This is a genomic window from Chloroflexota bacterium, assembly GCA_011322445.1.
GTDB lineage: Bacteria > Chloroflexota > Anaerolineae > Anaerolineales > DRMV01 > DRMV01.
Window position 1 is genome coordinate 57,672 of the sequence record DRMV01000033.1, and the last position, 115,343, is coordinate 173,014.

At 62.8% G+C, this 115,343-nt stretch carries 97 protein-coding genes and 5 tRNA genes (2 of these 102 cut by a window edge); 58 read left to right on the forward strand and 44 right to left on the reverse strand.

Features of this window, described 5'->3' with window-relative positions; genetic code table 11:
- On the forward strand, nt 1–85 hold the 3' end of the coding sequence (locus tag ENJ54_06500; GenBank protein HFC09483.1) for a nuclear transport factor 2 family protein. Its footprint begins 1,025 nt before the window's first position; the window shows 85 of its 1,110 coding nt (coding positions 1,026–1,110); its start codon lies off the left edge, out of view; its stop codon occupies nt 83–85.
- A gap of 90 nt (nt 86–175) precedes the next feature.
- Here ENJ54_06500 and ENJ54_06505 read toward each other — a convergent pair whose 3' ends face one another.
- Entirely contained in the window at nt 176–1,312 is a 1,137-nt protein-coding gene (locus ENJ54_06505) for a hypothetical protein (GenBank protein ID HFC09484.1), read from the reverse strand.
- A 184-nt stretch (nt 1,313–1,496) separates the two neighbouring features.
- A tRNA-Thr gene (locus ENJ54_06510) sits at nt 1,497–1,569 on the reverse strand.
- 101 nt (nt 1,570–1,670) lie between these two features.
- Here ENJ54_06510 and dprA point away from each other — a divergent pair.
- The 5 genes from dprA (at nt 1,671) to ENJ54_06535 (ending at nt 8,352) form a co-directional block, all read left to right on the forward strand.
- Entirely contained in the window at nt 1,671–2,828 is a 1,158-nt protein-coding gene (dprA, locus tag ENJ54_06515; protein ID HFC09485.1) for a DNA-protecting protein DprA, read from the forward strand.
- Nucleotides 2,812–3,936, forward strand: coding sequence for a mannose-1-phosphate guanylyltransferase (locus ENJ54_06520; protein HFC09486.1), 1,125 nt, complete (start codon nt 2,812–2,814; stop codon nt 3,934–3,936). The genes dprA and ENJ54_06520 overlap by 17 nt, the downstream gene beginning before the upstream one ends.
- Nucleotides 3,937–4,004: 68 nt before the next feature.
- On the forward strand, nt 4,005–4,667 hold the full coding sequence (locus ENJ54_06525; GenBank protein HFC09487.1) for a pyridoxamine 5'-phosphate oxidase family protein: 663 nt from the start codon (nt 4,005–4,007) through the stop codon (nt 4,665–4,667).
- 81 nt (nt 4,668–4,748) lie between these two features.
- Nucleotides 4,749–7,055, forward strand: a complete 2,307-nt coding sequence (topA, locus tag ENJ54_06530) for a type I DNA topoisomerase (GenBank protein ID HFC09488.1) — start codon at nt 4,749–4,751, stop codon at nt 7,053–7,055.
- Nucleotides 7,056–7,206: 151 nt separating this feature from the next.
- The gene (locus tag ENJ54_06535; protein ID HFC09489.1) at nt 7,207–8,352 is read left to right on the forward strand and encodes a hypothetical protein; all 1,146 of its coding nucleotides are present in this window, start codon (nt 7,207–7,209) and stop codon (nt 8,350–8,352) included.
- Nucleotides 8,353–8,433: 81 nt separating this feature from the next.
- Here ENJ54_06535 and greA read toward each other — a convergent pair whose 3' ends face one another.
- The 4 genes from greA to ENJ54_06555 all read right to left on the reverse strand — a co-directional run bounded on the left by greA (nt 8,434) and on the right by ENJ54_06555 (nt 11,598).
- The gene (greA, locus tag ENJ54_06540; GenBank protein HFC09490.1) at nt 8,434–8,904 is read right to left on the reverse strand and encodes a transcription elongation factor GreA; all 471 of its coding nucleotides are present in this window, start codon (nt 8,902–8,904) and stop codon (nt 8,434–8,436) included.
- 26 nt (nt 8,905–8,930) lie between these two features.
- Nucleotides 8,931–10,082, reverse strand: coding sequence for a deoxyguanosinetriphosphate triphosphohydrolase (locus ENJ54_06545; protein HFC09491.1), 1,152 nt, complete (start codon nt 10,080–10,082; stop codon nt 8,931–8,933).
- A gap of 143 nt (nt 10,083–10,225) precedes the next feature.
- On the reverse strand, nt 10,226–11,038 hold the full coding sequence (locus ENJ54_06550) for a diacylglyceryl transferase (protein ID HFC09492.1): 813 nt from the start codon (nt 11,036–11,038) through the stop codon (nt 10,226–10,228).
- Complete coding sequence (locus ENJ54_06555) at nt 11,038–11,598, reverse strand: TlpA family protein disulfide reductase (GenBank protein HFC09493.1); 561 nt, start codon at nt 11,596–11,598, stop codon at nt 11,038–11,040. Before ENJ54_06555 ends, ENJ54_06550 begins: the two co-directional genes overlap by 1 nt.
- A 303-nt stretch (nt 11,599–11,901) precedes the next feature.
- Here ENJ54_06555 and ENJ54_06560 point away from each other — a divergent pair, with 303 nt between their 5' ends.
- The 15 genes from ENJ54_06560 (at nt 11,902) to ENJ54_06630 (ending at nt 31,722) form a co-directional block, all read left to right on the forward strand.
- Nucleotides 11,902–12,750, forward strand: coding sequence for an FHA domain-containing protein (locus ENJ54_06560; protein HFC09494.1), 849 nt, complete (start codon nt 11,902–11,904; stop codon nt 12,748–12,750).
- Between the two features lie 15 nt (nt 12,751–12,765).
- Nucleotides 12,766–13,635: an S-methyl-5'-thioadenosine phosphorylase gene (mtnP, locus tag ENJ54_06565; GenBank protein ID HFC09495.1), complete on the forward strand. Its 870-nt coding sequence runs from the start codon at nt 12,766–12,768 to the stop codon at nt 13,633–13,635.
- Nucleotides 13,636–13,736: 101 nt separating this feature from the next.
- A complete protein-coding gene (locus ENJ54_06570; GenBank protein HFC09496.1) occupies nt 13,737–15,029 on the forward strand; it encodes an FtsW/RodA/SpoVE family cell cycle protein in 1,293 nt (430 codons plus the stop codon).
- Nucleotides 15,030–15,123: 94 nt separating this feature from the next.
- Nucleotides 15,124–17,535, forward strand: a complete 2,412-nt coding sequence (gyrA, locus tag ENJ54_06575; protein ID HFC09497.1) for a DNA topoisomerase (ATP-hydrolyzing) subunit A — start codon at nt 15,124–15,126, stop codon at nt 17,533–17,535.
- 448 nt (nt 17,536–17,983) lie between these two features.
- Entirely contained in the window at nt 17,984–19,183 is a 1,200-nt protein-coding gene (locus ENJ54_06580; protein ID HFC09498.1) for an extracellular solute-binding protein, read from the forward strand.
- A gap of 74 nt (nt 19,184–19,257) precedes the next feature.
- On the forward strand, nt 19,258–20,385 hold the full coding sequence (locus ENJ54_06585; protein ID HFC09499.1) for an ABC transporter ATP-binding protein: 1,128 nt from the start codon (nt 19,258–19,260) through the stop codon (nt 20,383–20,385).
- 1 nt (nt 20,386) lies between these two features.
- Nucleotides 20,387–21,235 (forward strand): ABC transporter permease, encoded by an 849-nt coding sequence (locus tag ENJ54_06590; GenBank protein ID HFC09500.1) that lies wholly within the window; start codon nt 20,387–20,389, stop codon nt 21,233–21,235.
- Nucleotides 21,235–22,095, forward strand: a complete 861-nt coding sequence (locus tag ENJ54_06595; protein HFC09501.1) for an ABC transporter permease — start codon at nt 21,235–21,237, stop codon at nt 22,093–22,095. The genes ENJ54_06590 and ENJ54_06595 overlap by 1 nt, the downstream gene beginning before the upstream one ends.
- Nucleotides 22,096–22,107: 12 nt before the next feature.
- A complete protein-coding gene (locus ENJ54_06600) occupies nt 22,108–22,917 on the forward strand; it encodes a phosphodiesterase (protein HFC09502.1) in 810 nt (269 codons plus the stop codon).
- A 21-nt stretch (nt 22,918–22,938) separates the two neighbouring features.
- Nucleotides 22,939–23,733, forward strand: coding sequence for a GntR family transcriptional regulator (locus tag ENJ54_06605; protein HFC09503.1), 795 nt, complete (start codon nt 22,939–22,941; stop codon nt 23,731–23,733).
- A gap of 9 nt (nt 23,734–23,742) precedes the next feature.
- On the forward strand, nt 23,743–25,230 hold the full coding sequence (locus ENJ54_06610) for an FAD/NAD(P)-binding oxidoreductase (GenBank protein HFC09504.1): 1,488 nt from the start codon (nt 23,743–23,745) through the stop codon (nt 25,228–25,230).
- Complete coding sequence (locus tag ENJ54_06615) at nt 25,227–26,474, forward strand: FAD-dependent oxidoreductase (GenBank protein ID HFC09505.1); 1,248 nt, start codon at nt 25,227–25,229, stop codon at nt 26,472–26,474. The genes ENJ54_06610 and ENJ54_06615 overlap by 4 nt, the downstream gene beginning before the upstream one ends.
- 348 nt (nt 26,475–26,822) lie before the next feature.
- Nucleotides 26,823–29,234, forward strand: coding sequence for a hypothetical protein (locus tag ENJ54_06620; GenBank protein ID HFC09506.1), 2,412 nt, complete (start codon nt 26,823–26,825; stop codon nt 29,232–29,234).
- An 83-nt stretch (nt 29,235–29,317) separates the two neighbouring features.
- Nucleotides 29,318–31,039, forward strand: a complete 1,722-nt coding sequence (locus tag ENJ54_06625) for a hypothetical protein (protein ID HFC09507.1) — start codon at nt 29,318–29,320, stop codon at nt 31,037–31,039.
- A complete protein-coding gene (locus tag ENJ54_06630; protein HFC09508.1) occupies nt 31,036–31,722 on the forward strand; it encodes a (d)CMP kinase in 687 nt (228 codons plus the stop codon). Before ENJ54_06625 ends, ENJ54_06630 begins: the two co-directional genes overlap by 4 nt.
- A gap of 122 nt (nt 31,723–31,844) precedes the next feature.
- Here the strand turns inward: ENJ54_06630 and sfsA are convergent, their stop codons facing one another.
- The 8 genes from sfsA to ENJ54_06670 form a co-directional block, all read right to left on the reverse strand.
- Nucleotides 31,845–32,576: a DNA/RNA nuclease SfsA gene (gene sfsA, locus ENJ54_06635; protein ID HFC09509.1), complete on the reverse strand. Its 732-nt coding sequence runs from the start codon at nt 32,574–32,576 to the stop codon at nt 31,845–31,847.
- Nucleotides 32,573–34,321: an ABC transporter ATP-binding protein gene (locus ENJ54_06640; GenBank protein ID HFC09510.1), complete on the reverse strand. Its 1,749-nt coding sequence runs from the start codon at nt 34,319–34,321 to the stop codon at nt 32,573–32,575. Before ENJ54_06640 ends, sfsA begins: the two co-directional genes overlap by 4 nt.
- Nucleotides 34,322–34,343: 22 nt before the next feature.
- Complete coding sequence (locus ENJ54_06645; protein ID HFC09511.1) at nt 34,344–35,039, reverse strand: hypothetical protein; 696 nt, start codon at nt 35,037–35,039, stop codon at nt 34,344–34,346.
- Nucleotides 35,040–35,045: 6 nt separating this feature from the next.
- The gene (locus ENJ54_06650) at nt 35,046–35,858 is read right to left on the reverse strand and encodes a hypothetical protein (protein ID HFC09512.1); all 813 of its coding nucleotides are present in this window, start codon (nt 35,856–35,858) and stop codon (nt 35,046–35,048) included.
- Between the two features lie 83 nt (nt 35,859–35,941).
- Complete coding sequence (gene gatB / locus ENJ54_06655; GenBank protein ID HFC09513.1) at nt 35,942–37,372, reverse strand: Asp-tRNA(Asn)/Glu-tRNA(Gln) amidotransferase subunit GatB; 1,431 nt, start codon at nt 37,370–37,372, stop codon at nt 35,942–35,944.
- Nucleotides 37,373–37,412: 40 nt separating this feature from the next.
- Nucleotides 37,413–37,811 carry a GxxExxY protein gene (locus ENJ54_06660; GenBank protein ID HFC09514.1) on the reverse strand — a complete coding sequence of 133 codons (399 nt, stop codon included), beginning with the start codon at nt 37,809–37,811 and terminating at the stop codon, nt 37,413–37,415.
- Between the two features lie 35 nt (nt 37,812–37,846).
- Nucleotides 37,847–39,400 carry an Asp-tRNA(Asn)/Glu-tRNA(Gln) amidotransferase subunit GatA gene (gatA, locus tag ENJ54_06665; GenBank protein ID HFC09515.1) on the reverse strand — a complete coding sequence of 518 codons (1,554 nt, stop codon included), beginning with the start codon at nt 39,398–39,400 and terminating at the stop codon, nt 37,847–37,849.
- 94 nt (nt 39,401–39,494) lie between these two features.
- Nucleotides 39,495–39,812, reverse strand: coding sequence for a hypothetical protein (locus ENJ54_06670; GenBank protein ID HFC09516.1), 318 nt, complete (start codon nt 39,810–39,812; stop codon nt 39,495–39,497).
- Nucleotides 39,813–39,953: 141 nt separating this feature from the next.
- Between ENJ54_06670 and ENJ54_06675 the strand changes: the two genes are divergently transcribed.
- The 9 genes from ENJ54_06675 to ENJ54_06715 all read left to right on the forward strand — a co-directional run bounded on the left by ENJ54_06675 (nt 39,954) and on the right by ENJ54_06715 (nt 49,973).
- The gene (locus ENJ54_06675) at nt 39,954–40,535 is read left to right on the forward strand and encodes an aminoacyl-tRNA hydrolase (protein HFC09517.1); all 582 of its coding nucleotides are present in this window, start codon (nt 39,954–39,956) and stop codon (nt 40,533–40,535) included.
- A 45-nt stretch (nt 40,536–40,580) separates the two neighbouring features.
- Entirely contained in the window at nt 40,581–44,030 is a 3,450-nt protein-coding gene (mfd, locus tag ENJ54_06680) for a transcription-repair coupling factor (GenBank protein ID HFC09518.1), read from the forward strand.
- Nucleotides 44,031–44,182: 152 nt separating this feature from the next.
- Nucleotides 44,183–44,668: a cyclic pyranopterin monophosphate synthase MoaC gene (moaC, locus tag ENJ54_06685; GenBank protein ID HFC09519.1), complete on the forward strand. Its 486-nt coding sequence runs from the start codon at nt 44,183–44,185 to the stop codon at nt 44,666–44,668.
- Nucleotides 44,669–44,671: 3 nt separating this feature from the next.
- Nucleotides 44,672–44,917: a MoaD/ThiS family protein gene (locus ENJ54_06690; GenBank protein ID HFC09520.1), complete on the forward strand. Its 246-nt coding sequence runs from the start codon at nt 44,672–44,674 to the stop codon at nt 44,915–44,917.
- A 22-nt stretch (nt 44,918–44,939) separates the two neighbouring features.
- A complete protein-coding gene (locus ENJ54_06695; GenBank protein ID HFC09521.1) occupies nt 44,940–45,680 on the forward strand; it encodes a molybdopterin converting factor in 741 nt (246 codons plus the stop codon).
- Between the two features lie 38 nt (nt 45,681–45,718).
- Nucleotides 45,719–46,849 carry a pyridoxal-phosphate dependent enzyme gene (locus ENJ54_06700; GenBank protein HFC09522.1) on the forward strand — a complete coding sequence of 377 codons (1,131 nt, stop codon included), beginning with the start codon at nt 45,719–45,721 and terminating at the stop codon, nt 46,847–46,849.
- Nucleotides 46,846–48,087: a beta-ketoacyl-[acyl-carrier-protein] synthase II gene (gene fabF / locus ENJ54_06705; GenBank protein HFC09523.1), complete on the forward strand. Its 1,242-nt coding sequence runs from the start codon at nt 46,846–46,848 to the stop codon at nt 48,085–48,087. Before ENJ54_06700 ends, fabF begins: the two co-directional genes overlap by 4 nt.
- A 173-nt stretch (nt 48,088–48,260) precedes the next feature.
- Nucleotides 48,261–48,980 carry a ribonuclease III gene (gene rnc / locus ENJ54_06710; GenBank protein ID HFC09524.1) on the forward strand — a complete coding sequence of 240 codons (720 nt, stop codon included), beginning with the start codon at nt 48,261–48,263 and terminating at the stop codon, nt 48,978–48,980.
- Between the two features lie 6 nt (nt 48,981–48,986).
- Nucleotides 48,987–49,973 (forward strand): HD domain-containing protein, encoded by a 987-nt coding sequence (locus tag ENJ54_06715; protein HFC09525.1) that lies wholly within the window; start codon nt 48,987–48,989, stop codon nt 49,971–49,973.
- A gap of 125 nt (nt 49,974–50,098) precedes the next feature.
- Here the strand turns inward: ENJ54_06715 and ENJ54_06720 are convergent, their stop codons facing one another.
- The 8 genes from ENJ54_06720 to ENJ54_06755 form a co-directional block, all read right to left on the reverse strand.
- Nucleotides 50,099–50,548: a divergent PAP2 family protein gene (locus ENJ54_06720; protein HFC09526.1), complete on the reverse strand. Its 450-nt coding sequence runs from the start codon at nt 50,546–50,548 to the stop codon at nt 50,099–50,101.
- Complete coding sequence (gene xseB, locus ENJ54_06725) at nt 50,545–50,805, reverse strand: exodeoxyribonuclease VII small subunit (protein HFC09527.1); 261 nt, start codon at nt 50,803–50,805, stop codon at nt 50,545–50,547. The genes ENJ54_06720 and xseB overlap by 4 nt, the downstream gene beginning before the upstream one ends.
- Nucleotides 50,795–51,217, reverse strand: a complete 423-nt coding sequence (locus ENJ54_06730; GenBank protein HFC09528.1) for an ACT domain-containing protein — start codon at nt 51,215–51,217, stop codon at nt 50,795–50,797. The genes xseB and ENJ54_06730 overlap by 11 nt, the downstream gene beginning before the upstream one ends.
- Complete coding sequence (gene xseA / locus ENJ54_06735) at nt 51,195–52,433, reverse strand: exodeoxyribonuclease VII large subunit (protein ID HFC09529.1); 1,239 nt, start codon at nt 52,431–52,433, stop codon at nt 51,195–51,197. The genes ENJ54_06730 and xseA overlap by 23 nt, the downstream gene beginning before the upstream one ends.
- A gap of 153 nt (nt 52,434–52,586) precedes the next feature.
- Nucleotides 52,587–53,474 (reverse strand): 3-hydroxybutyryl-CoA dehydrogenase, encoded by an 888-nt coding sequence (locus ENJ54_06740; protein HFC09530.1) that lies wholly within the window; start codon nt 53,472–53,474, stop codon nt 52,587–52,589.
- Nucleotides 53,475–53,573: 99 nt separating this feature from the next.
- A complete protein-coding gene (locus ENJ54_06745) occupies nt 53,574–54,779 on the reverse strand; it encodes an acetyl-CoA C-acetyltransferase (protein HFC09531.1) in 1,206 nt (401 codons plus the stop codon).
- Between the two features lie 45 nt (nt 54,780–54,824).
- Complete coding sequence (locus ENJ54_06750) at nt 54,825–55,313, reverse strand: HIT domain-containing protein (GenBank protein ID HFC09532.1); 489 nt, start codon at nt 55,311–55,313, stop codon at nt 54,825–54,827.
- A 94-nt stretch (nt 55,314–55,407) separates the two neighbouring features.
- Nucleotides 55,408–56,004, reverse strand: coding sequence for a ComEA family DNA-binding protein (locus ENJ54_06755; GenBank protein HFC09533.1), 597 nt, complete (start codon nt 56,002–56,004; stop codon nt 55,408–55,410).
- Nucleotides 56,005–56,153: 149 nt separating this feature from the next.
- On the opposite strand from ENJ54_06755, the gene gcvT reads away from it, so the two are divergent.
- From gcvT to ENJ54_06795, 8 genes are all read left to right on the forward strand, one after another.
- Nucleotides 56,154–59,360 (forward strand): glycine cleavage system aminomethyltransferase GcvT, encoded by a 3,207-nt coding sequence (gene gcvT, locus ENJ54_06760; GenBank protein HFC09534.1) that lies wholly within the window; start codon nt 56,154–56,156, stop codon nt 59,358–59,360.
- Between the two features lie 67 nt (nt 59,361–59,427).
- Nucleotides 59,428–59,516, forward strand: a tRNA-Leu gene (locus ENJ54_06765).
- Nucleotides 59,517–59,756: 240 nt separating this feature from the next.
- A complete protein-coding gene (locus tag ENJ54_06770) occupies nt 59,757–61,373 on the forward strand; it encodes a fatty-acid--CoA ligase (GenBank protein ID HFC09535.1) in 1,617 nt (538 codons plus the stop codon).
- 181 nt (nt 61,374–61,554) lie between these two features.
- Complete coding sequence (locus ENJ54_06775) at nt 61,555–62,469, forward strand: aldo/keto reductase (protein ID HFC09536.1); 915 nt, start codon at nt 61,555–61,557, stop codon at nt 62,467–62,469.
- Between the two features lie 24 nt (nt 62,470–62,493).
- Nucleotides 62,494–63,405, forward strand: coding sequence for an MBL fold metallo-hydrolase (locus tag ENJ54_06780; protein ID HFC09537.1), 912 nt, complete (start codon nt 62,494–62,496; stop codon nt 63,403–63,405).
- 73 nt (nt 63,406–63,478) lie between these two features.
- On the forward strand, nt 63,479–63,856 hold the full coding sequence (locus tag ENJ54_06785; protein HFC09538.1) for a YraN family protein: 378 nt from the start codon (nt 63,479–63,481) through the stop codon (nt 63,854–63,856).
- Nucleotides 63,843–64,793, forward strand: a complete 951-nt coding sequence (gene miaA, locus ENJ54_06790; protein HFC09539.1) for a tRNA (adenosine(37)-N6)-dimethylallyltransferase MiaA — start codon at nt 63,843–63,845, stop codon at nt 64,791–64,793. The genes ENJ54_06785 and miaA overlap by 14 nt, the downstream gene beginning before the upstream one ends.
- Nucleotides 64,794–64,851: 58 nt before the next feature.
- Nucleotides 64,852–65,301, forward strand: coding sequence for a CBS domain-containing protein (locus tag ENJ54_06795; GenBank protein HFC09540.1), 450 nt, complete (start codon nt 64,852–64,854; stop codon nt 65,299–65,301).
- A gap of 61 nt (nt 65,302–65,362) precedes the next feature.
- Here the strand turns inward: ENJ54_06795 and ENJ54_06800 are convergent, their stop codons facing one another.
- Nucleotides 65,363–66,346, reverse strand: a complete 984-nt coding sequence (locus ENJ54_06800; GenBank protein HFC09541.1) for a hypothetical protein — start codon at nt 66,344–66,346, stop codon at nt 65,363–65,365.
- A gap of 212 nt (nt 66,347–66,558) precedes the next feature.
- Between ENJ54_06800 and ENJ54_06805 the strand changes: the two genes are divergently transcribed.
- The 5 genes from ENJ54_06805 to ENJ54_06825 all read left to right on the forward strand — a co-directional run bounded on the left by ENJ54_06805 (nt 66,559) and on the right by ENJ54_06825 (nt 71,390).
- Entirely contained in the window at nt 66,559–66,828 is a 270-nt protein-coding gene (locus tag ENJ54_06805) for a co-chaperone GroES (protein ID HFC09542.1), read from the forward strand.
- Nucleotides 66,829–66,976: 148 nt separating this feature from the next.
- Nucleotides 66,977–67,948, forward strand: coding sequence for a thioredoxin-disulfide reductase (trxB, locus tag ENJ54_06810; GenBank protein ID HFC09543.1), 972 nt, complete (start codon nt 66,977–66,979; stop codon nt 67,946–67,948).
- Between the two features lie 44 nt (nt 67,949–67,992).
- Nucleotides 67,993–68,928 (forward strand): thioredoxin-disulfide reductase, encoded by a 936-nt coding sequence (trxB, locus tag ENJ54_06815; protein HFC09544.1) that lies wholly within the window; start codon nt 67,993–67,995, stop codon nt 68,926–68,928.
- A 154-nt stretch (nt 68,929–69,082) separates the two neighbouring features.
- Nucleotides 69,083–70,018: a malate dehydrogenase gene (mdh, locus tag ENJ54_06820; GenBank protein HFC09545.1), complete on the forward strand. Its 936-nt coding sequence runs from the start codon at nt 69,083–69,085 to the stop codon at nt 70,016–70,018.
- 70 nt (nt 70,019–70,088) lie between these two features.
- The gene (locus ENJ54_06825) at nt 70,089–71,390 is read left to right on the forward strand and encodes a citrate (Si)-synthase (GenBank protein HFC09546.1); all 1,302 of its coding nucleotides are present in this window, start codon (nt 70,089–70,091) and stop codon (nt 71,388–71,390) included.
- A gap of 163 nt (nt 71,391–71,553) precedes the next feature.
- On the opposite strand, the gene ENJ54_06830 is transcribed toward ENJ54_06825, so the two are convergent.
- On the reverse strand, nt 71,554–71,901 hold the full coding sequence (locus ENJ54_06830) for a zinc-ribbon domain-containing protein (GenBank protein HFC09547.1): 348 nt from the start codon (nt 71,899–71,901) through the stop codon (nt 71,554–71,556).
- A gap of 155 nt (nt 71,902–72,056) precedes the next feature.
- On the opposite strand from ENJ54_06830, the gene ENJ54_06835 reads away from it, so the two are divergent.
- From ENJ54_06835 to prfB, 11 genes are all read left to right on the forward strand, one after another.
- The gene (locus ENJ54_06835) at nt 72,057–72,674 is read left to right on the forward strand and encodes a hypothetical protein (protein ID HFC09548.1); all 618 of its coding nucleotides are present in this window, start codon (nt 72,057–72,059) and stop codon (nt 72,672–72,674) included.
- A gap of 120 nt (nt 72,675–72,794) precedes the next feature.
- Nucleotides 72,795–74,582: an aspartate--tRNA ligase gene (gene aspS, locus ENJ54_06840; GenBank protein ID HFC09549.1), complete on the forward strand. Its 1,788-nt coding sequence runs from the start codon at nt 72,795–72,797 to the stop codon at nt 74,580–74,582.
- A 121-nt stretch (nt 74,583–74,703) separates the two neighbouring features.
- Nucleotides 74,704–75,852: a hypothetical protein gene (locus ENJ54_06845; protein HFC09550.1), complete on the forward strand. Its 1,149-nt coding sequence runs from the start codon at nt 74,704–74,706 to the stop codon at nt 75,850–75,852.
- A gap of 177 nt (nt 75,853–76,029) precedes the next feature.
- A complete protein-coding gene (locus tag ENJ54_06850) occupies nt 76,030–78,279 on the forward strand; it encodes a hypothetical protein (GenBank protein HFC09551.1) in 2,250 nt (749 codons plus the stop codon).
- Nucleotides 78,276–79,217: a LysM peptidoglycan-binding domain-containing protein gene (locus tag ENJ54_06855; protein ID HFC09552.1), complete on the forward strand. Its 942-nt coding sequence runs from the start codon at nt 78,276–78,278 to the stop codon at nt 79,215–79,217. The genes ENJ54_06850 and ENJ54_06855 overlap by 4 nt, the downstream gene beginning before the upstream one ends.
- Before the next feature lie 142 nt (nt 79,218–79,359).
- Nucleotides 79,360–80,280, forward strand: a complete 921-nt coding sequence (locus ENJ54_06860) for a LytR family transcriptional regulator (protein HFC09553.1) — start codon at nt 79,360–79,362, stop codon at nt 80,278–80,280.
- 65 nt (nt 80,281–80,345) lie between these two features.
- Complete coding sequence (smc, locus tag ENJ54_06865; GenBank protein HFC09554.1) at nt 80,346–83,945, forward strand: chromosome segregation protein SMC; 3,600 nt, start codon at nt 80,346–80,348, stop codon at nt 83,943–83,945.
- Between the two features lie 29 nt (nt 83,946–83,974).
- Nucleotides 83,975–84,889 carry a signal recognition particle-docking protein FtsY gene (gene ftsY, locus ENJ54_06870; protein ID HFC09555.1) on the forward strand — a complete coding sequence of 305 codons (915 nt, stop codon included), beginning with the start codon at nt 83,975–83,977 and terminating at the stop codon, nt 84,887–84,889.
- Between the two features lie 90 nt (nt 84,890–84,979).
- Nucleotides 84,980–87,412 (forward strand): PAS domain S-box protein, encoded by a 2,433-nt coding sequence (locus ENJ54_06875; GenBank protein ID HFC09556.1) that lies wholly within the window; start codon nt 84,980–84,982, stop codon nt 87,410–87,412.
- A complete protein-coding gene (locus tag ENJ54_06880) occupies nt 87,409–87,780 on the forward strand; it encodes a response regulator (GenBank protein ID HFC09557.1) in 372 nt (123 codons plus the stop codon). The genes ENJ54_06875 and ENJ54_06880 overlap by 4 nt, the downstream gene beginning before the upstream one ends.
- A 22-nt stretch (nt 87,781–87,802) precedes the next feature.
- A protein-coding gene (gene prfB / locus ENJ54_06885) for a peptide chain release factor 2 (GenBank protein HFC09558.1) occupies nt 87,803–88,889 on the forward strand; the annotation gives its coding sequence in 2 pieces (ribosomal slippage) (nt 87,803–87,853 and nt 87,855–88,889; 1,086 coding nt in all).
- 68 nt (nt 88,890–88,957) lie between these two features.
- Here the strand turns inward: prfB and ENJ54_06890 are convergent.
- The 11 genes from ENJ54_06890 to ENJ54_06940 all read right to left on the reverse strand — a co-directional run bounded on the left by ENJ54_06890 (nt 88,958) and on the right by ENJ54_06940 (nt 99,847).
- Nucleotides 88,958–89,731, reverse strand: a complete 774-nt coding sequence (locus ENJ54_06890) for a VUT family protein (protein HFC09559.1) — start codon at nt 89,729–89,731, stop codon at nt 88,958–88,960.
- A 126-nt stretch (nt 89,732–89,857) separates the two neighbouring features.
- Nucleotides 89,858–90,295 (reverse strand): NADPH-dependent 7-cyano-7-deazaguanine reductase QueF, encoded by a 438-nt coding sequence (gene queF / locus ENJ54_06895; protein ID HFC09560.1) that lies wholly within the window; start codon nt 90,293–90,295, stop codon nt 89,858–89,860.
- Nucleotides 90,296–90,334: 39 nt separating this feature from the next.
- Nucleotides 90,335–91,282 carry an adenine nucleotide alpha hydrolase family protein gene (locus ENJ54_06900; protein HFC09561.1) on the reverse strand — a complete coding sequence of 316 codons (948 nt, stop codon included), beginning with the start codon at nt 91,280–91,282 and terminating at the stop codon, nt 90,335–90,337.
- 106 nt (nt 91,283–91,388) lie between these two features.
- On the reverse strand, nt 91,389–91,583 hold the full coding sequence (locus tag ENJ54_06905; protein HFC09562.1) for a MoaD/ThiS family protein: 195 nt from the start codon (nt 91,581–91,583) through the stop codon (nt 91,389–91,391).
- 561 nt (nt 91,584–92,144) lie between these two features.
- Nucleotides 92,145–93,587, reverse strand: a complete 1,443-nt coding sequence (locus ENJ54_06910; GenBank protein HFC09563.1) for a CCA tRNA nucleotidyltransferase — start codon at nt 93,585–93,587, stop codon at nt 92,145–92,147.
- 5 nt (nt 93,588–93,592) lie between these two features.
- Nucleotides 93,593–94,162: a hypoxanthine phosphoribosyltransferase gene (gene hpt / locus ENJ54_06915; protein HFC09564.1), complete on the reverse strand. Its 570-nt coding sequence runs from the start codon at nt 94,160–94,162 to the stop codon at nt 93,593–93,595.
- A gap of 127 nt (nt 94,163–94,289) precedes the next feature.
- Nucleotides 94,290–94,874, reverse strand: a complete 585-nt coding sequence (locus ENJ54_06920) for a hypothetical protein (GenBank protein ID HFC09565.1) — start codon at nt 94,872–94,874, stop codon at nt 94,290–94,292.
- Nucleotides 94,864–95,118 (reverse strand): hypothetical protein, encoded by a 255-nt coding sequence (locus tag ENJ54_06925; GenBank protein HFC09566.1) that lies wholly within the window; start codon nt 95,116–95,118, stop codon nt 94,864–94,866. The genes ENJ54_06920 and ENJ54_06925 overlap by 11 nt, the downstream gene beginning before the upstream one ends.
- Nucleotides 95,119–95,206: 88 nt before the next feature.
- Complete coding sequence (gene alaS, locus ENJ54_06930) at nt 95,207–97,912, reverse strand: alanine--tRNA ligase (protein HFC09567.1); 2,706 nt, start codon at nt 97,910–97,912, stop codon at nt 95,207–95,209.
- Nucleotides 97,913–97,988: 76 nt separating this feature from the next.
- Entirely contained in the window at nt 97,989–98,759 is a 771-nt protein-coding gene (locus tag ENJ54_06935) for an SDR family NAD(P)-dependent oxidoreductase (GenBank protein ID HFC09568.1), read from the reverse strand.
- Complete coding sequence (locus tag ENJ54_06940) at nt 98,756–99,847, reverse strand: helix-turn-helix domain-containing protein (protein ID HFC09569.1); 1,092 nt, start codon at nt 99,845–99,847, stop codon at nt 98,756–98,758. The genes ENJ54_06935 and ENJ54_06940 overlap by 4 nt, the downstream gene beginning before the upstream one ends.
- A gap of 159 nt (nt 99,848–100,006) precedes the next feature.
- Here ENJ54_06940 and clpB point away from each other — a divergent pair, with 159 nt between their 5' ends.
- Nucleotides 100,007–102,595, forward strand: a complete 2,589-nt coding sequence (gene clpB, locus ENJ54_06945) for an ATP-dependent chaperone ClpB (GenBank protein ID HFC09570.1) — start codon at nt 100,007–100,009, stop codon at nt 102,593–102,595.
- Between the two features lie 134 nt (nt 102,596–102,729).
- On the opposite strand, the gene ENJ54_06950 is transcribed toward clpB, so the two are convergent.
- Complete coding sequence (locus ENJ54_06950; GenBank protein ID HFC09571.1) at nt 102,730–104,652, reverse strand: hypothetical protein; 1,923 nt, start codon at nt 104,650–104,652, stop codon at nt 102,730–102,732.
- 181 nt (nt 104,653–104,833) lie between these two features.
- Between ENJ54_06950 and ENJ54_06955 the strand changes: the two genes are divergently transcribed.
- Nucleotides 104,834–105,754: a methionyl-tRNA formyltransferase gene (locus tag ENJ54_06955; protein ID HFC09572.1), complete on the forward strand. Its 921-nt coding sequence runs from the start codon at nt 104,834–104,836 to the stop codon at nt 105,752–105,754.
- Between the two features lie 68 nt (nt 105,755–105,822).
- On the opposite strand, the gene ENJ54_06960 is transcribed toward ENJ54_06955, so the two are convergent.
- The 6 genes from ENJ54_06960 to ENJ54_06985 form a co-directional block, all read right to left on the reverse strand.
- Nucleotides 105,823–105,895, reverse strand: a tRNA-Arg gene (locus ENJ54_06960).
- A 24-nt stretch (nt 105,896–105,919) separates the two neighbouring features.
- On the reverse strand, nt 105,920–108,277 hold the full coding sequence (locus tag ENJ54_06965) for a tetratricopeptide repeat protein (protein HFC09573.1): 2,358 nt from the start codon (nt 108,275–108,277) through the stop codon (nt 105,920–105,922).
- A 247-nt stretch (nt 108,278–108,524) separates the two neighbouring features.
- Complete coding sequence (locus ENJ54_06970; protein ID HFC09574.1) at nt 108,525–109,760, reverse strand: DUF2029 domain-containing protein; 1,236 nt, start codon at nt 109,758–109,760, stop codon at nt 108,525–108,527.
- A 3-nt stretch (nt 109,761–109,763) separates the two neighbouring features.
- Nucleotides 109,764–110,981, reverse strand: a complete 1,218-nt coding sequence (locus ENJ54_06975; GenBank protein ID HFC09575.1) for a site-2 protease family protein — start codon at nt 110,979–110,981, stop codon at nt 109,764–109,766.
- A gap of 122 nt (nt 110,982–111,103) precedes the next feature.
- Nucleotides 111,104–111,176, reverse strand: a tRNA-Met gene (locus ENJ54_06980).
- A 49-nt stretch (nt 111,177–111,225) separates the two neighbouring features.
- Nucleotides 111,226–111,297 (reverse strand) — tRNA-Gly (locus ENJ54_06985).
- 156 nt (nt 111,298–111,453) lie between these two features.
- Here ENJ54_06985 and ENJ54_06990 point away from each other — a divergent pair.
- On the forward strand, nt 111,454–112,626 hold the full coding sequence (locus ENJ54_06990; GenBank protein HFC09576.1) for a hypothetical protein: 1,173 nt from the start codon (nt 111,454–111,456) through the stop codon (nt 112,624–112,626).
- Nucleotides 112,627–112,714: 88 nt separating this feature from the next.
- On the opposite strand, the gene efp is transcribed toward ENJ54_06990, so the two are convergent.
- Nucleotides 112,715–113,275, reverse strand: coding sequence for an elongation factor P (gene efp, locus ENJ54_06995; protein ID HFC09577.1), 561 nt, complete (start codon nt 113,273–113,275; stop codon nt 112,715–112,717).
- Between the two features lie 121 nt (nt 113,276–113,396).
- Between efp and ENJ54_07000 the strand changes: the two genes are divergently transcribed.
- The gene (locus ENJ54_07000) at nt 113,397–114,968 is read left to right on the forward strand and encodes a murein biosynthesis integral membrane protein MurJ (protein ID HFC09578.1); all 1,572 of its coding nucleotides are present in this window, start codon (nt 113,397–113,399) and stop codon (nt 114,966–114,968) included.
- A 108-nt stretch (nt 114,969–115,076) separates the two neighbouring features.
- Here the strand turns inward: ENJ54_07000 and ENJ54_07005 are convergent, their stop codons facing one another.
- Nucleotides 115,077–115,343, reverse strand: the 3' end of a protein-coding gene (locus ENJ54_07005; protein ID HFC09579.1) for an ABC transporter ATP-binding protein. Its footprint extends 1,269 nt past the window's final position; only the last 267 of its 1,536 coding nucleotides appear in the window; its start codon lies beyond the right edge, outside the window; its stop codon occupies nt 115,077–115,079.

Here is a 115,343-nt window from a genome sequence, read left to right on the forward strand (position 1 = left end):
GCAGGTGCGCAACGGGAACGACGTTTTTGGGCTGCTGGATGGCAAAATCGCCTATCACTACACCTTCTTCACCATCGAACGCTAAAAAGCACCCTCGCGAGCAACAAATCAAAAAGCCTGGCGGCTGGTAACCGCCAGGCTTTTTCTTTGCCTTGGGCTTGGGGCTTCTAAGCCTTTATTTGACAATGGTGATGCTCACCTTGCCGTCTTGCGAAGCCACCATCAGCATGTGCATCTTTCCCTGGGGATCAGTCACCTGCAAAGTCCAACCGTTCTGGTCGTCGCCCACTTTGGTGGTCACTTTATAGCCCTGCCGGGCAAAGGTCTGATCGAAGAATTGCATCACCTGGGCCACCGTCATGTCAGGCACCGTGTAAATGCTCGACGTGCCCATCTGCATTTCCAGCGTGGCACCCGGCGGCAGCGGAACAGGCGCTTTGGCGCCTGCCGCGCCAGGCGGCGGGGTAATTTGAATATTGCCATTGAGGTTGGAAAGCGTGGTGGTAATGGTCACTTCCACGGGGACTTGCTGGCCGTTCTGTTCCACCTGGCCTTCCACCCGATAAAAAGCACTCACCATCGTGCCATCTTGCAACACGCTCACCTCGCCTTGCACCTTCGTCACCCGGGCGTTGGTCGCGCCGCTCAATTGCGGAATTTCCATCAACAGCCCTTGCCAGTCCTGCTTCATGGCTGCTAAATCTTGCGAAGCGTTGTAGGTATAGCGGTAGACCTTCATCCCTTCCACCGTGCCCGTCCCGTTGGCCTTCCAATGAGCAGGATCGGCCAGTTCCGAGTCCATGGCATCCGTCACCAACGCTTCAGGGTTGTCGAAGTTTTGCGAGGCCGGCACAGAAATCCATTCATTGCCGGAGCGATACCACGTCGTGCCGCCGACCGACACCGTTTCCATAACCGGCTGGCCGTTCTGAACAATCACCTGCCGCGAAGCCTGACCGCGGACGTAATCGGTTTCAATCTTGTAAAGGTCATACGCTTTCCCTGCCGCTTTGACGTGAACGACCATTTCCTGGTGAAAACTCTTCAAAATCGTGCTTTCTTCAGGCGAAAGCCAGTTCATCGCGTTGGCCTGCCCACCCCCGCCATTCTGCTGACCAGGCGCTTCCTGCGTCATTATTTGGGCACCCTGGGTCATCGCCGCCTCCACGGTCGGGCCTACCTGACTCGCCAGGGCCTGCGCGGTGGGCGCCAGTTCCCCAGCCTTTTTGGCAAAATCGAGCACCGACGAAAGGCTACAGGCCAACAACAGCATGGCTGCAAACAACGAAACCGCTAAAACCTTCCTGCGCATCATTTACCTCCTCAACAAAGAATGCCTGGGAAATGGCTTCAATGGAACTCCAATGCCCCCGAGCATAAGGTGGGCCTTCCCAACCATAAGGAAAACCCCGCACTTTCAGGCCTTATTGTACCGCACAACCGTTTCAAGACACAAAAACCTGCCGTCCTCCCCAGAACGGCAGGTTATGGGCCTGAGCCACCGACGGGACTTGAACCCGTGACCGTCCGCTTACGAGGCGGATGCTCTTCCGACTGAGCTACGGTGGCACCGCCGCAATTATACCCGAGAACCCCAAAATTTTGGGAGGATTTCGGAAAAACCGGCCCAACCGCCTCGCGCCACTTGACACCCGCTTTTGGCCTGTGGTATGCTCAACGCCGCTTCGGCTGGGAGAGGTGTATTAAGGAAGAAGTTCACTCGCATAAGGGTAGCAGCGGTGGAACTCGAAGAACGCCTCGCGTGGATTGGGCTCAGCATGGTCAAAGGCATTGGGCCGGTGCGCTTTCGCCGCCTGGTGAACCATTTTGGCAACGCCCGCGCCGCCCTGGAAGCCACCCCCGCCGCGCTGGAAGCCGCGGGGTTGCCCCCGACCGTCACCCGCGCCCTGCTCCATCTGCGGCATAACCTCGACCTCCCTCGCCTGTGGGAAAGATGGCGTCAGCAAGACATTGACGTGCTCATCTGGGAAGACGCCGCCTACCCCCACCGGCTGAAACAAACCGAACACGCGCCGCCGGTGCTGTATGTGCGAGGACGCCTCACGCCCGAAGACGACTGGGCCATCGCCGTGGTGGGCACCCGCAAAATGAGCGCTTATGGGCGGCAGGTCGCCGAAGAAGTGGCAGGGCTTCTGGCCTCACACGGGGTGACGGTAGTGAGCGGGCTGGCCCGCGGCATTGACGGCGCAGCCCACCGCAGCGCCCTGCGGCACAACGGTCGCACCGTGGCCGTGCTTGGAAGCGGCGTCGACACCATTTACCCGCCGGAGCACCGCCATCTGGCAGCCCAAATCGTTGCCCACGGCGCGCTGCTGAGCGAATATCCGCCGGGCACGCGCGCCGAAGCCCTCAACTTCCCGCCCCGCAACCGCATCATCGCGGGGCTGAGCATCGCCACCGTGGTGGTGGAAGCCGGACGCAAGAGCGGGGCACTCATCACCGCAGCCTTTGCAGCCGACCAGGGGCGCGACGTTTTCGCCGTGCCGGGCAGCATTTACGCCGAGCAAAGCCGGGGCACCAACTGGCTGCTGGCACAAGGGGCGCGGCCGCTTACCGCCGCCGAAGACGTCCTGGAAGCCCTTGACCTCGGCCTGCTCCCCCAACGGCAATCGGCGCGCCGCACCTTACCCACCACGCCCGAAGAAGAGCGCCTGTTAGCCACCCTCGGCAACACGCCCCTCCATGTGGACGAGATTAGCGCCCAATTGGGGTTGCCGGTAAGCGAGGTCACGGCAACCCTCACCCTCATGGAACTCAAAGGGCTGGTGCAAGCCGTCGGTGGGATGCAATATGTCATTGCCCGATAACGGAGGCGTTATGCAACCCCATTACCACGCCGTCATCATGGCCGGCGGCAGCGGCACCCGGCTGTGGCCGCTTTCCCGCCGCCAGCACCCCAAACACCTCCTCGCTCTGCTGGAATCGAGCACGCTTTTCCAGAGCACCGTCGCTCGCCTGCAAGGGGCCTTCCCCGTCGAGCGGGTATGGGTCGTGACCGTGCGCGAGCAGGCACAAGCCCTGCAAGCCCAGGCCCCGGCCATCCCCCCGCAGAATTACCTGCCGGAACCCGCGCCGCGCGGCACCGCCTCGGTGGTGGGCCTGGCCGCGGTGGCCCTGCGCTATCGCGACCCCGAAGCCGTTATGGCCGTGCTGCCTTCCGACCACTACATTCGCCATGTAGCCCTCTTCCATCGGCTGCTGGGAGCCGCCTACCTCCTGGCCCAGGAAGGCTTCCTGGTCACGCTGGGCATCACCCCAACCTACCCCGCCACGGGCTACGGCTACATTCAGCGGGGCGAAGCGTTGGGCATTTACAACGACCTGAAGGCCTATCGCGTGCGCCGCTTCAAGGAAAAGCCCGACCAGGCCACCGCCCGACAAATGCTGGCCGAGGGCGGGCATTCGTGGAATTCCGGCATGTTCGTATGGCGCGCCGATGCCATCCTTGCAGAAATCCGCCGCCAGATGCCCGACCTGGCCGCCGCGCTGGACGAAATCGCCGCGGCCTGGGGCACGCCTCAACAGGAAGCCGTGCTGACACGCATCTGGCCCGGCCTGCGCACCGAAACCGTCGACTACGGCGTGATGGAAGGCGCCGAACAGGTCGCCGTCATTCCCGCCCAGGGGCTGGGCTGGAGCGACGTGGGCAGTTGGGAATCGCTTTTCGACATCCTCCCCGCCGACGCCGACGGCAACATCCTGCGTGGCGGCGAGCACATCAGCATCGACGCCCGCGATAACCTGGTGTTCGTACAAAACGGCCAGCACCGCAAACTGGTGGCCGTGCTGGGGGTGGAAAACGTCGTGGTCGTAGATACGGAAGATGCGCTGCTGGTGTGTTCCCGCGACCAATCGCAGCGCGTAAAAGAAATTGTGCAACAGTTGAAGGCAGAAGGGAAAAACGAGTATTTGTAGCGCAAAAACACAAAAAGGCCAACGCCGCGCCGTGTGAACACGATGCACGCCACATCACACACCGGAGAATGTTCATGCCAAAATTTGTCAAAACAGAGCGAAACCGCATCAGGCGCCGCCCTGACCGCGGGCGCTACGACAAAGCCACGATTTACAAAATCATCGATGAAGCCATGTTCTGCCATATCGGCTTTGTGCAAGGCGGGCGGCCCTTCGTCATTCCCGCACTCCACGCCCGCCGCGGGGATGAACTTCTGATTCACGGCGCGCCGGCAAGTCGCCTGCTCAAACACATCCAGGCAGGTCATGAGGTCAGCATCAGCATGGCGATCCTCGACGCCATCGTTGTGGCGAAAACCGCCTTCAACCAATCGGTCAACTACCGCTCGGTGGTTTTGTTTGGCAAAGGCCGGCTGATAGATGACGAGCAAGAGAAACTGGAAGCCCTGCAATATTTCACCGACCGGCTGATTCCCGGACAATGGGATTACATTCGCAAACCCACCCCGGCTGAACTCAACGCCACGGCCATTGTAACTGTTGCCATCGAGGAAGCCTCGGCCAAAATCAGAAAAGCCCCGCCCGGCGACGATGGCGAAGACCGCGACCTGCCCCTCTGGGCAGGCCTGTTGCCGGTCAGGCAGGTGATCGAATTCCCCACCAAAGCAGATTACACCGACGCGAACATTCCCGTGCCTGACCACATCCTGCAGAAAGTCACCTCGAAATAGCGGGTTGGTTCACACCCCTATGCGTATTCCCCGGAGGATTTCGTGGAAGCCTACTGCGTCAAATGCAAAACCAAACGAGAAATGAAAGACCCCAAGCCGGTGTTTACCGCTTCAGGCACACCGGCCACCGAAGGCGTGTGCCCGGTTTGCGGCACCAAAATGTTCCGCATGGGGCGCACACCGGCCCATGAAGGTCTCACCCCGCCCCCTGCCAGCCAGCGCAAGCGCAAAAAGAAAAAGAGCGTCAAGCGCAAGGGCAAACTGGTCATCGTCGAATCTCCCGCCAAAGCCCGCACCGTGGGGCGCTTTTTGGGCAAAGGCTACACCGTGAAAGCGTCGGTGGGGCACGTCCGTGACCTGTTGCGCTCCCAGCTCTCAGTGGACGTGGAAAACGACTTCAAGCCCAAATATCGCGTGCCCAATGAAAAGCGCAAAGTAGTCAAAGAACTCAAAGCCCTGGCCGAGCGCGCAGAGGAAATCTACCTCGCCACCGACCCCGACCGCGAAGGCGAGGCCATCGCGTGGCACCTGATGGAAGCCACCGGCATGGAGCCGGAACGTACCAAACGCGTGGTCTTTCACGAAATCACCAAACCGGCCATCGAAGAAGCCTTCAGCCATCCCCGCGGCCTCAACATGGCGCTGGTGGATGCCCAGCAAGCCCGTCGAGTGCTCGACCGGCTGGTGGGTTATACGCTGAGCCCCATTTTATGGCGCAAGGTGCGGGGGCGACTTTCCGCCGGGCGGGTGCAATCGGTCGCGTTGCGCATGGTGGTCGAGCGCGAGCGCGAAATTGAAAACTTCACCCCCGAAGAATACTGGACCATCGACGCGGAATTCCTGCCTGAAGGGCTGAAAAAAAGTTTCACCGCCCGCCTGAGCAAAATCGACGGCAAAGACCCCGTGCTGCCCAACGAAGCCGAAACCCAGGCCATCGTTACCGACATGCAAACCGCCGCCTACACCGTCACGACGGTCAAACGCGGGCAACGCAAACGCCGCCCCAGCGCCCCCTTCACCACCAGCACCATGCAACAGGAAGCCTCGCGGCGGCTCGGCTTCACCGCCCGCCGCACCATGGCCGTGGCGCAGCAGCTTTACGAAGGCGTCGACGTCGGCAACGGCGGCAGCACGGGCCTGATCACCTACATGCGCACCGATTCCACCAACATCTCGCCCGTGGCCCAAAAAGAGGCACGTGCTTACATCGGCGAGCGCTTTGGCAAAGAATTCGTGCCCGCCAAGCCGCCCTTCTACCGCACTCGCGCCCAGCGGGCCCAGGAAGCCCACGAAGCCATCCGCCCTACGTCGGTGCTGCGCACCCCCGAAAAGGTCAAACAGTACCTCAGCCGTGACCAATACCGCCTCTATCGCCTGATTTGGCAGCGGTTCGTGGCTTCCCAAATGGAAGCCGCGGTGTACGACACGCTTTCGGTGCAAATCGAGGGCAAAAGCAATTCCCACACCTATCGCCTGCGGGCTTCCGGCTCGTCGGTGCGCTTTCCCGGCTTCCTGGTGCTTTACGAAGAAGCCAGAGACGAGGATAGCAAAGAGGAAACCAACATCGCCATTCCGAAAGAAATTACGGAAGGGCAGGCGCTGAAACTCCTCAAACTCACGCCCGAACAACACTTCACCCAGCCGCCGCCCCGCTACACCGAGGCCACTCTGGTGCGCACCCTGGAAGAAAACGGCATTGGGCGGCCTTCCACTTACGCGCCGATCCTCTCCACGCTGCAACAGCGCGGGTACGTCAAACGGGAAAACAAACGCTTAGTGCCTACCGAAACCGGGAAACTGGTCAACGACCTGCTGGTGGAACACTTCCCCGACGTGATGGACGTGGGCTTCACCGCCCAAATGGAAGAAAAACTCGACCAAGTGGCAGCAGGCAAAACCGAATGGGTGGATGTGGTGCGCGAATTCTACCTGCCGTTTTCCAAAGAGGTGGAAGCCGCGGAAAAGGCCATTCCGGAAATGAAGCAAGAGCCCGAGCCGATTGGCCGTAAATGCCCGAAATGCGGCAATGAACTGGTCATCCGCTGGGGACGCTACGGCAAATTCATCGGCTGCTCCAACTTCCCCGAATGCCGCTACACCGAGCCGTGGCTGGAAAAAATCGGCGTGAAGTGCCCCAAATGCGGTGGTGACATCGTGGAACGGCGCACCCGCCGCGGGCGCGTTTTCTATGGCTGTGCCAACTACCCCGAATGCGACTTCACCTCGTGGAAACGCCCCCTGCCGACCCCTTGCCCGGCATGCGGTGGCCTGTTGGTAGTGGCAAACAAATCCACCGCCCAATGTACCGCCTGTGGGGCGAATTTTCCCCTCGACGAAGTGACGCCCAGCGAGAAACCGGAAGAAAAAGAGAGCGCCCAACCGGCCTGAGGCCCGAATGGCATGCCTCTTGCACCCATCAAAACACCTTATCAACCGACCCGGTTGCGTTTTCCTTCATGTTGGGCTACAATGGAAACACCCACAGCATGGGGAAAGCCATTTTGAACGATGCATCGCGTGAATCTGAGGAGTGGTGCCGATGGAAAACAAAGCAGTTAGCAAAACCCCCGACAACAATACCTTGCTCCTGGCAGGCGTAGGCGGTGCGGCCTTCATCGTTGGTCTGCTCATTGGGCTGGTCGTGTTGGGCTGGTGGTTGTGGCCGGTCAAATGGATCAACGCTGCACCGCAGCACCTCAGCCCTGAGTATCAGCGCGAATATCTCCAAATGGCCATCGAGGCTTACGCCTTTACGGGAGACGCGCAGGCAGCCAAAGCGCGCTTTGACGCTCTGGGCGAAAAAGGCCCAGCCCTGCTGGAAGAGATGGCCAAAAAGCCCCCCAAAGCCATCAACATCTACACCATCAGCAGTTTTGCCGACGTGGTTGGTGTCAAACTCACAGGGCTGCCAGCAGAAGTCCAGCCGCCGCAACAACCCACAGCCGAGACCTCGCCTCAAACCACCCCACAGGCAGGCGGCGGACAGGCAGGCACGCCCACAGCGCTCAACCAGCTCCAGCTCACCCTCACCCCGCCCCCCCTCGAAACGCCAGCGCGCAAAAGCGCCACGTTCCGCTTGGTGGCTTTCCTGTGCGGCATAGGGCTGTTCGCCCTCATTCTGGCAGCATTGTTGTTCTACTTCTTCTCCCTGCGCCGTGGCAAGGCCCCCAAAGCGCCCATCACAGCGGCCCAGCGCGCCCAGGCCATGACCCAAAGCACCCAGGGCACCGATTTTGAAGCCGAAGGGAAAGAGGCGCCACTCTCCCAATTCATGACCACCTACGTCCACGGCGACGACCTGTTCGACGATTCGTTCAGCATTGATTCCCCCACAGGGGAATTCCTGGGCGAGTGCGGCGTGGGCATTACCGAAACCATTGGCGTTGGCGAACCCAAGCGGGTGATGGCCTTCGAAATCTGGATTTTCGACAAAAACGACATCCAGACGGTGACCAAGGTGTTGATGAGCGAGCACGCCTACAACGACGAGGCCATTCGCGAACGCCTGGCCGCCAAAGGCGAGCCCGTGCTCGCCCGCCCCGGCGAGGAAATTGTGCTCGAAACCGCCAAACTGCAAATGCGCGCCCGGGTCGTGGATATGGCCTACGGCAACGATGCACTACCCGCCAACAGTTACTTCGACCGGCTGACGCTCGAACTGGCCGTGTGGCCGAAAGAAGGTTAATCCTCCTCATCAGAACAAAAAACGAGGCCGCTTCTTATCAAGCGGCCTCGTGGCACGTCTACGCTTGTGCATCCCGCGGGTTCAATAGGCAATTTCCAGAACCTTGAAGCGGATTTCGCCCCCGGGGGTTTTGACGACCACCTCATCGCCCACTTTTTTCCCTAACAGGGCGCGGCCAATCGGCGATTCGTGGGAGATCTTCCCGTCGCGCGGGTTGGCCTCCGCCGGGCCGACGATGTGGTAAGTTTCCGGCGGCTCGTTGCCTTCCTGAATGGTCACTTTGGCACCCATATCGACCACGTCTTTGTGGCCGTTGTCTTCAATGATGATGGCCTGCCGCAGCAAAGCCTCGATTTCCTGAATGCGGCCTTCCAGGAAGCCCTGCTCCTCTTTCGCGGCAATGTAATCCGCATTCTCGGAAAGGTCGCCCATTTGAATGGCTTCCCGCAAACGCTTTGCCAGTTCGGTGCGTTTGGTGGTCTTGAGGAATTCCAGTTCCTCCCGCAGGCGCTGAGCGCCTTCCGGGGTCAGGTAATGTTGCCGGTCGTTCATGAGATGCCTACCTCCGTGTTTGAGTCTCAGGGCCGGGTGTTGGGGTCGAACATTTTGCGATGCTCTTCAATGGCATAGCGATCGGTCATCCCCGCAATGTAATCGCAAACGGCACGTTCCAGCCCGCGTGCTTCAATCCACTGCTGAATATGGCGCGGTAGCGTATGTGGCTCGGCCGTATAGGCCTGGAACAAGTCGGTCAGAATACGCTCGGCCTTTACCGCCATGCGCACCACCCGATGGTGACGATAGAGATTGTTATAGAGGAAATCTTTGAGTTCGCGATTGCGGCGTGTCATCACCTCGCTGAAGCCAATCACATTGTAAGGCAACTGCTGAAGTTCCAGCCGCGATTTGACACCGCTTTCGCGAAGTTTCTGTGCCGTGGTGTAAACCACGTCGGTCACTTCCAGGCCAATCAAGCGGCGGATGATGCGGTGGCGGGTGAGTTCATCCAGTTCGCCATGGTGCCAGCCAATGCTTTCTTTCAGAACCTCCCACAACTCCAGCCCATCCAGCATGTAGGGGGTGATCATACCAGAACGCAGGCCATCGTCGAGATCGTGGGCGGTATAGGCCAATTCATCGGCGGCATTGGCAATTTGCGCTTCCAGATGCCCTCGCAGTTCAGGGTCATATTCGCTGGCATCCGAAACATCGTACTCGGTTTCGTGCTTGACGATACCTTCCCGTACCTCCCAGGTCAGGTTCAGGCCGGGGAAAGCGGGATAGCGGTTTTCAAGCTTCGTGACGATGCGCAGCGATTGCTTGTTGTGGTCAAAGCCGCCGTGGTCTTTCATCAAGCGGTTGAGCGTCACCTCGCCCGCATGCCCAAAAGGCGGGTGGCCCAAATCGTGCGCCAGGCAAATGGCTTCGGTCAGGTCTTCGTTCGCGCCCAACGCCCGCGCAATCGTCCGCCCCACCTGGGTGACTTCCAACGTGTGGGTCAGGCGCGTGCGGTAATAATCGCCCTCGTAGTTGATGAAAACCTGCGTTTTGTATTCCAGCCGACGGAACGCGGTGGTATGCAAAATGCGGTCGCGATCGCGCTGGAAGACCGTGCGATATTCCGATTCGTCTTCGGGGTAAGCGCGGCCTTTCGTCTCACTGCTTTTGCAGGCGTAAGGGGCCAGCGCCTGCGCTTCGAGCGCTTCCAACTGCTCACGGGTGAACAACATGGTCGTCTCCCTGAAAAATCGAAGCGAGGAAAAACCAACCTCCCACGCGGGGAGGTTCTGCCACGCTAAGTTTAATGCTGAATAAGGAAGGTGTCAATGAGCGCGCCGACCGCGTCAGCACCCACCGCCTGCGCCCATGCGCCTCACGCCTTGTTGCGACGGCCGGAGCGGCCCCGCCGGCGCGCAGGTTGCCGGGGCTGGGACGCATGGCCTTCCTGCAGGGCTTCCTGGCTATACGAAGCCCGCCAGCGCGGGTAAAGCCACAACGCCGCCAACAACACCAACCACGCCACAATCTCTGCCACCCGCACGCCGCCCCATATCGTGACACTATCGCCCCGGAAGGCCTCCACAAACATGCGCACGGCCGCCAGCAACCCTGCCGTAGCGAGAAAAAGCGTGCCATCGCCGCGGCTTTGCCTCGAAAGCCGCCATATCGCCACCAAAACACCCGCACTCAGCAGCACTTCGTACACCTGGGTGGGATGTCGCCTGGCCCCCCACAGGGTCACGCCCCACGGCAGGCTGGTTGGCATGCCATAAGCGTCACCGCTAAGCACGTGCGCCACGCCCACGAAAAGTGCCATCACCGCCAAACCAGGGGCCAGCGCATCGAGCGTGGGGCGGAAGGGCAGATGTTTCCGCTGAGCATACAGCCACGCCACCGCCAGCCCCACAACCAACCCTGTTGCCGCATCCAACGTTTGCGGGTTCAACGCCAGCAAACTCAAAGGGGCCTTGACAAAGGCCTCGGGGTAACGCGCAGCATACCCCAGGCGCGCCCCCACCACGCCCCCGAGCAACCCTAAAAGCACCAGGTTGCTGATGGTTTCTCCCGAAAGCCGTAAACGCAATGCCTGCCGGGAGGCAACTTCCAGTCCCAGCCATAAACCCAACAACAGCGCCAGGCCGGGCAATTGCAACATCACAGGCCCAATGTGAATATAAGGCAACATCAGGGCGCCTCCTCGCGCAGCAGGTCTTCCACCTTAGAACGGATCAGCCCTTCGCTCATGGGGCCTCCCACCACCACCGAGCGGATCACACCCTGGCGGTCGATGAAAAACGTCGTCGGCGTGCCCTGCACCTGATACAAGCGGCTCACCTGCGCTCCCCCATCCAACAAGACCGTAAAATCCAGGCCATAGTGCTGGACGAAGTTGCCGACCGTGGCCGTGTTGGTTTCCACCGTCACAGCGAGCACGCGCAAGCCACGCCCTTTTTCATCGGCATACACCCGCTGCAAAGCGGGCATCTCGGCCTTGCAAGGGGCGCACCATGTGGCCCAAAAGTTCAACAGCACCACGTCGCCCCGCAAATCGTGCAGGCTCACGCGCTGCCCATCCAGCGTGGACAGCGTAAAATCAGGGGCAGCAAAGCCTTCCCGCGGGGCGGGCGGCGGGCCACCGTGCACGCTTTCCACCGGCGCGCGGGTCAACCAGATCCACCCCGCGCCCAAAATGGCAACCACTGCCAAAATCAGATGGTAGGTTCGCGCTTGAAGATTCAGCACCAACGCCTCCTTTTCGTCATGGGAGAAATCTTACCACAGCCAGGGTGCAGGTAAATGTTGTAGACAGGCGATTTCGCCCTCGCCCCACTTTGGCTCGTTTCGCTCGCCGTTTCTCCCCTCTCCCACCGGGAAAGGGGAAAAAGCCGCGCCCCTTCGACTTCGCTCAGGGGGCGGCTTGAGGGGTGAGGACGTTTCCCACGACAAGGCAGCCATTTCTACACATTTTGCTTGCCCCCCCACACCCAGACCTTTTGCACATTTCCCGATTTTCGTCTATAATCGTAATCGTTCCGCCCGGCTGGGCAGATGAACTCGCTCGCATTCTTCAAAGGCAAAGGCATGGACAATACCCGCTCCGACCGGCTGCAAGGCTACATTCAGCGCCTGCTGGAAACCCACGCGGACGCGCTTTGGCGGTACCTGCCTCAGGCAGAAAGCATCGTGCAAACGCTGGTCAAGACCCTCACCAGCGACGCTTACTTGCAACGCCAGCCGCCGCTGGGGCCTACCCAATATGTGCTGGGACTGCCCCCCAGCCAGAGCGAGGCCATCCGCCAAAACAGCCATCTCCTCGACACCCTTGCGCTCGCCATCCATAAAGCCGGGCACGACATCGGGCTGCGCTTTCCGGTGTTGCCACGCGTATTGCTGGAAAACCGCCCAGACCTGCCGCCCGAAGGCTTTACCCTGGAAGCCCAAATTTGGGAACCCGAAGCCCTGCAAGCCGTCCCGCTGGACCCAGAAGTCAACATTCCGCCCCAAAGCGCCTACCTCATCATCAACGGGAGCCAGGTGTTCTCGCTGGAACGCCCCTTGGTGCACATTGGACGCCGCCCCGACAACGACCTGGTGCTGGACGACCCGCGCATCTCCCGCTTGCACGCGCAACTGCGCGCCAACCGGGGGCGGTTCATGCTCTTCGACCTCAACTCCACCGGCGGCACCTTAGTCAACGGCAAACGCATTACCGCCACCATTCTCTACCCCGGCGATGTCATTACGCTGGCGGGCGCAACGCTGGTTTACGGCCAGCGCGCCACCCGCCCTTTGCAGGAACGCCCCTACGAAGCCAAGCGGCCGCATGTGGTTAACCTCAAAACCACAGTGACCTTGCGCCGCCCCCTCCTCGACCCTGAAACCGACGGGAAACCCTGACCAGGAGAGACCCTCATGGCACCATCCAAACCCATTCTCCTCGGCATCATCGGCGGCTCCGGCCTGTATGCCATGGAAGGGCTGGAAGACGTTCAGGAACACACGATCGACACCCCCTTTGGGAAACCCAGCGCGCCCATCGTGGTCGGCACGCTGGAAGGCCAGCGCGTGGCCTTCCTGGCACGGCATGGCATCGGCCACCACATTTCGCCTTCCGAAATCAACTATCGCGCCAACATCTACGCCCTCAAAAGCCTGGGCGTGGAACGCATCGTCAGCATCAGCGCGTGCGGCTCGCTGCGAGAAGACTATGCGCCGGGGCACATTGTCATTCCCGACCAGTTGTTCGATTTCACCCGCAACCGCCAACGCTCGTTCTTTGGCGAAGGGCTGGTCGCCCACGTCAGCGTGCCGGAGCCGTTTTGCCCCGACCTCTCCGGGCATCTGGCCGCGGCCGTGGAAGCCACAGGTGCCACGCTGCATCGCGGGGGCACCTACATCACCATCGAAGGGCCTCGCTTCTCCACCAAAGCCGAATCCAACATCTTCCGCTCGTGGGGCATGTCGCTCATCGGCATGACCACCGCGCCCGAGGCCTTCCTGGCGCGGGAAGCCGAAATGTGCTATGCCGTCATGGCCCATGTGACCGACTACGATGTGTGGCATGTGGACGAAGCCCCCGTCACGGTGGACATGGTGATGGAAACCCTGCGTCGCAACCTGCGTACTGCCCAAGAAGCCATCCGAAACCTGGTCAAGCGATTGCCCGCCGAGCGGCATTGCAGTTGCAGCACGGCGCTGGCTGACGCCCTCATCACCGACCCTGCCGTCATCCCGCCGGAAACGCGCGAAAAACTGCGTCTGCTGGTCGAAAAGTACCTCTAAAGCCCAAACACAAAGCATCCGGGGCGCAGCGCCGGTGAAAGGGGCGGATTTCGCTACCACCCCGGCGCGCCGCCCTGGCGTTTGCCACCATCAACCTCTACATGGCTATACGAACCCCCCTGGTCCCCGCCGACCGCTGGCTGCTGCTGGCGGCGGCGTTCGTTTTGGGCAACTTCGCCCTGCTTACCGCCCTTGCCCCGCCCGCGCATCGTGCAGGGCTTCTGGCCCTTGCAGCAGCATGGAGCATCGCGGCGCTCTTGTTGCGCGCGGCCGCCCGGCGCTACACCCCCCAGGCCCCGGCCGTTCTGCTGCCTGCGGCCCTGACGCTGAGCGGCTGGGGGCTGATGGGCATCTGGCGCGTGGCCCCACAGTATGGCCTGCGGCAGGCCCTCTGGCTGTTGCTGGCATCCCTGACCGCGGCGCTCTTGCTCGCCACTCCCAACCTGCTCCCCTGGCTGCGCCGCCGCGCCTTCCCCTTGCTGCTGGGCGGGCTAGTACTGCTGGTGCTGACCTTCCTCATCGGCCAGCATCCAAGCGGGGCCGGGCCGCGGCTTTGGCTGGGCTGCTGCGGGCTGTATTTCCAGCCTGCCGCGTTCTTCAAAGTGCTGCTGGCGCTCGCCGTTGCTGCCGACGGCCGCCAATGGCAGCCCCGGCTGGCAGCCGTCGTGCTGGCAGCCGCCGCGTTGTTGGCCGCGCAGCGCGATTTCGGCACCGCCATTTTCCTGGTCGCGCTTTACACCGCGGGCGAGGCGTGTGTGTGGCAACGCTGGCAGCCCCTGGCCGGGGCCGCGGGCGCGGCTTTCCCCCTCGGCTGGGCGGCTTACCGGGCCTTCCCCATCGTCGGCCAGCGGATGGAAGCCTGGCTCTTCCCCGCCCATTCCCCGCAGCACTACGGCTACCAGATTTTGCAGGCCCGGCGGGCACTTCAGGCAGGCGGCATCGCGGGGCTGGGTTGGCGCTCACTGGTGCCTGTGCCGCTGGCGCATTCCGATTTCATCTTTACAACCATCGCCAACGGATGGGGGCTGGCAGGGGCGCTTGCCCTCCTTGTGCTGCTGGCCGCCTTGCCTTTTTTCGCCTTCCGCATCGGCGGCCCGTTGCACACCTTTCACCAGCGGCTGGCCGCGGCGCTCGGCCTGTATCTCGGGGGGCAAACCCTGCTCATCCTCGGCGGCAATCTGCGCCTGCTGCCCCTGACCGGCATGCCGCTGCCTTTCGTGGCTGCAGGCGGTTCGGCACTCTTCGCGGCTTTTGCTGCTCTGGCCTTCCTGCTGAAGGCAGGGGAACGCGCCTCCCTCGCAGCGTCTTCCCCTGCCATCCACTGGTGCAGCCGCCTCTTTGTGCTGGCCTTCACGCTCACAGCAGCCGCAACCGCGTGGTGGATGCTGCCTTGACGCCGCGCCCATTTGCCCTTAAGATGAGCCCTGACGAACACAACTGCCCTCAACAACCAGGCAACCAGGTAACCACCTAACCAAGGAATCCCCTATGGAAATTGGCCTCGTCAAACGCGTTGACATCACTACCGAAATGCGCCAGGCTTATCTGGACTACGCGATGAGCGTCATCGTCGCCCGCGCCCTGCCCGACGCCCGCGACGGCCTCAAGCCCGTCCAGCGGCGCATCCTCTACGCCATGCACGACATGGGCCTGCGCAGCAACAGCGCCTACAAAAAATCTGCCCGCATTGTCGGCGAAGTGCTGGGCAAATACCACCCCCACGGCGATCAGGCGGTGTATGATGCCATGGCGCGCCTCGCGCAGGATTTTTCCATGCGCTACCCCCTTGTGGACGGCCAGGGCAACTTCGGCTCGGTGGACGGCGACCCGCCCGCCGCGATGCGCTATACCGAAGCCCGCCTCAGCCCCATCGCCGAAACCCTGCTCGCCGACATCGCCAAAGACACGGTAGATTTCGCCCCCAACTTCGACGAAAGCCTGCAGGAACCCACCGTGCTGCCCGCGGCCTTCCCCAACCTGCTGGTCAACGGCGCGACCGGCATTGCCGTGGGCATGTCCACCAACATCCCGCCCCACAACCTCGGCGAAGTCATCGATGCCCTGGTGCTGATGCTGGAAAAGTGGAACCGCCTCGACAACCTCAGCGTGGACGACCTGATGAAGCACATCCCCGGCCCCGACTTCCCCACGGGCGGGCTGATTGTGCAGGCCGAGGGGGAAGACGGCCTGCGCAGCGCCTACAGCACCGGCCGCGGCAAGATCACCGTGCAGGCGCTGATGCACACCGAAGGCATCGGGCGCGGGCGGCAGGCGCTGGTGGTGACCGAACTGCCCTACGCCGTCAACAAGTCTTCCCTGCTGGAACGCATCGCCAGCCTGACCCGCGACGGCAAACTGGAAGGCATCACCGACCTGCGCGACGAATCCGACCGCCAGGGCATGCGCATCGTGATTGAACTCGGCAAGAACGCCGACCCCGACGCGGTGCTGGCTTCCCTCTACAAACATACGCCGCTGCGCACCACTTTCGGCGTCATCATGCTGGCCTTAGTGGACGGCTCGCCCCGCCTGCTTCCCCTCAAACAGGCGCTCAAAATCTACCTGGAACACAGGCAGGAAGTCGTCCGCCGCCGCAGCGAGCACGACCTGGCCCGCCTGCGCAAGCGCGCCCACATTCTGGAAGGGCTGCTCATTGCCCTCGGCAACCTGGACGAGGTCATCCAGATTATCCGCAAATCGCGCACCGCCGAAACCGCCCACAAGAACCTGCGCAAGCGCTTCGGTTTCACCAACGAGCAGGCGCAGGCCATTCTGGACATGCCCCTGCGCCGCCTCGCCGCGCTGGAACGCAAGAAACTGGAAGCCGAATACAAAGAGACCAAAAAGCAAATCAAGGCGCTGGAAGCCCTGCTGCGCTCGCCGAAGAAGATGCGCGCCGCCATCGCCGAGGAACTGCTGGCGGTGAAAGCGCAATTTGCCGACCCGCGGCGCACCCGCATCGTGCGGCTGGACGCATCCCAAAAGGGGAAAGCCCTCACCGTGGACGCCCTGCTGCCCGACCAGACCGTGTGGGTGGCGTTGGATGCCACCGGCAACATCGCCCGCCTGCCGGAAGGCAAAGCGCCGCGCCTCAGCGGGCGTCATGCGCCCATCGCCGCGGTGCGCGCCAGCACCCGCGAGGCGCTTTACCTCGTCGCTGCCGACGGGCAGGCCGCCGCGGTGCCCATCCACACCCTGCCGGAAGCCGCCGCCCCCGCCGACGGCGCGCCGTGGCACAGCCTGGTCCCCGCCCTGCGGGAAAGCCCGCCGGTGGCGCTCTTTGCCGCCCCTGCCAACCCCGAAAAGGGCTTCGTGCTCACCGTGACACGGCAGGGCATGGTGAAGAAAAGCGAACTCGCCACTCTGCCCGCCGCGGGCGCGCAGGCGTTCACCTTAGTCAAAATCAACCCCGGCGACAGCCTGCTCACCGTGCTGCTCACCAGCGGCAAGGACGAAATTTTGCTCTTCACCGCAGGCGGCATGGGCATCCGCTTTTCGGAAGAAGAAGTGCGCCCCATGGGGCTGGTGGCCGCGGGCGTCGCGGGCATCAAACTCAAGGGCAAGGACAAAGTGGTGGGCGCGGTCAAAGTGCTGCAGGGCAAAGGCATGGCAGTGCTGATGGTCGCCGACAACGCCAGCGCCCGGCGGGTGGCGTTTGAAGAATTCCCGCAGCAGAAACGTTACGGCCAGGGCGTGCAGGCGTGGAAACTGCCTCAAGGCGCGCGGCTGGTCGGCGTGGCGGCGGGCAAACCGAGCGCCAAAGTGGGACTGCACTTCCGCAAAGCCGCTGCCAAAGCCGTCCGCCTGGATGCCGCCCCCCTGCGCAAACGCAGCGCGGCTCGCGGCGCAAAAATCGCCACGCTCAAGCCGAAGGACGAAGTGGTGAAGGTGGTGGGGTGAGGTAAATGTTGCGTAGCAGGTAATGAAGTGTAGGGCGGCCAGCCGGTCGCCCTGATTTTTTTGTCCGGGGCACAAAGAATCACTTACGAGGGAACTGCGCATGGCAAATCTCCGAGCAGAAGGCCAAGCATGGTCGCGGTCTGAGATCAAGCGGATGTTTCGAAACCCGCATCTTGCATCCCGCCCTCTTGCTTCTTCCACCCCCAACGCCTCCACGACGCGCCTTCCTGCCTCTCAAACATGACGACTTCATAAAAAAGCCATTTTTATAGCCCATTCCTTTTGGTATAGTCCATTCTATTATGGTATACTCGCATCATCGACTTCCCCTTCCCCCATTCCGGTATCGAAAGGAGAGAGCCGCAGAGAAAAATTTCCCCACTCGTCTTCCATTTCCATCCCTTTTCACCTGTCGCTTCTAAACCATTTCCTGAAGGAGAGTCAAACGATGAAACGCCAATTCTGGATACTGTCCCTTTTGGCCGTAGTGCTGGTGTTGGCTCTGGCTGCATGCGCCAGTCCGTCCCAACCCACCAAGGCCCCTGAGCAACCGGCCGCCACCCAGGCCCCTGCTCAACCTGCCGCCACCGAGGCCGCGACCGAGGCGCCTACCAAGGCCCCTGCTGCGTCTTCCGGTGGCCTTTTGCGTATGTTGACCTGGGAAGGCTACGCCCCTGAAGAACTGGTCGACAAATTCACCAAAGAAACCGGCATCAAGGTCGAAATCACCTACATTGGCGACAACAACGAACTCATCGCCAAAATGGCCGCCACCAAAGGCGTCGGGTTTGACCTGGTTTCCCCCACGCTGAACTACGTGGCTACCGCCCAGGAACAATTTGGCATTTACCAACCCATTGACCTCACCAAAGTCAACAAAGACCTCTTCATCCCGGCTTATTGGGATTCCATTCTCAAAAACTCGGAATACCAGGGTAAGCCCTACGCGCTGCCCTTCGTGTGGGGCACGACGGCCATGGTCGTGAACCTCGAAAAAGCCCCTGACGCGGGCAAGAGCTACCTCGACCTGTGTGACCCCAAATACAAAGGGCGCGTCAGCTACCGCGCGAAATACGACACCCTCTACATGTTTGCCTACGCGCTGGGCTACGACCCCGCCGAAGCCGTGAAGAATGAAGACGAATACCGCAAGGTGATGGACGCGGTGCGCGACAAGATGATCGAGTGCAAGCCCATCGTGCGCACGTACTGGGATTCCCGCCAGCAATTGGAAGACTTGCTGAAGAACGACGAAGTGTGGGTTGCCACCAGTTGGGATGCCATCGCCTGGACGCTGATGAAGGAATACCCCAACAAGTTCAAGTACGTGGTGCCCAAAGAGGGCGCGGTGGGTTGGTTCGACACCTTCGCCATTTCCGCCGGTGCGGAAAACGTCGATGCCGCCTACAAGTGGATCAACTTCATTATGAAGCCGGAAAACGCAGCCGTGATCATCAACAAGACCGGCTACCAAACGGCTTCCGAGGGTGCTGTCGAACTGGCCTCGCCCGAAATGGCTAAAATCGTCGCCGAAACGCTGCCGCCTGAGAAAATGAAGACCATCAAGTGGTACTTCCCGCTGCCGCCTTACGCCCAAGACATTCAAGCCGACGTGCTCGAGCAGGTCAAAGCCGCAGAATCCAAGTAGTCGGCCCTTTTACCCGCGCCCCAGCGCCCCGGCCTGGGGCGCGGGTTTAAACTTCCCCCCACGAGGCAAGGATCATGTCCCCAGAAATCGATATCGCCCTTGTGCAGGTGACCAAAAAATTTGGCAACTTAGTGGCTGTGAACAATGTCAGTTTTGAAGTGCCGCGCGGGAGTTTCTTTTCCATCCTGGGCCCCTCGGGGAGCGGCAAAACCACCCTCTTACGCATGATTGCCGGTTTTGAAACCCCCACCAGCGGCGACATTTACATCGGCGGCCAGCGCGTCAACGACGTGCCGCCTAACAAACGCCCCTGCAACATGGTCTTCCAGCGGCTGGCGTTGTTCCCCATGATGAATGTTTTGGACAACGTCACCTTTGGCCTCCGCCGCCGCGGCGGCATGAGCAAAGCCGAAATGGAACGCCGCGCCAAAGACGCCCTCGCGCGCGTCGGCTTGCAAGGGCTGGAAAAGCGCAAAATTCACCAACTTTCCGGCGGCCAGCAGCAACGCGTTGCCCTCGCCCGCAGCCTGGTGCTCGAGCCAACCGTGCTGCTGCTGGATGAACCCCTCGGCTCCCTCGACCTCAAACTGCGCCAGAGCATGAAACTGGAACTCAAACATCTTCAGGCGCGCACTGGCACCACCTTCGTGTACATCACCCACGACCAGACCATTGCCCTCGCCATGTCCGATACGGTGGCAGTCATCAATCGCGGTAAAATCGAACAAATCGCCCCGCCCGAGGAACTCTACCGCCGCCCTGCGACCCACTTTGTGGCCTCCTTTGTCGGTGAAAACAACAAACTGACCCAAGGACGCGTCATTGGCGTGCGCGGTGCCCAAGGCGAACAAGTGGAAGTCGACATTGCCGGCCTGCGCATGGTTAGCCGGGCAGGGGAAGCCCTGGAAATCGGCGACACCATCGACCTCTTCATCCGCCCCGAGATGATTTCCCTGCGCCCCGGCAAACACGAAAACGGCCTGCTCGGCAAAGTCAGCGAAGTCAATTTCGATGGCTCGCATTCGCTGGTTATCGTCGATTTGCTGGAAAGCCAGCGCCCCCTCAGCATCAACGTCAAAATTCAACACACGGAAGACGCCCCCGAAGTCCGTGCTGGCGACGTGGTGACCCTCTCCTGGCGTTGGGACGCTGCCAACGCCTTCCACCCCGTAGCCCAGCCCCACACCGAAGCGGAGGTGTGATATGAGCGCATCGGCCAAACGCCGCGGGCTGTGGTTGTTGCTCATTCCCATGCTTTTGTGGATTGGGCTGCTCTTCATCTTGCCGCACATCAAACTGTTTTACCTTTCCTTCGTCAGCCGGCGCGGCGGCGAATTCACCCTCGCCAACTACCTCTATTTCTTCAAAAACCCGCTTTACTGCAGAATTTTCATCCGCACCGCTGTTTTTTCCACCCTGGTCACTTTTCTCACCCTTCTCGTTTCCTTCCCGCTGGCCTTTATCATCACCAAAGTCGCGGGGAAACGTCTCAAAGCCATGCTGCTGCTGGCCGTCATTTTGCCTTACTGGGTCTCAGAACTCATTCAGGCCTTCACGTGGATGGTCTTGTTGCGTGAAAGCGGCGTGATCAGTTACCTCTTGCAACGCCTGGGCATCATCCACCACCCCATCGAATTCCTGTACCACGATTACACCATTGCCCTCGGCCTGGTTTACACCTCTTTGCTCTTCATGACCATTCCCATCATGAACTCGCTGGATACGCTGGACGACAGCCTCATCGAAGCCGCGTATGACCTCGGTGCCAATTTCTGGTCCACCCTGCGGGAAATCATCATTCCCCACGCAGCGCCCGGCATCATGGTGGGCAGCATCATGACTTTTATGCTCAACCTGGGCAACTATGTCACCGTCACGCTGTTGGGCGGCAAAAACAGCCTTTGGTTTACCGAGATCATCTACAATCAGTTCATCATCCGCTTCAACCAAAACAAAGGCTCCGCGTTCAGCGTCATTTTGCTCACCTTCTCGGTCGTTTTCGTGTGGATTGTGCTCAAGGTCACCAAACAAGATCTCTCGGAGGCCATGTGATGTTTCGACGAGAGGGCTTTACACTCAGCAAAGTTTTGTTTTATTTCTACGCGGTGCTCGCCCTGATATTCACCTTAGGGCCGCTGGTTATCGTGACCATTCTGGCCTTCAACAACAACCCCAGCGCCTCTTTCCCGTGGCAGGGCTTTACGCTGGACTGGTTCAAATCGAGCACGCCTGACCGCGTGGGGTTGTTCAACGACGCACGCATGTTGAATGCCATTGTGGTCAGCATCAAAGTCGCGGTGGTGGTGACCTTCCTTTCCATCCTCCTGGGCATCAACAACGCCTTCCTCTTCACCCGCCACAAGTTTCGTGGGCAAAACGCCCTTTACCTGCTAATGCTGGGGCCGCTGGTCGTGCCCGGGGTGGTGCTGGGCACCTCCATTCTTGCTTTCTCTTACGGCATCGCCAACGGGCTCGACAAAATTTTCGGCGCGGGTGCGGGCACGTTCCTGCGGCCGGGTTTTTGGCTGGTGGTGTTTGGGCAAATCAGTTTCGTGGCAACCACAACCTCCATGGTCATTGCCGCGCGCCTCAAACGCTTCGACCTCTCGCTGGAAGAAGCCGCGATGGACCTTGGCGCCAGCCACCCCGAAGCCATCCGTCTGGTGACGCTACCTTTCCTCTCCCCGGCAGTCGTCGGCGCGGCCATCATCGCCTTCCTGTTCTCCTTCGAGAACTTCAACACCACCTACTTCCTGAGCGGCTCTGACCCCACGGTGCCCATTTTGCTCTACTCACGCCTGCGCTTCGGCATCACGCCGGAAATCAACGCCGTGAGCGTGCTGCTCATGGTCGTCACCGGCATCCTGGGCTTCATTGCCTTTGCCTTCCAGAAAGAGGATAACGTCGCCTGACAGGACATTGCAATGCTCATTGCCCAAATCAGCGACACCCACCTTGCGCCGCCGGGTCAACGCACCTTTGGCATTGCGCCGACGGCGGAATACCTGGCGCGCTGTGTCTGCCACATCAATGCGCTGGAACCCCAGCCCGACCTGGTGCTGCACACAGGCGACGTCACCAACAACGGCGATTTGGAAGCCTCCAAACACGCGGCCAAGATTCTGCACGCCCTGAAAGCCCCGCTGGCCATCGTTCCTGGCAACCACGATCGCCGCGACACCCTCGCGGCTGCCTTCGGCCCCACCATTTGCCCGCAAGGCCCGGATGGCCTCATCCAGCACGACATTCGCCTGAACGGCCTGCGCCTGCTGGGGCTGGATACCGTCGTGCCCGACGCGCCGGGCGGCGCCTTCGACGAAGCGCGGGCCGCCTGGTTAGAAGCCCGCCTGCAGGAAGACCCCGCCACGCCCACCGTGCTGTTCATGCACCATCCGCCGGCGCGCTTCGGCGTCATCGAAACCGACCTCGACGGCTTCGCGGGGCGCGAGCGCCTGGCCGAGATTCTCGCCCGGCATTCCCAAATCTTCCGCATCGTCGCCGGCCACATTCATCTGGCTTCCTTCACCGAATGGCAGGGCACCACCATCAGCACCGCCCCCAGCACCGGGATGCGCCTTTACCTTGATCTCACCCTGCGCCGCTCGGCCTACATTCTCGACGCGCCTGCCTACCAGATTCACCTCTGGCTTCCCGAAGAAGGCCGCCTGGTCACCCACACCGTGCGGGTGCTGGCCGAGGAACCGCTGCATCCCTTTGCCCCAGAACACCGCTGAAAGGCAAAGAAAGGAAAACCGATGTCCGCAGACGAAACCGCTCCCGTCCCTCGCTATCGCCAAGTGGCGGAACAACTGGCTAAAGAAATCACCGAGGGGGCGCTGCCCGCCGACGCTCGCATTGCTTCTGAGCGGGAACTCGCTGAACGCTTCGGCATTTCACGGATGACCGCGCGAGCAGCAATCAACATCCTTGTCCGCCGCGGTCTGATTACCCGCCGCAGCGGCGCGCGCGCCCACGTGGCCCCGCCCAAAATCCGCTTCGACCTGAGTTCCCCCGAGGGCCTTTACCGCCAGTTGGAACACGCCGGCATCAAGCCCGGGGCGCGCGTCATTACCGCCGAAAAACTTCCCTGCGAGGCGCTGGAACCCAAAATCTGCCAGGCCCTTCGCCTGCAAGATGCCGACGAGGTATATCACGTCGTGCGCCTGCGCACAGCCGACGACGAACCCATCACGGTGGAAAACTCTTACTTCCCTGCCGCGCTCTTCCCCGACCTGCTCGACTTCCACCTGACCGGCTCCATCTACGGCATTTTGAAGAAGTATTTCGACGTCACCCCCGCGCGGGCAGTGCAGGAATTGGAAATTTCGCTGCTGGATGCCGAATGGGCGCAAATCATGGGCGTTCCCGTCGACCTCCCCACCCTGGAAATTCGCCGCGTGGCTTTCACCACAGAAGGCGTGCCTTTTGAATACGCCTACGACATTTACCGCGGCGACCGCATCCTCTTCACTGCTCGCACGGTGACCGACAACGAGAATACCCCTCCGGCCTGGCAACCAGCCCTGGACAGCCTGTCCGGCCTGGGGTAACAGGCCGCCATGCATCAAGGAAAACCTATGCAGACTTACGACATTGCCATTATTGGCGCGGGCGCAGTGGGCACCGCCATTGCCCGCGAACTCGCCCGCTACCAAACCCGCGTGGTATTACTGGAAGCCAAAGCCGACGTGGGCATGGGCACCACCAAAGCCAACACGGCAATCTGGCACACTGGCTTCGACGCTACGCCTGGCACGCTGGAAGCCCGCCTGCTGCGGCGCTCTTACGCCTTGCTGGAAGAGTACGTCGAGCAAGCGGGCATTCCCACCGAGCGCCTGGGCGGCCTGCTGGTTGCCTGGACGGAAGAGCAGTTTCATACGCTGCCACGCCTGCTGGAACGCGCCCACACCAACGGCGTGACCGATGTGCGCATCATCTCTGCCGAAGAAGTCTACCGCCTGGAGCCGCAACTCAACCAGGGGGCGTGGGGCGGGTTGCTGGTGCCGGGGGAATCGCTCATTTGTCCCTTCACCTTACCCATCGCCTACGCTACCGAAGCGGTGCTCAACGGCGTGACCCTGAAACTCAACTTCCCGGTGCAGCAGATTGGGCAAGATGAGGAAGGCGCCCACCTGGTCACCGGGCCGGGCGGCGAAACCATCAAAGCACGCTACCTGGTCAACGCCGCGGGGCTGTATTCCGACGAAATCAACCGCATGTTAGGGCACCACGACTTTACCGTCACCCCCCGGCGCGGGGAACTCATCGTCTTCGACAAATTCGCCCGCCGCCTGATCAACCACGTCATCCTGCCCGTGCCCACCGCCCGCACCAAAGGCGTGCTCATCAGCCCCACAGTGTACGGCAACATCCTCCTTGGCCCCACCGCGGAAGACCTGGACGACAAAACCAACACCGCCACCAGCGAAACGGGCCTGCAAAGCCTGCTGGAAAAGGGGCGCGCCATCTTGCCACAATTGCTGCACGAAGAGGTCACAGCGACCTACGCGGGCCTGCGCGCGGCCACCGAGCACAAAGATTACCAGATCCGCCTGCACGCTGAGCAGCGGTATGTGTGCGTGGGCGGCATCCGCTCCACCGGTGTGTCGGCTTCCCTGGGCATTGCAGAATACGTGGCCGAATTACTGGCCGAAGCCGGGCTCACCTTGCAGCCCAAGGCGGAATTCAAAACCTACCGCATGCCCAACATCGGCGAAGCCCGCCCCCGCCCTTACCAACAAGGCAAGCGCATTGCCCAAAACCCCAATTACGGCCGCATCGTCTGCCACTGCGAAAAAGTCACCCTGGGCGAAATCCTCGACGCCATCCACAGCCCTATCCCCGCCCGCACCTTAGACGGCCTGCGCCGCCGTACCCGCGCCATGCAAGGGCGCTGCCAGGGCTTCAACTGCCGCGCCACCATTGTAGACATCCTGGCAAAGGAAACCGGTCAAGACCCCCGCTTTTTGCTCGCGCTGGACGGCCAGGACCCGCCAATGCCTTTCACCCTTCCCCAACCCGACCACGCCGCGGAGGAACACGCATGACCACCCATGAAACGGATGTCCTCATCGTGGGCGCTGGCCCCGCGGGCTTGAGCAGTGCCATCGCCCTCAAACGCCGCGGCGTGGCCCGCGTCACCGTGGTAGACCGCGAACCCGAACCCGGCGGCATGCCGCGGCTGTGTCACCACACCGGCTTCGGCGTATGGGATTTCCACCGCCTCTACACCGGCCCCGCTTACGCCCGCCGTTACGTGCAACTGGCGCGCGACCACGGCGTCGAAATTCGCACCGCCACCACCATCATCGGCTGGCACGATGCCGCCACCTTAGCCTTTACCAGCCCCGTGGGCGTCGGCGCGCTGCACGCCAGGGCCATCTTGCTTGCCACCGGCGTGCGCGAGCGTCCGCGCTCAGCCCGGATGATCCCCGGCTACCGCCCGCGCGGCGTTTTCACCACCGGCGAGTTGCAGCGCTTCGTTGACGAGCACCATCTGCCCGTGGGGCAACGCGCCGTCATTGTGGGGGCAGAAGGCGTCAGCCTTTCGGCCTTCCTCACTTTGCAAAAAGCCAAAGTCCACGTGGCCGCTTTCCTCACCGAACACCCTCAGCATCAGATGGTTTGGCCTTACACCCCGGCTAAATGGTGGTACGTCGATTTGCTGCACCGCACGCCCATCCACACCAACACCCGCATCACCCGCATTTTGGGGCGCAAGCGCGTCGAAGGGGTAGAAATCGTCCACCTTCCCACCGGGCGGCGCGAGACCATCGCCTGCGATACGGTCGTCTTCACGGGCGATTGGATTCCCGAGCACGAAGTAGCCCGCAAAGGGGAACTGGCTATCGATCCCGGCACGCGTGGCCCACGCGTCGATGCGGCCTTCCGCACCTCGCAGGCGGGCGTGTTTGCCGCCGGCAACCTGTTGCGCGGGGCAGAAACTGCCGCCACGAGCGCAGCCGAAGGCCAACGCGCCGCGGCGCGTATCGCAGCCTTCCTGCAAGGTCACCCCTGGCCCAACCATCGCCTGCCCATCGTGGTGGAAAACCCGCTGTTATGGGCCTTCCCCAATGCCATTGTGCCCCAACCCGAAGTGCAACCGGCGCAAGTCACTTTTCGCGTGGCCCAGTTCATCGAGGAAATCACGGTGGAGGTGCGCCAGGGGAAGCATCTGCTGCATACCCAGCCCTTCCGCCGCCTGGTGCCCAACGAAACCTACCGCCTTTCAGGGGAATGGCTGCGCAAAGTGACCCTCCACGGCGAACCGGTCATGCTACAGGCAGGATGAGCCACTCCCCCAGCCAACACCCCCGGTGCCGCGATGCTGCACCTTGCCATCAAAGATCTGTCGGGTTTCCAAAACCTGACAGGTCTTTTCTTTGCACGATGCAACAAGTTGCAAGATGCAGGGTGCAAGATGCAAGATGCAAGATGCAGGATGCAGGGTGCAGGTTGCAAAACGACTACCACGACCACCCGACTACGACGACTATCGCGACTAACCGACTAAACGACCACAACGACTACCCGACTCCCCAACCAAACGGCTACACCAACTCTCCCACTCCGTGATAAACTTGAAAGCACCAGCGTTCCCAATATCCAATACCTCAGCACCTCAATACCTCAATACCCCATGCTCTCCATCATCCTCTGGTACCTCACCCTCACCCTCACCGGCTGGCTGGCCTTCCCCTTAGCCTACCGGCTGCTGCCTGCGCTGCACGACCGCGGCTACGCCCTCAGCCGCGCCCTCGGCCTGCTGCTGTGGGGCTACATTTTCTGGCTTATGGCTTCCCTGGGGCTGGGTCGCAACACCGCGGGCGGTGCGCTCACCGCTTTGGCGGTGGTGGCTTCCCTCAGCGTTGCCACAGGCTGGAAACGCCGCCACGCCATCAAGGATTGGCTATACGAAAACCGCGGCTACGTGCTGACCGCCGAGGCCGCTTTCCTGCTGGCCTTTGCCGCCGCGGTGTATGTGCGCGGCTTCATCCCCGAAGCCGTGGGCACGGAAAAGCCCATGGAACTGGCCTTCATCAATGCCATCCTGCGCTCGCCTACGTTCCCGCCCCACGACCCTTGGCTTTCGGGCTATGCGATTTCCTACTACTATTTCGGCTACGTGCTCGTGGCGATGTTGGCTAAGTTGCTGGCCGTGCCCGGCACGGTGGCCTTCAACCTTGGCCTGAGCACGGTGTTCGCGCTCACCGTGGTGGGCGCTTTCGGCATCGGCTACACCCTCATTCGCCCCCGGAAGGCGTGGGCCGCGCTCATTGCGCCCCTGTTCGTGGCGCTCAGCGGCAACTGGGAAGGCGCGCTGGAAGTGCTCCACAGTCGCGGCCTGCTTTCGCCCGCCTTCTGGAAGTGGCTGGACATCAAAGACCTGACCGCCGCGCCGCAAGCGCCTTTCACCTGGACGCCGCAGCGGTTCTGGTGGTGGTGGCGGGCTTCCCGCGTGATCAGCGACCACAACCTGCGGGGCGCATTCCAGGAAGTCATTGACGAATTCCCCTTCTTCTCTTACCTCCTCGGCGACCTGCACCCGCACGTGCTCGCGTACCCCTTTGCGCTGTTAGCCATTGGGCTGGCGCTCAACCTCTATTTGGGCGGCAGCCGCCGTGTGGCCCGCCCGGCGGGGGAAAGCAGCCTCTGGCCGTGGCTGCGCCTTTCGTGGCCTTCCCTCGCCCTCGCTGCCGTGGCCCTCGGCGGGATGGCTTTCCTCAACACCTGGGACTTCCCCATCTATGTCGCCCTCTTTGCCGCGGCCTACGCCGTGCGGCAGGCGCGCCGGGAAGGCTGGCGCGCCCAAATTGCGCCCTTCCTGGGCCTGGGGCTGCTCTTGGGCATCGGCGGGGCGGTGCTTTATCTGCCCTTCTACATCGGCTTTTCCTCGCAGGCGGGCGGCATTGTGCCCAACCTCATCAACCCCACCCGCGGAGCGCAACTGTGGGTGATGTTCGGGCCGCTGCTGGTGCCGCTTTTCCTGTGGCTGGGGCTGGAAATCCATCGCCGCGGGCAGGCAGCCCGCCGTGAGGCCCTGCGGATGACCGGCTGGGCGTTGGCCTTCGCCCTCGCGCTGTTTGCCGGGGCGTGGCTGTTGGGCTGGCTGATTACCCACATCCCGCCGCTTTCGCCCCGCTGGGCGCAGGCCGGACCGGCTTTCTTAGGCATCACCGGCGCGGCTTCGTGGCGGGAACTCTCGGCAGCGGCCTTCCGGCGGCATTTCGGCAGCCCGTGGGGCACGCTCACGCTGGTGGCGCTGCTGGGGCTGGCGGCTTCCCTGCTGGTGGGGCGCGTTGCCCCTGCGCAGCGGCCGCGCTCGCGGCGGCGGGAAGGCGGCTTCCCCCTGCTGCTGGTGATTTTCGGGGCGCTGCTGGTGCTTGCACCCAACTTCTTTTACCTGCGCGACCAGTTCGGGACGCGCATGAACACGGTGTTCAAGTTCTACTACCAGGGCTGGCTGCTGTGGGGGCTGGCGGCGGCTTACGGCGTGGCGTGGCTGGCGCGGCAGCGGGCTTCCTGGCAGCCCCTCGCCCAGGCCGTATGGATCGCGGCGCTGCTCGCCGGGCTGGTTTACCCCGTGCTGGCGTTACCCAACCGCACCAACCATTTCAAGACCACCTGGGGCTGGACGCTGAACGCGGGCATCCACATTGCCCGTCAGCAGCCCGACGAGTGGGCGGCCATGCAGACGCTCTGGAAGGTGCCGGTAGGCCCGCTGGCCGAGGCCGTGGGTGGCAGTTACACGCAATACGCACGCATCAGCACCTACAGCGGGCAGCCGGCGGTGCTGGGCTGGCCGGGGCACGAAAGCCAGTGGCGCGGCGGCGGGGCGCTGTTTGCCGGGCGGCAGGAAGACATCAGCACGCTTTACACCACCCCTTCGTGGAAAACCGCCCAGGCCATCATCGCCAAATACGGCATCCGCTATATCGTAGTTGGCGCATTGGAACGCAACACCTACGCCGTGCGGGAAGACAAATTCCAGCGCCATTTGCCTGTGATTTTCCGGCAGGGCGCGGTTACAATTTACGAGGTCGTCAGGTAGTCGGGTAGTCAGGTAGTCACATAGTCCGACTGCCCGACTATCCGACTAAATGACCAACCGACTAACCGACTACCCGGCTAAATATGTCCAAACCTTCTTCTCACTTCACCACCGAACACCTGCTGTACGCTGCTGCTGTGGGGCTGGCGCTCGCCGTGCGGCTGTGGGGGCTGGGGCGCGCGCCGCTGGGGGCCGACGAAGCCGCCCTCGCGCTGGCCGCGCTGAAGGTAGCCGCCCGCCACGCCACGCCGTTAGGCCCTGCTCCCCTGCTGACCGGCCTCACCGGCTTGGCCTTCTTTTTGCTGGGAAGCACCGACGCGGTGGCCCGCCTGGTGCCCGCCCTGCTGGGAAGCCTGCTACCCCTGCTGGCGTGGCCGCTGCGCCGCGGCCTGGGGCGCAAAGCGGCCCTGCTGCTGGCCTTCGCCCTGGCGCTCGACCCGGGCCTGGTGGCCCTCTCGCGCCTTGCCAACAGCCCCGTTCCGGCGGTGCTGGTGCTTGCAGGGGCGGTTTTGGCCGCCGCCCGCGCCCGCTGGGATTGGGCGCTGCCGCTGGGCCTCCTGGGGCTGCTCCTCGGCCCAACGTTTTGGTTCAGCGCGTTGGCCCTGCTGCTCGCCGCGGCGCTCTATCGCGTCTTCGGCTTCCCGCTTGCCATCGCCCTGCCTCCCCATCGGCTGCGGCAGGGCCTGCGGAACGCCGTGGCCGTTGCAGTGCTCAGCAGCACCCTCGCCTTTTGGACGCCCGAAGGGCTGGGCACCTGGTTCAACGGCCTGAGCGCTTTCCTGCACACGCTTGTCCCCCTGGCACCCGTGCCGCTCCGCCTGCTGGCCGTGGCCTTGCTGGCCTATGCCCCCCTCGCCACCGGCGCGGCCATCGCCGGAGCAGCCCTGCTGGGGAACCAAAAACAGCCCGCGGCGGCCTTTGCCCTCGCCGCGGCACTGAGTGCGCTGGTGCTCACCATGCTTTACCCCGGCCGCAGCGTGGCGTTGCTGGTCTGGGCGCTGGTGCCGCTCTGGGCGCTGGCGGCATGGGCCCTGGCACAGTTGCCCCTCCGCCACCCCGCCGACACCGGCTGGCAGGCAGCCCTTACGCTGGCTCTGCTGACCTTCGCTTGGCTGAGCCTGCTGGCCTGGAGCCGCGCCCCCGCCGGAAGCCGTCAGGCCACCCTGCAACTCGGCCTGCTCATCGTCAGTCTGCTGCTTGTGCCGCTGCTCACCGCCCTGCTGGCGTTTTCGCGCGCCGAAAGCAACCGCACCTGGCAGGAGGCCCTCCTCGGCCCGGCCTGGGGGCTGGTGGCGGCAGGCGCATTGCTCACCCTGAGCGCCTTCAGCCGCGCCGCCTACGGCCCGCCCTCATCCGAATTGTGGGGTGCCACGGCCACCGCCCCCGAGGAACGTCTGCTGGTGCGGACCATCACCGCCCTGAGCCAACAGCACCACGGCATGCCCGACACGCTGGAAATCGTGGTGGTCTCGCCCCAGGAAAGCGCCGCCGCACAGGTGCTACGCTGGGCGCTCCATACCGACCCCAACGCCCGTTTCGCCATCGCCCTCCCGCCAAGCGCTTCCCCCGAAGCCCTCATCACTTTTTCCGACAAACCGCCCACCCAGGCCGCCGCCTATCGCGGCGAAGGATTCCCCCTGACGCTTGCGCCGCCGCTGCTTCCCGCCGCCACCCTGCAAAACATCGTGCAATGGCTGGCCTTCCGTCCGCCCCAACCCAAAGCCACGGAAGCCGTGCTCTGGGTGCGGGCCGACCTCTTCCCCGGCGCGTCCTCATCCCCCAACATGGAGAACCAGCAACCATGAGCCTTCCTCAACGCATCGCCATCGACGGCCCGGCCGCTTCGGGCAAATCCACCTTAGCCGAGCGCCTTGCCAAAGCCCTCGGCTACCTCTACTTTGATACCGGCGTGATGTACCGCGCGGTCACCTGGGCAGCGCTGCAACGCGGCTATGCCGTGGAAGACGCCGACAAACTGACCGAACTTGCCGCCAACCTGGATATTGACGTTCGCCCGCCCAGCGTGGACGACGGCCGCAAGTATGATGTGTTGGTGAACGGGCAGGATGTGACCTGGGCCATCCGCACGCCAGAGGTAGATGCCAACGTCTCAATGGTAGCCGCGCACCCCGGCGTGCGGGCTGCCCTGACCGACAAGCAGCGTGCCATTGGCCGCCGCGGCAAGGTGGTGATGGTCGGGCGCGACATCGGCACGGTGGTGATGCCCGACGCCGAACTGAAGATCTACCTGGACGCCTCGCCCGAGGAACGCGCCCGCCGCCGCTATCAGGAACGCCTGGCGCGCGGTGAGCAAGCCGATTATGAGCAAATTCTGGCAGCCGTGCGCGCCCGCGATCGCTTAGACAAAGGCCGCGAAATCGCCCCCCTGCGCGCCGCCGACGATGCCGTCATCCTCAATTCCGATGGGTTGAGCATCGGAGAAGTTTTTGAAGAGGCGTTGCGGCTGGTGAAAGCAAGGGATTGCTAAAAGGGAACCACAGAAAACACAGAGCGTTACAGAAAACACAGAAGGCACAGATCTGCTGTGCCTTTTTTCTGTGCCTTCTGTGCCAATCTGTGGTCTTGCGCCAATCTGTGTAATCTATGGTTTTATCCCCCCAGCCGCACGGGAATTTCGGCCAATCCTGCGATGCCCTCCAGCCTCACCGCGCAGCGGTAAGCCTTCACCAGCACGCCGCAAGCCGCCGCCCGGCGCAGCGCCGCCGGGAAATCGGGGTCGGCGGTGGGATGCGGGGCAAACGCCACGGCGTCATGCCGCTGGACGATGAACACCACCGCAGCCCGTTCGCCCGCCCCCACCAGGCGACACAGGTCGGCCAAATGGCGGCGGCCGCGCACCGTGGGCGCATCGGGGAACAGCGCCACGCCGCCTTCCACCAGGGTGATGGACTTGGTTTCAATCCACCACCGGCGGTCAGGAGCCGTAAGCAGAAAATCCAGCCGCCCCGCGCCATAAGCCGGTTCGGGGCGCACCTGCCACGCCTGGGGGGACAAACCGAGCCAGGCATCAAAAACGCCCCGCTGCAGCCCGGCAGCAAACAAGCGATTGGGCAGGCGGGAATCCACCGAAATCAGCACGCCGCCGTCGCCTTCCACCAGCACCAAATCGTAAGGCGTCTTGCGGTGGGGATTGCGCGCCCGCGCCAGCCACGCCCGCCGCGGCCTGTCAAACACCTCGTGCATCCGCCCCGAATTGGGCACATGCACGGCAACTTCCTGCCCATCGGCCAGCCGAGCCGCCGCCCGGAAGCGGTTTTCCCGCCGCAGCAAACGGGCAGGCGTAAGGGGTGGAAAGGGGAACCATACCTCAGGGATCTTCATTCGCGGAAAATACGGCGATAAGCCTCGGAACGCTCCAGCAATTCCTCGTGGGTGCCCATGGCGGCAATGCGGCCGCGGCGCAGCACGATAATCAGGTCGGCCCAGCGGATTTGCGAAAGGCGGTGGGTAATGAGGAAGGTCGTGCGGCCGCGAGAGGCCGTGAAAATGGCTTGCTGAATTTTGTCTTCGGTTTCCGAGTCAATGGCGCTGGTGGCGTCATCGAGCACCAGAATGCGGGGGTCAGCGAGGAAAGCACGGGCCAGCGCCAGCCGCTGCCGCTGCCCACCCGAAAGGTTGACGCCGCGCTCGCCCAGAATGGTGTCGTAGCCGTCTTTGAAGCCCATGATGAAATCGTGCGCCTGCGCCATTTTTGCCGCGGCGACGATTTCTTCCCGCGTGGCGTCGGGCTTTCCAAAAGCGATGTTTTCGGCCACCGTGCGGGAAAACAGGAAGATATCCTGCTCAATGATGGCAATCTGCTGGCGCAGGGCTTCCAGGCTCCACTCGCGGACGTCCACGCCATCCACCCGCACCGCGCCGCGGGTGACGTCGTAAGTCCGGTTGATGAGTTTGACCAGCGTGGTCTTGCCCGCGCCGGTCTGCCCCACCACGGCAACGCGCATGCCGGCTTCCACCGCAAAGGTAATGTCTTCCAGCACCGGCTTGCCACCGGCATACGCAAACGCCACCCCTTCAAACGCCACCGCCCCCCGCATGGGCGCGGCATAACCGGCAAGGTTCTGGTCAAGGGGCGTTTCGCGGTTGATAAGTTCCAGAATGCGGCGCGCCCCCGCCAGCCCCAACGCCACCTGCGAATAGGCAAACAGCGAAACAAAGGTGGGGAAACCGAACAATTGCAGCAGCCCAAAATAAGCCACCACATCCCCCACGTTGAGCGCCCCGCGGTGGAAAAGATAAAGGGCGTGCCCCAGGCCAGTGGCGTTGGCCACGCCCATGAGCAGCAGCGGCAAAAAGCGGGCTTCCACGTTCCCCTGCCGCACGTAGGCATCCCGGAATTCCCGCGCATGGGAAGCAAACCGCCCCGCCTCGCCGCTTTCCTGCACCGCACCCTTGACGGTCTCGATGCCATCCAGCGCTTCGGCCAGGCGGGTGTTCATCTGGCCGAAAGCCGCCCGGACACGGTCGCTGATGGGGCTGAGTTCGTGCAGGTATTGCGCCAGCAAGAGCGCATAGCCCACCAGGAAGCCGAGGGGCGTGGCGATGAGCGCCGGGTGATAGCGGGGGGCAAACAGAATCGGCATCAGCAGGAACGCCGCCGACCCCACCACTAAGTTGATGCCCGGGCTGAACATCAGGTTGACTTCCCGAACGTCGTTGGTGGCGCGCGCCATCGTGTCGCCCACGGGCTGCAGGTTGTGAAAGGTCATGCTCTTGCCCAGCAGGGCGATGTAGAGTTCGTCGCGGATATCGCGTTCCAGCCGCTGAGCCATCACCTCGGCGCTGAAATTCCGCCCCAGTTGCAGCGCGCCGCGCACAATCTGGCTGACCACAATCAGCCCCGCGGCCACCGCCAGGTAATTCACCCGCGGCGGATGCGCCAGGACGGCGTTGAAGGCTTTCCCGATGATCATCGGCACCACAGCCGCGAGGCCGGCGTTGCCCAATGCGCCCAGCAGCATGGTGGCAATCAGCCAGCCATGCCGCCGGGCGTGGGAAGCCACCCAGCACACGGCGTTTCGGCGGCACGTGCGGTAAGTATGGGGAGGGGTAAATTCGGCGGGCATGGGGAAAATGGCGAATTGCGAATCAGGTTTCGTCAGGGAAAGGCATTTCGGCGGCAATGGCATACACGCCGTATTTGGGGAAGTCGCGCGGGTCGGCCGGGCGCAGGCGGCCATCGCGCGGGCGCACCCAATACGCGCCGCCGTCGCGGTGCAGCAGCGGGATTTCCTCATGGCGGCGGCCAAACACGCGGCGGGCAATGATGCTGTGGTAGCGGTAGGTCTCCCGTTCTTCGGGGTAGCGGGCAAAGATGCGTTCGTAGGCCAGGACGAACTGCGCCACGTAGTCGGCGTTCACCACGTGCAGGTTGCTGATCAGCCAGCAGCGGTCGGCGTACTGCCAGTAGTAGGCCAGGCCGAGGAAGTCGCCTTCCCGATTGAGGTAAGGGTAAAAAGGGAAGGCGCGGCAAGTCACCGAGCGGTAGGGGCGCTGCTCGGCGCAGTGCTCCGGCCCGCGGCACACGGCCAGCACCTGGCCATCGGGCGTTTCGGCCTGCAAAGCGGCGGTGATTTCGGGGGTTTCGCCTTCCCACAGCCGCCAGACGCCGGGTGCGGTGCGTTGCAGGTAAGCCCATTCCTCACGATACAGCGGCGGCACCGCGTGGCGCGGGTCGCAGCAAAACGGGCGGCCGCCGGGGTTGTAGGGCGCGCATTTTTCGCCGCAGTCAAAAGCGGCAATGGGAGCGTCGAAATCCGCATGCAGGTGAGCGAAGAAATCCACGCAGCATTACTCCACAGACCGTTCGCCCCGATGGCGCAGGTGGTCGACGAGCAGGTAAGCCATGAAGAGGAAGGCCAGCACCACCGCGATCATGAAGGGGACATTGATGGCGATCCACGGTTCGGTAAACACCTTCCACTTGGCTAAAATTTCCACACCCATCCATACCAAAATCACTGTGGGGAAGGCATAGCGCAGGGACATGCCCCAGCCCCGCTGGTGATAGAGGCGGTAAAGGGCATACCCACCACCGCCCAACGCGGTGATGAAGAGCAAGCAGGTCGCCCACGAATGCACGCCGAGGTCGTAGGCAATCAGCATGACCACATAGAAGAACCACAGCACGCTGAAGGCTTCAAAGGCCGCCCGCGGCCCGTAGTTGTGCACCGGTCCAGCGGCCACCGGCCCGCGCATCAGCGGCAGTTTGCGCCGCAGCCACAGCACCAGCGAGCAACGCACGCTTTCCTGGTAGAGCAAATAAGCCACCAGCCCCAACACCAGCCCGGCGGTGTATTCCAACAGCATGTATTCGCCGCCCGTGCCATGCACTGTGGGCACGCCGAAGCGCTTCGCGGCGAAGAGAAAGCCGTACTCCACGCCGCCCGTCCACACAAACGTGCCGGCGAGGATGCCCCAGAAACTCTGCCATGCCTCATCCTCTATCCAGCGCGTGGCGGCGATGATGGCCAAACCGAGCACGGTCAGCGCCACCGCGGTATGCGCTACATAGCCGCTGGCGTATTTTTCGGTGAGCACCATGAAGGCGTGCCCGATGGGCATAATTAGCAACACGAACACAAACGAAAGTAAGCCTTTCATGCGCCACCTCCAGCAGGGGATAAACCACAGATGACGCAGATTTCACAGATTTTTCTGCGTCATCTGCGTAATCTGCGGTTCTCTTACCCCAGCAGTTCGCGCAAGATTTTCTGCACCTCTTTGGGGTTGGCTTTGCCGCGGGTCTCGCGCATCACCTGCCCCACGAACCAGCCGATGAGCGAGGTCTTGCCGCTGCGGTATTTTTCCACTTCTTTGGGGTTAGCGGCCACGATTTTCTCGCAAATTGCCCGCAGCGCGCCGGCGTCGCTGACCTGCGCCAAGCCCTCTTCTTCCACAATCTGCTTAGGCGGCTTACCGGTGTCTTCCACCTTCACCACTAAGGCCTTGCCGGTGGAGGTGTTGACCGTGCCCTTGTCCACCAGGCGGATGATCATCGCTAAGTATTGCGGCGTGACCTTGAGTTGGTCGGCGCTCAGGCCGCGCTCGTTGAGCAGGCGCAGCACTTCGTTGATCACCCAGTTGGAAACCCGCTTGGGGTCGCCGTTGTAGGCTTGCAGCGCGGCTTCGTAGTAGTCGGAAAGCGCCCGCTCGGTGGTCAGGATGTCGGCGTCGTATTCCGGCAGGCCGTATTGCGCCATGAAACGGGCGCGGCGCTCCAGCGGCAGTTCGGGGAAGTCGGCGAGGATGCGGCGCTTCCACTCATCATCCATCACTAACGGAAGCAGGTCGGGCTCGCGGAAGTAGCGGTAGTCGGCTTCAGTTTCCTTGGAACGCATCTTGCGGAGCACGCCCGCGTCCTCGTCCCATTCCAACGTCCACGGTTCAATTTTGCCGCCGGCTTTCACTTCGCGGATTTGGCGCTGAATTTCGGTGGCAATGGCTTCGCGCACGGCTTCGATGGAGTTGACGTTTTTGATTTCGGTCTTGGGGTTGAGGTAATCCGCGCCCTTGGGGCGGATGGAGACGTTGGCGTCGCAGCGGATGTGCGCCTTTTCCATGTTGCCTTCGGAAATGCCCAGCCAGCGCACCAGTTGCCGCAGGCGGATGAGGTACTGCGCGGCTTCGTCGGCAGAGCGCAGGTCGGGGCCGGTGACCATTTCAATCAGCGGCACACCGCAACGGTTGAAGTCAATCAGGCGGTAGCCGTTGGCGTGTTTGGTTTTGCCTGCGTCTTCTTCAATGTGCAGTTTGATGATGCTGACGCGGCGGGTGTAGCCCTCGGGCATGGGCAAATCCAGGTAGCCGCCGATGGCGATGGGGCGGTCGAACTGGGTGATCTGGTAGCCTTTGGGCAGGTCGGGGTAAAAGTAGTTTTTGCGGTCAAAGTAGGAAACCCGCTGCACCTCGGCGTGCATGGCGGTTGCCAGCAGCACGGCCTTTTCCGCCACAGCCTTGTTGAGCACAGGCAACACGCCAGGCTGGCCGGTGCACACGGGGCAGATATTCGTGTTGGGCGGCTCGCCCCACGAATCGGCTTTGCAGTTGCAGAAAATCTTGGTTTCGGTGTTGAGTTGGATGTGGGTTTCCAGGCCGATGATGGCTTCGTATTCCATAACGCGCTCCTTGACAAATACAAACCACAGATTTCGCAGATTACACAGATTTGGACTTCTTGGACAACACAAATCGCTTGAATTCCAAGCTCTGCGCTCCAAAATTGAGCAGCAATCCTTTGCGAAAGCCACTGGCTTTGAGGTAATGAATGACTTGGGCTTCCTCAAGTCGCCCCAGTTTGACGACCGCTTTCACTTCAACGATAACGCTCCCAAAACAGACAAAATCGGCGCGATAAACTGTTTTCAAAGGCTGGTTTTTGTAGTAAATCTGCAGACCAGCCTCATGCTGAAAAGGAATACCTCGACGGGAAAACTCCAGCGCTAATGCCTCGTGATAGGCGCTTTCCAAAAAGCCAGGGCCCAGTTCACGGTGCACCTCCATTGCCGCGCCGATGATAGCGTAAGTCTGCGGGTCATTCTCTCGCAAAGCGCCCATATCTCAAAGCCCCTCTGCCTATGCAGAGCCATGCTTTATTTCTGCGCAATCTGCGTAATCTGCGGTTGAAAATTTGCGGTTTTTTCCACCGCGCGGGCGAGGCGCAGAATCGTCGCTTCGTCGTAATCGCGCCCCAGCAGTTGCACGCCCAGGGGCAAGCCCTCGCTGTTCAGCGCCACGGGCACGGAAATGCCGGGCACGCCTGCATGGTTGGCGGCCACGGTCAACTGGTCGGCGTATTGCATCAGCACGCTGTCGCCGTACACCGCGCCCATGGGGAACGCCGCGGTCGGCGTGGTGGGCGTCAGCAGGGCGTCCAGGCGGTACTTGCCCTCGGGGTCAAAAATTGCCTCGAAATCGCGGCGGATGAGGGTGCGCACCTGCAGCGCGCGTTGGTAATACCGCTCGCTGTACTGCGCCGCGCTGACGTACATCCCCATCAAAATCCGCAGTTTGGGCTGCAGGCCAAAGCCTTGCCCGCGGCTCTTGCGGTACATTTCACGCATATCTGCAACCCGGTCGGGCGTGCGGTAGCCGTACTTCACCCCGTCGTAGCGGTGCAGGTTGGAAGCCGCCTCCACCCGGGCAATCACGAAATAGGCTGGAATGCCGTAGCGGTTGTGCGGCATAGGGACGTCTTCCACGATTTCCACGCCCATGTTGGCTAAGCGCTCGGCGGTATCCAGCACAGCCTGTTTGATTTCCGCAGGCAGCGGCTCTTCCACTAATTCGCCGCCCTCGGCGCGCACAATGCGGAAATAGTCGGGGGAAAGCCCTACCCGCAGACCACGGACGTCCTTTTCCAACTCGGCGAGGTAATCGGGCACGGGCACGGTGGCGGAGGTGGCGTCGTGGGGGTCGCGGCCGGCAATCACCTGCAGCATCAGCGCCGCGTCGCGCACGCTGCGGGCGATGGGGCCGGGGGTATCCAACGACGAGCCGAAGGCAATCAGCCCATAGCGGGAAACCCGCCCGTAGGTCGGCTTTAGGCCCACCACGCCGCAGAACGCGGCGGGCTGGCGGATGGAGCCCGCGGTGTCGGTGCCGAGGGAAAGCCAGCCCTCGCCCGCGGCCACCGCGGCCGCGCTGCCGCCCGAAGAGCCGCCCGGCACCCGGCTGGTATCCCACGGGTTGCGGGGCGTGGGCTTGAACGCCGAAGATTCGCTGGACGATCCAAAGGTGAACTCGTCCAGGTTGACCTTGCCCAACATCACGCCGCCCGCGGCTTCCATGCGTTCCACGGGGGTGGCGGCGTAGGGGCCGATGTAATTTGCCAGAATGCGCGACGCCGCGGTGGATGGCGTGCCTTCCACCACGAAAATGTCCTTCACCGTGAAGGGCACGCCGGCTAAGGGGCCGGGGTCGTCGCCCGCGGCGACCTTGGCGTCCACCGCGTCGGCCTGGGCGCGGGCGCGCTCGGCGGTGAGGGTGATGAAGGCGTGAATTTTGTCAGGCTCGGCTTCGGGGTCGCCGCCGATGCGGCCGGGGATGCCGTCCACCGCGGCAATGCGCTCTAAGGTGGCTTCCAGCACGTCGCGCGCCGAAAGTTTCCCCGCCCGCACCGCGGCGGCGATTTCGTGGGCTTCCATGCGCAAAATTTCTTCCATGCCGTTCTCCTTATAGGAAACCGCAGATTTCGCAGATTAGCGCAGATTTTTTCTGTGAAATCTGCGTAATCTGCGGTTAAATTTCCTCGTGAGGGATGTCGGGGACGACGATGTAGCCGTCCTCGGTTTCGGGCGCCTGCGCCATCAACTTCTCGGGGTGGGGAAAGGGCTGCCAGCGGTCTTCCCGCGGCGGCGCGCTGATGGCTTGCGTGTAGGGCACGCCGTGGGACGTGATGGGCGTGTCGGCGTCCAGCGGCACGGCTTCCAGTTCGTGAATCGCGTCCAGTTGCTTGTTGAGTTCCCTGCGGAGATATTCCGCCTCGTCGCTGCCGAGTTCAAAGGCAGCGAGTTCCACCAGATGGTCGAACAGGGTGCGGTCGATTTCCTCGCTCATCTTGCCTCCACAAAAAGGGGATGAAACAATTGTAGCACAGGCGGCTGGTAAAATAGCGGGTGGTATATTCGTTACCTGGTGAGTGGTTACTTCGTGCCGCTTCACCACATGACACGGAAACACTTGACACTGGAACACACCATGTTGACCTACCTCATCATCGGCCTCGGCAACCCGGGCCGGGAATACGCCCAAACCCGCCACAACGCCGGCTTCCTGCTCGTTGACCGCCTGGTCGAGCGGCTGGGCACACGCTTCCGCCGCCTGCAATTCAAAGCCCTGACCACCGACGCCCGCTACGGCAATGCCAAAATCATCCTTGCCAAGCCGCAAACCTACATGAACCTCTCCGGGCAGGCCGTGGGGCCGCTGATGCGCTTCTACAAAATCCCGCCGGAGCGGCTGCTGGTGGCCTACGACGACCTCGACCTGCCCCTCGGCACGGTGCGCCTGCGCCCCAAAGGCGGCCACGGCGGCCACAAGGGGATGCGTTCCATCATTGAGCGCTTAGGTACGCAGGAATTCCCCCGCCTGCGCCTCGGCATTGGCCGCCCGCCCGGCCGCATGGACGCCGCCGATTATGTACTCCAACCCTTCGCCCCCGCCGAGTTGGAAGCCATGTCCATTGCTTTTGACCGCGGCGTGGAAGGCATCTTCCGCTGGCTGGACGAGGGGCTGGAGGCTGCAATGAATTTCGTCAATGCGCCCCAAACCAACGACTAAACGACCTGGCGACTACCCGACTGCCGGGCTCCTGACTTTCTTCCCATGCTTCTTCCCCTTTTGACCGCCTCACCGTCACTGCGCGCCGTGGCCGAAGCCCTGCGGGCGGGCGCCCCCATCCCCGGCACGGTGGAAAGCCCCACCGCGCCGCCCAACCTCGCGCTGCCCCGCGCCGCGCGCCTGCCGGTGGCGGTGGCGCTGTGGAAGGCGTTGGGGGTTCCCGTGGTCTGGCTGACCCACCGTGCCGACTACCTGCTGCTCGCCCGGCGGGAACTCAGCCTGTGGCTGCCCGAAGCCGAGGCCGCCGACCTGCTGACCTTCCCCGAACCGCCCAGTCCCTTCGACCCGCCCGAACGGTGGGACGAGCGCACCCGCACCGAGCGGCTGCAGGCGTTGAGCGCGCTGGCGGCCCATTTCGTGCCCGCCGCCGCCCGCCAAACACCCCTCATCCTCACCACCGCTCGCGCCCTGCTGCCGCCCCTGCTGCCCCGCCGCGACTTCCTCAAAGCCGCCCGCCGCCTGAAACCCGGCCAGCGCCTCAACCCCACCGCCTTAGCGCGCGATCTGGTCACCCTGGGCTACGAACCCGTCACCACCGTCACCGCCTGCGGCCAGTTCGCCCGCCGCGGCGGCCTGCTGGATTTCTGGCCGCCCACCTCCCCCCACCCCATCCGCCTAGATTTCTTCGGCGACGAACTGGAAACCCTGCGCGCCTTCGACCCCGCCACCCAGCGCACCACCAAGCGCCTGCCCGCCGTCTTGCTGGCCCCGGCGCGAGAATCTCCCGGGGAAATGCCAACCACTACAACCCTGTTGGATTATCTCCCCCCCCGCTCGGTGGTGTTGTTCGACGACTGGGACGCGCTGCAAACGGCGTGGGAAAAAGCACACCACGAAGCCCGCGCCCTGGAAAACGCCGCCGACCGCATCGTGCCCCCCGAAAGGCTGGCCTCCTTAGAAGCCTTCCCCGCGGCGGTACGGCGGCTGGCGTTGGGCCCCGCCGGTGCAGGCAGCGCCCTGCCCCCCGACGCCCTTGCGCTCGCCTTCCAGCCCGAAGAACGCTACGGCGGGCAGGTGCGCCCCTTCCTTGAAGCCGTCCACGCCCTGCTGCAGCGTGGGGAACAGGTCTTCATCGTCTCCCGCCAGACGCCCCGCCTGCGGGAACTGTGGCAGGAGGAATTTGCGGGGAAATTGCCCCCCGCGGGTGCAGATCTCTCCCCACCCCCACCGCCTGCGGCGGTATCCCCCTCCCCTCCCTTAGTAAGGGAGGGGAGGGGGACAGGGGGAGGGGTGGGATCCACCCCCACCTTCGTCGAAAGCGCGCTGGGCGGCGGTTTCGCCTTCCGCACGCCCCAGGCCACGGTGCACCTTTTCACCGACGCCGAAATTTTCGGCTGGCGCCCCCCGAAGGTGCGCCGCCGCCCCCGCCCCCAGCCCCGGCCCCCCGAAGCCGCCTACGCCGACCTGCAGCCGGGCGACTATGTCGTGCATGTTGACCACGGCATCGGGCGCTTCGCGGGCATCGTGCGCCGCACCTTGGAAGGCAAAACCCGCGACTACCTGCTCGTGGAATACGCCGAGGGCGACCAACTCTTCGTGCCCATCCACCAGGCCGACCGCCTGACCCGCTACATCGGCCCCACCGACCGCCCGCCTTCCATCACCCGCTTAGGCAGCGGCGACTGGCAGCGCACCAAAAGCCGCGTGCGGGAAGCCGTGCAGCAGATGGCCGAGGAACTGCTGGAACTCTACGCCCGCCGCAACCTCGCCCAGGGGCACGCCTTTGCCCCCGATTCCGATTGGCAGCGCGAACTGGAAGCCGCCTTCCCCTACCTGGAAACCGAAGACCAGCGCAAGGCCATCGAGGCCGTCAAGCGCGACATGGAAAGCCCCCGCCCGATGGACAGGCTGATCTGCGGCGACGTCGGCTATGGCAAAACCGAGGTCGCGCTGCGGGCAGCCTTCAAGGCCGTGATGGATAGCAAGCAGGTCGCCATGTTGGTGCCCACCACGGTGCTCGCCCAGCAGCACTACCGCACGTTCCGCCGCCGCCTGGCCGCCTTCCCCGTGGTGGTGGAAATGCTTTCCCGCTTCCGCACCCCCGCCGAGCAGCGCAGCATCTTGCAACGCCTCGCCCGCGGCGAAATCGACATCATCATCGGCACCCACCGCCTGCTTTCCGGCGACGTCCAGTTCAAAGACCTCGGCCTGGTCATCATCGACGAAGAGCAGCGCTTCGGCGTGGCGCACAAAGAGCACTTCAAGCGCCTGCGCACAGCGGTGGATGTGCTCACCCTGACCGCCACGCCCATCCCCCGCACCCTTTACATGGCGCTCACCGGCGTGCGCGACATTTCGGTCATCGAAACCCCGCCCGCCGCCCGCCTGCCGGTCATCACCCACGTCGGGCCTTACGACCCCGAACTGGTGCGGCGCGCCATTCTGCGGGAACTCGACCGCGGCGGGCAGGTGTTCTTCGTGCACAACCGCGTCCAGACCATCCAGGCCATGCGCCGCCACCTGGAACGCTTAGTGCCGGAAGCCCGCATTGCAGTGGGGCACGGCCAGATGCCCGAAAAGCAACTTGCCGAGGTGATGGAAGCCTTTGCCAACGGCGAAGTGGACGTGCTCTTGAGCACCACCATCATCGAATCGGGGCTGGACTTCCCCAACGCGAACACCCTCATCGTGGACCGCGCCGATGCCTTCGGCCTGGCGCAACTTTACCAGCTGCGCGGGCGGGTGGGGCGCGGGCCGGTGCAGGCTTACGCCTATTTCTTCCGCCACCGCAGCAAAGCCCCCACCGAAGAAGGCCGCCTGCGGCTGGAAACCTTAGCCGAACACACCGCCTTAGGCGCGGGCTACGCCATCGCAATGCGCGACCTGGAAATGCGCGGTGCGGGCGAAATTTTGGGCACCCGCCAGCACGGGCACATGGCCGCGGTGGGCTTCCACCTTTACACCCGCCTGTTAGCCGAAGCCGTGCGCCGCCTGCGGGAAAGCCGCGGCCTGCCCGCGGAAGGCGGTTTTGGCGAAGCCGAAGCCGCGCTGGCTGCGATGCCCAGCCCGGTGAGCGTGGAACTGCCCCTGGAAGTCAGCCTGCCGCCGGAATACATCCCCGACGAGGGCACCCGCCTGGCGCTCTACCGCCGCCTAGCCGAAATCCGCAGCACCGAAGCCCTGGAAGCCCTCGCCGCCGAACTGGAAGACCGCTTTGGCCCCCTGCCGCCGCCCGCGGCCAACCTGCTCTACCAGATGCGGGTGAAACTGCTGGCCGAGCGGGCAGGCATCGCCGCGGTGCGCACCGACAGCGGGCAGGTCGTGCTGCAGCCGCCGCCCCCACCCGCAGGGCAAAAACGCCCCCTGCCCCCCTTACCCCCGCCCTGGCGCACCGGCAGCCGCGCCTACTGGCTGCCCCTGCGGGAGGGGTGGCAGGAGGAAGTCATCAAAGGGCTGGAAATGCTGGGAAAGTCGGATAGTCGGATAGTCAGATAGTCGGGAAGTCGGGAAGTCGGATAGTCGGGTGGTCAGGGAGTCGGGAAGTCGGATAGTCGGGTGGTCGGGTGGTCAGGGAGTCGGGATTGCTGTCCGCTCCCTTTCATCCCAACTTTCCCCGCCTCGCGCCGCAATAATGTTATAATTCCGGCATGTCTTCGACACCCAGTCTGACCCATCTGGATGCCGAGGGGCGGGCGCGCATGGTCGACGTCGGCCACAAACCGCCGACCGAGCGCGTGGCCGTGGCCAAAGGCGAAGTGCACATGCGCCCCGAAACCCTCGCGCTGATTCGCAAAGGCGCGCTCAAGAAAGGCGATGTGCTCACCGTGGCCGAAATTGCCGGGGTGATGGCCGCCAAACGCACCAGCGACCTTATTCCCCTCTGCCACCCTCTGCCGCTCAGCCAGGTCACGGTGGAACTCGCCTTGCGGGACGACCTCCCCGGCGTGGAAATCACCGCCACCGCCCGCACCGTGGCACAGACCGGCGTCGAAATGGAAGCCCTGACCGCCGTTTCGGTGGCCGCGCTGACTGTGTACGACATGGCCAAAGCCGCCGAGAAAACCATGCGTCTCACCAACATCCGGCTGGTGCGCAAACACGGCGGCCAGAGCGGCGACGTCATCAACGAGTAACCTATGCCTGCTTACCGTGTTCTTCTTTTTGCCACCTTGCGCGACCTTGCAAAGCAAGAGGCGCTTACCCTCACGCTCTCACCCAATGCCACCGTCGGGCAACTACGGGAAGCCCTGGCAGCCATCCCCGCGCTGCAGCCTTACGCCGAGAGCGCCGTCATTGCCGTCAACCACGCCTTCACCACCGACGACACCCCCCTCACCCCCGACGACGAAATTGCCGCCTTCCCCCCCGTAAGCGGCGGCTGATTTTTCGCACCGAGGAACGCCCATGCCCCAAGTTACCGTGACCTTCTTCGGCGCGCTGCGGCACATCACCGGCGTGCCGCGTCTCACGCTGGAAATCCCCCCCGGCACCACCGTGGCACAACTCAAAGCCCTGCTGCTGGAACGCTACCCGGAACTGGACAAATCGTTCCAGGGGATTGTCACTTCCATTGGTGAAATCACCGCCGAAGACGATGAAATCGTGCCCGATGGCGCGCAAGTTGCGCTTTTTCACCCCATCGCCGGCGGCAGCGAGGCAGCGCCGGAAAGTGCTTTCCCCACCCTCGCCCTGGTGACGGAAGAAACGCTGGATTTGAACGCCCTGGTCGCCCGCATCACCGCCCCCACCACGGGCGCGGTGGTGTTCTTCACCGGTGTGGTGCGCGGCCGCACCGGTGAACAGGAAACCGCCTATCTGGAATACGAAGCCTACCGCGAGATGGCCGAGGCCAAACTGCAACAGGTGGCCGCCGAAATTCGTGAGCGCTGGCCGAAGGTGGAAGGCATCGTCCTGGTGCAACGCATCGGCCGGCTGGAAGCCGGCACGCCCACGGTGCTGGTGGCCTGCGCTGCCCCCCACCGCAACGACGGCGCTTTTGAAGCCGCCCGCTACGGCATCAATCGGCTCAAAGAAATCGTGCCGGTGTGGAAAAAGGAAATCGGCCCGTCGGGCGAGCATTGGGTGCATGGCCACTACCACCCCACCGCCCAGGACGAACGCCCCTCAGCCCCTCCAGAACACTGACCACGGGCGCCAAGCACCAAACACGGAGCACTTCACCTATGAGCATTCCCTGGCGCTGCGCTTCTTGCGGCACCCCCTACCCCGACGACGCTTTGCCCTACCGCTGCCCCAAATGCGGCGACATCTTCGACCGCGTCGAAGCCCCTCGCTTCGCTCCCGAAGCCGTCGACAATGCCCTGCCCGGCATCTGGCGTTACCGCCACACCTTTGCCCTGCCGCCGGAAACCCCACCCGTCAGCCTGGGCGAAGGCCGTACCCCGCTGGTATGGGACGAAGCCTTTGGGCGGCGCGTGGCCTTCAAACTGGAATTCATCAACCCCACCGGATCCCACAAAGACCGGGGGGCGGCGCTGATGGCGGCCTTCCTGAAAAGCCGCGGCGTCACCACCGCGGTGGAAGACTCTTCCGGCAATGCGGGAGCCGCGTTTGCCGCCTACGCCGCCCGCGCGGGCATCCACGCCCGGATCTACACCCCGGCTTACGCCTCGCCGGTGAAACGGGCACAAATGGCCGCCTACGGGGCCGAAGTGGTGGCCGTGGACGGCCCGCGTTCCGCCGCCGCCGAAGCCGCCCGCCAGGACGCCGACCGCGGCATCCCCTACGCCAGCCACGCCTTCCTGCCCGTCGGGTTGGATGGCTACGCCACGATTGCTTACGAAATCTACGAGCAAATGGGCGCGCCCGCGTCGGTCGTCGCCCCCGTAGGGCACGGCGGGCTGCTGCTGGGCATCGCGCGCGGCTTCCTGGCGCTGCTGGCAGGCGGCGTCATCGAGAAAATGCCGCGCCTGTTCGGCGTCCAGGCCCTGGCTTGCGCGCCGGTGTGGGCCGTGGCCCGTGGCGGGCGCGAAGCCCTTGGATGGGTTACCGACCAGTTGCCTACCGTGGCCGAGGGCGTGCGCGTCCGCTGGCCAGTGTGGGGCGACAAACTTCTGAATACCATCGAAGGCCACGATGGCACTTTCCTGGTAGTGGAAGAAGAAGCCATTTTGCCCGGACGAGAGGAACTGGCGCGCCGCGGTTTCTTCGTCGAACCCACTTCGGCCATCGTATGGGACGCCCTGCGCCAGATCGCCAACTGTGCGCCCGACCCAATCGCTGTTGTCTTGACCGGTAGTGGTTTCAAGGCCCCCCAAGTCACCCCCGTTTCCGAAGGAGAAAAAGAGCAATGACCGAACGCGTTGTCATCACCGGCATGGGCACCGTCAACCCCCTTGGGCATACCGTAGCCGAAAGCTGGGAAGCGGCACTCCATGGCACCTCCGGCGTGGGGCCCATTACACTGTTCGATGCGTCGCGCCTGAAAGTCCACATTGCCGCCGAAGTCAAAAACTTCGACCCCACCCGATACATTGACCGCAAGGAAGTGCGCCGCACCAGCCGCTTTGAGCAATTTGCCCTCGCCGCAGCCCAGGAAGCCATTGCCCAGGCAGGCATCGCTGCCGACACCGAAGACCCCTACCGGGTGGCCGTGATTGTCGCCTCGGCTATCGGGGGGCTGGAACGGCTTTCGGAAAACGTCCTCATTGCCCACAAACGCGACCCCTCGCGCATCAGCCCCTTCGTGATTCCCATGATGATGTCTAACGGCGCCGCGTCGCTGATTGCCATGCACCACGGCTTCCACGGCCCCTCGTTTTCCACAGCCTCAGCATGCGCCTCTGGCAACGATGGCATTGGGGTAGCATGGCACCTGATCCGCTCTGGTGCCGCCGATGTTGCCATCACCGGCGGCAGCGAAGCCACCATCACCTTTACCGGCGTGGGCGCGTTCGACCGCTTGGGGGCGCTTTCCCGCCGCAACGACGACTGGAGCATGACGCCCCAACCCTTCGACAAAAACCGCGACGGCCTGGTGATGGGCGAAGGGGCTGGCATCCTGGTGCTGGAAAGCGAGCGTCACGCCAAAGCGCGCGGGGCTGAAATTCTGGCCGAACTGGCCGCCTACGGAGCCACAGCCGACGCCTATCACGTCACCGCTCCCCACCCCGAAGGCACCGCCGGGGCCAAGGCCATTTTGCTGGCCCTGGAAACCGCAGGCGTGACCCCCGACGAAGTGGACTACATCAACGCCCACGGCACAGCCACCCAACTCAACGACGTCTCCGAAACCCGCGCCATCAAACGCGCCTTCGGCGAGCAGGCCTACCGCATCCCGATTTCCTCCACCAAGTCCATGACCGGCCACATGATGGGTTCGACCGGTGCGCTGGAAGCCATCTTCTGCGTGCAGGCCATTCGCGAAGGCGTGGTGCCGCCCACCATCCACTACGAAACCCCCGACCCCGAATGCGACCTGGACTACGTGCCCAACGAACCGCGCGAACATGCGGTCGAAGTTGCCATCAGCAACGCTTTCGGCTTTGGCGGACACAACGCCATTCTGGTGTTCCGCAAATACACCGGATAACCCCTCATGCTCACGGGGAGCCCCAAACCACAGATTCCGCAGATTTTCGCGGCGTTCCCCAAGCGTGAGCCATTCGCAAAATCTGTGGTGCTGAAAACCTCGAACGCGGCGAGCACCGGCCACCCAGCCCGGCTGGGCGGTCGGCGTTCCTTGCGTTCCCAGGAGTGTGCTCTATGGAAACGCGCTTGCTCGAAACACCCCAGGCCTTCGCACAGCGCCTGGGCCTTCACTTCAACGACCTGCGGCTGTTGATTCGGGCGCTCACCCATCGCTCGTACGTCAACGAACACCGCGACGCGCTGGAAGACAACGAGCGGCTGGAATTTTTAGGCGATGCCATTTTGGATTTCGTCGTGGGGGAATGGCTCTATCACCACTTTCCCGAAATGGATGAGGGAGCGCTGACCCGCTTGCGCTCGGCGCTGGTCTGCCGCGAGCAACTGGCCGAGTTTGCCCGCCAAACCGGGCTCGACCGCGCCATGCTGCTGGGCCACGGTGAAGACGCCCACGGCGGGCGGCGGCGTGACACCCTGCTCTCAGCCACCTTCGAAGCCCTCATCGGCGCCCTTTACCTGGACAGCGGACTGAAAGCCGTGCGTGACTTTCTCTTCCCGCTGCTGGAACCGGCGGTTGACTACATTCTGGAACGCCGTCTCGACGAAGACCCCAAAAGCGTGCTCCAGGAACGCGTCCAGGCCATGGGCTACGATTCACCTGCTTACCGCACGGTGCGCGTGGAAGGCCCTGACCACCAGCGCCGGTTTGAAATTGAAGTCGTGGTAGGCAATACACCGTGGGGCCGCGGCACAGGCCCCAGCAAGCGCGAAGCCACCAAAAACGCCGCCCGCGTTGCCTTGCAACGGCTGGAACGCGGCGAACTCCCCCCGGAATAAATTCTAATGACTGTTTCTCGCCCCCCTGCTTCTGCCCCGCTCATTCTTCTGGTCGACGACGACGCCGAACTGACCCACATCCTGGAAGAATTTCTCAGCCAGCAAGGCTTCCGCACCCTCTCTGCCCACACCATCAAAGCCGCCCTCGCCGTGCTGCGCCACGAAACCCCTACCTTACTCATCGCAGATATGCGCCTGCCTGACGGCAGCGGCAACGACCTGATTGCCTACCTGCGCCAACAGCCCGAAGGGGAAGCCGTGCCGGTCATCGTGGTTTCCGCGCTGGCCGATGCTTCCAGCGTTCAGACCGCCCGCCGCTTCGGGGCCGACGAATACCTCATCAAGCCCTTTCACCCCGACGAACTGCTGGCCGTGGTGCAAAACAGCCTGCACCGCAGGCGGGCCGTTGAGCAACTGGTCACACGCGAAGCCCACCTGCAAACCGTCACCATCTTAGCCAAAACCATCGAAGCCCGCGACGCCTACACCGGCGGCCACGTGGAACGCGTCAGCACCTACGCGCGCAAACTGGCCGAGGCTTTAGGCTGGTCGGCGGAAGACCTGATGCTGCTGGAATTCGGCGCGCTGCTGCACGACATCGGCAAAATCACCATTCCCGAAAACATCCTCAACAAACCCGGCCCTCTCACCCCCGAAGAGCGCGCCATCATGCGCGAACACCCCCAACGCGGCGCTGAAATTCTGCGCCATGTCAGCCACCTGCGCCCCACCATTCCCTACATCCTGTATCACCACGAGCGCTGGGATGGAAAAGGCTACCCCGAAGGGTTACGCGGTGAAGCCATTCCCCCCGAAGGCCGCCTGCTGGCCATTGTGGATGCTTACGATGCCATGACCACCCGCCGCCCCTATCGCACGCACCCCCTCGGCAAAGCCGAAGCAGCCGCCGAGATCCTGCGCCAGAGCGGCACCATCTTCGACCCCCAGATGGCAAAAACTTTCGTGCATCTTGTGCAGGAAGGCAAGATCTAAACCTCTATCCAAAAGACATTGCGGCACACATTGCGAGGAACCCCGCCGGGACAAGCCTTTCCCTTTACGGCGGGCAGGCGACCCTTCGGGGCCGTGCCGTCTGGCATCTGAGCACAAACCACGCCCTATCTTCCCCACCAAAACCAGACCGCATACGCCGAAGCAATGCCCAACACCACGCCCCAGAAGGCTTCCCACTGGGTGTGGCCGAGCACTTCGCGCAGGGCTTCCCCCGCGGGCAGGTGGCCGTCTTGCAAATCGGCCACGATGCGGTTGAGCAAAGCCGCGTGCTCCCCGGCCTGGCGGCGCACACCGGTCGCGTCGTAAATCACAATGAGGGCGAAAGCCACCGCAACGCCAAACAGCGGCGAGCCAAAACCCTGCCACAGCCCTGCCGCCCAGGCCGCCGCCGAAACCAGCGCCGAATGTGAACTCGGCATCCCGCCCGGGCTGACCCACAGGCCCCAATCCCACTTCCGGGTGCGGATGTAAGCCAGCGGCACCTTCCCGCCCTGCGCCAGCAGCCAGGCCAGGAAGGCGCTCCAGAAAACGCCGTTGTGCAGCAAGGCGCTCATGCGCCTTCCCCCGCCGCCTCATCGTCGGCGGCAAAGGGCTGCAACGCCCCGCCGCTCAAACGCTGCACCTTCAATTCGGCCTCTTCCAGCAGGCGGCGGCAACGCTGCAAAAGCGCCTGGCCGCGCGCATAAAGCGCCAGGGCTTCTTCCAGGGGGTGCTCCTGCTGTTCCAGCGCGGCGACCACGGCTTCCAGTTCGCTAAAAGCCTGCTCGTAGGTCAGGGTTTCAACCGGCGGGGGGGTGGTTTCATCGGCCATCATCGGCATCCTCCTCAAAAACATAGCCTGCCTGCAAGAGGGCACGGCGCGCCGCGCACCAGCGGTCGGCAGGCACCCAAAGGTAATCGGTATCGTAGGTGGAAACCGCCAAAATCGGAGTGCCCGCGGCAGCCAGCACCTGACTCAGCCCCGCCAGCACACCCACCAGCGAAAAATCCAGCGCGCCCGCCACACGAAAGCCGCGCCACGGCCCCTCGCGGCGGGAATTTTCAGGGGCGGGGAGGCTTTCCGGAAGCAACAGCGAAATCTCGCCAACGGTGCGAGCACAGAAAACGCCTTCGGCCTGGCACAGTGCTACCGGCAGGGCGGCTTCCGGCGGCAGGCGGTAAATGAAATATGCCGCCGGCAACGCGCTCAACCGCAAAGATTCAGCGGGCAGGGTCGTTGTCATGGGCTGTCACCCGGGCGCGCAGGCCGCCTTCCGCCAGACGAACGCGAATCTCGGCATCCACGGGCGCTTGCGCTGGCTGCCGCACGACCTGCCCTTTGGCGTCGGTCACCAACGCATAGCCGCGCCGCAGCACGGCGAGGGGGTTCAGGGCTTCCAGCCGTTGCGTCAACCCTTCCAGCCGCATCCGCCGCAGAGCAAAGGCATGTTGGGCCGCGGTATCCATCTGGCGAGCCAGTTCATCGAGGCGCTGCGCCTGCGAAAACAGGCGGTAGAGCGGCGCGTGGCGCTGCAGGCGCACTTCCAGCGCGGTCAAATCTGCCCGGCGGGAAGCCAAAGCCGCCATTGCAGCGCGGTTCAGGCGGGTTTCCAGCCCCCGCAGCACCATCAGCAGGTCGTCGCGGTGCGGCACGGCCTGTTCCGCCGCACCGGTGGGCGTGGGGGCGCGCAGGTCGGCGGCGTAATCGGCCAGGGTGAAGTCAGTTTGATGCCCCACGCCGGTAATCACCGGCGCTTCGGAAGCCGCCACCGCGCGCACCACGGCTTCGTCGTTGAAGGCCCACAGGTCTTCCAGCGAGCCGCCGCCGCGCGCCAGGATGATGAGGTCGGGGCGGGCATGGGCATTCAAGGCGCGCAGGGCTTCCACAATGGCGGCGGGGGCTTCCTGCCCCTGCACCAGCGCGGGCGCAAGCACCACCTCGGCCAGCGGATAGCGGCGGCGCAGGGTGTTGAGAATATCGCGCAGGGCGGCGCCCGTGGCCGAAGTCACCACGCCAATGCGCTGCGGAAAGCGCGGCAGGGGGCGCTTGCGGGCTTCGTCGAACAGCCCCTCGGCCTCCAGTTTGGCCTTCAGGCGCTGGAATTCCCGATAGAGCGCGCCTTCCCCCACCGGCCGAAGCACATCGGCATAAAACTGGTAGCGCCCTCCGGCTTCGTAGACGTCAATATGGCCGTGGGCTTCCACCGCGTCGCCGTTGCGGGGCAGAAAATGGCGCTGCTGGCGCAGCACCTGGGGTTTCCACATCACGCAGGGCAGTTGAGCCTTGCCGTCCTTGAGGGTAAAGTAGGCGTGCCCCGAGGAAGCGACTTTGAAATTGGAAACCTCGCCCTGCACCCACAATTCGCGCAGGTTGTCATCGCTGGCAACGAGGTCGCGGATGTAGCGCGTGAGGTCGGTAATCGTCCAAACGGGGGGGCGGAAGAATTCTTCGAACAGCATGACCTAATGATAACAGAAAACCGCCTGCGCGGGGCAGGCGGTTAAGTCAAACCACAGATTACACAGATTTGCACAGAAAACACAGATTCGGTGGGGTTTTATGCCTTTTCCATCCCCTTCTGTGCCTTCGGTGAATTTCTGTGGTTTCTCGCTTTATTTATCCACCAGCGGGTTGGGCACACCCTTGGGGTTTTCGCGGTAATCGTAAAAGCCGATGCCGGTCTTGCGCCCTAAGTAGCCCGCGTCTACCATCTTGCGCAGCAAATAAGCCGGGCGGTATTTGTCGTCGCCCAGGTCGCGCTGGAGCACTTCCATCACGAACAGCACCACATCCACGCCGATCAGGTCGGCAAGGTAAAGCGGCCCCATGGGGTGGTTCATGCCGAGTTTCATCACGGTGTCGATGGCTTCCACCGAGCCGACGCCTTCTTCCAACGCGAACACGGCTTCGTTGATCATCGGGCACAAAATGCGGTTGGAAATGAAGCCGGGGCGGTCGTTGGCTTCCACAGGCACCTTGCCCATGGCCTTGGAAACCTCAAACACGGTGGCCGTGGTCTCGTCGGAAGTCGCCAGCCCGCGGATGACTTCCACCAGCCGCATCAGGGGCACCGGGTTCATGAAGTGCATCCCGATGACCTTTTCGGGGCGCTGGGTGACCGAGCCGATTTTGGTAATCGGGATGGAAGAAGTGTTGGAAGCCAGAATCGCATCGGGGCGGGTGATGCCGTCCAGGTCGCGGAAGATGTCCAGTTTGATGGCGGGGTTTTCGGTGGCCGCTTCGATGACCAGGTCGGCATCGGCGGCATCGGCCAAGGTGTCGGTAGTGCGGATGTTGAGGGCGGCTTCCCGCTGCTCGGCGGTGATTTTGCCCTTTTCCAGCAGTTTGGCCGTGGATTTGTCAATGGTCTTTTTCGCACGCTCGATCTGCTCGGGCACGACGTCCATCATAGTGACTTCAAAGCCGGAAACCGCGGCGGTCTGGGCAATGCCGTTGCCCATAGTGCCTGCGCCGACGACGAAAATTTTCTTGATGCTCATTTCTTCACTCCTTTGTTGCTTGGTTACTTCGTTGCCTAGTGACCTGGTTGCCTGGTGATGGAACAAACCAAGTAACCAGGTCACTCATCGACCAGGTAACTAACCGCCTAACTCCACCGCCATCCCCACGGCTTCGCCGCCGCCAAGGCAGAGGGCTGCGATGCCGCGCTTCAGGCCGCGGTCTTTGAGGGCGTAAATCAGCGTGGTGAGGATGCGCGCCCCGCTCGCACCGATGGGATGGCCGAGGGCAATTGCACCGCCGTGGACGTTCACCTTGTCCCAATCCCAGCCCATGTCGGCGAGTTCCTTGCCATTGGCCAGCGCCTGGGCGGCAAAGGCTTCGTTGAGTTCGATCAGGTCCACATCGTCCAGCGTCCAGCCCGCTTTGGCAAGCACCTTGGGAATGGCTTTGGCCGGGGCGGAGAAAATCCACTTGGGTTCCACCGCGGCGTAGCCGTAAGCCACGATGCGGGCAAGGGGCTGCGCGCCGATTTCCTCGGCATAGGCCTGGCTGGCAACCACCAGGGCTGCCGCGCCGTCGTTCAGGCCGGGGGAGTTGCCCGCGGTGACAATGCCATCGGGCTTGAAAGCCGGGCGCAGTTTCGCAAGCACCTCCAGCGAGGTGTCGCGGCGCGGGGTTTCGTCGGTGTCCACCACCGTGACCTTGCCCTTGCGACCGGGGATTTCCAGGGGCACGATTTCGGCCTTGAACTTGCCGGCATCCATGGCGGCAATGGCTTTCTGGTGGCTGGCATAGGCAAATTCATCCAGTTCCTGACGGGTGATGCCAAACTGCTCCGCGATGAACTCCGCCGCGCCGCCCATGTGCCAGTCTTCGAAGGGGCACCAGAGGCCATCTTTGAGCAGGGCGTCGGTCAACTGGCTGTGGCCATAGCGCAATTCGCCCAGACGCCCCCACAGCAGGAAGGGTGCGTTGCTCATGCTTTCCATGCCGCCCGCCACGAACAGCCGTCCATCCCCGGCTTTCACGGCCTGGGCAGCCAGCATCACGGCCTTGAGGCCAGAGCCGCACACCTTGTTGACGGTGAACGCGCCCACGGTGGCAGGCAGGCCACCAAAAATTGCAGCCTGCCGCGCCGGGTTCTGGCCTTCCCCGGCAGTGACGACGTTGCCCATCACCACTTCCTCAATAGCCGCGAGGTCGGGAAGGCCTGCGCGGGCCACGGCTTCCCGCACCACGGCCGCGCCGAGTTTCACGGCGGGGAGAGGCGAAAGCGCTCCACGGAAGCGCCCCATGGGGGTACGCACGGCGCTGAGAATGACGGGAACGGTGTTCTTGTCCACAAGTGCCTCCTCGGTGATAAAAATAAACCGAGCCTGCGCCCGGTTTTATGCCTCAGTTGCCCACGCCTCCCGCACCCGCGCGTAGGTGGTTTCCAGCGATTCGGGAAGCACGCGGGTTTGCGCCAGGGTGGACATGAAATTGGTGTCGCCCGACCAGCGGGGCACGATGTGCATGTGCAGGTGAGCGGCAATACCTGCGCCTGCGGCAGCCCCCAGGTTCATGCCCACGTTGAACGCCTGCGGGTGATACACCGCCCGCAGCACCCGAATGGCCTGGGCTGTCAATTCCATCATTTCAGCCCGGGTGTCGGCGTCCAGCGCCACCAGGTCGGCCTCGTGCCGAAAGGGGATGACCATCAGGTGGCCGCTGGTGTAGGGGTAGCGGTTGAGCATCACAAAAGCCCGTTGCCCGCGATAAACGATCAGGTTTTCGGGGCTATCGGGCTGCTTTTGCGCCTTGCAAAACACGCAGCCTTCTTCACGAATGTGGTTTTCAATGTATTCCATCCGCCAGGGAGACCAGAGATAATCCATGAGCACCTCGAAAGCATGAAAATGGCGCAGAGGTGAGCGCCGCGTGCTCTATTGTAGCAGAAAACGATTTTTCGCGGGGACAGAATACGGATTGCTAAGGGGTCTTCCCCACGGTGACATAGGGGCGTAAAGTCGCCAGCAGCGCAGGGCCAATGCCTTTGACGGCCAGCAGGTCGTCCACCGTTTGGAAAGCGCCGTGCGTGCGGCGATAGTCAATAATGCGCTGAGCCAACGCCGGCCCAATGCGCGGCAGGGCTTCCAGTTCAGCGGCCGTGGCTGTGTTGAGGTTCACCCGCGCTTCCGGTGAGATCATAGTGCCCAACGGAGCGGGTGTCGGCGTCACCCCATAGGGTGTGGGGGTATTGCGAAAGGGAACGTAAATCCACAAGCCATCGGTAAGCCTGGCGGCCTGGTTGACGATTTCCTGCGCAGCATCAGCACGGAAGCCCCCCGCCGCCATAATGGCATCGCGCACGCGGCTGCCGCGAGGCAGCGCATACACCCCAGGGTGCTGCACAGCCCCCGCCACATCCACCACCAGCGGTGCAGGCGTCGGCGTGGGCGGCGGCGGGAGCAAAACGACCGGCTTTCCACGGGGTGGCGCTGCCACAGCCACAGCAACACCCGAAAGCACCACCCCGACCAAAACGCCCAACGCAAGGTCTATCCAGCGCTTCATCACACCCTCCATGTCACATCACACCCCCGAGGGGGAAGCACACGTCGCTGACACCCTTATTTTACTCCTGCTGCCCCCACAAGAGGAAAGGGTTTATAATTTCGGTGCGTTTGACAGGAGCCTGTTCCCTATCCTTGCCCAGCCGCAATTGGAGAATTTCCATGACTCAAGACTACCTCTTCCGCGGTTCTCTCAAAGACCTTGACCCCGCCCTGTACGAACTCACCCAGGTGGAAGCCGAGCGGCAGGTGCGGCGGCTGATTCTCATCCCCAGCGAGAGCCAGGCGCCTTTGGCCGTGCGCGAGGCCATGGCCTCGGCCTTCCAGAACATTTACGCTGAAGGCTACCCACCGGAGCACTGGCGCTGGCTGAGCGATGAGGAAATTCTGGATTACAAAGCCCGCTTAGCCGAATACCGCCGCCTGGCCGACCCGCGCTATTACAAGGGCGTGGAATACGCCGACATCGTGGAATCCTTAGCCCGCCGCCGCTGTGCGGAGGCTTTCGCGGCCAACGGCGTGAGTGCGGATGACATTTTCGTCAACGTCCAGCCCCTCTCCGGCGCACCGGCCAACAACGCGGTCTATCACGCCCTCATCCAGCCCGGCGACACCATCCTTTCCATGCACCTCGTCCACGGCGGGCACCTCTCCCACGGCTCGCGCGCCAACCGCACGGGCAAACTTTACAATCCGGTGCACTACACGGTGGACCCGGAAACCGAGCGCCTGGATTACGACCAGATCGAAGCCCTGGCGCTGGAACACAAGCCCAAAATCATCGTCGCGGGCTATTCGTCCTATCCGTGGAGTGTGGATTGGGCGCGCTTCCGCGCCATTGCCGACAAAGTGGGCGCGTATTTGATGGCCGACATCGCCCACGTCGCGGGGCTGGTAGTCGGCGGGGCGTACCCCTCGCCCGTAGGCTATGCTCACGTCATCTCTTTCACCACCCACAAGACCCTCGGCGGCCCCCGCGGGGCGGTCATTCTCACCACCAATCCCGTGATTGCCCGCAAGATCGACCGCGCCGTGTTCCCCGGCGAGCAGGGCGGGCCGCATGTCAATGTTTTCGCTGCTTTAGCCCTGCTGTTCAAACTGGCGCAGACCGAGCAGTTCAGCCAGTATGCCCATCAGGTGGTGAAAAACTGCATCGCTTTCACCGACCGTCTGGCCGAGCGGGGTTTCCGCATCCCCTACGGCGGCACCGACACCCACCTGATGAACCTGGACTGCAAGAGCGTGCGCGGCCCCGACGGAACGCCCCTTTCCGGCGACCTGGCCGCCCGCATTCTGGATGTGGCCGGCATCGTGGTCAACCGCAACACCATCCCCGGCGACAAGGGCGCGAAGAACCCCTCGGGCATCCGCATGGGCACGCCCTGGCTGACCCAGCGGGGCTTCGACGAGGCCATGAGCCGCGAACTGGCCGATGTCATCGCCGACCTGCTCTGGGCCGTCACGCCCTACACCGTGGACGGCAAGCAGCGCGCCAAGGTGGATTACGACGCCCTGCAGGAAGCCCGCCTGCGGGTGCGCGACCTGGCCGAGCGCGCCGGCCGGGATTTCGAGCCCCAGGGCTTCGGCTACCCCCACTTCTACTATGCCGATGATAAACCCCAGCGTGCGGGCGACCTCACGGTGCTGGAAATCGGCGGCGAGCGGGTGCGCCAGTTCCTCAATTTTGCCCTGGCCTCGGATGTGGAAGCCCTGGAACCCGGCCAGACGCAGCCTACCCGCCTGCACACCCCCAAAGGCTGGGTACAGGGCACGCTGCGCTGTGTGGAACCCCGCCGCTTCCGCCTGACCGTGCCGCGCGAGCAGGCTTCCCTGGTGATGACCTACCTGCGCGACCTCTCCGATGGCTACATTGCCTTTGGCGATGACGACCTCACGCGCAAAATCCCCGGCCCGGTGTGGGTGCTGGAAGCCCTGGATGGGGAACCCGACGCGCTGCCCCAGGGGGAGGTGCAGCCTGCAGAGAGCAAGCCGTACTTCGTGGGTCTGGATCTCACCCCTCCCCCGCCGCAGCCTTCGGCTGCAGTCTCCCCCTCCCCTCCCTTAGTAAGGGAGGGGAGGGGGGCGGGGGGTGGGGAGAGATCCCTCCCTGCCTTCCAATGGGAAGAAACCGAACCCGAAACCCTGCGCCGCACGCCCATTTACGACCTGCACAAGCGTTTGGGCGCGAAGATGGTGCCCTTCGCGGGCTGGGAAATGCCGGTGTGGTACTCCTCGGTGCTGGAAGAGCACCTCGCGGTGCGCGAGGCCGCCGGCCTGTTCGACGTCACCCACATGGGCGTGTATCAGGTGGAAGGCCCGGACGCTGCCGCCTTCCTGGACAGCGTGTACGCCAACGACATCGGCAAACTCAAGGTGGGCGAGGCGGAATACACCCACTTCCTCACCCCCGACGCCGAGGTGATCGACGACCTGTATGTGTACCGCTACGAGCCGGAAGCCTATCTGGTGGTGGTCAACGCTGCCAACGACGAGAAGGACTGGGCCTGGCTGAACGCGGTCAGGGAAGGCAAGGTGAAGGTGGATAATGCACGCCCGTGGGCGCAGGCCTTTGGCCGGAGCGCGGTGCTGCGCAACCTGCGCGATCCCAAAGAAGGCGCGGACATGCGGGTGGATTTAGCCCTGCAGGGGCCGCGCTCGCGGGATGTGCTGCTGGCCCTGGGCGTGGATGCCGCCACCGAGCGCCGCATCCGCCGGATGAAGCGCAACCATGTGATTCGTGCCACCGTGGGCGGCTTCGACCTCATCGTCTCGCGCACGGGCTACACGGGCGAAAAGATGGCTTTCGAACTCTTCGTGCACCCCGACCGGGCAGCGGACCTCTTCGTAGCGCTGCTCAAGGCCGGCGAACCCTTCGGCCTCAAGCCGTGCGGGCTGGGCGCGCGCGATTCGCTGCGCACCGAGGCCGGGCTGCCCCTCTACGGCCACGAGATGGGCGGCACGCTCAATTTGGGCGTGGGCGAGGCCGGTTTCGCCAGGTTCGTCAAGACCTACAAGCCGTGGTTCATCGGCCGCGAGGCCTTCCTGGCCCGCGAGGCCACGCGGCAGCAGGAAATCGTGCGCTTCCGCTTCACCGACAGGCACGTCCGCATGGCGCACCTCGGCGACCCGGTGCTCGACAAGCGCGGCAAGGTGATCGGCGTGGTGACCAGTTGCGCCATCGACCGGGAAGGCTACCTGACCGGGCAGGCGGTGGTGCTGCGCAAGTACACTGCTGAGGGCACACCGCTGTTCATCCTGCAAGGCGCCGAGCGGCTGAAGAAAGCCCCCAAAGCCCCCGCCGAACTGCAACCGGGCGACAGCCTGCCCCTGCCCACCGCGGCGGTGGTGGTGAGGCGGTTCCCGAAATAGGCCGGGGGGAGCAATCTCCCCACACGCTTGACGCCCTCGCCTTCTTGCGGGTAGAATTGCCCTACCCGGGGCGATGGCGGAACAGGCAGACGCCGGGGACTTAAAATCCTCTGGGGCGCAAGCCCCGTGTGGGTTCGACTCCCACTCGCCCCACCATCTCAAGGTTCCCACCGCAGTGTGGGAACCTTTGCTTTTGATGCCCTCCTTGGCTGGCCTTCCTTCCTTGGCCCCGCCATCCTTTGCTGGCGGCTCTCCTCGTCTGGCAGGTACAGCGTTGCAAAGGCTGCCGCCTTTCCTCCTCCAAAAAGCCCTCCGAAGTCGCCTTCCCAAAAAAGGTTTTATGCTATACTGAAAACACACTTCGCCAATTTTTCATCCCCTGGAGGAGGTCACACCATGCCTGCGTACGATTACCAACTGCTACTCAAGCGTCTCCTGGAACAAGGCGTCCGCTGGGCTCCCGACCAGAAGATTTACTACCGCGACCAGTGGGAATACACCTACACCGAAATGTACCAACGCGTGCTGCGGCTCGGGGCGGCACTAAAAGCTGCTGGCGCCAAAATCGGCACCAAAGTCGGCGTCATCGAATGGGACAGCCACCGCTACCTCGAAATGTACTTCGGTATTCCGGGCATTGGTGCCATCCTCCATACCATCAATCCCCGCCTTTCCCCTGCCGACCTGGCCTACACCGTCATCCATGCCGAAGACGAAATCATGGTCTTCCACGAAGACTTCCTGCCCCTGGTCGAAAAACTTGCCCCGCAACTGACCAGCGTCCGCCAATACATCATTATTACGGATAAAGACACCCCACCTGAAACGCCACTCACCGACCTGGATTACGAAACCTGGCTCAGCAGCGTGCAGCCGCTGGAAGACCTACCCGACCTGCCGGAAGACACCCAGGCCACGCTGGCTTACACCACCGGCACCACCGGAAAACCCAAAGGCGTGTATTTCACCCAACGCCAACTGGTACTGCACGGCCTCTCGGGCGGCCTGGCACTGAGCGCGTTGGGGGATTTCGGGGGCATCAGCAAATACGACGTCTACATGCCCCTGACCCCGATGTTCCATGTCCATGCGTGGGGCGTGCCGTATGTTTCCACCATGCTGGGGCTGAAGCAGGTCTACCCTGGCCGCTACGAGCCGCAAATGCTGCTCAAACTCATCCTCACCCACAAAGTCACCTTCAGCCACTGCGTACCCACCATCTTGCAGATGATTGTGAACGCACCGGGCATCGAAAAATACGACCTCAGCCAGTGGAAAGTGGTCATCGGCGGTGCCCGCCTCACCAAAGGGCTGGCCCAGCGCGCCCGGGAAATCGGCATCAAGGTCTCTGCCGGCTACGGCATGTCGGAAACCGCGCCCATCCTCACCCTGGCCATGCTGAAACCTTACATGGAAGACTGGGACGAGGACAAAAAACTGGACTACCTCATCAAGACCGGCGTGCCCATCCCGCTGGTAGACCTGCGCATCATCAACGAAGCCGGCGAAGACGTCGCCCACGACGGGCAGGAAAAGGGCGAAATCGTGGTTCGCACCCCCTGGCTCACGCCGGGCTACTACAAAGACCCCGAACGCTCCGAAAAACTGTGGGAAGGCGGCTGGCTGCACACCGGTGACGTCGCGGTGATCGACCAGCACGGCTACGTGCAAATCGTCGACCGCCTGAAAGACGTCATCAAGAGCGGCGGCGAGTGGATTTCCTCGCTGGAACTGGAAAACCTGCTCAGCCTGCACCCCGCCGTGCAGGAAGCCGCCGTCATCGGCATCCCCGACCCGCAGTGGGACGAGCGCCCGCTGGCGATCATCGTGCTCAAGGAAGGCCAGCACGTCGACGCCGACGGCCTGAAGACCCACCTGCAAAAATACGTTGACGAAGGCGTGATTGCCAAATGGGCGATCCCCGAGCGCTATGAATTCGTTGACGAGTTGCCCAAAACCAGCGTGGGTAAAATCGACAAAAAAGTCTTGCGCGCCCAGTTCGCACAAGACTAAAACCCGCTTTCACCGGCTGGCGGGGCGGATTTCCACCATCACGAGAAATCCGCCCCCTTTTGCTGCCCATGTCGCGCCCTGAAAAGCGCGGTGCAGGCGCTCACTCACGTCTTACCTCCTCTTTCTAAGGAACACCATGTCTACCCCTCAATTGCTTACCCTGGGGACCACCAAGATTCGCATCCCGCCCCTCGGCATCGGCACATGGGCGTGGGGCGACCGCTTTTTCTGGAATTACGGACGCAACTACACCGCCGAAGACATCCACGCGGCCTTTGCCGCCGCGGTAGAAGACGGCATCACCTTTTTTGACACCGCCGAGGTCTATGGCATGGGGCGCGCCGAGCGTTTCCTGCGAGAAATGCTTGCCCAAACCGAAGCCCCCATCGTCATTGCCACCAAGTTCTTCCCCTTCCCGTGGCGGGTGCGGAAAGCCGCCATGCGCCGCGCCCTGCGCCACAGCCTGAAGCGGTTAGGGTTGGAAAAAGTAGACCTTTATCAAATCCACTTCCCCTGGCCGCTCCGCAGCACCGACTTTTGGGTGAGTGCGTTAGGCGAACTGGTGCAGGAAAGGCTGGTGCGGGCTGCGGGGGTTTCCAACTACAATGCCGAGCAAATGCGCCGCGCCCACGCGGTGCTACAAGCGCGCGGCATTCCGCTGGCCTCCAACCAGGTGCATTACAGCCTGCTGCACCGCGAGCCGGAGCGCAACGGTGTGCTCAACGCCTGCAAGGAACTCGGTATCACCCTGATTGCCTACAGCCCGCTGGAAATGGGCCTGCTGACCGGCAAATACACCCCCGAAAACCCGCCCGGCGGGGTGCGCAGCCGCCGCTACTCGCGGGAATACCTCGCCCGCATCCGACCGCTCATCGGCCTGATGCGGGAAATCGGTCAGGCCCACGGCGGCAAAACCCCGGCCCAGGTGGCGCTCAACTGGGTCATTTGTAAAGGCGCGGTGCCCATCCCCGGGGCGAAAAACGCCCGCCAGGCAGCCGCCAACGCCGGGGCGTTGGGCTGGCAACTGACCGATGATGAAATAGCCGCCTTGGACCAGGCCAGTGAGAAAATCCACCCCCCAACTGCTACCCGCTAACCGCCAACCATTGGAGGTTTTCCCATGACCTATCGCTTCGAAGTGCTCGACCTCAATTTCCAAAACGTGCCGCACACCATTGCGGTGTACCTCTTCCGCCACGACAAGGGCATCGCCCTCATCGAAAGCGGCCCCGGCTCGACCGTGCCAGCCCTGAAAAAAGCCCTGGCCGACCGCGGCTTTGCCCTGAGCGACATCACCGACGTGCTGCTCACCCACATCCACCTCGACCACGCCGGAGCAGCCGGTTTCCTGGCGCGGCAGGGCGCGACCATCCATGTCCACCCCGTGGGTGCGCCGCACATGATCAACCCCGAGAAACTGCTCATCTCCGCGGGGCGCATTTACGGCGACATGATGGAAACTCTCTGGGGCGACTTCCTGCCCGTGCCGGAAGAGAAAATCCACATTCCGCAAGACGAGGAAGACATCGTCATTGGCGACCTGCGCTTCACGCCCCTCGACACCCCCGGCCACGCCTATCACCACTATGCCTACATGTTCGAAGGCGTGTGCTTCAGCGGCGACGTAGGCGGCGTGCGGCTTCCCCTCGGTAACGACACCAAACACCTGCGCCTGCCCATGCCGCCGCCGGAATTCCACCTGGAAAAGTGGCGTGAAAGCCTTGCCCGCCTGCGGGAAGCCGCCCCGCGCGCCATCGTGCCCACCCACTTCGGCCCCTTTGAGGACGTCGACTGGCACCTGGACGCCATCGAGCGGGAACTCGACGACGTCGAGGGCTTCCTGGAAGCCGTGATGCCTTCCCAGCCCAGCATCGAAGAACTGGAACGCAAACTGGACGCCTGGGTGCTGGAAAAGAACCAGCGCGACGGCATCGACCCCGAAACCCACCACGCCTACGAAACCGCCAACCCCACATGGATGTCGGCCTCGGGCCTGGCGCGCTACTGGAAGAAGTTTCGGCAGAGCCAATAAAACTGCAGAAAACCGCAGATTACACAGAAAAAATCTGCGCTAATCTGCGCAATCTGCGGTTTTTCCCTCGGCCATGAGCAAGGCAAGCCACAACCAGCGCATCGGCAAGATCGGCGAAGACGCAGCGGCGGCTTACCTCGAAGCCCGCGGCTACCGCATCATAGGGCGCAACGTGCGCACGCCCCACGGCGAAATCGACCTCATCGCTGTCGCGCCCGACCACCTCGCCTTTGTCGAAGTCAAAACCCGTACCAGCAATGCCTTCGGCCAGCCCGAAGAAGCCATCACCGCCCGCAAATGGGCACACATGGTTGCCGCCGCCGAACACTGGCTATACGAAAACCGCCCGGGCGATGAAGCATGGCAAATCGACGTCATCGCGGTGCGCTTCCCCTCCCCCGCTCAACTCACCCAGCCGGAAATCCACCATTTTCCCAATGTCCAACGCTGACGCCCCACCCCAAAAGCCGCCCCTCATCGTGCTCGTCGGCCCCACCGCCGTGGGGAAGACTGAACTCTCGCTGCAACTCGCCGAGCGCATTGGCGGCGAAATCGTCTCCGCCGACTCGCGGCTGCTTTATCGCGGCATGGATATCGGCACCGCCAAGCCCACCCCCGCCGAGCGCGCCCGCGTGCCTCATCATCTCATCGACGTGGCCAACCCCGACGAAGTGTGGTCGGTCGCCCGCTATCAGGATGCCGCCTACGCGGCCATCGACGACATCCACCGCCGTGGCAAAGTGCCCCTGCTGGTCGGCGGCACAGGGCAATATGTGTGGGCCGTGGTAGAAGGCTGGCAGGTGCCGCGCGTACCACCCCGCCCCGGCCTGCGGGAAGCGCTGGAGCGTTGGGGAGAGGCACTCGGCCCCGAAGCCCTGCACGCCCGCCTGGCGCGCCTCGACCCCGAAGCCGCAGCCCGCATTCTGCCTTCCAACCTGCGCCGCACAGTGCGCGCCCTGGAAGTGATATTCAGCACTGGCCGCCGCTTTTCCGAACAGCAGGGCAAAACTCCCCCACCTTACCGGATACTCATCCTCGGCCTCACCCGTCCCCGCCCGGAACTGCATACCCGCATCGACGCCCGCATCGACGCCATGCTGGCTGCAGGATGGCTCGACGAAGTGCGCCGCCTGCTGGAAGCCGGTTACAGCCCCGACCTCCCTGCCATGTCGGGCATCGGCTACGCCGAACTCATCGCCTACCTGCAAGGGCAAATTCCGTTGGAAGAAGCCGTGCACCGCATTCAAAAACGCACGCGCCGCTTTGTGCGCCGCCAGGCCAACTGGTTCAAAGCCGACGACCCCCGCATCCATTGGTTCCCCGCCGGGGAAGACCCACTCACGGCCACGCTGCCCCTTGTCGCCAACTTCCTGAGAACGGCTGCGTGACCAACCTTGCTTTCCGGTGTTACCTCTAACAGCAAGACGCCACACCAAGGAGGCCACAATGATTCAAACCATCCGCCAATTGCTCAAAGCCAAAGGGCATGAGGTTTGGGCGATTTCCCCCAATGCGACGGTGTACGAAGCGCTGGAGATGATGGCCGACAAAGACGTCGGCGCGCTGCTGGTCATGGAAGGCGACCGGCTGGTGGGCATCTTCTCCGAGCGCGACTACGCCCGCCGCTGCATCCTCCGCAACCGCCGCTCTAAAGAAACCCGCGTGCGGGAACTGATGACCCAAGACGTCATCACCATCACCCCCAGCACCACCATCGACGAAGCCATGGAACTGATGACACGCCACCGCATCCGCCACCTGCCCGTGGTGGAAAACGACAAAGTCGTTGGCGTGGTTTCCATCGGCGACATCGTCAAAACGGTCATCGAAAACCAGCAACACATGATCTCGCACCTGGAAGGCTACATCGCTGGCGACGCAGGTGCAACAGCATAGCCTCTCCAAACACAAAAGGCGGTTCCGCACGGAACCGCCTTTTGACATCTGGCTTCCAAGCCTACTTTTTGCCTGGGTCGTAAAACACCAGCGTGCCCCACGACGTCGGCAGCAGGGTGCGGTAAGGGTCATTGGAAAGCATTGTCTGCTGAACGGCCTGGTTCGGATCGTCATCATCGGAGAGGCTGATAGCAAAGCCCATCTTCAGGCCGGGGTAAGGCTTGAAGCCGATGATCGTCCACGGAATCGCGGCTTCCAGCACATAGCCGTCAGAAGTCAGTTTCACGCCCAGCTCCACGGCGTGCACCGTGCGCGCCTGGGCCGCGGGATACCACAAGTAGGCTTCCGGCGAAGTGCCGGGCGGGTTCCCGGGGGAAAGGCCAATCTGGTAATCATCGCCATTGAGGGCGTTGATGTAGAAATCACCGTAAAGATTGGTGTCTAACTGAATTTCCACATCATCACCCTTGTAAATCGCCGCGCCATGCTCCTTTTGCACCAATTGGTCGTCGACCACCTGAACAGCAATATAGAGCGCCCGGTAATCCCACCCAATGCGGAAAGTGCCGCTAAGATCACTTGCGCCGCTGTAATTCGCCGCTCCATAAACCACGTTGGCAATGGGGTAAGTGACCGTGGTGCGCCAATCGTTCAGGTTGCCATCGATGTTGTTCGGGGCGATCCACAAAAGGGGGGCACGCACCACCGGACCAGGGCGGGAAGGCAACGGCGTCGGGGGTGGGGGCGACGTGGGCGGCGGAGCAGTTGGCACCGCTGTGGGGGGAAGCGGCGTGGGAGAAGCCACCGGCGTAGCCGTCGCCACCACGGGCCCAGCCGTGGCAGGTAGGGGAGACTGCCCGCGCGGCGTAGCCGTGGGCGGCACGCCCAACTGCGGGCTGAAAAAGGCCGTCATCGTGAGATTGGGCGTGGGGGAAGCAAACGGGGCAGGAGCCTTCAGGCCAGGGAGCGCACAAGCCACCCCTACCAGCAATGCCGCGCCTGCCAACAGCCCCCACCATAAAACCTTGCTTCGATTGGTCTGCATCACACACCTCCTGGCCTTCAGGTTGCAATGGCTATGCCACTCTCTCCTTCATTGTACAGCAAAAAGGGTGTTAGAGATTTGTTAGAAATCTTTCGCCGCCCCTATGCCGCAAAGCGCTTGTGCTAAAATAGGGGTGCCCGAACAGTGCCTCAAACGGCATTTAAAAACTGCCAAAAGACCCTATGAGTGGAGGTAGCATTATGGCTGACAAGATCAAAGTCCAACCCCTGGGTAGCCGCGTGTTGATTCGCCCGGAAGAAGAAGAACCCAAAACCAGCAGCGGCATTCTGTTGCCCGAAACCGCGAAAGAAAAGCCCCAAATTGGCGAAGTGATCGCCATTGGCGACGAAGAAGAAGAAATTCCCGTCAAGGTGGGGCAGAAAGTGCTCTACCCCAAATACACCGGCACCGAAATCAAGATCGACGGCAAAGAACACCTCATCATGGACGCCGGCGACCTGCTCGCGGTTGTGGAAAAATAACCTCGGCCAGGCAGCACACGAACTTCAGCGTCCGGGGCGCCAAAACCCCGGACGCTCGCTAAAAAAATGGGCCTGAGGCCCATTTTTTTAGCCTTCGGCCCGGCGTGTGCAGCCTGTCCGCGGTCATTCCCCAGCAAGGAGGCACGACATGTTCCAACTGAACATCGGCGGCTCGGAACAAGCCGACACCAACAAAATCTACGACCTCATCGTGGTCGGTGCTGGCGCCGCCGGCCTGACCTCGGCCATCTATGCTTCACGCGATGGCTGGGAAACACTGGTGCTGGAAAAGGAAGCCACCGGCGGCCTGGCTGCCACCACGCATCTCATCGAAAACTACCCTGGCTTCCCCGAAGGCATCGACGGCTCGGAACTGATGGAAAAATTCGTCGAGCAGGCCAAACGCTTTGGAGCCAAAATCGTCGAATTCGAAGAAGTCACCAGCCTGACGAAAAACGACGAAGGCATCTTCGAAATTGCCACCACGGGCGCGACCTACAAAGGCCGCGCGGTCATCCTCGCCACCGGCAGCCGCCCCAAACACCTGGGCATCCCCGGCGAGGAAGAATTCGCCAACAAGGGCGTCTCCTACTGCGCCACCTGCGACGGCCCGCTCTTCAAAGGGCAGGATGTCGTGGTCATCGGTTGCGGCAACTCCGGCCTGCAGGAAGCCCAAATTCTGCTGGAATATGCCAAATCGGTCACTTTCGTGGAATTCCTGCCCTACTCCATTGCCGAAAAAGTGCTCCAAGAGCGCGTCGTCAACCACCCCAAAGTCAAGTGCTACTTCTCACACATGGCCGTGGAAATCAAAGGCGATGACTTCGTCAACGCCATCGTGGTCAAAGACCGCGAAACCGGCGAGTTGAAGGAAATCCCCACCCAGGGCGTCTTCGTCTACGTCGGCTACCAGCCTTACACCGATTTCGTGAAAGGCGTGGTAGACCTCGACGAGCGCGGCTACATCGTCACCGACGCCCACATGCACACCAACATCCCCGGCGTGTTTGCGGCAGGCGACGTGCGTTCTGGCAACCTGGCCCAGGTGGCCGTGGCCGTGGGCGACGGTGCCAAAGCCGCCATCGCCGTGCGCGAATACCTGCAGGCGCAAAACAAATAATGTCCCACCGGGCGAGGCCTCAGGCTTCGCCCGTATGAATTCCTATGAGCGAAAGCACCCACACCCCCCTGCTAATTTTAGGCGCGGGCCCCGCGGGGCTGGCCGCGGCGCTTTACGCGGCGCGCGCCGACCTGCAGCCCATCGTCCTCACCGGCCCGGAACTTGGCGGCCAGGTTTCCATCACCTACATCGTCGAAAACTACCCCGGCTTCCCCGAAGGTGTGGAAGGCCCCGACTTGGTGACCCGCTTCAAAGAGCAGGCCGAAAAATTCGGCGCGCGCCTGGTGCTCGACACCGCCACCGCGGTGGACTTCCGCCAGCGCCCCTTCCGCATCCGCACCACCAAAACCGAATACACCGCCGACACGGTCATCATCGCCACCGGTGCCACGGCCAAGCAATTGGAAATTCCCGGCGAAGACGAACTCATCGGCATGGGCGTTTCTTACTGCGCCACCTGCGACGGACACTTCTTCAAAGGCATGGACATCATGGTGGTGGGCGGCGGTGACAGCGCCCTGGAAGAAGCCCTCTTCCTCACCCGCTACGCCAACAGTGTGACCATCGTCCATCGCCGCGAGGCATTGCGCGCCGGCCCACTGCTGCAAAAGCGCGCCCGCAACCACCCCAAAATTCGCTTCCTGATGGAAACCATCGTCACCGAAATCTTAGGCGACGAGATGGTCGAGGGCGTGCGCCTGCAACACCTGCCCAGCGGCGAAGAGCGAGAGCACCCCATCGCGGGCGTGTTCATCTTCATCGGCTACCACCCCAACACCGACCTGTTCGAAGGGCAAATCACCTTAGACGAACGCGGCTATATCGCCGTTGACAAACACATGCACACCAACATCCCCGGCGTGTTTGCCGCGGGCGAAGTGGCCGACAGCCGCTATCGCCAGGTGATTACCTCGGCAGGCATGGGTGCAGCCGCGGCGATGGAGGCAATTCATTTTCTGGAAAACCAAGGGCTTCCCTGAGGGGGGAAGCCTTTTTTTGACGGCCCGTAGTGACAACTGTAACTACCCCAAACGGGCCGATTCGAGTATCATTGAAACTTAGAGTGAGCATTCAGGCCTTGCGTGACAAGGCACATTTATCTCGTCCGTCACATTGCACCTGAGGAGGCAACAAATGGCAAAAGTATCGATTATTGGCGCTGGTATGACCGGCTCCACCACCGCCCACTGGCTGGCGGAGCGCGAGATCGCCGACATCGTGCTGGTCGACATCATTGAAGGGATGCCCCAAGGCAAAGCCCTCGACCTGACCGAAGCCATGCCGGTGATCGGCAAAGACGCACACATTTTTGGCAGCAACGACTACGCCGACACCAAAAACTCCGACATCGTCATCATCACCGCCGGCCTGCCCCGCAAGCCTGGCATGAGCCGCGACGATCTTCTGGTGACGAATGCGAAAATCGTAGCCGATGTGGCCCGCAAAACCTTAGAGCAATCCCCCGACGCCATCTTCATCGTGCTCACCAACCCGCTGGATGTGATGACCTACCTCACCTGGAAGGTCACCGGCCTGCCCACCCACCGCATTGTCGGCCAGGCAGGCATTCTCGACTCTGCCCGGATGCGCGCCTTCGTGGCGATGGAAACCGGCGTGAGCGTGGAAAACATCAACTGCTACGTGCTCGGCGGCCACGGCGACGATATGGTGCCCCTCACCCGCCATTCCAACATCGCAGGCGTTCCCCTGAACAAATACCTGCCGAAAGACAAACTGGATGCCATCGTCGAGCGCACCCGCAAAGGCGGCGGCGAAATCGTTGGCCTGCTGAAGAAAGGCAGCGCCTTCTACGCGCCTTCCGCCGCGCTGGCTCAGATGGCCGAAGCCATCATCAAAGACAAACACCTCATCGTGCCCGCCACTTCTTACCTCGACGGCGAATATGGCATGCACGACATCTTCATTGGTGTGCCCACCATGCTGGGCCGCAAGGGCGTTGAAAAGGTCATCGAATACGAACTCAATGACGAAGAGATGGCCGCCTTCAAGAAATCGGCCGACCATGTCAAATCCAATGTTGCCAAACTGACCGAATTCGACCTGCTTTAAGCCCACCCACAGGGAAGGACGCCAGAAGCGTCCTTCCCTGTTTTATCATTCGTTCCAAGGAGGCTACCCCATGTTACTGAAAGAACGGCTTGCTGCCGAAATTCCCGCCTGGCGTGACCGCCAGCGCAAACTGGCGAAGGAATACGGCGATGTCGTCGTGGACCAGGTCCACATGCGTCAGCTTCTCGGCGGCCTGCGCGGCGTCAAGGCGCTGGTCACCGATATTTCTTACGTCGACCCCTACGAAGGCATTCGCTTCCGCGGGCACACTATTCCTGAAGTGTTGGAAAAACTGCCCAAACCCGCCGAAGGCGATATGCCCTACGTCGGCGGCCTCTACTGGCTGCTGCTCACCGGCGACTTCCCCACCAAAGAAGAAGCCCTCTCGGTGGAAGAAGAATGGAAGAAGCGCATGGCGCTGCCCGAGCACATCTTCGACGTGCTCAAAGCCTTCCCCAAAGACGCACACCCGATGACCATGTTCGCGGCCGCGGTGCTGGCGTTGCAGCCCGAATCGGAATTCGCCAGGCGCTACAAAGAGGGCATGAAGAAAACCGAATATTGGGACCCGATGCTGGAAGACGCCCTCAGCCTGACCGCCAAACTGCCCGCCATCGCTGCTTACATTTACCGGCTGAAATACAAAGACGGCAAATTCATCGCCCCCGACCCCAACCTCGACTGGGGCGCCAACTTCGCCCACATGATGGGTGTGGAAAACCCCGAATACAAGAACCTCAGCCGCCTCTACTTCATCCTGCACTCCGATCACGAAAGCGGCAACGTCAGCGCCCACACCACCTACCTGGTTTCCTCGGCGCTCTCCGATATTTACTACTCCTTCTCCGCCGCCATGGACGGCTTGGCCGGCCCGTTGCACGGCCTCGCCAACCAGAACTGCCTTTACTGGCTGATGGGCGTAAAGGAAAAATTCGGTGGCGTGCCCACCCACGAGCAAATGCGCCAATATGCGTGGGACACCCTGAACAGCGGTCAGGTCATCCCCGGCTACGGCCACGCCGTGCTGCGCCGCACCGACCCGCGCTACAAAGCGCAGTTCGAGTTCGCCCTCGAACACATGCCCGACGACCCGCTCTTCCAGACCGCCAAGGTGGCCTACGAGGTCATCCCCGACGTGCTGAAGGAACACGGCAAGGCCAAGAACCCGTGGCCCAACGTCGACGCCCTCAGCGGCACCCTGCAACAGCACTACGGCGTGAAGGAATCCGACTTCTACACCGTGATGTTCGGCGTCGGCCGCGCCCTGGGCGTGACCGCCAACACCGTGTGGGCACGCGCCCTGGGGCACCCCATCGAACGCCCCAAGTCGGTGACGACCGCCATGCTGGAAGAAGAGATCAAAGACAAGTAACCTCGCTTCTCCTCCTCCTCAAACACGCTCCCCCTGCCCAAACGGACAGGGGGAGTTGTTGATTTTCACCAAGTGGCGAGGCGTATCGCGCTCCGCCCACGGCGTCTCACCACGGCTTTGGTATGGCGGCTGCTTTTTTCACCAATGCAATCGGCCGAGCATGCTACCCCGGCATAAACAGGGGAAGATCGTACAACGGTTCGTAAGTGCAGCGGCAGCCGCCCTCATGCGAGCAGCCCTCCACCGGCAACTGCGGCACTTCGTCTTTGGCATAAGTACCAGCCATACTCAAACACACCGGGCAGGCATCGGCCGCGACGACCACCCGAATGGCCTTCACGCGCGGGTTTTCCCGATAGCGCCGCAACGCCACCGCCCGCGTGCTGAATTCCCGCAAATCGACGCCGCACTTCGCACAATAAACTGCCGTATCAGGCGAAGTTGCATGACATTTGCTGCAAATCTGCATGGGAAGCCTCCTGGGAAACCTGAATTCGCATGCTGTGTGCATTCTACCACAAAGCCGAGGCGCTACCAGAAGACGCAATTTTTATGAGAGTCTTATAAGAAATTCGCCGTTTTCCCTTGTGGCGGCTGCACCAAGCGGTTACAATGCGGGGGATTGTTTCCCATTCCGCAAACACGACCATTGAGAAGGAGGTCATCATGGCAAAAACCACTTTTGGCGAAGAAATTTACCTGCGTGCCCTGACAGGCAAAATCGTTGGAGCGCAAATGATTGCTGACTATGCGAAAGTCGCTTTCGTTTCGCCGCGCAATATCATTTGCAGCGCCATCAGCGCCGCCGCCGAAGCCGCTTACATTCTGGAAACCGGCGCCCAGGCTGCCCACTTCATCGTCGAGCCCGGCCAGGAAGCCCAAGCCGCTCAGGCCGTCGCGGCCTTCCAACCCGAAGCGGTGGTGCTGATGTTCGGCGGCGAAACCCCCATCGAAGAAACCAAAACCCTGTTCGTCAACTTCCTCAAGGGGCTGGCCGAAGCCGACCTGTTCACCGACCTGATCGTCCATGTGCGCATCTTTGCTGCGGGTGGCTTGCAAGCCGCGCTGCAAGACGACACCATCCGCCCTTACCTGCTCGACAACGAGGTTTACGTGTACACTGCCAACCTCGACAAAGGCCTCTTCATCTACAACATTGCCCTCATTGACGAAGACGGCACCATTAGCCTCGACGAACTGCTGGCCTTCCCCGTCACGGTGGAGCACGCCGAACTGCTCAACCGCTCGCTGCGCGACAAAACCTTGGCATGGGCTGACGCCTGAGCAACCACGCCGTCCACGCACGCCCTCGCTTCGGCGGGGGCGTTTTTGTTTGCCTGCCCGCCTTCCCGTGCTATAATCACCCCCGCCGCGCCGCGGCAAATTTCGGCTGGAGGTTTCCCGATGTACAAAACGCATACCTGCGGCGAACTGCGCGCCGAGCATGTTGGTCAGGAAGTTGCCCTCGCCGGCTGGGTTCACCGTCGCCGCGACCACGGCGGTGTGACTTTCATCGACCTGCGCGACCGCTTTGGCCTTGTGCAGATCGTCGCCGACGAAGCCACGCACCCCGAAGCCCACAAGGCCCTGGAAGCCGCCCGCAACGAATGGGTATTGCAGGTCAAAGGGCGCGTCCGCCGCCGCCCGGCAGGCTCTGAAAACCCCAACCTGCCCACCGGCGACATCGAAGTCGAAGTCTTCCAGGTGCAGGTGCTCAACCCCGCCAGGCCCACCCCCTTCACCATCAACAAAGACGACGGCGTAGACGAAAGCATCCGCCTGAAATACCGCTACCTCGACCTGCGCCGCGAGGCCATGCGCCGCAACATCGAACTGCGCCACCGGGTGGTCAAATTCATCCGCGACTACCTCGACCGCCACGGCTTCCTGGAAATCGAAACGCCCATCCTCTTCAAATCCACGCCCGAAGGCGCACGCGACTACCTGGTGCCTTCCCGCGTGCATCCGGGCGAATTCTACGCCCTGCCGCAATCGCCCCAGCAACTCAAGCAATTGCTGATGGTCGGCGGCATCGAGCGTTACTTCCAGATTGCCCGCTGCTTCCGCGACGAAGACCTGCGCGGCGACCGCCAGCCGGAATTTACCCAACTCGACCTGGAAATGTCGTTCGTCGACCGGCGGGAAGACATCATGGACCTCATCGAGGGCCTGATGATCGAACTGGTGCACACCGTGGTGCCCGAAAAGCACATCCTGCAAACGCCCTTCCCGCGCCTCAGTTACCAGGAAGCCATCGACCGCTTCGGCACCGACCACCCCGACCTGCGCTTCGGCCTGGAAATCAAAGACATCGGCGACCTCGCCGCGGAGAGCAACTTCCGCGTGTTCACCCAGGCGCTGGAAAAAGGCGGGCTGGTGCGCGGCATCAACGCCAAAGGACTGGGCGTGCTCTCCCGCAAGGAAGTCGATGCCCTCACCGAGTTCGTCAAACAGCACGGCGCCAAAGGTCTGGCCTACTTTTACGTCGAAGAAAACGGCTTCCGCTCGCCGATTGCCAAATTCTTCTCGCCCGAAACGCTGGAAGCCATCGGCCAGCGGCTGGAAGCCGACCCCGGCGACCTGCTGCTCTTCGTGGCCGACGCCAACCGCGAAGTGGTTGCCGACGCCCTGGGGCGCCTGCGCGTCCACCTCGCCGACCGCCTCGGCCTGCGTGACCCCAACGTCCTGGCCTTCGTCTGGATCATCGACTTCCCCTGGGCTTTCTGGGATGAAGAAGAACAGCGTTGGGATCCCAGCCAGCACCCCTTCACTATGCCCATGCCAGAAGACATCCCCTTGCTGGAAACCGACCCCGGCAAAATGCGCGGCGCGCAATATGACCTGGTACTCAACAACTACGAAGTGGCGGGCGGCTCCATCCGCGTGCACGACCGCGAACTGCAAGAGAAACTCTTCCGCCTCATCGGGCTGGATATGGAAACCGCGCGCGAGCGCTTCGGCCACATGCTGGAAGCCTTCGAATACGGCGCGCCGCCCCACGGCGGCATCGCCTCGGGCATCGACCGCCTGGTGATGATCCTCGCCGACGCCCCCAACATCCGCGAAGTGATTGCCTTCCCCAAGAACCAGGCCGCCCGCGATGTCATGGCTGGCGCGCCTTCCCCCGTCGACGAAGCCCAACTACGCGAACTGCACATCAAACTCGACCTTCCCGAAGCGCCAAAACCCTGAAAACGACACCCTCGTTCCTTCGCGGGCGGCCTCTGAGGTCGCCCGCTTCGCATTTGACTTTCAAGGGGCTTTCCCCTATACTCACAATAGGCCGTGCATCATCCCGGAAGGAGGCAAAACAATGACTGAGCAACCGGTAAACCCTTCCCCTCAAGCCGCGCCGCAAGACCTCACCCCCGAAGAGGTCAAAGACCTCTTTGACGAAAGCACTGCCCCCAAAGAGGACCACGGCATGAGCGCATTGGAGCCTGCACTGGAAGGCAGCGACCACGCCGAGGCAAATGCCGCCGCAGAAGAGGAAGACAAAGGGATGCAAGCCACCGCCCCCATTTTGCCCGACGAGGCGGTGGAAGACAACCCGCCCCTGCCGCCGAGTTCCGCCATGCAGGGGGCGCCGCTCTTTAGCGCCGATGCAACCCTGCTGCCCGGCACCCGCTCCACACCTCCCGTCGCCGCCCCACCGGTTGACCCTTCCCTGCCACCCAACCCCACCCTGGTCGACGAACTGGTTACCAAGAAGGCGCTCCACGACCTCTGGAAAGAGGCCGACGCGCTGCAAACGCGCATCAACGCCGAGGTCAACGACATCAACCGGGCACGCGCTTTGCTCAACCAGATTCAGGCCGCCCGCAATTATCTGCTGGCTGGCCGCGACAACTACGAAGAGGCCGCGCGGGCATTGAGCGAGGTCGCTTATCAGTTGGCTTTCCTGCAACGCGTGCGCAAGGCTTCCAAACAAGTGGGCGTCAAGCTCTTGCTCTACGAAGTGGCCTGGGCTTTCCTGATGGGCATTGCCATGTTTGTCGTACCGTGGGCGTTGCGCCGCTGGGCACCTTTCTTCGGCTATGCCAACGGCGCCACCACCGGCCTGCAAAGTGTGCAGTGGCTGGTCGATGGCTTCAAGACCATGTTCTGGGGCAGCCTGGGCGGCGTCACCGGGGCGCTTTATGCCCTCTGGCGGCACGTGGCCGACAAGCAGGATTTCGACCCGCAATATGCGATGTGGTACATCACCAACCCTATCATGGGCTTTGCCCTGGGCGCTTTCATTTACCTCATCATGCAAGCCGGGCTGCTTTCCATGACCAGCGGGCAGCAGGCTGCAATGGCAAGCGCGGTGCCCACTTTTGTGCTGGCATGGCTTTCGGGTTTCCAGCAAAACGTGGCTTATGACATCGTGCGGCGCATTCTCAAAGTCTTTCAACTGGAAGACAACACGCCGACCACCCCGCCGCCGCCGACCTCGGGCGCTGGTTCAAACGCTTCTTGAGGCATTTTCCGAGCCCCGCACAACCTCGATGCCCTACTTTCTCTCCCCAACAGGCCGCGTTTTGCGGCCTGTTGCGCATGGACGGCACAGCCCTTGCACGCAACACCATGCCCGCCCGAAACGGCCTTCATGCTATAATCCCTCCAATGCACGCTTCTCCTTGCCAGCCTTGACCCTATGACCACACTTACCGCCCTTACCCAACTCCTCATCCAGCCCCCCGGCAGTTTCGCGTATCACCTCGTGCTCTTGTTTGCCATCGGGGGCACCCTGCAAGCCGCCTGGATTCAGTGGCAGCGCACGGCTTACCCTCAAACACGCCGCCTGTTGACCGGTTTGCTGCTCTTGCTGGGCGTGCGGCTGGCCTACTTCGCCGTGGGAGGGCTGGCGTGGCAAAATGTGCTCGCGCCGCATCTTGTCATTCCCATCGCCGACCGCGCCGCAGGGGCTTTCTCGCTGGTGCTCTTCGCCTGGCTCTGGGGTTTCCCGGAACGCCACCGCACCGGCGACGCGCTCTTGTTGGGCGGCATTGGGACAGTCGTGCTCGGCGTTGTCGCTTCTGTCATCATCTGGCCTTACTTCTCAGCCCGTTATTTCAACGGCTCGGTCGTTGACCTGGGCTGGAGCGGTTTCAACATCATGCTGGGGCTGGGCGGCTTTCTGCTGCTCGTGGAACGCCGCCCCAACGGGGCTACTGCGGGGAAAATTGCGCTGGGCATCCTCACTTTAGGCTACACCATCCACGCGCTGCTGCCGCCGCCCTCGGGCGACCTGGATGGCTATCTGCGCCTGGCCGAGATCGTGGCCTACCCCCTGCTCTTCAGCCTGCCCTACCGTTTTGCCGCACCTCTCCGGCGAGAAGTGCGCCCCATTCAAGTGCAACAGGCCACCGCACCGCCGCCTGATCGCGCGGCACAAGAGGCTTTGCTGGAATTATTGGGTACGCCCCCTGACGACGCCGAAGCCTGCCCCCGCATTGCCAAAACCGTCGCACTGTTGATGAAAGCCGACCTCTGTCTGGTCGTCACACCGCCGCGCAATGAACGACTGAGCATTGCCTGCGCTTACGACCTCATCCGCGAACAGGCTCTCAGCGGCACCTCCTTCCCGGCCCAGCAGGCCCCTATTTTGGTTGCTGCGATGACCCGCCGCCGCCCGCTGCGCCTTCCGGCCAGCAGCACCTCAGCCGACGCCCGCACCCTGACCGCGCTTCTGAGCCTCAACCGCAGTGGCCCCTTGCTGGCTGCCCCGCTGGATGGCGGTCCCGACCATCCCGTTCAAGGCAGCGTGGTGCTGCTTTCGGCCTACGCCCAACACTCATGGACCGCGGTCGAGCAGGAACGCCTGGCTGCCATCGCCCGTCACATCGGGCGCTGGCTGATCACCCACACACCCGCACCGCCGCCTTCCAGCGCCGAGCCTCAAGCCGAGCCCTCGGCCGAAATTACGGCGCGCCTGGCTGCTCTGGAAGAGCAGGTACTCGCCCTGACCGAAGAAAACGACGCCTTGCGCGCCCAGGCTTCCGAAGCCGCCCTGCTGCAAGACCGCCTGAAAGCGCTTGCTGCCGCCCACGAAGAAACCCAGCAAGTACTGGATGCGTTGGAAGCCGAAAACCGCCGCCTGCAAGCCGCGCTCGAAACCTCGGCCACCAAAGAGCAAATGACCGAGGAATACCATCAAAACCTCAAGGTGCTGCTTTCCAGCGCCCAAGACCTGCGCCAGCCTCTGGCTTCGCTCATGGGCTATGCCGACCTGCTGCTGGGCGAAAGCGTAGGCATTCTCGGCGCGCTGCAACGCCAGTTTGTGGAACGCATCCGCGCCAGCGCCGCCCGGATGGCACAGGCCGTGGACGACATGGTGCAGGCCCTTTCGCTGGAAACCGGCGGGCTGGAAATCAACCCACAGGAAATTGACCTCAACGAGGCGATCGACAACGCCCTCAGTCGCAACAGCGGTTTGTTGCGCGAAAAACGCCTTCTGCTGCGGGTAGACCTGCCTGAAACCCTTCCACCGGCGCGTCTGGATAGGGAAATGTTCCATCACATCCTCCATCACCTGCTGCGAAACGCCGCGCTGGCCTCGCCTGAAGAGAGCGAAATTCAGTTGCGCCTGAAAATCATGGAGGAAGAGGGAGAACGGTTGCTCATGCTCGAAGTCACCGACAGCGGCGGCGGCGTTGCCCCAGAAGACCTGCCACACGTGTTCTCGCGGCGGTATCGCACCACTTACCGCACCATTGACGGCCTGGGCGACAGCGGCCTGGGCATGCCGCTGGTGAAAGCCCTGGTGGAAGCCCTTCACGGGCGCATTTGGGCTGAGAGCACCGCGGGGCAGGGCACCACCTTTACCGTGCTTTTACCCTTGCCCCCAGTGGCCCAGCCTGCCCCGGCGGTGGCAGCCCCCTCTGAGGCCTCAAAAACGCCATGAAACCCTCCGGTTGGTTGGAAACCCTGAGTTACCTCGGCTTCACCGTCTTGTGGATTGCAGGCGCTCTCGGCGGGCTGTGGACGGTCAAAGCCGAAGATAGCATTCCGCGGCAAGGCAACGAGGCCAGCCAGCCGCGACAGGTCGTGCTGTTCAGCACCCCTATTCCGTTCCCCACGCTGGCCCCCACCGCCGCTGCAGGAGCGAAAGCCACACCGGCCCCCACGGCAACACCATCGTGTCATCCCCCGAAAGGCTGGCATGCCATCACCATCGCCGCGGGCGAAACGCTGAAAACCCTTGCCGCCCGCTATCACACCACCGCGGGTGCGCTGCAAAAAGCCAACTGCCTGCCCGCACCGGCATTAGTGGCCGGGACCACGCTGTTCGTGCCGTCGCGCCCCACCGCCACACCTCCGCCGCACCCCACCGCCACGGCGCCAGCCTGCGGCCCTCTCCCCGGCTGGGTAGAACACACCGTCCAGCCCGGCGAAAACCTGTACCGTATCAGTTTGGCCTACCGGGTCAGCATCGCACTGCTGTTGCGCGCCAACTGCCTGCCCGGCACCCTCATCTATGCGGGGGAACGCCTTTGGGTCCCCAATGTGCCCACCAGCACCCCGGCGTGGACGGCTACCGCCGTCGCCACCCCTACCCTCACTCCCACAGCCACTCCGACGGCCGTTGCCACCGCCACCCCTACGGCCTCGGCCACCGCGGCGGCTTCCCCCACCTCCACCGCCACCCCTACGCCAACAGCCACCGGTCCTACGCCCACGCCAACATCCACACCTACCCCCACGGCGACCGCAACGCCCACACCCACCCCCACCGCCACCAACACACCGCTGCCGCCGACCTCCACCCCCACCCCCTCGCCGACCAATACCCCCGTGCCGCCGACCAATACGCCCACGCCCACTCCCACCCCTACCCCCTGATACCATGCGCCTTCGCGCTCCCGTCCCGCCTCTCATTCGCCTGCTCTTCGCACTGGCAGCCCTGGCCATCGGGGGAATGCTGCTCCTCGGGGGCTGCAGGCTGCCCGGGTTTTCACCAGCGGGCCGCGCCACGGCATGGCCCATGACAGCCACCTGGACCCCCTTCGCCCCTCTTCCGCCCACAGCCACCTATTTACCCACCAGCACCCCCACACCCACCCCCACCCCTACGCCACCCCCTCCCCCCACCCCGCGGCCCACACCCCCCCCCAAAGGCTACCTCGGCCAACCCGTGCCGCCGCTGCCCCAGGCCCAAGGGCGCATCAACATCATGCTGCTGGGGTCTGATCGACGCCCCGACCACGTCGACTTCCGCACCGACGCTTTCATGCTGCTTTCCTACAACCCCAAAACCGGGGCCACCAGTATCATTTCCTTCCCGCGCGACACCTTTGTGTATCTTCCCGGCGTGGGCTACAACCGCATCAACACAGCGATGGAATTCGGCGGCTTCCCGCTGGTGCAGCGCACGCTGGAATACAACTTCGGCATCCGGCCTTCCCACTACATTCTGGTTGAATTTCGAGGCTTTGCTACCCTCATCGACCAGTTGGGGGGTGTTGACGTCGTCGTGCCCCACCAGTTATGCGACCGCCGCACCCATTACGGCGACCACTATTGCGTCGGGCCGGGCACGGTTCACATGGATGGCAGCCTGGCCCTGTGGTATGCGCGCTCGCGCATCACCACCAGCGATTTCGACCGTGCCCATCGCCAGCAGGCGCTGATTGTGGCCGTCATCCACAAACTGCTTTCCCTCAACGCCCTCGGCCAGGCGCCTTCCCTTTATCGCACTTACCGCCAAAGCGTGGAAACCGACATCAGCCTGGCGGCCTTCCTGAAAATGGTGGCCCAGGCGCGCCGTTTCCGCAGCGACGCCATCCGCGCCTACGTCATCCAGCCGCCCGCGCTGCAGCCGTGGATTACACCTCAGGGGGCTTATGTGCTGCTTCCACACCACGACGCCGTGCGCAGCATTTTAGAAACCGCACTCTCGCGGTAAAATGCTCACGCCACGCGTCACCACGACGCGCCCATTCGACACCCCCAACGACGCGACTTTTCCCCATGCCTCAACGTCTCAAATCGTTAGAACTCCAGGGCTACAAAACCTTTGCCAACCGCACCCGCTTTGAGTTTGGGCCACGGATTACGGCCATTGTAGGCCCCAACGGCTCCGGCAAATCCAACATTGCCGACGCCTTACGCTGGGTGTTGGGCGAGCAATCTTACGCGCTGCTGCGCGCCCATAAAACCGAAGACATGATTTTCGCCGGTTCGGCGCAGCGGCCCCGTGCGGGCATGGCCACCGCCACCGTCACCTTCGACAACGAAGACCACTGGCTGCCCATCGACTACACCGAAGTCGCCCTCACCCGCCGCGCGGCCCGCGACGGGCAGAACGTCTACCTGCTCAACGGGCAGCGGGTACGCCTGCGCGACCTGCGAGAACTTCTCGGCCATGCCGGGCTGAGCGAGCACACCTACACCTTCATCGGCCAAGGGCTGGTCGATGCCGCGCTGGCCCTGCGCCCCGACGAGCGCCGCCAAATGCTGGAAGGCGCCGCTGGCATCGGCGTTTACCGACAGCGCCGCGAAGAAACCTTGCGCCGCCTCGACACCACCCAACGCAACCTCGAGCGGGTGCAAGACATTCTGGCCGAACTGGAACCCCGCCTGCGCCGGCTGGAACGCCAGGCGCGCCGTTCGCGTGAAGCCGCCCAACTGCAAGCCGACCTGGAACTCATGCTGCGGGAATGGTACGGCTACCACTGGCACGCCGCCCAGCAGCGCCTGCACGAAGCCCGTCGCGTGGCCGTCCGCCAGGAAGCCCAGCGGCAGGAAGCCCTCAACCGCCAGCAGGCCAGCGCCCGCCAGATCGCCCGCCTGCGAGAAGAAATAACTGCCCAGCGGGAACGCCTGAACGCGCTGCACCGCGAACTGGCAGCCCACCACCGTCAGATGGAAACCCTGGCTCGCGAGGCCGCCGTGCTGGAAGAGCGCCGCCGCGCTTTGCAAACCCGTCGCGACGAATGGCTCTCTGAAGCCGAAGCCCTCGAAGCCCAAATTCGCGACCAGCAAACCCGCACCGCCGAAGCCGAAGCCGAGATCGCCCGACTGAAAGAACATCACACCCAGGCGCTGCAACAACGCGAGCAAGCCCGGCTCGCACTGGAAGACCTGCTCAAACGCCGCCGGGAAGCCCGCCGCGCCCTGGAAAAAGCGCAGCAAGCCCTCGAAGCCCTGACCCGCAAACAAGCCGCCCTCGAAGCCCGCCTTGACGATCTCACTCGCCGGCGCGAGCGCCTGCAGGTCGCCTACGCCCAGGCCCAACGGCAAACCGAAGCCCTGCAAACCGCCTTCCAGAAAGCCCAACACGCCCTGAGCGAGGCTACCCACGCGCGCGAAGCCGCCGAAGCCCGCCGCGCCGCGGCCCAGGCCGCCCTCGAAGAAGCCCTCCAGGCCCAACGTACCGCCGAAGCCGAGGCCCGCGAAGCCCGCCGCGCCTACGACCGCCTGCAAGCCGACCTGGCCGCCCTGCAAGCCAAAGCCCGCGTCCTCGCCGAAGCCGAAACCAACCTCACCGGCTACGCCGAAGGCACCCGCTGGCTGGTCGCAGAGGGCCGCAAAAAGCGCCTGCCCCTCAAAGGTGCCCTCGGGCAGCACCTGCAAGTACCTGCCGAACTCGAAACGGCCATCGCCGCAGCCCTGGATCGCTTTACCGAAGCCGTGCTGCTGGAAAGCGGCCTCGATGCCACCCCCCTCGACCTCAGCCGAGATGCCCCTGCCCGTACGGTGCTGCTGCCTTTACACGCGCTGCGCCCCGCGACCCCCCTCCAGGCGCCCGACGACCCCGACATTCTCGGCATCGCCTCTCGGCACGTGCGGGCCGAAGAAGCCTTCCGCCCGGCCGTAGAAGCCCTGCTGGGGCGCGTGCTCCTTGCCCGCAACCGCGAAGCCGCCTTGCGCGCCTTGCCCCACCTGCCACCCGACGCGTGGGTCGTGACCCTCGAGGGGGAAGCCTTTTCACCGCAGGGCATCGTGAGCACCGGGAAACCCACCCGCGGCGCGGCCCTGCGGCGCACACGCGAGCGCCGCGAAATTGCCGCCCGGCTGGAAACCCTGCAAGCCCGCGCCGAGCGCCAGGCTGCCGCGCTGGAAAGCGCCGAAAAAGCCGCTGCCCAGGCGCGCACCAACGCACAAACCGCCGCCGAAAACCTTTCCCAGGCCCAGCAAGAAGAGCGCGCCGCTGCCCAGGCCGAGCGCCGCGCCCAGCAAGAGGCCCAAAAAGCCCAGCGGGCGCTGGAAGTGCACCAGAACGAACTGCAACGACGGCAAGCCGAACTCGAAGCACTGGAAAAAGAAGCCGCCGAGTTACAGCACCAACGCCAAACCCTGGAAACCGACTTCCAGGCAGCGCGCCAAACCCTGCGCGACCGGCGCCGCGCCCTCCAGACCCTCGACACCAGCGAAGCCAACGCCCAGGAAGCCCACTGGAGCACCCAGGTTGCCCTGGCCGCCCAGGCCCTGGAAGCCGCCCGCCGACGCCTGAAAGAGCAGCAACGCGCTCTGGAAACCTTGCAACAGCGGCGACAAGCGCGCCAAAAACGGCTGGCAGAAGCCGCCGAGCAAATTGCCGCCTTCGAAGCCGAACACACCCGACAACAGGCTGAAATCCAGCGGCTCGAAGCCGAAATCGCGCGGCTCAATGCCCAAATTTCGCCCCTGCAAGAAACGCTGCAAGCCGCACAACAACGCCTCGACGCCCTTGAAGCCGAAGCCGAGCGCCTTGCCCAGGCCGTCCACATCGCCGAGCGCCACCACACCCAGGCGCAACTGGCGCTGACCCGCGCCCAGGAAGCCCTCGACAACCTCCGCCGGCGCATGGAAGAAGACCTCGGCCCCGTAGCACTGGAATACCAGCCCCACGTGGCCGGTCCCCAACCCCTGCCCCTGGAAGGCATGGTTGCCCATCTGCCGCGAGTGGCTTCCCTACCCGAAGGGTTAGAGCAACGCATCAAAGAGCGCCGCGCTCAACTGCGCAGGCTGGGGCCGGTCAACCCTGAAGCCGAACAGGAATATCAGGAGGTGAAGGAACGCTACGACTTCCTCACCACCCAGTTGGAAGACTTGCACAAAGCCGAAGCCGACATCCGGCAGGTGATTGCCGAACTGGAAAAACTGATGGAAGAGGCCTTCCGCAAGACCTACGCCGTGGTCAACCGGGAGTTCAGCGCCATCTTCACCCGCCTGTTCGGAGGCGGCAGCGCCCACCTGGTGCTTACCGAAGCCGAAGACATCACCCGCACCGGTGTGGAAATCGAAGCCCGCCTGCCGGGCAAGCGCACCCAGCGCCTCGCCATGCTTTCCGGCGGCGAGCGCAGCCTGACCGCCGTGGCGCTCATCTTCGCCTTGCTGAAAGCCTCCCCCACCCCATTCTGCGTGCTCGACGAAGTGGACGCCATGTTAGACGAAGCCAACGTCGGCCGCTTCCGCGACCTGCTGGAAGAGCTCAGCGCACACACCCAATTCATCATCATTACCCACAACCGCAACACCGTGCAAGCCGCCGAGGTGATTTACGGCATCACCCTTGCCGCCGATGCCACCTCGCAGGTGATGAGCCTGAAACTGGACGAAGTTGCCAAAATGAAAGGGCTGCGGTAAATACCGCCCCTGCTGGTATAATCTGCCCCATGAGCAACAACATCTTTGCCAAATGGAAACAGGGGTTAGCCCGCACGCGCAAAACCGCCTTCGGGCGCATTGCCACGCTGTTGGGCGCAACCGAAATCACCGAAGAAACCTGGGACGAACTGGAAGCCCTGCTCATCCAGGCCGACCTGGGCGTAGAAACCGCGCTGGAAGTGGTTGAAGCCCTGCGGGAAATCACGGCTCGCGAGGCGCTGGTGCGCAGCGACGAACTGGAAGAAACCCTGCATACCGAACTGCGCCGCCGCCTGCAAACGCCCCCCACCCTCACGTGGGAAAACCAGCCCAGCGTCGTCCTGCTGGTCGGCGTCAACGGCTCGGGCAAAACCACCACCGCGGCCAAACTGGCGTGGCGCTACACGCGCGAAGGCAAAAGTGTGATGCTCGCCGCTGCCGACACCTTTCGCGCCGCTGCTATTGACCAGTTGAAGACCTGGGGCGAGCGGCTCAACGTGCCGGTCATCGCGGGGCAACCCGGGGGTGATCCCGGCGCCATCACCTACGATGCCGTGCAGGCCGCCCGCGCTCGCAACACCGACATCCTCTTTGTCGATACCGCTGGACGCCTGCACACCCGCTTCAACCTGATGGAAGAACTCAAAAAAGTACGCCGTGTGGCCCACAAAGCCCTGCCCGGCGCACCGCATCATGTCTGGCTGGTGATGGATGCCACCACCGGCCAAAACGCCCTCCAGCAGGCCAAAGCCTTCAAAGAAGCTGTCGGTGTCACCGGCGTCGTGCTGGCCAAACTGGATTCGTCGGCAAAAGGCGGCATGGCTTTTGCCATCCAGCGCGAACTGGGGCTGCCTATTCTGTTTGCGGGGCTGGGTGAAAAGCCCGAAGACCTTGCCCCCTTTGACCCTGAAGCCTTTGTGGCCGGTATCCTTAACGCCGAGTAGGCTCCAGCCCCACGCGCCCATCGCGAGGGCTTTGCCCCTTTCAGGGCCCCACGCCTTGCTTCGCTTTTATTTTCTTTCAGGACAGACCTCATGAACACCCCTAACCTGCTGCAACGAATGGGCAATGCCATTGTTCGTTTCGTGAACCGTCTGGCCACACCCTCACCCCATCTGAGCGATCCGGAAGACCGTCTGCGCGCCCGCACCCTCGCCTTCACCAGCATCGGCACGTTGGTCGTCATCATCCTGCCAGCCATCCTTCGTGTCACCCTTTGGAACACCCCTCAACCTATTCGCTGGTATGTCTATTTCACCACGCTGGCTGTGCTGGCGGCCTATTCCCTCAGCCGCACACGCCGTTACCGGTGGGGGCTATACCTGACTGTTCTCACCTACAGTCTTGGCTCCGTCGTCATCAGCCTGAGCACCCCCGACCTCTCCGAAAGCACCTACGTGCTCACAGCAGCATGGAACCTGGGCGCTATCATCATCGCGGGTTTGTTGCTTTCCCGACGGCAGTTCCTGCGCGTCATCGCCGTCAACGTCTTCCTGCTGAGCATTCCCAGTCTGGCCGGGCGGGCGCCATGGGGCTGGTACGGCGATATGACCCTGGTCTTTCTGGCCGAAGCCGCTCTCCTCTTCGGCATTGCCGGTGCAAGCCAGCGGCACGCCCACGAGATGGCAAAAAGCGAGCAGCGTTTTCGAGAGCTCCTCAACAGCACCCTGGAAGCCCTGGTCATCCACGATGGTGTCCACATTCTGGCCGTCAACCCGGCCTTCGAAAGGATGTTCCGCTGCCCCGAGGAACAAGCCGTTGGCCGCGTCCCAATGGAATTCGTCGCCCCCGAAGCCCGCGATGCAGCCTGGGAAGCCTTCCTGAAAAACTTCGACAAACCCAATGCCATCATTCGCTCCACGGCATTGCGTTGCGATGGCACCCGCTTCGAAGCCGAAGCCAGCCTTGGTATGGTTACCTACGAAAGGCAAAGCGTCCTGGCTTTGAGCGTGCGCGACGTCTCCCGGCGTGTAGCCGCCGAAGCCGAACTGCGCAAACTTTCCCGAGCGCTGGAACAAAGCGCCCATGGGGTGGTCATCACCAATCCGCAAGGGGTGATCGAGTACGTCAACCCGGCTTTCACCCAAATGACCGGCTACACCGCCAAAGAAGCCATCGGGCAAACGCCTCGCATCCTCAAGTCGGGCAAACACCCCACCGAGTTCTATGCCGAGCTGTGGGAAACCATCCGCAGCGGGGAAACATGGCAAGGCGAAGTCGTCAACCGTCGCAAAGACGGCACCCTCTACTGGGAATCCCAAACCATCACTCCTGTCTTCAACGAAGACGGCAAAATTACCCACTACGTCGCCATCAAGCAAGACATCACTAAACGCAAAGAAAACGAAGAAAAAATCCGAAAACTGCAACGCGCCATCGAGCAAAGTGCCCACAGCGTGGTCATCACCGACCGCACCGGCACCATCGAATACGTCAACCCCGCGTTCACGCAAGTCACGGGTTACACCGCCGAAGAAGCCATCGGGCAAAATCCTCGCATTCTCAAGTCGGGCAAACACCCTCGCACCTTCTACCAACACCTCTGGAACACCATCCAGCGCGGCGAAATCTGGCACGGCGAGTTCATCAACCGCCGCAAAGACGGCAGCCTCTACTGGGAACGCGCCAGCATCTCCCCCGTCAAAGACGACGACGGCCACATCACCCACTTCGTAGCCGTCAAAGAAGACATTACCCAACAAAAAGAACTGGAAGCGGAACTCCAACGCGCTCGCGACGAAGCCCTGGAAGCCAACAGGCTCAAAACCCAATTGCTCGGCAACGTCAGCCACGACATGCGCACCCCTTTGGGCGGCATCCTCGGGTATAGCGAAATGCTGCTCGAAGGCGCCTTGGGCGAACTTTCCTCCGAGCAACGCAAAGCCATTCTTCACATCCTGCAAAGCACCCAGCAACTCATTGACTTTACCAACGACCTGCTCAACCAGGCCGAACTGGAAAGCGGCCGCCTGCGCCTGCACATCACCAAATTCCCGCCGCACGAACTGCTCAAAACCATCTCGGCAACGCAATCGATTGCCGAAGCCAAGGGCGTGCACGTCCACATTGAAACCGACCCCAACCTTCCCGAAACCATCTACGGCGATCCCTATTGGCTGCGTCAAATCCTCGCCAACCTGTTGGGAAACGCGGTAAAATTTACAGAAGAGGGGCACATTTGGGTGCGGTTGCTGGGGCTGGAAGACGAGCACTGGGCCATCCAGGTCGAAGACACCGGCGTCGGCATTCCCCTCGAAGCCCAAAAACACATCTTTGAACCCTTCCGCCAGGTGGACGGGAGCCCCACGCGCCGTTACAAAGGCTCGGGCCTGGGGCTTTCCATCGTGAAACAGTTGGTCGATCTCATGCACGGCGAAATTCGGCTGGAAAGCGAGCCCGGCAAAGGCAGCAAATTCACAGTCATCCTTCCCTGTCAGTCCACGCTCACCGAGGAGCAAGCCCCATGAGCATCCCCAAACCCCTTGCCCTTGTTGTTGAAGACGACCAAACCCAGGCCGAAATCTTCGTGACGGCGCTTTCCCAGGCCGGCTACGAGGTCACTCACATCGACAGTGGTCAGGCGGCCATAGACTACCTCAACGAGCACAGCCCGCTGCTGGTGCTGCTTGACCTCCACCTGCCCGAAGTAGCAGGCACTGCCATTCTGCAACACATCCGCCAGCGGAAGCACCTTGCCCACACGCGCGTCATGTTGGCTACCGCCGACCCGCGCCTGGCCGAAACGGTGCGCGCCGACAGCGACCTGGTGCTCATCAAACCGGTCAGTTTTACCCAGTTGCGCGCGCTGGCTCACCGCATGCTCCCTACTGAATAATCCCCTTTCCCTCAAAAGGCTTATGGACGATCTCACACAACGCCTCCACGCCCTGGAAACCCGCCTGCGCGACCTTCGGGGGCGTCTTTGACCTGGACGAAAAGCAAAGCCGCCTCGCAGCCGTAGAAGCCGAGGCCAGCGCCCCTGATCTGTGGGATAACCCCCAGCGCGCTCAGCGCCTCATGCGGGAAATGGCCGCCTTGCGCGAAGTGGTAGAAAGTTTCCGCAGCCTCGAAACCCGCATCGCCGACGCGCTGGAACTGGCTTCCTGGGGAGAAGACGACCTGCAAAGCGAACTGGAAGCCGAAGCCGAAGCGCTGGAAAAAGCCATTGGCGAAGCCGAACTACGCGCCATGCTCTCCGGCCCTTACGACCACAACAACGCCATCCTCGCCATTCATGCCGGGGCAGGCGGCACCGACGCTCACGACTGGGCCGAGATGCTCCAGCGCATGTACCTCCGCTGGGCGGAAAAACACGGCTATCAAACCGAAATCCTCGACTACACCCCCGGCGAAGAGGCCGGCACCAAAAGCGTGACCATCGCGGTCAACGGCCCCAACGCTTACGGCTATTTGCACTCCGAAAGGGGAACTCACCGTCTCGTGCGGCTCTCCCCCTTCGATGCTGCCCACCGTCGCCACACCTCTTTCGCGCTGGTCGAAGTGCTGCCCCAGGTGGAAGACGACCTGGAGGTGGAAATCAACCCTAAAGACATCCGCATGGACACTTTCAAGGCTGCAGGGGCAGGCGGCCAAAACGTCCAGAAAAACGCCACCGCGGTACGCATCACCCACATTCCCACCGGCATCGTGGTTTCCTGCCAGAACGAGCGCTCACTCACCCAAAACAAAGAGAACGCCCTCAAAGTGCTCAAAGCCCGCCTGCTGGAAATCAAACAGCGGGAACAGGCCGAAAAAATGGCCGCCATCAAGGGCGAATACCAGAAAGCCGAATGGGGCAGCCAGATCCGCTCATACGTGCTGCACCCCTACCAGATGGTGAAAGACCACCGCACCGGCTACGAGGTCGGCAACACCCAGGCCGTGCTCGACGGCGACCTGGACGGCTTTATCGAAGCCTATCTCAAGCAGGCCAAAGGGGAATAACCACCCCTGCTCCTGCCCGGCCTCAGCCAGCAATCGGGCGGCGCCGCGTGCAGCGCCGCCCTTGACCGTTAAAAAGCCAGCGGGGAAAAATCGGTCTGCCGGTCGAAGACGTCCATCCCCTCGGCACGTTTCAGGCCGTTGGCCACCACATAGGTCAACGGCGTGGCCAGGGTTTCATAAGCCACCTTCACCAGCCACTGAGAAACCACCGCCTGCAACAGCCCGGCAGCCGGAATGATGCCGTAAAAGGCCAGGGTGATGAACGTCGCCGAATCCACGCCCTCCCCCACAATGGTGGAAGAAATCGTGCGCAGCCACAGCCAGCGCCCTTCGGTGCGTACTTTCAGTTTGGCCATCACGTAGGCGTTGAGAAATTCACCTACCAGGTAAGCCGCGAAGGAAGCCGCCAGCAGCCGCGGCGTGAAGCCAAACAGCGCCCGAAAAGCCGCGTCGGCGGCAGCCGCCGAGCCCAAACCGACGTTCCAGAACGGCGCGGCGGGCAAACGCGCCGCCACCCAGATGGCCCCCACCGCCAGCAGATTGGCCGCAAAGCCCGTCCAAATCATGCGCCGGGCTGCCGCATAGCCATACACTTCGGTCACCACATCGCCGAGGATGTAAGCCAGCGGGAAAAGCACCACCGCCGCGGGCAGCACCAGCCCCGCCACCAGCACCAGTTTCACCGCGATGATGTTCGAAACCACCAGAATCACCGCGAACAGTCCCACCAACGCGGGATAATAGCGGGGCTGGCGTGGCGTCGTTTGGCCGTGCGCCGTCCCGCCTGCGGTGGCAGCGCCTTGCGAAAATCTCGCCTCGTGCCATCGGGTTTCAGGCACCATCTTTCTCCTCATTGGGGGCTTTGAGCGTACGGCGACGAGTCGCCTGTCCTGAGTGCATCGAAGAGCCGCTTTCCAAAGCGGTGCCGAGGCACCGCATTCCCAAAAAACAGCCCCACCGCGGCCTGCCTAAAACCTTACCATCGCGGCGACGGCCTCTTTGGCTTCCGGCGTCTTGACGTGCTCGGCGCTCACGGTGATGGCGATGCCGCCGCGGATGTTGAACTCGCCCACCACGCGAATGTAATGCGGGTCGAGCACATTCACCAGGTCGTCCAAAATCGTGTTCACCACATGCTCGTGGAACACGCCTTCGTTGCGGTACGACCAGAGGTAAAGTTTGTACGACTTGGATTCCACGATTTTCTGGTCGGGCACGTAGGCCACCCGGATGGTGGCAAAATCGGGCTGGCCGGTGACCGGGCACAGGCAGGTGAACTCGCTGGTTTCCAGCGTCACCAGGTAATAGCGCCCCGGTGTGCGGTTGGGGAAAGCCTCCAGTTTCTTGCTCGGCTGGGCTTTGCGCCCCAGCAGGGTAATATCCTTCAAATCTTCAGGCTGTGTCATCGGCATGATTCATCCTCCTGACTCGCAACTCGCCATTCGCTATTCGCCCCGCTCCCCCGCCGCGGCCTCCACCCGTTCCACCAGGCGGCAAAAGGCGCATTTGCCGGGGGCGGTGGTCGGCTGGCCGCAGACCGGGCAGGTATGCAGGGCTTCCGCCACCTCTTCGGCCACGTCGGCAAACAGCCCCTCTTTTTTGGCCTTGAGGAAGCCCAGATAGAACTGCAATTTCGCCCCGGGGCGGTCGGCTTCCAGTTTGTTGAGCAGTTGTTTGTAGTAAATGGACTTCGCCCCCACCGAGAAGGGGCATTCCTCGTAGATGTAGCGGATGCCGCGCAAGAGCGCGTAGGCCGCGGTTTCCCGCTCGTAGAAGCGGAAGAGCGGCTTGACCTTGCGCGCCAGCCCGGGGGAAGCCGGCAACACCGGCCCCTGCCGCTGCAAATACCCCGCCGCCCAGGTGAGGGTGTTGCCGAAGAGCACCGCGGCTTCGTCATCCAGATTGTGGCCGGTGGCGAGCAGATTGTAGCCCAGGTCGCGGGCAATGCGGTTCATCTCGTGGCGCTTGACCAGGCCACAGACCGAGCAGGGCTTCCCCTTGCCGCGATGGGTGAGTTTCGCCATTTCGGGGATGCTCGCGCCGTATTCCGCAGGCACGTTCACAATGTGCAGGGTGAGCCCCCGTCCTTCGGCAAACGCCCGCGTGAGCGCCTTCGACTGGCTGGAATAGCCAAAGCCGCCGTCGATGCCCAAATCAATGTAAAGCCCGTCGGCCTGGTAGCCCAGCCGCCAGAGCACATCCCACAGCGCCAGCGAATCTTTGCCGCCCGAAACGGCCACCAGCACTTTGTCGTCGCGCCCAAACATGTGATATTTCTTGATAAAGCGCTCGGTCTGGGCAACAAACCATTCCAGATAATGTTCCTTGCACAGCGCCAGTTTGTGATGGCGCATGTTGATGACGGCCTTCTGGCCGCATTTTCGGCAGCGCATGGAGTTAGTCCTGTAGTCGGGTGGTCAGGTAGTCGGGTAGTCGGGTAGTCAGGTGGTCAGGTAGTCGAGTGGTCGCGTCGTCGGGAAAGCCGCGGAAATCGGGGAGTTAGCCGCCGGAGATGACCGCGACCAGGCGGATGACGTCGCCATCTTTCAGATGGGTGTCTTCGGTCACCAGTTCACCGTCTTTAGTGGGAATGACCTCTTCCAGCGGGATTTCCAACTGTTTGAGGGCCTGCTTGATGGTGATGCCGTGGGGCACTTCGTAAGTTTTACCGCGCAGAAGCAACTTCGCGGGCATGAACGACCTCCTGGGGGAAATTAGGACAGGCCGCAGGATTTTAACCGCGGCGGGGAAGAATGTCAAAGAAAATCAGAGGGCGGAGCCAGCAACGCCCACCGTCGAGCAATGGGGGAACGAAAAAGGAGGATGCCCCTGGAGCCAGCCGCAATTCGCACGCCCAAACCGCCCTCGCCACTCCAAAAGGCGCCTTGCATAGCGAAATATACCACTTTTCGCGAAACTCAGCATGAAACGGCTACACACCCCCACCACCTTGACTTGCAAATGCCGAGTACGGCCACGAACTTCTACACGCGCCTTGCGCCAGCCTGTGCGCTCACGCCAAACTTCCTGGGGTATGGGTGCCGGATGACCATATTTCCGATTGGGCCTCATGTCCCTCCCTGGCAGGAAGAACAGGCGCCGATTTTTGGCGCTGCGGGCCATCAGGATGACGCCTTGAGGTAAGTGTCGCCATAAGTTGACCCGGTCATAGCGTCCATCACCCACAAACAAGATCAGTAAAGTCCCGCACCCCAACTCCGCCGGGGCCAACGACGGGCGCGAGGCCTGCGCCTTTTACTCTCCCCGCCGGGCAATGAAAGCCAGCGCCTCTTCCCTGCTGCGCACGTCCCCCGCGGCCTGGGCTTCCCGCAGGGCTTCCAGGGCCTGCCCCACCTGAGGGCCGGGGGAAAGCCCCAACAGCGCCATGACCTCGTCGCCGGAAAGCAGCAGCGGCGGGGCAACCACCTCGTCGTGCTGCTCCCACCACGCGGCCAGCAGCACCCGGGCGGCTTCCAGATGCTGCTGCCAGAGGTCGTGAGGCAGCCGCGGCCCGTAAGCCGCCATGGTTTCGGCCAACACCAGCAGCACGGCATCCACCCCTGCTTCGCCGGCGGAGCGGTAATAACGGTACACCTCCCGACGGGAAGGCAAGGCCTTCGCGGCGGTCAGACGGCGGGCTTCCGCCGCCGCGCGCAGCACGGTTTCCAGACGACGGGCTTCGGCATTGCTGAGGCGCAGGGCACGGGCACGTTCCGCCGCCAAACGCCCCGCAGCGGCGCCAAACAGCCCCTCCCCGGCGAGGAAGCCGGTGGGGTGGTAAAGCGCCGCGAGCAAGAGCAGCGCCTGCAGGGGCCTCTCAGGGTGACTGCCCGCCGCCAGGTGGGATGCCAGGCGGTAGCGATAGCGGCCAATGCGCACCATCACGTAGCCAAGGGCAAAATCGGCGGCCTTTTCCTGCTCGTAGGCCGGTGCAAGGGCATCCAGCAGGGCGGCAAGGCGTTCAGCAGTGCGCATGGCGTGCTGCCAAGCATCGGCCTGATAGGGCGGGGGCAGCGCCACGCCGTGCAGGCGGGGGAGTTCCGGCAGCAGATAAGGCAGCACGCCGAGGGCATCCAGCGCCTTGAGAGGGGCGGTGGGGTGAGGGCTTTCCAGCATGCGGAAGAGTTCATCGCGCAGGCGCTCGGGGCTGACGTCTTCCAGCAGCGGCACGGCAGCCTGCATCAGGCGGCGCGTGGGGGGCGCAATGCGGAAGCCGAGGGAGGCGGCCAGCCGGGGCCCGCGCAACACCCGCAGAGGGTCGGCCACAAAAGTGGACGGACTGCACGCGCGCAGGATTTTGTCCTTCAGATCGCGCAGGCCGCCGGTGGGGTCGTGCAGGCGGTCAGGGTGGTGCAGCGAGACGGCCAGCGCGTTGACGGTGAAATCGCGGGCGCGCAGGTCGGCTTCCAGGGTGGGGCCGCGGTAGGCCGCCACATCCACCACATAGCGCCCTTCAGGCGTTTCCAGCAGCACGCGGCCGGTGTCTCGCCCGGCATCCAGCGCATAAAAATCGCCGCCGAGGGCATTCGCCAAGCGGCGCGCCAAGCGCAAACCACCGCGGGGCACTACAAGGTCAATATCATGGCTGCGGCGGTTGAGGAAAGCATCGCGCACCGTGCCCCCCACCAGATAAGCCTCGGTTTCCGGGGGGACCACGGCGCGCAGACGAGCGACAATTGCAGGGAATGGCGGGAGCATGGGGGTCAGTCGTCTTCCGGCGGGCGGTAGCGTTCCAGGTCGGGCACCGCGATGAACGGCAGGTTGCGGTAGTATTCGTCCATGTCCAGCCCGTAGCCAAAGACGAATTCGTTGGGAATCACAAAGCCACTGTAGTGGATGGGTACTTCGACTTCACGGCGCTCGGCTTTGTCAAGCAGGGTGCACACCTTGAGGGATTTGGGCTGGCGCAGCGAGAGGATGTTGAGCACCTCGGCGATGGTATGGCCGCTGTCGATGATGTCTTCCACCAGCAACACATGGCGGTTGGTGATGCTGGTTTGCAAGTCCATCGTCAGCCGCACCCGCCCGGCGCTCTGGCGCGCGCCCGCGCCGTAAGAGGAAATCGCCATGAAGTCGATGGCGTGGGGCACGGTGATGTGCTTCATCAGGTCAGTGAGGAACATCACGCCGCCGCGCAGAATGCACACCAGCAACAGTTCTTCGCCGGCGTAATCGCGGCTGATTTCCGCACCCAGTTCGGCGATGCGCGCCATCAGGCGGTCTTCGGGGATCAGAATTTTGGCAAGGAAGTCGTGATAGTCCTGGATGGGCATGGGCAATTCTCGTTGGGGAAGATGGATTCAGCCTGGCAGGGGGAAACCACAAATTTCACAGAGTTCGCAGAAAAATATCCGCCGCTTTCACAAATTTACACCGATTAGACAGGGAGCAAGCGACGGCTCAATTTTCAACACCGGCCGCCTGCAAGGCACGCGCCAGCAGGTCGCCGACATGGAGTTCGCCAGCCCATTGCTGCAGATAATTCAGGTCCAGATCGCCCGCGCGCACTTTCAACACACCGAGTACATCGCGCCACTGGCGCTCGGAAACCTCACCGCCCTGCCGATACCATTCCAGTTTGGAGAGGATGATGTCTTCGGGGCTGGCAAATCTCGCACTGACCTCAGTTTCCAAAGTAAAGGATTGCCTTTGAGCACGTGCCAGTTGGGAACGCAGAAAAGGACGCTGGCGGGGGACAAAAATGTCAACCTTGAACATGGTCTCGCGATGGATAATATTGAAACTGGCATGGCGTCGAATAGCCTCGGCAATCATCCGCTCGTCTATGTAAAATTCGCCTTGCAAAGCAGCCACAAAAGGAGATAGATGTTCAAGTCGCATCTCGGCCACGATGTCCGCGTCTTGGGTGAGACGTATCATACCGTAAAGGATAGAAGCCAACGAGCCGCCAATGAGGTAAGGGACGCCCAGTTGTTCAAACACCCGCGTTACCTTGAGCGTAACTTCCAAAGGCTCATTTTGCATCGGGCAAATCTCCATAAACTTCGTGTGCCAGATCCTCCCCTAAAAGCAAAGCGGCCAACCTACGGCGCAGTTCGGCTTCGGAGGCTTGAGGATAGCGAGCACGCAACCCTGCCAACGCCAATCGTCGGGCAGAGACATTCAATTGCGCCAGCATGTTCATCTTGTGAGTAGGGCTGGCTTGCCGCCAGAGTTCAATCTGCAAAGCCTCTACCTCGGGATCGGTATCCGAATACAGTCCGCTCACGCCTTCGCTCCCAAACAATCTGCCAATTGCCCGAATTTACCCAAGAGATCTGCAAACAATCTGTGCCAATCTGCGTAATCTGCGGTCTTTATTCGCCCAATTTCTCCTCAACCCACCCGGCCACTGCGGCTAAGGCCTCATCCAGCCGCGCGGGGTCTTTGCCGCCAGCCTGGGCTAAGGTGGGCTTGCCGCCGCCGCCGCCGCCCACGAAGCTCGCCACGAATTTCGCCAGTTCGCCCGCGTGCAGGCCCTTTTTCGTCAGCGGCTGGCTCACCGCGGCAATGATGAGCGGGCGTCCGTTGCTCACGGTCGTAAGCACGGCTACGCCTTCGGGGTGTTGCTGGCGGAAGCGGTCGGCCAAGCGGCGCAGGGCATCGGCGTCGGCATCGGGCACGCGCACCGCCAGCACGGGCACGCCCGCCACGTGCGGCGGCTCGGCAATCTGCCGCTCCACCGCGGCTTCAGCCACACGGCGGCGCAAGGCGGTCGCCTCTTTGCGGGCTTCGGTCAGTTCCGCCTGCAAGTGCGCTACCTTTTCGGGCACGCCCTCGGGCGGCGATTTCAGCAGCGCGGCGGCTTCTTCCAGCGCGTCCATGCGCCCGCGGGCAAAGCGGTATGCTCCGCGACCCGTCACGGCTTCAATGCGGCGCACGCCCGCCGCGGCGCTACCCTCGCTCACGATGAAGAACGCGCCGATGTCGGCGGTGCGGCGGGCGTGCGTGCCGCCGCACAGTTCGCGGGAAATCGGCTCCGCGTCGCCGATGGTGATGGTGCGCACAATTTCGCCGTATTTTTCGCCGAAAAGCGCCATCGCGCCCTCGGCAATGGCTTCCTCGCGCTTCTTGAAGGCCACCTGCACGGGGTAATCGGCGGCGATCGCGTCGTTCACCCACTGCTCAATGCGGCGCAACTGCTCGCGGGTCAGGGCTTCGGGGTGAGTGAAGTCAAAGCGCAGGCGGTCGGGAGCGACCAGCGAACCCGCCTGCCGGGCGTGCTCGCCCAAAATCGCGTGCAGGGCGGCGTGCAGCAGGTGGGTCGCGGTGTGGTTGCGCATGATGTCCTTGCGGCGGGAAGCGTCCACCGCGGCAAGGGCAACGTCGCCCACGCGGGGCGTGCCCTTCACCACCTCGCCGATGTGCACAATCAGGCCCGCGGCAGGCTTGCGGGTGTCGGTCACACGGATTTCCCAGCGGGGCTCGGCCACCGAAACAATCGTACCGGTGTCGGAAACCTGACCGCCCGATTCCACATAGAAGCACGTTTCGGGCAGAATCACGCCCACGATGTCGCCTGCGGCCGCGCTTTCCACGGGCTGGTTGTCTTTCATCAGCGCGAGCACCTCGCCCTCCACTTCCAGCGCGCCGTAGGGGTCGTAGCGCACGCCTTCGGGCGGCAGTTTGCCCTCGGCTTGCAGGCGCTCGGCAAGGGCGCGGTAGGCGTCCACGTCGTCTTCCACCAACGGGCCAAAGGCCTTGCCCTTGCCCGAAGCCACGCGGTGCACTTCCATCGCTTTGTGGAAGCCAGCTTCGTCCACGTCCATGCTGTGCTCGCGGGCGATATCGCGGGTGATTTCCAGCGGCAGGCCGTAGGTGGCGTAGAGTTGGAAGGCATCCTCGCCGCCGATGATGCGCTTGCCCTCGGCCTGCAGGCGCGCCATCAGGTCTTCCAGATAAGCGGTGCCGGTTTCCACCGTGCGGGCGAAGCGGACTTCCTCGCGGGTGATGGTTTCCAGAATCGCGTCGCGGTGCTTGACGATTTCGGGGTAAACATGCCCAAAGCGTTCAATCACGGTTTCGGCAACCTGCGCCATGAACGGCTCGGTAAAGCCGATTTTGGCGCCAAAGCGGGCGGCGCGGCGGATGATCATGCGGCAGACATAGTTGCGGCTTTCGTTGCCGGGCACCACGCCGTCGCCGATGAGGAAGGTGGCCGCGCGGGTGTGGTCGGCGACCACGCGGTAGGCGACCAAGTGCTCCTGCCGCTGGGCATCGGTGTGCCCCGCCAGCCGCTGGATGGTATCCATGATGGGCGTGAAAAGGTCGGTGTCGTAGGAATTGTCCACGCCCTGCAAAATCATGGTGATGCGCTCCAGCCCCATGCCGGTATCCACGCCGTGCTTGGGCAGTGGGGAACGGGAGCCGTCCGGCGCCTGATTGAACTGCATGAAGACCAAGTTCCAGATTTCCAAGAAGCGGTCTTCGGGGTTATCGTCCAAGTGGTAGGCAAGTTCCTCGCCGTAAAGTTGGCCGCGCTCGGGGAAGAAATCGTAGTGGATTTCGGAAGTGGGGCCGCAGGGGCCGACGTCGGCCATCTGCCAGAAATTGGTGGCATCGCCCAACCGGGCAACCCGTTCCGCGGGCACGCCCACTTCCTCCACCCAGATGCGGTAGGCTTCGTCGTCGGAATGGTGCACGGTGAAGTACAGCCGCTCGGGGGGGAGGCCGTAAACTTTGGTGAGCAGTTCATACGCCCAGGTGATGGCTTCGCGTTTGAAATAATCGCCGAAGGAAAAATTGCCTAGCATTTCAAAGAAAGTGTGGTGGCGGGGGCTGGGACCGACGTTTTCCAGGTCGTTGTGCTTGCCCGAAACCCGCATACAGCGCTGCACGGTGGTGGCGCGGGTGTAGGGGCGCTTGTCCAGGCCGAGGAAAACGTCTTTGAACTGCACCATGCCGGCGTTGGTGAAAAGCAACGTCTGGTCGCCGCCGGGCACAAGCGAAGAGGAAGGCACGATGGTGTGCCCCTTGGATTCAAAGAATTTGAGGAAGGCGTCGCGAATCTGGTCGCCGGTCATTTTTTTGTCGGGCATGGTGGAACCTCGTGGTTGGAATTGGGAGAATTATACCGCGAGGCCGGGCCTCGCGTCGTCTTCACACACTCACCTTTCGGAAAAGGAAAGAAGGAATATGCTGAATGGTCAGCATCAACCAGCGCCAGCGGGCGGGGGTGTAGATCACCTGCTTGCGCCTGCGGATGGCTTTGGCAATGTCGGCCGCGGCCTGCTCGGGGGAAATCACCCAAAACGCGCCGCCGCCCGCGGCCTGCAGCATGGGCGTATCCACAAAACCGGGCTTGACGGTGAGCACATGCACGCCGTGGCGGCTGAGGCGGTTGCGCAGGCTTTCCAGGTAGTTGGTCAACCCCGCCTTGCTGGCCTGATAAGCCGGGTTTTTCACGCGCCCACGGTCGCCTGCCACGGAGGAAATGCCCACAATGTGCCCTTCGCCCTGGGTCTGGAAATAGGCTGCTGCCTGCCCCAGCCAGGCCACTGCACCCAACAGATTGGTTTCCAGCATCGGGCGGTCTTTGGCGAAATCATATTCATCGGCAGCCACCGGATGCAACACGCCTGCGGCGTACACCACCACGTCCACCCGCCCCATCGCGGCCAGGATGCGCTGGAAAAGGCCGGGGATGGCGTCGTAGTCGGTGACGTCGTGGGGGAAGACGTGAGGGCGCCCGGCATTTCCCGCCGCAGCCACACGCTCGGCCACGGCCTGGAGGGCGTCTTCCCGCCGGGCCAGCAACGCCAGCCGGTAGCCATCGGCAGCAAGGCGGTGTGCCAGGGCAGCGCCAATGCCCGACGACGCGCCAACAATCACCGCCACGGGGGGCGTCAACAAAGGGGAAGTGGAAGTCATAGAGGCTCTCCTGGACTCATGGTTTCGGTTTTCTCAGCCGCCGCGCCCGCCAGCCGTTCCCATGCCTGTTGAGCAAGGGCAGGTACGATTTCGTAGCCCACGCCGTGGCGCCCCAGGTCGCGCGCCGCGAGCAGGGTCGTGCCGCTGCCGAGGAAGGGATCGAGCACGGTTTCGCCCACGAAACTGTAGGCGCGAATCAGGCGGGCAGGCAGGTCGTAAGGGAAGGGCGCAACATGGCTGCGACGGCTGCCGCTGCCTTCCGGTTTCAGCAGCCAGACATCGCTTTTCTTGATTTCCAGCCAGAAAGCCTTGTCGAGCCGTGAGGCTTCCCGCTGCTCAGGGGTGAGGTGGGCATATTTGCGGTAGCCTTTGGGGGCAGGCTTTTCAAATTCCAGGATGAACTCGTGGGCAAAGTTGAGCAGGATGCCACCGGGGTAAGGGTAAGTGCCGAAATGGGCGCGCACCGAGTTGGCCTTGTGCCAGACGATTTCCCGCTTGAAAATGAAACCAATGCTCTCGCAAAGGTCAATGGTCTTGCCCACCAGGTTGAGGGTGCGAAAGGTGCCGTCCTGGCGCACCGGCAGGTTCATCAGGTTGATAAACGCCTTGCGCCCGGGCTGCAGCACCCGATAAACCTCTGCCCACACTTTGCCGATTTCCGCGAGCCAGGTTTCCAGATCGTGGATGTCGCCCAAATTGCCCGGCAACGGCCCGGCAGCGTACATCTTGGCGTCGAAATAAGGCGGCGAAGTGACCATCAAATGCACACTGCCGTCGGCGAGGTGATGCATGTGACGGGCATCGGCCACGAAAATGCGCTGGCGGGTGCCGTTGCCCTCGGCTTCCAGCACTTCCACGGCGGGTGCGGCTTCGCCCGCAGGCCCCGGAAAGCGGCCTTCCTGCACCAGGCGCAGGAGGTCGGCGCGGTCGAAGCGGTGCTGACCGCTGGCAGCGCGGTGAGTCGGCACGATGCCTTCCCGGATGGCAGCCTGCACGGCAGCCACCGGCACGCCCAGTACCCGCGCAGCCTCCCCCACCGAGAGGTAGCGGCGGGCGGCGTAATCTTCCGCAGGGCGGCGCGCATTCATGCACCAATTGTATCATCGCTGCGTCGCCTCTAACACAATGCTAATCTCCCTCTTATACGCTTCTTACACCCCTCGGCTACCCTAAAGACGGCAGAGATATCACCGCCGACGGCCGACGCGCGCCGTGCGGCCGCGGCGTTTCCCAAAGGAGGACCAACCATGAACCTGGAAAAATACACGCAGAAATCGCGTGAAGCCATCTTCGCCGCCCAACGGCTGGCGCAGGAACTCAATCACCAGACCATCGAACCCGCCCACCTGCTGCTGGCGCTGTTGCAGCAGGAAGAAGGCGTGGTGCCGGCCATCGTGACCAAGATCGCGGGCAGCACCGAGGCGCTGCGCAACGACTTGCGCAACGACCTGGAAAACCGCCCCAAGATGTATGGCGCGGCTACCGAAGTTGGGCTTTCCCGCCCGGCAGCTGACGTGCTGGAAGCCGCCGAGCGCTACGCCCGCGGGATGCAGGACGATTACGTCTCCACCGAGCACATCCTGCTCGGCCTGACCGAAAGCGTGGAAGGCCAGCGCCTGCAACGCTATGGCATTACCAAAGACGCCATCCTGAAAGCATTGGTGGAAATCCGCGGCACCCAGCGGGTGACTTCCGAGAACCCCGAAGCCACCTATCAGGCGCTGGAAAAATACGGGCGTGACCTCACCGCCCTCGCCCGCCAGGGCAAACTCGACCCCGTAATTGGCCGCGACGAGGAAATTCGCCGCGTCATCCAGATTCTCTCGCGCCGCACCAAGAACAACCCCGCGCTGGTTGGTGAGCCTGGTGTAGGCAAGACCGCCATCGTGGAAGGCCTCGCCCAGCGCATCGTCAACGGCGACGTGCCCGAAGGCCTGAAACACAAACGCATCATCCAACTCGACATGGGTTCGCTGATTGCCGGGGCGAAATATCGCGGCGAGTTCGAGGAACGCCTGAAAGCCGTGCTCAAGGAAATCGTGGATTCCAACGGCGAAATCATCCTCTTCGTAGACGAAATGCACACGGTGGTCGGCGCGGGCAAGGCCGAGGGCGCAATGGACGCGGGCAACATGCTCAAGCCCATGCTCGCCCGCGGCGAACTCCGCATGATTGGCGCGACCACCTTAGACGAATACCGCAAATACATTGAAAAAGACCCGGCCTTAGAGCGCCGCTTCCAACCTGTGCTGGTGGAAGAACCCAGCGTGGAAGACACCATCAGCATCCTGCGCGGGCTGAAAGAACGTTACGAGGTTTATCACGGCGTGCGCATCACCGACGCCGCGGTGATTGCTGCCGCGACCCTCAGCCACCGCTACATCACCGACCGCTTCCTGCCCGACAAGGCCATCGACCTGATTGACGAAGCGGCGGCCCGCCTGCGCACCGAGATCGATTCCAAGCCTGAAGTGCTCGACGAAATCGAGCGCCAGATTTTGCAACTGGAAATCGAGCGCGAAGCGCTGAAGAAAGAGAAAGACAAGGCTTCCAAAGCCCGTCTGAAAACCATTGAACAGGAACTGGCTGAACTGCAGGAAAAGGCGCAAGCCCTGCGCGCCCGCTGGCAGGCTGAAAAGCAGGCCATCGAAGAACTGCACAGCATCAAAGAGCAAATCGAGCAAACCCGCGTGGAGATCGAACGCGCTGAGCGCCAGGCCGACCTCGAAAAAGTAGCCCGCCTGCGCTATGGCGTGCTGCGCGAACTGGAAGAAAAACTCAAAGCCCAGGAAGAAAAACTCAAACAGTTGCAGGCCGAAGGCTCGCTGCTCAAAGAGGAAGTCGACGCAGAAGAGATCGCCAAAGTGGTCTCCTCGTGGACGGGCATCCCGATTTCCCGCCTGCTGGAAAGCGAGCGCGAGAAACTTCTGCACATGGAAGAACGCCTCCACCAGCGCGTGGTGGGGCAAGACCATGCCATCAAAGCGGTGGCGAACGCGGTACGCCGCGCCCGCGCTGGCCTGCAAGACCCCAACCGCCCCATCGGGTCGTTCATCTTTCTCGGCCCTACGGGCGTGGGCAAAACCGAACTGGCGCGCGCCCTGGCCGAATTCCTGTTCGACGATGAGCACGCGATGATTCGCATCGACATGAGCGAATATCAGGAAAAGCACACCGTCTCGCGGCTCATCGGCGCGCCGCCCGGCTATGTAGGCCATGAGGAAGGCGGCCAACTGACGGAAGCCGTCCGGCGGCGGCCTTACAGCGTGGTGCTCTTCGACGAAATCGAAAAAGCCCACCGCGAGGTCTTCAACGTGCTGCTGCAACTGCTGGACGATGGCCGCCTGACCGACGGCAAAGGCCGCACGGTGGACTTCCGCAACACCATCGTGATCATGACCAGCAACCTGGGCAGCGAACTGTGGCTGGAAGGCCATCGCGAGATTCCGCGCGACGAGATCAACCGCATCCTGCAACGGCACTTCCGCCCTGAGTTCCTCAACCGCATTGACGATATCATCGTCTTCCACCCGCTCACCAAGGAAGATTTGGTGAAAATCGTGGACATCCAACTGCGCCGCATGGCACAGCTGCTGGAAGACCGCGGCTTCAAACTGGAAGTCACCGATGCGGCGAAAGAATACCTGGCCGAAGTGGGCTACGACCCCGACTTTGGCGCCCGCCCGCTCAAACGCGCCATCCAGCGCGAACTGCAAGACCCGTTAGCGATGCAGATCCTTGCGGGCGAGTTCAAGGAAGGCGACACCATCCGGGTGGATCGCGGCCCCGAAGGGCTGACCTTCACCGCCGTGGCCGAAGCCGAGGTGGTGGCGTAAAGTCAAAGACTTCCGAGGTTTCCCAACCTCGGAAGTCTTTTTTTGTCGGGAAACACGGCCACCTGTGCCGCAACGGTACCGGAGCGCCTCTGTTCAGAATCCGGTATACCTTCAACGGCCCCCACGCGCCCGCCTCACGGCGTGGTGGGGAGCACCCGCAACACACCGTAGGTGTACTGCTTGTCAATGATGGTTATCACCACGTCGGCGTGCCATCGCCTGCCATCGGGGGCAGTGTAAGTAGCCTGGAGCCAATAACCCACGTCGCCCAGCGCCCCCTGGCCGGTAATTTGCCACTTCTTCGACTGCAATTGCCCGGCAAAGGCCTTGCCCTGGGCAAGGGGGGAAAGGTCAGCCCACCAGGACGAATAAGCGACATAGCCCCTGGAAAAACCCTCGTTCCCAAGGAGGCTCAACCCACCGCCGGATTCCTGAACTTTGGAACCCAAAACGAGTTGCACGATCGGCGCCGAATGAGCCTGCGCCCGATCATGCCACGGGCCGCCCGACAGGCAAGCATGGCCGGTCGTCGCAAACTCCCACTGCACGCGGGTGTGCCCCGAGGGGATTTCTGCGTAATTTGCCATCAGGGAAGCGCTTCCCGCGCCGCAAAACAGGTCAAAGTGCACCGGAGGGGAAGGGGGAACAAAACCCACCTCATCGGCTTCCGTCTGGGGGAACGGTGTGGCCTTCCACCCTGCAGCGGAAAGCAGGTTGCCGAGCGCGCTTTTGGCCTGGGCCGGGCTTTGCGGCACGCTGAAAACCATCTTCCACGACTTGCTGCCGTCCGGATAAACGGTCTTCTGGACCTGCCGCCATGTCGCCTCGGGCGGCTTGGGCACTCCCTGCGGCCAGGAGGAAGGCGCAGTCGCAACCCAAACCTCCCGCGGCCTGGCGAAGTAAGGGTCCCAGTGGCTCAGTGCGAGGGCACGGCGCAAGGCAAGCACATCATCGGTGCGGCCGTGGAGCACAGGGGACGCAAGCCGAGGCGGAGCACTCGGCTGCGTACCGACGACGCCGTTCCACAACCACACATCAAAGAGAGGGGCTTTGCCCACCACAAGGAGCATTGCGTTGGGCAAAGACGCGTCCTTTTTGGAAGCCCGAATGACCGCGGCTTCCCCTTCGTTCATCTTTGCCTGGGCCTGCGTGAGGATTTGCCACCCTTGCGCACTGAGTTGCTGGCTGAAACCGCCGACCAGCGCAGCAATGCCCTGGGGGCTGGAAAACCGCCGCTTGAAGACCCATTCACCCGGGCCGCCGCTGCTCCCTTCGCCCTCCACGGCGCGAGTGCCTTCCGGCGCCTGCAGGGCGGGTGCATCTTTCGGGGGCTGCACAATCAGAGGGGAAGGCTCACAGGGCATCCCCTCCCCTTTCTCCCTCGGCCGATAATTCACGCTGGCAATGGCATGGTCGGCACCAACGGCAGTGACGATAAAATCGACCTCCTTGTCTTCGGAAGGGGAACACCAGCGAATTTCCGCTGTCTGCGCGCCGAGCACCCCGCTTTCGGACGGCGCCTGTTTCCAGCCCTGCTGCTGCAACAGGGCTTGATAGGCTTCCTTCCACGCATCGGCAGCCTGGGGAATATCCAAATACAGGCTCCATCCATCGCCGTAAGGCATGGATGCCCGCGTGGCAAGCACCAACCACCCTTCTTGCGGCCAGGGCACATCAATGGGCAGAGCCTCAGGCCACGCCGCCACCCAGACTTCCTCAACGTAGCGAAGGCTTCCCTGAAGCGCCTGCCGCAAGGCAGCGGGGTTATCCAACGCGCCGTGAAGCGCGGGAAGAGGCGGGGAATCCCATGGCAGGGTCGCATCTTTGGGCAGCGGCGGGAAAGGGCGAGGCGCCGTGGGGCTGGGCTGCGGCGTAGGGGTTGGAGGAACAGCGGACGTGGCCGAAGGCACGGGCGAAGGGCGCACCGTAGCCGCGGCCATGGGCAAGCCGGTGGGTGAAGGAGAAGCCTGCGGCGCAGCCTGGCAGGCAGCCATGACAACGGCCAGCACACCCGAAAGGACAAACAACAAGAAGAGAACACGCTTTGGGAATCTCATTTGAGCCTCCTCAATAGGGAACGGGGAGAGGAGCCACAAATTGGTGAATGAAGAAGGGCATCAGTGCATCACCATCCCCCCCTCACCTGCCTCGGGAAAGTGCGCTATTGGCATTCTACCACAACCCACCTGCCGGAGAAAAAGGCCACAAAGTGCCCCGCCTCCATGTTACAATTATTTCATGGCCACCCAACCACGCATTGTCTTCATGGGTTCCCCCGAATTTGCCGTGCCCACGCTGCAGGCGCTGGCAGAAGTCTACCCCGTGGTGGGCGTCGTGACCCAGCCCGACAAACCCGCCGGGCGCGGCCGCAAGCCCACCCCCCCGCCGGTCAAGCGCGTTGCCGAGGCCCTGGGCCTGCCCGTGATGCAGCCCCGCCGCCTGCGCGCCCCCGAAGCCTACGAACAACTGGCCGCCTGGCAGCCCGACCTCATCGTCGTAGCCGCTTACGGCCAGATTTTACGCCCCAACGTCCTTGCCCTGCCTCGCTACGGCTGCATCAACGTCCACGCCTCGCTGCTTCCCCGCTGGCGCGGCGCTTCCCCCATCCAGCACGCCATCCTCCACGGCGACGCCGAAACCGGCATCACCATCATGCTGATGGACGAAGGCATGGACACCGGCCCCATCCTCACCCAGGAAGCCCTGCCCATCGCCCCCGACGACACCGCGGGCACACTGAGCGCCAAACTTTCCCAACTTGGCGCCCGCCTGCTGCTGGAAACTTTGCCCGGCTACCTGGAAGGCCGCATCCGCCCCCGCCCGCAGCCCGAGGAAGGCGTGACCTACGCCCCCTTGCTGAAAAAAGCCGACGGCGAACTGGATTTCACCCAACCTGCGGAAGCCCTGGCGCGGCGGGTACGCGCCTTCAACCCCTGGCCGGGCGCCTTCACCGTTTGGAAAGACCGCCCCCTGAAAATTCACCGCGCCCACGCTGCGCCGTTAGCCTCGCCCGGCGCAGGCGTGCGGTTGATTGTGGAGGGACGGCCTGCCATCGGCACGGGCGAAGGCGTGCTGGTGCTGGACGAAGTACAGCCGGCGGGCAAAAAACCCATGCCGGGGGAAGTTTTCCTGCGCGGTGCTCGCGGCTGGGAAGAATAAAAAAAGCCATTGCTTACCAGACATGCAAAACAAAACCGCCGGGCCTACAAGGCTCGGCGGTTTTTCTGCGCCCCCGGCGCGACTCGAACGCGCAACCTACGGATTCGAAGTCCGGCGCTCTGTCCATTGAGCTACGGGGGCAACGGTCAAATTATACCATCACCATCACTCGCCTGCCTGCGCCCGCAACTGCGCCAGGGCTTCGCGATAGGCGTCGGCATCGGGTGGCTCTAACGCCAAAATTGTCTCGACCGCACGGATGGCATCTTCCACCTGCCCGCTATCTAAGAATTTCTCGCCCGCGGTGTCGTAGGCACGAATGGCTTCCTGCTTCTGCCCCAACGCCGCGTATACCTGCCCCAGCCGCAAGTCGATGTCGCCCACGTTCGGATGGGCTTCACGCAGGTCGTTGAGCAAAGTCAGCACCTGGGCCAGATCGTCGTTGCGGCGCAGGTAACGAATGTAATCATCCAGTTCGGCCATCGCCTGCCTGACACGCCCCAGTTTGAGTTGCAAATCAATCAGTTTGGCGCGCACTTCCCGGTCTTCCGGCTCTAACGTGCGGATCTGCTCGTACATCAGGGCCGCCTGACGCCAATCCAGTTGCTGTTCAGCCAGGTCGGCCAACTGCCGCAAGATCTGGCGCTGCCACACCTGCCCTTTCGGCAAGCGTTGGGCCAGTTTCAGGGCGCGTTCGTAGGCCTGGCGCGCCTTTTGAAGTTCCGCCAGTTGATAGTGGGCGTCGGCCATCTGCATGTAATGGGCAATGGCTTCTTCCAGTTTGTTCTGGCGCACCAACGCTTCGATCAGGCGGGCATGGGCTTCCACATGGGTGGGATTGAGTTCCAGTACCTTGCGGTAGAGATTCACCGCCTGGTCAGCGTTGCCACGGGCCAGATAGGTGCGCGCCACGGCGAGGTATTTTTCCTCGGCCACGTCGGTCATGCCACGCTCGGCCAAAATATCAGCCATCAAAATATGCAACGGCAGATAAGCGGGTGCATAGGCAAGCGCCAGTTGGGCTTCTTCCAACGCCGCGCCCCACGCCCCTCGATCCAGCAGGTTATGGATGGTGGTGAGGGCTTCCACGATGCGACCACTTTGGGCTTCCATCAACATATCGGCGAGAGGCAACAGCCCTGCGGCCTGTTTTTCTTGCATGAGCTGCTGGCGCGCCTGCGCTACCTGCTGCTGCCAGTCGGGTCGGGAAAGCAGTTGCTCGACGTTATCTGCAATGCGGGCCACCACTTCCTCGTCCACGTCGCTGCTGACCTGGGCAATGAGCGGTTCGTAAAGATGGCCTAACGCGTCGGCCTGTTCTGGCGGCGCGACGCTCATATCGGCCAGGCGCAGGGCTTCGAGGTAATGCTGTGCGGCCTCGGCTTGCTTGCCGAGTTTGCGGTGGGCGCGTGCGGCCAGCAGGTGGCTCGCAAGGGCAAAATCAGGGTGCGCCATCGATTTTTGCAAATAACGCAGCGCCTCGTCGGGTTCGCCGGTTTCCAGCAGCAGGAAGCCCAGGTCAAAATAGGCCGCGGCGTGGTCAAGGCCTGCCGAAATGGCACGGCGCAGTTCTTCCGCAGCCTGGGCATAATTACCGCGAGTTTGTTCATCCACCACCTGGCCGAGCAGCAACAGGATACGGCTGCGCTGCTGCCGGCGCGCTGTGGGGCTGGTCAACCCCTGCATCAACGCATCCAGGCTGGTATGCCCGCGCGAGCCCCCCGCGCTTTCCTGCCCTTCGGCCTGCTCAAACAGCACTTCGGCCAGGCGGGTCAAGGCGCGGCGTTGGGCACGGGTGATGGGGTCTGCCGGAGGCTCTTTCTCGTCGTCGGTGTCTGCTGCTTCTGCCGCAGCCTGCGCGGTGGCTTCCCGAATTTTCGCCATGCGCAAGGGGTTAGTGCCACCTCGCGGGCGATGCGGCAAAGCAAGCAAAGTGCCCGTTTTGAGGGCCGCCAGCGCCTGCCGCACCTTAGGGTCGTTGGGCACCAGCGTCGCTGCCCGCTGCACCGCTCGGGTGGCTTCCTGCACCTTGCCCTGCCGCTGCAACAACGCCGCCACCGCCAGATATTCCTCCACAGCACGGTCCAGTTGCTTCAAACGATCGTAAATCAGTGCCAGGTGCGTATGAGCAGTCAAGTTTTCGGGGTCCAGCCGCAACACCCGCAGGTAATTATCCACCCCCCGCTTGGCCTCACCGCGACGCATGAACCGGTCGGCCGCCTGCAAAGCCGCCTGCACAGCGCGGCGCAAATGCCCCTGGCGCTCATAAATCTGCGCCATTTTTTCCCAGGGCACGGGGTCTTGCGGTGTCACCTTGGCCGCCTGCCCGTAAGCCTGCAAAGCGCCGTCGTAGTCATGGAGTTCAAAAAGCGCCAACCCCAAACTGGTCAGGGCCTGGTAATCATTGGGTTTGACCTCGAGGGCTTTGCGATAATGCTTCGCGGCGCGTTCCCATTCCAAATCCCACGCTGCGGAATGGCCAGCGTTCATACTCTCGTGGTACAGTTTTTCTGTATCGACCATGTTGCCTCCCCGGAAAGCGGCAGAAACGCTGCCGCATGGCGGCTCACACCCTCACAGGTGCCTGCCCAGCGCAGCGGCGAAGCACACACGTTGCGCCGCTTCCGCAGAAAACGCCCACCCCTCTCTTGCGCCCCGCCGCTGGGAAAGCCTGATTCGCGCGGGCGGGCGACGGCAGGCGTTATGAATGGCTGTTCAAGGCTTCGCGAGGTCGTCTCTCAGACCAAGGTTACCCTATTTTAGCAGATTTTCAAAGCATTCTGCCGCCCCTCACCCACGCATCCCCGTCCCGGCCCCGCGTGGCACACCAGGTCAGCCCCGCCAGCAACATCGCAGGCAGCGGCAAATACATCCAGAGGCTTTGCAACGGCTGGCCGTGTTGCCACGTCAGGGTCGCCAGGAACACCCACCAAAGCCCACCCCAAACCAGCCCCAACGCCAGCGAAACAGCGGCTATACGAATGCGAGGACGGCTTTTACGGAAAAGCAAAGCCAGCCATGCCACCAACGGCAAGAACAAAATCAAAAAGTTGCCGGGGTCGGTCGCGATCCCAATCCACTGGCTGGCAACCAGGGTCAGGTTATACGCCAGCAGCGGGAAGGCTTCGTGCCGGCTGCGCCACCACGCCCAGGCCAGCACGGCGCTCAACGCCGCCGTGACGCCCGCCCCCAGCCAGCGCCCGGCTACCGGGAACCATGCCCGCAACGCCGCCTGCAGGCTATTCGGCGGGGTGTATGAAGGATAGCGCAAGACCTCGCGCAGTTCCTCCAGCGGCCATCGCGGCAGCCACGCCATGCTCAACCCCATCAACACAACCAGCGTTCCCCCCAGCCCCCCCAACAGCCGCCAGCGGCGGCGGGAAAGCCCCCAAAACACGGCAAACGCCACCGGCAGCAAGGCCAGTTGCGGCTTGATGGTCGCCAGCGCCAGCAAAACGCCAGCCGCAGTCTCCCGCTTATTGCGCCAGGCCCATGCTGCACCGGTGAGGAAGGCAGCCACCCAAACCACGGCATTGCCGTTGATCACGGCCCGCACCGCTTCATACCACGTCAATGTAAAGACTACCAACAGCGCCAGCAGCCACGGCGGTGGTTTCCAGCGGACGACTGCCAAGGCCATCCCCAACATCACCACCAGCAGCACTTCCAGCACGGCGTTCCACACCCCGCGTGCGAGCGCGTAGTCGTCCACCAGGGCAAAAGGGGCAACCAGGCCGCAGGCGTAAAGAGGGTAAACCAGCCGCATTTGCCCTTCTTCCCCCCGCGCCGGGCGCCCATAGGCCAGCCGTTGGGCTTCGAGGGCCACGGCGTCGCTGTAGGGGTCACGGCCTTCCAAAAGCCAGGCGCGCGCCGCTACCCAATACACCATGAAATCATTGCCGCCGGGGTGCTGGCGGGCAAAACGCACATTGCCCCACACCAGCAGCAGCATCAGCAGCAACGCCAGAACGAACCAGGCTCCGCGTCGGGCCCAACGCCTTTCCACCGGCTAAAACCCCACCATCTGCAATGGCACTGGCGTAAACACCAACACCAACAACACCATGCCAAAAACAGCAATCGCCTTGCGCCGGCGGTCCAGCGGGGTAATCTGGTCCAGCGGCTCGGCGTAACGCCGCCCCAAAAAGAGCAACAGGAACGCCCACAGCCACCAGCCTTCCCACACAAAGCCGAGCAGCAAAAGCACGCCCATGAACGGCCAGAAAATGCGGCGGGCCTTGTCGCCCAGCAAGGCATAAAGCACGTGACCGCCGTCCAACGTGCCCAGCGGGATGAGATTGAGCGCCGTCACCAGGAAGCCCGCCCAGCCAGCCCATGCAACCGGATGCAGCATGACATCTTGCCCACCCAAGGGCAACGGATGGCCGGTAAAGAAGAACTTCAGCCAATAAGCCAGCGGCGAAAGGTTGCCATAGTGTGCGGGTGCAGGTAACCACTTGCCGAAAACCACCCATTTGGCGAGCAAATACAAGATGGAATTGCCTTCCAACATCAAGCCACCGCCGTGAGGCAACCAGGTGGGCAAAGGCTCGACGTGCGAAAGGCTCAACCCCAACAGCATCACCGGCACAGCCACGACCATCCCCGCCAACGGCCCTGCAATGCCAATGTCGAGCAGCACGCGGCGGTTGCGCGGTGGCGCTTTCAGGCTAATGAACGCCCCCAAGGTGCCAAACAGGCTAAAGGGAAAAGGCAGAAAATAGGGCAGCGTGACAGCCGTGCCGTGACGACGGGCAGCGAGGTAATGTCCAAACTCGTGGAAGAGCAAAATCGCCATCAGGCTGACGGTAAACGCCAGGCCGCCACCCAGGGCCTTCCGCAAAGCAGGCAAAGCGCCAGGGCCGAAATCGGCCGGGCCCTGATAGGCATACGACACACCGGCCGCAAACACGCTCAACACCGTAAGCACGAACAGCACCGCGTTCCACACCACCCGCGAAGGCTGCGGGCGCAGCAGGCCGGGCACCAGCAGCACCTCATGCCGGCTTTCCCGCCCAAAACGAAACAGCGGGGTAATTTCATAGGGCTGCAAGGCGGCCTCCAGCCGGTTATAAGCGGCCTCGGTATCGCCCAACACCTCACCCCGGAACCGCGCCAGCCAGCCGCGGCGTTGAGGGTCGCCCCAGGTAATGCTTTCCACCCGCATCACCCGGGCCACTAACGACGTCAAAACTTCCTGCTGCGAAAAAGGGGCCTCTGTGAACATCGTTCCTCCATCACCGAAGTGGTTTTAAGCATACCCGAAGGCCGCACCCAACGCAAGCGCCACACAGGGAACCTGGCCCGCCAACACAAAAGCCCCGCCGCAAGACGGGGCGTTGGGCGCTGTGGGCCCAGCAGGATTCGAACCTGCGACCAAGCGGTTATGAGCCGCCTGCTCTCACCGCTGAGCTATGGGCCCGGCAAAACGATAGCCGCCTCCGGTGGCCATCGGCACCGGGCGGCCACAGAGCGGGCGACGGGACTCGAACCCGCGAGTGACGGCTTGGAAGGCCGTTGCCTTACCACTTGGCGACGCCCGCATGAGATACACCTATTCTACCCACCCCACGCCTGCCGGTCAAGCCCCAACAGCCGCCACCACTTTTTACAAGGTGTTTACATCGCCATAATCCTCCCCTTACACCCGCGGGCTATGATAAAAGCGTTCTGACAAACCCCTCAACAGGAGGTTCCCCATGTTCAAGAAAAGTGTGTTCGGCTGGTTTTTAGCCCTGGCTCTTGCCCTGGTGGCGACCGTGGGCGCTTTCGCCGCGACCAGCAACGAAGGCACGCCACCTCCCGACCCCATTGCCCGCCCGGCGCGCCACATTGGGCAGGTCACGGCCGTCGGCGACAACACCTTCACCCTCAAACTGCTGGACGGTAAAACCGTGCAGATCGCCGTAGATGACGACACCCGCTTCCGCAAGGCTGGCGGTGGCGAGGCTTCTTTTGCCGACATCACGGTGGGGCGCTGGGTTGCTGGCGCTGTGAAACCGCCGCAGGAAGGCGAGGAAGGCGTTTTGCGCGCCCGGGTGGTGATTATCTTACCCGAAGATTTTGACCCCACCCGCTTGAAAAACATTCACCGCTACCCCGGCAAAGTGAGCACCGTTGGCAACGACAGCCTCACCATCCAGACCCGCGACGGGCAATCCCTCACCTTCGCCGTCACCGACCAGACCCGCTTCCGCAGCCGCGACGGCGCAGTGAAGGGCCTCGATGACCTCAAGCCCGAGATGCCCGTCCTCGTCATTGCCAAAGACGACAACGGCCAACTCACCGCCCTTGCCATCCTCGCCGGGGAACCTGAACGCCGCGGTGAGCGCCACATCGGCAAAGTCACCGCGGTGGGCAACGACAGCCTCACCATCCAGACCCGCGACGGGCAATCCCTCACCTTCGCCGTCACCGACCAGACCCGCTTCCGCAGCCGCGACGGCGCAGTGAAGAGCCTCGATGACCTCAAGCCCGAGATGCCCGTCCTCGTCATCGCCAAAGACGACAACGGCCAACTCACGGCCCTCGCGGTCTTCGCCGGGGAACCTGAACGCCGCGGTGAGCGTCACATCGGCAAAGTCACCGCGGTGGGCAACGACAGCCTCACCATCCAGACCCGCGACGGGCAATCCCTCACCTTCGCCGTCACCGACCAGACCCGCTTCCGCAGCCGCGATGGCGCAGTGAAGGGCCTCGATGACCTCAAGCCCGAGATGCCCGTCCTCGTCATTGCCAAAGACGACAACGGCCAACTCACCGCCCTCGCGGTCTTCGCAGGCCGCCCTCCTCAACCCGGCATCATGCCTGAACGCCCTGGCTGGCCCGGCCGTCCCGGCGATCAGCCGCCTGCCGCCGCCCCGCGCGGGTAAATTCTCTCCCCTGCTTCAAGCGAACAGCCCTGCACCTCGAGGTGCAGGGCTGTGGCCGTTTTAGAGAAACGGTTGCCAGCAAAAAGGTTCAACTTACCCGCGTGACATACGCCCCGGTGCGGGTATCCACCCGAATGATATCGCCCTGCTTGACAAAGGCCGGCACCTGCACTTCCAGCCCGGTCTCCGTCACCACCTTCTTGGTCACGCCGGTCGCCGTATCGCCGCGCACCGCCACTTCTGCCTGCACCACTTCCATGTCCACCGTGATGGGGAATTCCACCGTCAGCGGCTCGCTTTGGTAAAAGGTCAGTTTGACTTCCATGCCATCCTTGAGGAACCTGGCATCATCCCCCAGCACCTTTGCCGGAATGGCGAACTGCTCGAACGTCTCGTTGTCCATAAAATGGTAAAACTCGCCGTCGGTGTAGAGATACTGGGCATTGTGGTGGTCTAACTGCACATCTTGCACCTGGTTGCCGGAAGGGAAAGTGCGGTCAATAATCGCGCCGGAGCGCAAGTCACGCGCCTTGACACGAATCGTCGCCTTGCCCCGACCAGGCTTGTGGTGATGATAATCCAGCACCCGATAAAGGTTGCCGTCCAGTTCAAAAATGACACCCTTGCGCAAATCGTTCACATCGATCATTGTCTCATCTCCCAAATTGAGGTAGAGAAATTATACCAAACTCCGCTGCTTGCGATGCGTGGAAGGCCATGCTAAGATAAGGCATCCCCGCTGGGGGAACCCATTCATTCGGAGGCCGTCCATGCCCAAAAAGCACTTGCTGCCCCGCATTGCCCGCACCACCCTGATGCTCACCGCCCTCTTTGCGGTGGACAAAGTGCTGGCCTTCACCCGCCAGATCATCATCGGCCATGAATTCGGCCTCTCGGCCTCTCTGGACGCCTTCAACGCGGCCAACAACCTGCCCGACCTGCTGTTTGCGCTCATTTCGGGCGGCGCGCTGGCCATGGCTTTCATTCCAGTGCTCTCCGAATACCGCACTACGCGCGGCCGCGACGCCCTGTGGGAATTGTTTTCCCGCATCGCCAACCTGGCCTTCCTGACCACGGCGGCGCTGGCCGTGCTCATTGCCATTTTCGCCCTGCCGCTCATCCGCTGGGAATTCGGCATTGCCCCCCACTTCACCCCCGCCCAACAGCGGCTGGCGGCCTCGTTGATGCGGCTCGACCTCATCGGCACGGTCATCTTTTCCCTCAGCGGCCTGGTCACCGCCGGTTTGCAAGCCAACCAGCACTTCTTCCTGCCCGCGGTGGCCCCGCTGATGTATAACCTGGGGCAAATTTTCGGCGCGGCGGTGCTGGCCCCCGAAAAAGGGCTGTCGCTGGGTCCGGTCCACCTGCCCGGCTTCGGTTTCGGCATTCACGGCCTGGTGTATGGCGTGCTCATCGGGGCGGTGCTGCACCTGGGGGTGCAAATTCCCGCGCTGGTGCGCTACGGCTTCCGCTGGCACGCGCTCATCGGGCTGCGGCATCCGGGTGTGGTCAAGGTACTGCGCCTGATGGGCCCGCGCGTACTGACCATGTTCTTCATCCAACTGGTGTTTCTGGCGCGCGACAACCTGGCTTCACGGGTAGGCACCGGCGCGGTCAGCGCGCTGGCTTACGGCTGGTTCATCATGCAGGTGCCAGAAACCCTTCTGGGCACGGCGCTGGGGCTGGTGCTGCTGCCCACGCTTTCCGAACAAATCGCCCGCGGCGATTGGAAAGCCTTTGCCGCCACCTTCAACCGAGGCGTGCAGGGGCTTTTAGGGCTTACCCTGCCCATTGCAGCGGTGCTGGCCGTGGCGTTACCCGGCCTGCTGCCGGTGTTGGGGTTAGGGGCCGCAGGCACCCAGCTGGTGGTGTGGACGACCCGCGCCTATCTGCTCGGCCTGGCGGGGCACAGCCTGCTGGAACTCGCGACGCGCGGCTTTTATGCACAGCAAGACGCCAAAACGCCCCTGCTGGCTTCCGCGCTCAACAGCGCGGCCTACATTGGGTTGGGGGTGCTGGCAATCCTTTCTGGCAAGAACCTGGGCGCAGAAGGCACGCTGTTCGGCGCGACGGGCATTGGCCTGGCGAACGCCATCGCCTTCACCACGGAGGCTACGCTGCTCTTCTTCCTGCTCCACCGGCGGCGCCGCGAAGTGCCCGCCTTCGACAGTGCGCCGCGTGATGCTTTGCTGGGTGCGCTGGCAGGCGGGTTGGTGGGGGCTGCGGTCATGGCTTATGCACCCGCTCCGCTACTGGCCCGCGGCCTGGCCGCTTCGGCATTAGGGGCGCTGGCAGCATTGCCGTTCATTTGGAAAGAGGGCAAAGCCCTGCTGAGCTGGTAAAAAAAGACCTGACAGGTTTCAAAAAACCCGTCAGGTCTGCGCTGCATCCTGCAACCTGCATCCTGCAACCTGCAACCTGCATCTTGCATCACGCACCCTGCAACCTGCTTACACCTGCACGGCCTCCGGCTGCGGTGCCTGACTGCCCGCCATCAGCAACCCAAGTTCGGTGCGCTCCGCTTTCTCTGCATCCAACACAGCCACAATCTTGCCGTGATACATAACCGCTATCCGGTCGGCCAGCGACATGATTTCATCAAGTTCGGCAGAAATCAATAACACCGCTGCGCCCTGGTCGCGCATCTGGATGATGCGCTTGTGAATGTACTCAATCGAGCCAACATCCAGGCCGCGCGTCGGCTGATTAGCAACCAG

Coding starts and splice junctions, on each gene's coding strand:
- ENJ54_06740 (HFC09530.1), bottom strand. CDS start 53,474: ATGAGCATCAAGAAAATTTTCGTCGTCGGCGCAGGCACTATGGGCAAC.
- xseA (HFC09529.1), bottom strand. CDS start 52,433: ATGCTGTTCGAAGAATTCTTCCGCCCCCCCGTTTGGACGATTACCGAC.
- ENJ54_06845 (HFC09550.1), top strand. CDS start 74,704: ATGACTGAGCAACCGGTAAACCCTTCCCCTCAAGCCGCGCCGCAAGAC.
- gatB (HFC09513.1), bottom strand. CDS start 37,372: ATGGAATACGAAGCCATCATCGGCCTGGAAACCCACATCCAACTCAAC.
- gcvT (HFC09534.1), top strand. CDS start 56,154: ATGACTCAAGACTACCTCTTCCGCGGTTCTCTCAAAGACCTTGACCCC.
- ENJ54_06535 (HFC09489.1), top strand. CDS start 7,207: ATGGAAAACAAAGCAGTTAGCAAAACCCCCGACAACAATACCTTGCTC.
- ENJ54_06750 (HFC09532.1), bottom strand. CDS start 55,313: ATGGATTATCTCTGGTCTCCCTGGCGGATGGAATACATTGAAAACCAC.
- ENJ54_06715 (HFC09525.1), top strand. CDS start 48,987: ATGACTGTTTCTCGCCCCCCTGCTTCTGCCCCGCTCATTCTTCTGGTC.
- ENJ54_06545 (HFC09491.1), bottom strand. CDS start 10,082: ATGTTGTTCACCCGTGAGCAGTTGGAAGCGCTCGAAGCGCAGGCGCTG.
- ENJ54_06800 (HFC09541.1), bottom strand. CDS start 66,346: ATGCAGACCAATCGAAGCAAGGTTTTATGGTGGGGGCTGTTGGCAGGC.
- ENJ54_06550 (HFC09492.1), bottom strand. CDS start 11,038: ATGTTGCCTTATATTCACATTGGGCCTGTGATGTTGCAATTGCCCGGC.
- ENJ54_06935 (HFC09568.1), bottom strand. CDS start 98,759: ATGACTTCCACTTCCCCTTTGTTGACGCCCCCCGTGGCGGTGATTGTT.
- topA (HFC09488.1), top strand. CDS start 4,749: ATGAAAGACCCCAAGCCGGTGTTTACCGCTTCAGGCACACCGGCCACC.
- ENJ54_06700 (HFC09522.1), top strand. CDS start 45,719: ATGAGCATTCCCTGGCGCTGCGCTTCTTGCGGCACCCCCTACCCCGAC.
- ENJ54_06520 (HFC09486.1), top strand. CDS start 2,812: ATGTCATTGCCCGATAACGGAGGCGTTATGCAACCCCATTACCACGCC.
- miaA (HFC09539.1), top strand. CDS start 63,843: ATGTCCAACGCTGACGCCCCACCCCAAAAGCCGCCCCTCATCGTGCTC.
- smc (HFC09554.1), top strand. CDS start 80,346: ATGCCTCAACGTCTCAAATCGTTAGAACTCCAGGGCTACAAAACCTTT.
- ENJ54_06620 (HFC09506.1), top strand. CDS start 26,823: ATGCTCTCCATCATCCTCTGGTACCTCACCCTCACCCTCACCGGCTGG.
- ENJ54_06780 (HFC09537.1), top strand. CDS start 62,494: ATGACCTATCGCTTCGAAGTGCTCGACCTCAATTTCCAAAACGTGCCG.
- aspS (HFC09549.1), top strand. CDS start 72,795: ATGTACAAAACGCATACCTGCGGCGAACTGCGCGCCGAGCATGTTGGT.
- queF (HFC09560.1), bottom strand. CDS start 90,295: ATGACACAGCCTGAAGATTTGAAGGATATTACCCTGCTGGGGCGCAAA.
- ENJ54_06900 (HFC09561.1), bottom strand. CDS start 91,282: ATGCGCTGCCGAAAATGCGGCCAGAAGGCCGTCATCAACATGCGCCAT.
- ftsY (HFC09555.1), top strand. CDS start 83,975: ATGAGCAACAACATCTTTGCCAAATGGAAACAGGGGTTAGCCCGCACG.
- ENJ54_06640 (HFC09510.1), bottom strand. CDS start 34,321: ATGCCCGCCGAATTTACCCCTCCCCATACTTACCGCACGTGCCGCCGA.
- ENJ54_06720 (HFC09526.1), bottom strand. CDS start 50,548: ATGAGCGCCTTGCTGCACAACGGCGTTTTCTGGAGCGCCTTCCTGGCC.
- ENJ54_06600 (HFC09502.1), top strand. CDS start 22,108: ATGCTCATTGCCCAAATCAGCGACACCCACCTTGCGCCGCCGGGTCAA.
- ENJ54_06835 (HFC09548.1), top strand. CDS start 72,057: ATGGCAAAAACCACTTTTGGCGAAGAAATTTACCTGCGTGCCCTGACA.
- trxB (HFC09543.1), top strand. CDS start 66,977: ATGTTCCAACTGAACATCGGCGGCTCGGAACAAGCCGACACCAACAAA.
- ENJ54_06605 (HFC09503.1), top strand. CDS start 22,939: ATGTCCGCAGACGAAACCGCTCCCGTCCCTCGCTATCGCCAAGTGGCG.
- ENJ54_06690 (HFC09520.1), top strand. CDS start 44,672: ATGCCTGCTTACCGTGTTCTTCTTTTTGCCACCTTGCGCGACCTTGCA.
- ENJ54_06855 (HFC09552.1), top strand. CDS start 78,276: ATGAAACCCTCCGGTTGGTTGGAAACCCTGAGTTACCTCGGCTTCACC.
- ENJ54_06875 (HFC09556.1), top strand. CDS start 84,980: ATGAACACCCCTAACCTGCTGCAACGAATGGGCAATGCCATTGTTCGT.
- ENJ54_06965 (HFC09573.1), bottom strand. CDS start 108,277: ATGGTCGATACAGAAAAACTGTACCACGAGAGTATGAACGCTGGCCAT.
- fabF (HFC09523.1), top strand. CDS start 46,846: ATGACCGAACGCGTTGTCATCACCGGCATGGGCACCGTCAACCCCCTT.
- ENJ54_06955 (HFC09572.1), top strand. CDS start 104,834: ATGGCCACCCAACCACGCATTGTCTTCATGGGTTCCCCCGAATTTGCC.
- greA (HFC09490.1), bottom strand. CDS start 8,904: ATGAACGACCGGCAACATTACCTGACCCCGGAAGGCGCTCAGCGCCTG.
- trxB (HFC09544.1), top strand. CDS start 67,993: ATGAGCGAAAGCACCCACACCCCCCTGCTAATTTTAGGCGCGGGCCCC.
- ENJ54_06940 (HFC09569.1), bottom strand. CDS start 99,847: ATGAATGCGCGCCGCCCTGCGGAAGATTACGCCGCCCGCCGCTACCTC.
- ENJ54_06905 (HFC09562.1), bottom strand. CDS start 91,583: ATGCCCGCGAAGTTGCTTCTGCGCGGTAAAACTTACGAAGTGCCCCAC.
- ENJ54_06990 (HFC09576.1), top strand. CDS start 111,454: ATGTTCAAGAAAAGTGTGTTCGGCTGGTTTTTAGCCCTGGCTCTTGCC.
- ENJ54_06755 (HFC09533.1), bottom strand. CDS start 56,004: ATGGAGGGTGTGATGAAGCGCTGGATAGACCTTGCGTTGGGCGTTTTG.
- ENJ54_07000 (HFC09578.1), top strand. CDS start 113,397: ATGCCCAAAAAGCACTTGCTGCCCCGCATTGCCCGCACCACCCTGATG.
- ENJ54_06615 (HFC09505.1), top strand. CDS start 25,227: ATGACCACCCATGAAACGGATGTCCTCATCGTGGGCGCTGGCCCCGCG.
- ENJ54_06830 (HFC09547.1), bottom strand. CDS start 71,901: ATGCACACAGCATGCGAATTCAGGTTTCCCAGGAGGCTTCCCATGCAG.
- ENJ54_06825 (HFC09546.1), top strand. CDS start 70,089: ATGTTACTGAAAGAACGGCTTGCTGCCGAAATTCCCGCCTGGCGTGAC.
- hpt (HFC09564.1), bottom strand. CDS start 94,162: ATGCCCATCCAGGACTATCACGACTTCCTTGCCAAAATTCTGATCCCC.
- ENJ54_06560 (HFC09494.1), top strand. CDS start 11,902: ATGAACTCGCTCGCATTCTTCAAAGGCAAAGGCATGGACAATACCCGC.
- ENJ54_06580 (HFC09498.1), top strand. CDS start 17,984: ATGAAACGCCAATTCTGGATACTGTCCCTTTTGGCCGTAGTGCTGGTG.
- ENJ54_06950 (HFC09571.1), bottom strand. CDS start 104,652: ATGAGATTCCCAAAGCGTGTTCTCTTCTTGTTGTTTGTCCTTTCGGGT.
- efp (HFC09577.1), bottom strand. CDS start 113,275: ATGATCGATGTGAACGATTTGCGCAAGGGTGTCATTTTTGAACTGGAC.
- mdh (HFC09545.1), top strand. CDS start 69,083: ATGGCAAAAGTATCGATTATTGGCGCTGGTATGACCGGCTCCACCACC.
- ENJ54_06585 (HFC09499.1), top strand. CDS start 19,258: ATGTCCCCAGAAATCGATATCGCCCTTGTGCAGGTGACCAAAAAATTT.
- ENJ54_06785 (HFC09538.1), top strand. CDS start 63,479: ATGAGCAAGGCAAGCCACAACCAGCGCATCGGCAAGATCGGCGAAGAC.
- ENJ54_06675 (HFC09517.1), top strand. CDS start 39,954: ATGTTGACCTACCTCATCATCGGCCTCGGCAACCCGGGCCGGGAATAC.
- ENJ54_06910 (HFC09563.1), bottom strand. CDS start 93,587: ATGCTCCCGCCATTCCCTGCAATTGTCGCTCGTCTGCGCGCCGTGGTC.
- dprA (HFC09485.1), top strand. CDS start 1,671: ATGCTCAACGCCGCTTCGGCTGGGAGAGGTGTATTAAGGAAGAAGTTC.
- ENJ54_06650 (HFC09512.1), bottom strand. CDS start 35,858: ATGAAAGGCTTACTTTCGTTTGTGTTCGTGTTGCTAATTATGCCCATC.
- ENJ54_06770 (HFC09535.1), top strand. CDS start 59,757: ATGCCTGCGTACGATTACCAACTGCTACTCAAGCGTCTCCTGGAACAA.
- ENJ54_06625 (HFC09507.1), top strand. CDS start 29,318: ATGTCCAAACCTTCTTCTCACTTCACCACCGAACACCTGCTGTACGCT.
- ENJ54_06975 (HFC09575.1), bottom strand. CDS start 110,981: ATGTTCACAGAGGCCCCTTTTTCGCAGCAGGAAGTTTTGACGTCGTTA.
- rnc (HFC09524.1), top strand. CDS start 48,261: ATGGAAACGCGCTTGCTCGAAACACCCCAGGCCTTCGCACAGCGCCTG.
- alaS (HFC09567.1), bottom strand. CDS start 97,912: ATGACCGGCGACCAGATTCGCGACGCCTTCCTCAAATTCTTTGAATCC.
- ENJ54_06795 (HFC09540.1), top strand. CDS start 64,852: ATGATTCAAACCATCCGCCAATTGCTCAAAGCCAAAGGGCATGAGGTT.
- ENJ54_06590 (HFC09500.1), top strand. CDS start 20,387: ATGAGCGCATCGGCCAAACGCCGCGGGCTGTGGTTGTTGCTCATTCCC.
- ENJ54_06570 (HFC09496.1), top strand. CDS start 13,737: ATGGCTATACGAACCCCCCTGGTCCCCGCCGACCGCTGGCTGCTGCTG.
- ENJ54_06525 (HFC09487.1), top strand. CDS start 4,005: ATGTTCATGCCAAAATTTGTCAAAACAGAGCGAAACCGCATCAGGCGC.
- ENJ54_06610 (HFC09504.1), top strand. CDS start 23,743: ATGCATCAAGGAAAACCTATGCAGACTTACGACATTGCCATTATTGGC.
- ENJ54_06890 (HFC09559.1), bottom strand. CDS start 89,731: ATGGTGCCTGAAACCCGATGGCACGAGGCGAGATTTTCGCAAGGCGCT.
- ENJ54_06595 (HFC09501.1), top strand. CDS start 21,235: ATGTTTCGACGAGAGGGCTTTACACTCAGCAAAGTTTTGTTTTATTTC.
- mtnP (HFC09495.1), top strand. CDS start 12,766: ATGGCACCATCCAAACCCATTCTCCTCGGCATCATCGGCGGCTCCGGC.
- gatA (HFC09515.1), bottom strand. CDS start 39,400: ATGGAAGCCCACGAAATCGCCGCCGCGGTGCGGGCGGGGAAACTTTCG.
- moaC (HFC09519.1), top strand. CDS start 44,183: ATGTCTTCGACACCCAGTCTGACCCATCTGGATGCCGAGGGGCGGGCG.
- gyrA (HFC09497.1), top strand. CDS start 15,124: ATGGAAATTGGCCTCGTCAAACGCGTTGACATCACTACCGAAATGCGC.
- ENJ54_06730 (HFC09528.1), bottom strand. CDS start 51,217: ATGACAACGACCCTGCCCGCTGAATCTTTGCGGTTGAGCGCGTTGCCG.
- ENJ54_06850 (HFC09551.1), top strand. CDS start 76,030: ATGACCACACTTACCGCCCTTACCCAACTCCTCATCCAGCCCCCCGGC.
- ENJ54_06505 (HFC09484.1), bottom strand. CDS start 1,312: ATGCGCAGGAAGGTTTTAGCGGTTTCGTTGTTTGCAGCCATGCTGTTG.
- clpB (HFC09570.1), top strand. CDS start 100,007: ATGAACCTGGAAAAATACACGCAGAAATCGCGTGAAGCCATCTTCGCC.
- mfd (HFC09518.1), top strand. CDS start 40,581: ATGCTTCTTCCCCTTTTGACCGCCTCACCGTCACTGCGCGCCGTGGCC.
- ENJ54_06880 (HFC09557.1), top strand. CDS start 87,409: ATGAGCATCCCCAAACCCCTTGCCCTTGTTGTTGAAGACGACCAAACC.
- ENJ54_06860 (HFC09553.1), top strand. CDS start 79,360: ATGACAGCCACCTGGACCCCCTTCGCCCCTCTTCCGCCCACAGCCACC.
- ENJ54_06695 (HFC09521.1), top strand. CDS start 44,940: ATGCCCCAAGTTACCGTGACCTTCTTCGGCGCGCTGCGGCACATCACC.
- ENJ54_06920 (HFC09565.1), bottom strand. CDS start 94,874: ATGCAAAATGAGCCTTTGGAAGTTACGCTCAAGGTAACGCGGGTGTTT.
- xseB (HFC09527.1), bottom strand. CDS start 50,805: ATGGCCGATGAAACCACCCCCCCGCCGGTTGAAACCCTGACCTACGAG.
- ENJ54_06630 (HFC09508.1), top strand. CDS start 31,036: ATGAGCCTTCCTCAACGCATCGCCATCGACGGCCCGGCCGCTTCGGGC.
- ENJ54_06670 (HFC09516.1), bottom strand. CDS start 39,812: ATGAGCGAGGAAATCGACCGCACCCTGTTCGACCATCTGGTGGAACTC.
- ENJ54_06660 (HFC09514.1), bottom strand. CDS start 37,811: ATGGGCGCTTTGCGAGAGAATGACCCGCAGACTTACGCTATCATCGGC.
- sfsA (HFC09509.1), bottom strand. CDS start 32,576: ATGAAGATCCCTGAGGTATGGTTCCCCTTTCCACCCCTTACGCCTGCC.